The organism is Stenotrophomonas sp. CFBP8980 (genome assembly GCF_034046095.1).
GTDB lineage: Bacteria > Pseudomonadota > Gammaproteobacteria > Xanthomonadales > Xanthomonadaceae > Stenotrophomonas > Stenotrophomonas lacuserhaii.
The window spans coordinates 1-111,237 of record NZ_JAXCXF010000009.1 but is presented as its reverse complement, the minus strand read 5'-3'; the positions used below and the strand labels follow the sequence as shown (position 1 = coordinate 111,237).

Annotated in this window: 111 protein-coding genes, 1 tRNA gene and 1 riboswitch; of the genes, 65 read left to right on the top strand and 47 right to left on the bottom strand. The window is 67.3% G+C overall.

Annotation, left to right across the window (positions count from 1 at the left end):
* Nucleotides 1-107: 107 nt before the first annotated feature.
* Both SOM47_RS16620 and SOM47_RS16615 read right to left on the bottom strand, forming a co-directional pair.
* Nucleotides 108-269, bottom strand: a complete 162-nt coding sequence (locus SOM47_RS16620) for a hypothetical protein (protein WP_161793568.1) — start codon at nt 267-269, stop codon at nt 108-110.
* Nucleotides 270-430: 161 nt separating this feature from the next.
* Nucleotides 431-1,288: a hypothetical protein gene (locus SOM47_RS16615; RefSeq protein WP_042613712.1), complete on the bottom strand. Its 858-nt coding sequence runs from the start codon at nt 1,286-1,288 to the stop codon at nt 431-433.
* A gap of 45 nt (nt 1,289-1,333) precedes the next feature.
* On the opposite strand from SOM47_RS16615, the gene SOM47_RS16610 reads away from it, so the two are divergent.
* The 7 genes from SOM47_RS16610 to SOM47_RS16580 all read left to right on the top strand — a co-directional run bounded on the left by SOM47_RS16610 (nt 1,334) and on the right by SOM47_RS16580 (nt 9,881).
* Complete coding sequence (locus SOM47_RS16610) at nt 1,334-2,008, top strand: alpha/beta hydrolase (RefSeq protein WP_042613713.1); 675 nt, start codon at nt 1,334-1,336, stop codon at nt 2,006-2,008.
* Complete coding sequence (gene zapE / locus SOM47_RS16605; RefSeq protein WP_042613714.1) at nt 2,005-3,105, top strand: cell division protein ZapE; 1,101 nt, start codon at nt 2,005-2,007, stop codon at nt 3,103-3,105. The genes SOM47_RS16610 and zapE overlap by 4 nt, the downstream gene beginning before the upstream one ends.
* Before the next feature lie 618 nt (nt 3,106-3,723).
* On the top strand, nt 3,724-6,120 hold the full coding sequence (locus SOM47_RS16600; RefSeq protein WP_042613715.1) for a ribonucleoside-diphosphate reductase subunit alpha: 2,397 nt from the start codon (nt 3,724-3,726) through the stop codon (nt 6,118-6,120).
* 63 nt (nt 6,121-6,183) lie between these two features.
* Entirely contained in the window at nt 6,184-7,203 is a 1,020-nt protein-coding gene (locus SOM47_RS16595; protein ID WP_042613716.1) for a ribonucleotide-diphosphate reductase subunit beta, read from the top strand.
* Between the two features lie 144 nt (nt 7,204-7,347).
* Nucleotides 7,348-7,761 (top strand): acyl-CoA thioesterase, encoded by a 414-nt coding sequence (locus SOM47_RS16590; protein WP_192084716.1) that lies wholly within the window; start codon nt 7,348-7,350, stop codon nt 7,759-7,761.
* A gap of 44 nt (nt 7,762-7,805) precedes the next feature.
* A complete protein-coding gene (locus tag SOM47_RS16585) occupies nt 7,806-8,615 on the top strand; it encodes an NAD-dependent protein deacetylase (RefSeq protein WP_320506195.1) in 810 nt (269 codons plus the stop codon).
* A 165-nt stretch (nt 8,616-8,780) separates the two neighbouring features.
* The gene (locus SOM47_RS16580) at nt 8,781-9,881 is read left to right on the top strand and encodes an NADH:flavin oxidoreductase/NADH oxidase (protein WP_080335134.1); all 1,101 of its coding nucleotides are present in this window, start codon (nt 8,781-8,783) and stop codon (nt 9,879-9,881) included.
* A 368-nt stretch (nt 9,882-10,249) separates the two neighbouring features.
* On the opposite strand, the gene SOM47_RS16575 is transcribed toward SOM47_RS16580, so the two are convergent.
* Nucleotides 10,250-10,681: a hypothetical protein gene (locus SOM47_RS16575; RefSeq protein ID WP_152620630.1), complete on the bottom strand. Its 432-nt coding sequence runs from the start codon at nt 10,679-10,681 to the stop codon at nt 10,250-10,252.
* 75 nt (nt 10,682-10,756) lie between these two features.
* Between SOM47_RS16575 and SOM47_RS16570 the strand changes: the two genes are divergently transcribed.
* The gene (locus SOM47_RS16570) at nt 10,757-11,296 is read left to right on the top strand and encodes a hypothetical protein (RefSeq protein WP_320506194.1); all 540 of its coding nucleotides are present in this window, start codon (nt 10,757-10,759) and stop codon (nt 11,294-11,296) included.
* 1 nt (nt 11,297) lies between these two features.
* Complete coding sequence (locus SOM47_RS16565) at nt 11,298-12,173, top strand: hypothetical protein (RefSeq protein WP_192084712.1); 876 nt, start codon at nt 11,298-11,300, stop codon at nt 12,171-12,173.
* Between the two features lie 68 nt (nt 12,174-12,241).
* On the opposite strand, the gene SOM47_RS16560 is transcribed toward SOM47_RS16565, so the two are convergent.
* Nucleotides 12,242-13,162: a LysR family transcriptional regulator gene (locus SOM47_RS16560; protein WP_320506193.1), complete on the bottom strand. Its 921-nt coding sequence runs from the start codon at nt 13,160-13,162 to the stop codon at nt 12,242-12,244.
* A 125-nt stretch (nt 13,163-13,287) separates the two neighbouring features.
* Between SOM47_RS16560 and SOM47_RS16555 the strand changes: the two genes are divergently transcribed.
* Together SOM47_RS16555 and purU are read left to right on the top strand one after the other, a co-directional pair.
* Nucleotides 13,288-13,566: a DUF2798 domain-containing protein gene (locus SOM47_RS16555; RefSeq protein ID WP_042613722.1), complete on the top strand. Its 279-nt coding sequence runs from the start codon at nt 13,288-13,290 to the stop codon at nt 13,564-13,566.
* A gap of 287 nt (nt 13,567-13,853) precedes the next feature.
* Complete coding sequence (purU, locus tag SOM47_RS16550; RefSeq protein ID WP_320506192.1) at nt 13,854-14,705, top strand: formyltetrahydrofolate deformylase; 852 nt, start codon at nt 13,854-13,856, stop codon at nt 14,703-14,705.
* A 100-nt stretch (nt 14,706-14,805) separates the two neighbouring features.
* Here purU and pncA read toward each other — a convergent pair whose 3' ends face one another.
* Both pncA and metE read right to left on the bottom strand, forming a co-directional pair.
* Nucleotides 14,806-15,432 carry a bifunctional nicotinamidase/pyrazinamidase gene (gene pncA / locus SOM47_RS16545; protein WP_320506191.1) on the bottom strand — a complete coding sequence of 209 codons (627 nt, stop codon included), beginning with the start codon at nt 15,430-15,432 and terminating at the stop codon, nt 14,806-14,808.
* 177 nt (nt 15,433-15,609) lie between these two features.
* Nucleotides 15,610-17,913: a 5-methyltetrahydropteroyltriglutamate--homocysteine S-methyltransferase gene (gene metE / locus SOM47_RS16540; protein ID WP_320506190.1), complete on the bottom strand. Its 2,304-nt coding sequence runs from the start codon at nt 17,911-17,913 to the stop codon at nt 15,610-15,612.
* A 218-nt stretch (nt 17,914-18,131) separates the two neighbouring features.
* A riboswitch (cobalamin riboswitch) is annotated at nt 18,132-18,363 on the bottom strand.
* Nucleotides 18,364-18,458: 95 nt separating this feature from the next.
* Between metE and SOM47_RS16535 the strand changes: the two genes are divergently transcribed.
* From SOM47_RS16535 to SOM47_RS16480, 12 genes are all read left to right on the top strand, one after another.
* Complete coding sequence (locus SOM47_RS16535; RefSeq protein WP_320506189.1) at nt 18,459-19,232, top strand: hypothetical protein; 774 nt, start codon at nt 18,459-18,461, stop codon at nt 19,230-19,232.
* A gap of 67 nt (nt 19,233-19,299) precedes the next feature.
* Nucleotides 19,300-19,869, top strand: a complete 570-nt coding sequence (locus tag SOM47_RS16530) for a sigma-70 family RNA polymerase sigma factor (protein ID WP_320506188.1) — start codon at nt 19,300-19,302, stop codon at nt 19,867-19,869.
* On the top strand, nt 19,866-20,639 hold the full coding sequence (locus SOM47_RS16525) for an anti-sigma factor (RefSeq protein WP_320506187.1): 774 nt from the start codon (nt 19,866-19,868) through the stop codon (nt 20,637-20,639). Before SOM47_RS16530 ends, SOM47_RS16525 begins: the two co-directional genes overlap by 4 nt.
* An 87-nt stretch (nt 20,640-20,726) precedes the next feature.
* Complete coding sequence (locus SOM47_RS16520; RefSeq protein WP_320506186.1) at nt 20,727-21,689, top strand: acyl-CoA desaturase; 963 nt, start codon at nt 20,727-20,729, stop codon at nt 21,687-21,689.
* Between the two features lies 1 nt (nt 21,690).
* Nucleotides 21,691-22,971, top strand: coding sequence for an NAD(P)/FAD-dependent oxidoreductase (locus SOM47_RS16515; protein WP_320506185.1), 1,281 nt, complete (start codon nt 21,691-21,693; stop codon nt 22,969-22,971).
* Nucleotides 22,968-23,732 (top strand): DUF1365 domain-containing protein, encoded by a 765-nt coding sequence (locus tag SOM47_RS16510; protein ID WP_320506184.1) that lies wholly within the window; start codon nt 22,968-22,970, stop codon nt 23,730-23,732. The genes SOM47_RS16515 and SOM47_RS16510 overlap by 4 nt, the downstream gene beginning before the upstream one ends.
* The gene (locus tag SOM47_RS16505) at nt 23,729-24,982 is read left to right on the top strand and encodes a class I SAM-dependent methyltransferase (RefSeq protein WP_320506183.1); all 1,254 of its coding nucleotides are present in this window, start codon (nt 23,729-23,731) and stop codon (nt 24,980-24,982) included. Before SOM47_RS16510 ends, SOM47_RS16505 begins: the two co-directional genes overlap by 4 nt.
* Nucleotide 24,983: 1 nt before the next feature.
* On the top strand, nt 24,984-25,535 hold the full coding sequence (locus tag SOM47_RS16500) for a DUF2878 domain-containing protein (protein ID WP_320506182.1): 552 nt from the start codon (nt 24,984-24,986) through the stop codon (nt 25,533-25,535).
* Nucleotides 25,532-26,326 carry a DUF1295 domain-containing protein gene (locus SOM47_RS16495; RefSeq protein WP_320506181.1) on the top strand — a complete coding sequence of 265 codons (795 nt, stop codon included), beginning with the start codon at nt 25,532-25,534 and terminating at the stop codon, nt 26,324-26,326. Before SOM47_RS16500 ends, SOM47_RS16495 begins: the two co-directional genes overlap by 4 nt.
* Nucleotides 26,323-27,396 carry an SAM-dependent methyltransferase gene (locus tag SOM47_RS16490; RefSeq protein ID WP_320506180.1) on the top strand — a complete coding sequence of 358 codons (1,074 nt, stop codon included), beginning with the start codon at nt 26,323-26,325 and terminating at the stop codon, nt 27,394-27,396. Before SOM47_RS16495 ends, SOM47_RS16490 begins: the two co-directional genes overlap by 4 nt.
* A gap of 11 nt (nt 27,397-27,407) precedes the next feature.
* Complete coding sequence (locus SOM47_RS16485) at nt 27,408-27,941, top strand: lipocalin family protein (RefSeq protein ID WP_320506179.1); 534 nt, start codon at nt 27,408-27,410, stop codon at nt 27,939-27,941.
* A 233-nt stretch (nt 27,942-28,174) separates the two neighbouring features.
* Nucleotides 28,175-30,064 (top strand): patatin-like phospholipase family protein, encoded by a 1,890-nt coding sequence (locus SOM47_RS16480; protein WP_320506178.1) that lies wholly within the window; start codon nt 28,175-28,177, stop codon nt 30,062-30,064.
* A 146-nt stretch (nt 30,065-30,210) separates the two neighbouring features.
* Here the strand turns inward: SOM47_RS16480 and relB are convergent, their stop codons facing one another.
* Entirely contained in the window at nt 30,211-31,578 is a 1,368-nt protein-coding gene (gene relB, locus SOM47_RS16475; protein ID WP_320506177.1) for a type II toxin-antitoxin system RelB family anti-toxin, read from the bottom strand.
* Between the two features lie 111 nt (nt 31,579-31,689).
* Here relB and SOM47_RS16470 point away from each other — a divergent pair, with 111 nt between their 5' ends.
* Genes SOM47_RS16470 through mmsB form a run of 5 tightly spaced genes read left to right on the top strand, consistent with a single transcriptional unit; the run spans nt 31,690 to nt 37,237 of the window.
* Nucleotides 31,690-33,195 (top strand): CoA-acylating methylmalonate-semialdehyde dehydrogenase, encoded by a 1,506-nt coding sequence (locus SOM47_RS16470; RefSeq protein ID WP_042613738.1) that lies wholly within the window; start codon nt 31,690-31,692, stop codon nt 33,193-33,195.
* A 28-nt stretch (nt 33,196-33,223) separates the two neighbouring features.
* The gene (locus SOM47_RS16465; RefSeq protein WP_483020070.1) at nt 33,224-34,378 is read left to right on the top strand and encodes an acyl-CoA dehydrogenase family protein; all 1,155 of its coding nucleotides are present in this window, start codon (nt 33,224-33,226) and stop codon (nt 34,376-34,378) included.
* Complete coding sequence (locus SOM47_RS16460; RefSeq protein ID WP_192084680.1) at nt 34,375-35,172, top strand: enoyl-CoA hydratase; 798 nt, start codon at nt 34,375-34,377, stop codon at nt 35,170-35,172. Before SOM47_RS16465 ends, SOM47_RS16460 begins: the two co-directional genes overlap by 4 nt.
* Nucleotides 35,169-36,350 carry an enoyl-CoA hydratase/isomerase family protein gene (locus SOM47_RS16455; RefSeq protein ID WP_320506176.1) on the top strand — a complete coding sequence of 394 codons (1,182 nt, stop codon included), beginning with the start codon at nt 35,169-35,171 and terminating at the stop codon, nt 36,348-36,350. The genes SOM47_RS16460 and SOM47_RS16455 overlap by 4 nt, the downstream gene beginning before the upstream one ends.
* Complete coding sequence (gene mmsB, locus SOM47_RS16450; protein WP_192084676.1) at nt 36,347-37,237, top strand: 3-hydroxyisobutyrate dehydrogenase; 891 nt, start codon at nt 36,347-36,349, stop codon at nt 37,235-37,237. Before SOM47_RS16455 ends, mmsB begins: the two co-directional genes overlap by 4 nt.
* Nucleotides 37,238-37,299: 62 nt before the next feature.
* Here the strand turns inward: mmsB and SOM47_RS16445 are convergent, their stop codons facing one another.
* Nucleotides 37,300-37,725 carry an organic hydroperoxide resistance protein gene (locus SOM47_RS16445; protein WP_192084674.1) on the bottom strand — a complete coding sequence of 142 codons (426 nt, stop codon included), beginning with the start codon at nt 37,723-37,725 and terminating at the stop codon, nt 37,300-37,302.
* A 109-nt stretch (nt 37,726-37,834) separates the two neighbouring features.
* Here SOM47_RS16445 and SOM47_RS16440 point away from each other — a divergent pair, with 109 nt between their 5' ends.
* Nucleotides 37,835-38,659 (top strand): AraC family transcriptional regulator, encoded by an 825-nt coding sequence (locus tag SOM47_RS16440; RefSeq protein WP_042613744.1) that lies wholly within the window; start codon nt 37,835-37,837, stop codon nt 38,657-38,659.
* A 144-nt stretch (nt 38,660-38,803) separates the two neighbouring features.
* On the opposite strand, the gene SOM47_RS16435 is transcribed toward SOM47_RS16440, so the two are convergent.
* Nucleotides 38,804-39,760: a cation diffusion facilitator family transporter gene (locus SOM47_RS16435; protein WP_320506175.1), complete on the bottom strand. Its 957-nt coding sequence runs from the start codon at nt 39,758-39,760 to the stop codon at nt 38,804-38,806.
* 207 nt (nt 39,761-39,967) lie between these two features.
* Here SOM47_RS16435 and SOM47_RS16430 point away from each other — a divergent pair, with 207 nt between their 5' ends.
* The 5 genes from SOM47_RS16430 to SOM47_RS16410 all read left to right on the top strand — a co-directional run bounded on the left by SOM47_RS16430 (nt 39,968) and on the right by SOM47_RS16410 (nt 45,422).
* On the top strand, nt 39,968-41,434 hold the full coding sequence (locus SOM47_RS16430) for a SulP family inorganic anion transporter (protein WP_320506174.1): 1,467 nt from the start codon (nt 39,968-39,970) through the stop codon (nt 41,432-41,434).
* 154 nt (nt 41,435-41,588) lie between these two features.
* Complete coding sequence (gene dusA, locus SOM47_RS16425; RefSeq protein ID WP_042613747.1) at nt 41,589-42,605, top strand: tRNA dihydrouridine(20/20a) synthase DusA; 1,017 nt, start codon at nt 41,589-41,591, stop codon at nt 42,603-42,605.
* A 210-nt stretch (nt 42,606-42,815) separates the two neighbouring features.
* Nucleotides 42,816-43,217 carry a hypothetical protein gene (locus tag SOM47_RS16420; RefSeq protein WP_042613748.1) on the top strand — a complete coding sequence of 134 codons (402 nt, stop codon included), beginning with the start codon at nt 42,816-42,818 and terminating at the stop codon, nt 43,215-43,217.
* Nucleotides 43,218-43,291: 74 nt separating this feature from the next.
* Entirely contained in the window at nt 43,292-43,975 is a 684-nt protein-coding gene (locus SOM47_RS16415; protein ID WP_004136763.1) for a response regulator transcription factor, read from the top strand.
* Between the two features lie 22 nt (nt 43,976-43,997).
* Nucleotides 43,998-45,422, top strand: coding sequence for an ATP-binding protein (locus SOM47_RS16410; protein WP_320506173.1), 1,425 nt, complete (start codon nt 43,998-44,000; stop codon nt 45,420-45,422).
* 77 nt (nt 45,423-45,499) lie between these two features.
* Here the strand turns inward: SOM47_RS16410 and SOM47_RS16405 are convergent, their stop codons facing one another.
* Both SOM47_RS16405 and SOM47_RS16400 read right to left on the bottom strand, forming a co-directional pair.
* Nucleotides 45,500-46,306, bottom strand: a complete 807-nt coding sequence (locus SOM47_RS16405) for a zinc-dependent peptidase (RefSeq protein ID WP_042613749.1) — start codon at nt 46,304-46,306, stop codon at nt 45,500-45,502.
* Complete coding sequence (locus SOM47_RS16400) at nt 46,273-46,551, bottom strand: hypothetical protein (RefSeq protein WP_042613750.1); 279 nt, start codon at nt 46,549-46,551, stop codon at nt 46,273-46,275. Before SOM47_RS16400 ends, SOM47_RS16405 begins: the two co-directional genes overlap by 34 nt.
* 131 nt (nt 46,552-46,682) lie before the next feature.
* On the opposite strand from SOM47_RS16400, the gene birA reads away from it, so the two are divergent.
* From birA to SOM47_RS16380, 4 genes are all read left to right on the top strand, one after another.
* Nucleotides 46,683-47,648: a bifunctional biotin--[acetyl-CoA-carboxylase] ligase/biotin operon repressor BirA gene (birA, locus tag SOM47_RS16395; RefSeq protein ID WP_042613751.1), complete on the top strand. Its 966-nt coding sequence runs from the start codon at nt 46,683-46,685 to the stop codon at nt 47,646-47,648.
* Nucleotides 47,645-48,385, top strand: a complete 741-nt coding sequence (locus SOM47_RS16390) for a type III pantothenate kinase (RefSeq protein WP_042613752.1) — start codon at nt 47,645-47,647, stop codon at nt 48,383-48,385. Before birA ends, SOM47_RS16390 begins: the two co-directional genes overlap by 4 nt.
* A gap of 9 nt (nt 48,386-48,394) precedes the next feature.
* Complete coding sequence (locus SOM47_RS16385) at nt 48,395-49,201, top strand: SPOR domain-containing protein (protein WP_320506172.1); 807 nt, start codon at nt 48,395-48,397, stop codon at nt 49,199-49,201.
* 45 nt (nt 49,202-49,246) lie between these two features.
* Nucleotides 49,247-49,322 (top strand) — tRNA-Thr (locus SOM47_RS16380).
* A 47-nt stretch (nt 49,323-49,369) separates the two neighbouring features.
* On the opposite strand, the gene SOM47_RS16375 is transcribed toward SOM47_RS16380, so the two are convergent.
* The 4 genes from SOM47_RS16375 to SOM47_RS16360 form a co-directional block, all read right to left on the bottom strand.
* Nucleotides 49,370-49,906 (bottom strand): GTP-binding protein, encoded by a 537-nt coding sequence (locus SOM47_RS16375; RefSeq protein ID WP_320506171.1) that lies wholly within the window; start codon nt 49,904-49,906, stop codon nt 49,370-49,372.
* A complete protein-coding gene (locus SOM47_RS16370) occupies nt 49,903-50,868 on the bottom strand; it encodes a hypothetical protein (protein WP_320506170.1) in 966 nt (321 codons plus the stop codon). Before SOM47_RS16370 ends, SOM47_RS16375 begins: the two co-directional genes overlap by 4 nt.
* A 69-nt stretch (nt 50,869-50,937) precedes the next feature.
* Complete coding sequence (locus SOM47_RS16365; protein WP_042613756.1) at nt 50,938-51,297, bottom strand: roadblock/LC7 domain-containing protein; 360 nt, start codon at nt 51,295-51,297, stop codon at nt 50,938-50,940.
* A 75-nt stretch (nt 51,298-51,372) separates the two neighbouring features.
* Nucleotides 51,373-51,861: a roadblock/LC7 domain-containing protein gene (locus SOM47_RS16360; RefSeq protein WP_042613757.1), complete on the bottom strand. Its 489-nt coding sequence runs from the start codon at nt 51,859-51,861 to the stop codon at nt 51,373-51,375.
* A gap of 236 nt (nt 51,862-52,097) precedes the next feature.
* Between SOM47_RS16360 and rocF the strand changes: the two genes are divergently transcribed.
* The 4 genes from rocF to SOM47_RS16340 all read left to right on the top strand — a co-directional run bounded on the left by rocF (nt 52,098) and on the right by SOM47_RS16340 (nt 53,920).
* Nucleotides 52,098-53,015 carry an arginase gene (rocF, locus tag SOM47_RS16355; protein WP_042613758.1) on the top strand — a complete coding sequence of 306 codons (918 nt, stop codon included), beginning with the start codon at nt 52,098-52,100 and terminating at the stop codon, nt 53,013-53,015.
* A 141-nt stretch (nt 53,016-53,156) separates the two neighbouring features.
* Entirely contained in the window at nt 53,157-53,309 is a 153-nt protein-coding gene (locus SOM47_RS16350; protein WP_192084657.1) for an entericidin A/B family lipoprotein, read from the top strand.
* A 66-nt stretch (nt 53,310-53,375) separates the two neighbouring features.
* Nucleotides 53,376-53,513 (top strand): entericidin A/B family lipoprotein, encoded by a 138-nt coding sequence (locus SOM47_RS16345; protein ID WP_042613760.1) that lies wholly within the window; start codon nt 53,376-53,378, stop codon nt 53,511-53,513.
* Between the two features lie 185 nt (nt 53,514-53,698).
* Entirely contained in the window at nt 53,699-53,920 is a 222-nt protein-coding gene (locus SOM47_RS16340; protein ID WP_042613761.1) for a CsbD family protein, read from the top strand.
* A gap of 65 nt (nt 53,921-53,985) precedes the next feature.
* Here SOM47_RS16340 and SOM47_RS16335 read toward each other — a convergent pair whose 3' ends face one another.
* Nucleotides 53,986-54,804: a hypothetical protein gene (locus SOM47_RS16335; RefSeq protein WP_042613762.1), complete on the bottom strand. Its 819-nt coding sequence runs from the start codon at nt 54,802-54,804 to the stop codon at nt 53,986-53,988.
* Between the two features lie 111 nt (nt 54,805-54,915).
* Between SOM47_RS16335 and SOM47_RS16330 the strand changes: the two genes are divergently transcribed.
* The 4 genes from SOM47_RS16330 to SOM47_RS16315 all read left to right on the top strand — a co-directional run bounded on the left by SOM47_RS16330 (nt 54,916) and on the right by SOM47_RS16315 (nt 59,288).
* On the top strand, nt 54,916-56,205 hold the full coding sequence (locus tag SOM47_RS16330) for a tryptophan--tRNA ligase (protein ID WP_182656455.1): 1,290 nt from the start codon (nt 54,916-54,918) through the stop codon (nt 56,203-56,205).
* Between the two features lie 31 nt (nt 56,206-56,236).
* Entirely contained in the window at nt 56,237-56,539 is a 303-nt protein-coding gene (locus SOM47_RS16325) for a hypothetical protein (protein WP_320506169.1), read from the top strand.
* A gap of 87 nt (nt 56,540-56,626) precedes the next feature.
* The gene (locus SOM47_RS16320) at nt 56,627-57,559 is read left to right on the top strand and encodes an MBL fold metallo-hydrolase (RefSeq protein ID WP_320506168.1); all 933 of its coding nucleotides are present in this window, start codon (nt 56,627-56,629) and stop codon (nt 57,557-57,559) included.
* A 76-nt stretch (nt 57,560-57,635) separates the two neighbouring features.
* Nucleotides 57,636-59,288, top strand: coding sequence for a M28 family metallopeptidase (locus SOM47_RS16315; RefSeq protein WP_320506230.1), 1,653 nt, complete (start codon nt 57,636-57,638; stop codon nt 59,286-59,288).
* Nucleotides 59,289-59,365: 77 nt separating this feature from the next.
* Here the strand turns inward: SOM47_RS16315 and SOM47_RS16310 are convergent, their stop codons facing one another.
* Nucleotides 59,366-60,634 carry a uracil-xanthine permease family protein gene (locus SOM47_RS16310; protein WP_320506167.1) on the bottom strand — a complete coding sequence of 423 codons (1,269 nt, stop codon included), beginning with the start codon at nt 60,632-60,634 and terminating at the stop codon, nt 59,366-59,368.
* Nucleotides 60,635-60,830: 196 nt separating this feature from the next.
* Between SOM47_RS16310 and yedA the strand changes: the two genes are divergently transcribed.
* Together yedA and rarD are read left to right on the top strand one after the other, a co-directional pair.
* Nucleotides 60,831-61,730, top strand: coding sequence for a drug/metabolite exporter YedA (gene yedA / locus SOM47_RS16305; RefSeq protein WP_042613303.1), 900 nt, complete (start codon nt 60,831-60,833; stop codon nt 61,728-61,730).
* Nucleotides 61,727-62,632 (top strand): EamA family transporter RarD, encoded by a 906-nt coding sequence (rarD, locus tag SOM47_RS16300; protein ID WP_042613304.1) that lies wholly within the window; start codon nt 61,727-61,729, stop codon nt 62,630-62,632. Before yedA ends, rarD begins: the two co-directional genes overlap by 4 nt.
* Here the strand turns inward: rarD and SOM47_RS16295 are convergent, their stop codons facing one another.
* The 4 genes from SOM47_RS16295 to SOM47_RS16280 are packed head-to-tail and all read right to left on the bottom strand — an operon-like array spanning nt 62,633 to nt 67,099.
* The gene (locus SOM47_RS16295; protein ID WP_042613305.1) at nt 62,633-63,952 is read right to left on the bottom strand and encodes an ABC transporter permease; all 1,320 of its coding nucleotides are present in this window, start codon (nt 63,950-63,952) and stop codon (nt 62,633-62,635) included. It abuts the gene before it with no gap.
* 10 nt (nt 63,953-63,962) lie between these two features.
* The gene (locus tag SOM47_RS16290) at nt 63,963-65,120 is read right to left on the bottom strand and encodes an ABC transporter permease (protein ID WP_042613306.1); all 1,158 of its coding nucleotides are present in this window, start codon (nt 65,118-65,120) and stop codon (nt 63,963-63,965) included.
* Between the two features lie 14 nt (nt 65,121-65,134).
* Nucleotides 65,135-65,824: an ABC transporter ATP-binding protein gene (locus SOM47_RS16285; RefSeq protein ID WP_042613307.1), complete on the bottom strand. Its 690-nt coding sequence runs from the start codon at nt 65,822-65,824 to the stop codon at nt 65,135-65,137.
* A 51-nt stretch (nt 65,825-65,875) separates the two neighbouring features.
* The gene (locus tag SOM47_RS16280) at nt 65,876-67,099 is read right to left on the bottom strand and encodes an efflux RND transporter periplasmic adaptor subunit (protein WP_320506166.1); all 1,224 of its coding nucleotides are present in this window, start codon (nt 67,097-67,099) and stop codon (nt 65,876-65,878) included.
* A gap of 198 nt (nt 67,100-67,297) precedes the next feature.
* Here SOM47_RS16280 and SOM47_RS16275 point away from each other — a divergent pair, with 198 nt between their 5' ends.
* From SOM47_RS16275 to SOM47_RS16260, 4 genes are read left to right on the top strand one after another with little or no spacing between them, the layout of a single operon-like run.
* A complete protein-coding gene (locus SOM47_RS16275; protein WP_042613309.1) occupies nt 67,298-68,194 on the top strand; it encodes an ABC transporter ATP-binding protein in 897 nt (298 codons plus the stop codon).
* Nucleotides 68,191-68,967 carry an ABC transporter permease gene (locus SOM47_RS16270; protein WP_320506165.1) on the top strand — a complete coding sequence of 259 codons (777 nt, stop codon included), beginning with the start codon at nt 68,191-68,193 and terminating at the stop codon, nt 68,965-68,967. Before SOM47_RS16275 ends, SOM47_RS16270 begins: the two co-directional genes overlap by 4 nt.
* A 4-nt stretch (nt 68,968-68,971) precedes the next feature.
* Nucleotides 68,972-70,201 (top strand): sensor histidine kinase, encoded by a 1,230-nt coding sequence (locus SOM47_RS16265; RefSeq protein WP_320506164.1) that lies wholly within the window; start codon nt 68,972-68,974, stop codon nt 70,199-70,201.
* Nucleotides 70,198-70,800 carry a response regulator transcription factor gene (locus SOM47_RS16260; RefSeq protein WP_042613312.1) on the top strand — a complete coding sequence of 201 codons (603 nt, stop codon included), beginning with the start codon at nt 70,198-70,200 and terminating at the stop codon, nt 70,798-70,800. The genes SOM47_RS16265 and SOM47_RS16260 overlap by 4 nt, the downstream gene beginning before the upstream one ends.
* A gap of 6 nt (nt 70,801-70,806) precedes the next feature.
* Here SOM47_RS16260 and SOM47_RS16255 read toward each other — a convergent pair whose 3' ends face one another.
* The 9 genes from SOM47_RS16255 to SOM47_RS16215 all read right to left on the bottom strand — a co-directional run bounded on the left by SOM47_RS16255 (nt 70,807) and on the right by SOM47_RS16215 (nt 78,775).
* Nucleotides 70,807-71,346, bottom strand: a complete 540-nt coding sequence (locus tag SOM47_RS16255) for a cytochrome b (protein ID WP_042613313.1) — start codon at nt 71,344-71,346, stop codon at nt 70,807-70,809.
* On the bottom strand, nt 71,343-72,449 hold the full coding sequence (locus SOM47_RS16250; protein WP_042613314.1) for a catalase family peroxidase: 1,107 nt from the start codon (nt 72,447-72,449) through the stop codon (nt 71,343-71,345). Before SOM47_RS16250 ends, SOM47_RS16255 begins: the two co-directional genes overlap by 4 nt.
* A 133-nt stretch (nt 72,450-72,582) precedes the next feature.
* On the bottom strand, nt 72,583-73,950 hold the full coding sequence (locus SOM47_RS16245; protein ID WP_192084638.1) for a leucyl aminopeptidase family protein: 1,368 nt from the start codon (nt 73,948-73,950) through the stop codon (nt 72,583-72,585).
* Nucleotides 73,951-73,954: 4 nt separating this feature from the next.
* Complete coding sequence (locus tag SOM47_RS16240; protein ID WP_192084636.1) at nt 73,955-74,674, bottom strand: HAD-IA family hydrolase; 720 nt, start codon at nt 74,672-74,674, stop codon at nt 73,955-73,957.
* A 31-nt stretch (nt 74,675-74,705) separates the two neighbouring features.
* Nucleotides 74,706-75,803 (bottom strand): AI-2E family transporter, encoded by a 1,098-nt coding sequence (locus SOM47_RS16235; RefSeq protein ID WP_042613317.1) that lies wholly within the window; start codon nt 75,801-75,803, stop codon nt 74,706-74,708.
* A gap of 68 nt (nt 75,804-75,871) precedes the next feature.
* Nucleotides 75,872-76,384, bottom strand: coding sequence for a protein sip-5 (locus SOM47_RS16230; RefSeq protein WP_320506163.1), 513 nt, complete (start codon nt 76,382-76,384; stop codon nt 75,872-75,874).
* Nucleotides 76,381-76,860, bottom strand: coding sequence for a phage holin family protein (locus SOM47_RS16225; RefSeq protein ID WP_042613319.1), 480 nt, complete (start codon nt 76,858-76,860; stop codon nt 76,381-76,383). The genes SOM47_RS16230 and SOM47_RS16225 overlap by 4 nt, the downstream gene beginning before the upstream one ends.
* Before the next feature lie 8 nt (nt 76,861-76,868).
* Nucleotides 76,869-77,234, bottom strand: coding sequence for a hypothetical protein (locus SOM47_RS16220; protein ID WP_191770559.1), 366 nt, complete (start codon nt 77,232-77,234; stop codon nt 76,869-76,871).
* Between the two features lie 113 nt (nt 77,235-77,347).
* Nucleotides 77,348-78,775 (bottom strand): Do family serine endopeptidase, encoded by a 1,428-nt coding sequence (locus tag SOM47_RS16215; protein WP_042613321.1) that lies wholly within the window; start codon nt 78,773-78,775, stop codon nt 77,348-77,350.
* A gap of 424 nt (nt 78,776-79,199) precedes the next feature.
* Here SOM47_RS16215 and SOM47_RS16210 point away from each other — a divergent pair, with 424 nt between their 5' ends.
* Nucleotides 79,200-80,207, top strand: a complete 1,008-nt coding sequence (locus tag SOM47_RS16210; RefSeq protein ID WP_320506162.1) for a histone H1-like repetitive region-containing protein — start codon at nt 79,200-79,202, stop codon at nt 80,205-80,207.
* Between the two features lie 107 nt (nt 80,208-80,314).
* The gene (locus SOM47_RS16205) at nt 80,315-80,992 is read left to right on the top strand and encodes a hypothetical protein (protein WP_042613323.1); all 678 of its coding nucleotides are present in this window, start codon (nt 80,315-80,317) and stop codon (nt 80,990-80,992) included.
* 4 nt (nt 80,993-80,996) lie between these two features.
* Here the strand turns inward: SOM47_RS16205 and SOM47_RS16200 are convergent, their stop codons facing one another.
* Nucleotides 80,997-81,353 (bottom strand): DUF1428 domain-containing protein, encoded by a 357-nt coding sequence (locus tag SOM47_RS16200; RefSeq protein WP_192084628.1) that lies wholly within the window; start codon nt 81,351-81,353, stop codon nt 80,997-80,999.
* A 317-nt stretch (nt 81,354-81,670) separates the two neighbouring features.
* On the opposite strand from SOM47_RS16200, the gene SOM47_RS16195 reads away from it, so the two are divergent.
* The gene (locus tag SOM47_RS16195; protein WP_192084626.1) at nt 81,671-82,243 is read left to right on the top strand and encodes an OmpO family porin; all 573 of its coding nucleotides are present in this window, start codon (nt 81,671-81,673) and stop codon (nt 82,241-82,243) included.
* A gap of 101 nt (nt 82,244-82,344) precedes the next feature.
* Here the strand turns inward: SOM47_RS16195 and SOM47_RS16190 are convergent, their stop codons facing one another.
* Nucleotides 82,345-82,734, bottom strand: a complete 390-nt coding sequence (locus tag SOM47_RS16190) for a DUF6165 family protein (RefSeq protein WP_101099512.1) — start codon at nt 82,732-82,734, stop codon at nt 82,345-82,347.
* A 177-nt stretch (nt 82,735-82,911) separates the two neighbouring features.
* Here SOM47_RS16190 and SOM47_RS16185 point away from each other — a divergent pair, with 177 nt between their 5' ends.
* Nucleotides 82,912-83,610, top strand: coding sequence for a TorF family putative porin (locus tag SOM47_RS16185; RefSeq protein ID WP_414715826.1), 699 nt, complete (start codon nt 82,912-82,914; stop codon nt 83,608-83,610).
* 221 nt (nt 83,611-83,831) lie between these two features.
* Here the strand turns inward: SOM47_RS16185 and SOM47_RS16180 are convergent, their stop codons facing one another.
* Complete coding sequence (locus SOM47_RS16180) at nt 83,832-84,314, bottom strand: YehS family protein (protein ID WP_042613327.1); 483 nt, start codon at nt 84,312-84,314, stop codon at nt 83,832-83,834.
* A 124-nt stretch (nt 84,315-84,438) separates the two neighbouring features.
* Here SOM47_RS16180 and SOM47_RS16175 point away from each other — a divergent pair, with 124 nt between their 5' ends.
* Nucleotides 84,439-84,921 carry a hypothetical protein gene (locus SOM47_RS16175; protein ID WP_320506161.1) on the top strand — a complete coding sequence of 161 codons (483 nt, stop codon included), beginning with the start codon at nt 84,439-84,441 and terminating at the stop codon, nt 84,919-84,921.
* Between the two features lie 79 nt (nt 84,922-85,000).
* Nucleotides 85,001-85,753 carry an SDR family NAD(P)-dependent oxidoreductase gene (locus SOM47_RS16170; RefSeq protein ID WP_042613329.1) on the top strand — a complete coding sequence of 251 codons (753 nt, stop codon included), beginning with the start codon at nt 85,001-85,003 and terminating at the stop codon, nt 85,751-85,753.
* 83 nt (nt 85,754-85,836) lie between these two features.
* Here the strand turns inward: SOM47_RS16170 and SOM47_RS16165 are convergent, their stop codons facing one another.
* From SOM47_RS16165 to SOM47_RS16150, 4 genes are all read right to left on the bottom strand, one after another.
* A complete protein-coding gene (locus tag SOM47_RS16165; protein ID WP_192085227.1) occupies nt 85,837-86,709 on the bottom strand; it encodes an SPOR domain-containing protein in 873 nt (290 codons plus the stop codon).
* A 20-nt stretch (nt 86,710-86,729) separates the two neighbouring features.
* Entirely contained in the window at nt 86,730-88,418 is a 1,689-nt protein-coding gene (argS, locus tag SOM47_RS16160) for an arginine--tRNA ligase (RefSeq protein ID WP_042613331.1), read from the bottom strand.
* A 142-nt stretch (nt 88,419-88,560) separates the two neighbouring features.
* Nucleotides 88,561-89,268: a RadC family protein gene (radC, locus tag SOM47_RS16155; RefSeq protein WP_320506228.1), complete on the bottom strand. Its 708-nt coding sequence runs from the start codon at nt 89,266-89,268 to the stop codon at nt 88,561-88,563.
* A 58-nt stretch (nt 89,269-89,326) separates the two neighbouring features.
* Nucleotides 89,327-89,971: a response regulator gene (locus tag SOM47_RS16150; protein ID WP_320506160.1), complete on the bottom strand. Its 645-nt coding sequence runs from the start codon at nt 89,969-89,971 to the stop codon at nt 89,327-89,329.
* Between the two features lie 186 nt (nt 89,972-90,157).
* Between SOM47_RS16150 and coaBC the strand changes: the two genes are divergently transcribed.
* Genes coaBC through SOM47_RS16135 form a run of 3 tightly spaced genes read left to right on the top strand, consistent with a single transcriptional unit; the run spans nt 90,158 to nt 94,267 of the window.
* Nucleotides 90,158-91,429, top strand: a complete 1,272-nt coding sequence (gene coaBC / locus SOM47_RS16145) for a bifunctional phosphopantothenoylcysteine decarboxylase/phosphopantothenate--cysteine ligase CoaBC (protein ID WP_320506159.1) — start codon at nt 90,158-90,160, stop codon at nt 91,427-91,429.
* Nucleotides 91,426-91,914 (top strand): dUTP diphosphatase, encoded by a 489-nt coding sequence (gene dut / locus SOM47_RS16140; RefSeq protein WP_042613334.1) that lies wholly within the window; start codon nt 91,426-91,428, stop codon nt 91,912-91,914. Before coaBC ends, dut begins: the two co-directional genes overlap by 4 nt.
* A 13-nt stretch (nt 91,915-91,927) precedes the next feature.
* Nucleotides 91,928-94,267, top strand: a complete 2,340-nt coding sequence (locus tag SOM47_RS16135) for a phosphomannomutase/phosphoglucomutase (protein ID WP_320506158.1) — start codon at nt 91,928-91,930, stop codon at nt 94,265-94,267.
* A 163-nt stretch (nt 94,268-94,430) separates the two neighbouring features.
* On the opposite strand, the gene SOM47_RS16130 is transcribed toward SOM47_RS16135, so the two are convergent.
* The 8 genes from SOM47_RS16130 to pyrE form a co-directional block, all read right to left on the bottom strand.
* Entirely contained in the window at nt 94,431-95,147 is a 717-nt protein-coding gene (locus SOM47_RS16130) for a response regulator (RefSeq protein WP_042613336.1), read from the bottom strand.
* Nucleotides 95,131-97,791 (bottom strand): ATP-binding protein, encoded by a 2,661-nt coding sequence (locus SOM47_RS16125; protein WP_320506157.1) that lies wholly within the window; start codon nt 97,789-97,791, stop codon nt 95,131-95,133. The genes SOM47_RS16130 and SOM47_RS16125 overlap by 17 nt, the downstream gene beginning before the upstream one ends.
* Nucleotides 97,792-97,827: 36 nt before the next feature.
* Nucleotides 97,828-98,490: a potassium-transporting ATPase subunit KdpC gene (gene kdpC, locus SOM47_RS16120; RefSeq protein ID WP_320506156.1), complete on the bottom strand. Its 663-nt coding sequence runs from the start codon at nt 98,488-98,490 to the stop codon at nt 97,828-97,830.
* Nucleotides 98,487-100,535 (bottom strand): potassium-transporting ATPase subunit KdpB, encoded by a 2,049-nt coding sequence (gene kdpB, locus SOM47_RS16115; RefSeq protein ID WP_320506155.1) that lies wholly within the window; start codon nt 100,533-100,535, stop codon nt 98,487-98,489. Before kdpB ends, kdpC begins: the two co-directional genes overlap by 4 nt.
* Before the next feature lie 10 nt (nt 100,536-100,545).
* Nucleotides 100,546-102,246, bottom strand: a complete 1,701-nt coding sequence (kdpA, locus tag SOM47_RS16110) for a potassium-transporting ATPase subunit KdpA (RefSeq protein ID WP_320506154.1) — start codon at nt 102,244-102,246, stop codon at nt 100,546-100,548.
* A 12-nt stretch (nt 102,247-102,258) separates the two neighbouring features.
* Nucleotides 102,259-102,351, bottom strand: coding sequence for a potassium-transporting ATPase subunit F (locus SOM47_RS16105; protein WP_320506153.1), 93 nt, complete (start codon nt 102,349-102,351; stop codon nt 102,259-102,261).
* 491 nt (nt 102,352-102,842) lie between these two features.
* Nucleotides 102,843-103,508 carry a hypothetical protein gene (locus tag SOM47_RS16100; RefSeq protein WP_042615473.1) on the bottom strand — a complete coding sequence of 222 codons (666 nt, stop codon included), beginning with the start codon at nt 103,506-103,508 and terminating at the stop codon, nt 102,843-102,845.
* A 22-nt stretch (nt 103,509-103,530) separates the two neighbouring features.
* Nucleotides 103,531-104,190, bottom strand: a complete 660-nt coding sequence (pyrE, locus tag SOM47_RS16095) for an orotate phosphoribosyltransferase (RefSeq protein WP_042615474.1) — start codon at nt 104,188-104,190, stop codon at nt 103,531-103,533.
* Between the two features lie 131 nt (nt 104,191-104,321).
* Between pyrE and SOM47_RS16090 the strand changes: the two genes are divergently transcribed.
* From SOM47_RS16090 to SOM47_RS16080, 3 genes are all read left to right on the top strand, one after another.
* On the top strand, nt 104,322-105,122 hold the full coding sequence (locus tag SOM47_RS16090) for an exodeoxyribonuclease III (RefSeq protein WP_320506152.1): 801 nt from the start codon (nt 104,322-104,324) through the stop codon (nt 105,120-105,122).
* On the top strand, nt 105,119-106,423 hold the full coding sequence (locus tag SOM47_RS16085) for an AmpG family muropeptide MFS transporter (RefSeq protein WP_042615476.1): 1,305 nt from the start codon (nt 105,119-105,121) through the stop codon (nt 106,421-106,423). The genes SOM47_RS16090 and SOM47_RS16085 overlap by 4 nt, the downstream gene beginning before the upstream one ends.
* A 76-nt stretch (nt 106,424-106,499) precedes the next feature.
* Complete coding sequence (locus tag SOM47_RS16080; protein ID WP_042615477.1) at nt 106,500-106,727, top strand: hypothetical protein; 228 nt, start codon at nt 106,500-106,502, stop codon at nt 106,725-106,727.
* 215 nt (nt 106,728-106,942) lie between these two features.
* Here SOM47_RS16080 and SOM47_RS16075 read toward each other — a convergent pair whose 3' ends face one another.
* Together SOM47_RS16075 and SOM47_RS16070 are read right to left on the bottom strand one after the other, a co-directional pair.
* The gene (locus tag SOM47_RS16075; RefSeq protein WP_320506151.1) at nt 106,943-108,070 is read right to left on the bottom strand and encodes an anhydro-N-acetylmuramic acid kinase; all 1,128 of its coding nucleotides are present in this window, start codon (nt 108,068-108,070) and stop codon (nt 106,943-106,945) included.
* 73 nt (nt 108,071-108,143) lie between these two features.
* On the bottom strand, nt 108,144-109,610 hold the full coding sequence (locus SOM47_RS16070; protein WP_320506150.1) for a M23 family metallopeptidase: 1,467 nt from the start codon (nt 109,608-109,610) through the stop codon (nt 108,144-108,146).
* A gap of 170 nt (nt 109,611-109,780) precedes the next feature.
* Here SOM47_RS16070 and tyrS point away from each other — a divergent pair, with 170 nt between their 5' ends.
* The gene (gene tyrS, locus SOM47_RS16065; protein ID WP_192085247.1) at nt 109,781-110,992 is read left to right on the top strand and encodes a tyrosine--tRNA ligase; all 1,212 of its coding nucleotides are present in this window, start codon (nt 109,781-109,783) and stop codon (nt 110,990-110,992) included.
* The last annotated feature ends 245 nt before the right edge of the window (nt 110,993-111,237 follow it).

Genomic DNA, 111,237 nt, shown 5'->3' with positions numbered 1-111,237 from the left:
AACAACGTAGCGGCACCGCGATTCAGGTGACTTTTCATGCAATGAACTCCCAAGGTGGAGGATCGATGGCGGCGACGCAGGCCATCGTCCGTGCGTGCCGCGCCGGATCAGTCCTGTTGGACCCGGATGCTGCGGCTGGGGTCGCTATGCCCGTCGATGGGAACCGATATGGAGTTGTCGCGTTGCGCGTGGTGGTACCCGTGGCTGCTGCAAGCGGACAGTTGGCTGGCCAGTGCCAGCAGGGCGCAGCAGGTAATGAGGCGTTTCATCAATCTTCTCCAGATCAAGGTGAGCCGTGACCATAAAGAGAAGCAAGGAGCCAGTGGCGTCACTACCGTGAAGCAGCGCACAGTCGGATCCGCTCGGTTCAAAGATTGTTTAGCGTTTGATGCAGCGTGATCGGATCCCACGCGGCATGGCAGCACGCCGTTCACCCCAGCGCGATCAGGCCGATCGCCAGCACGGCCAGCGCCAAGCCTGCACGGTTCCACGCGCTGGTGCGCTCGCCGAAACCGTACATGCCGACCAGCGCGCCCAGCACCACCACGCCGATGTTCATGCCGGCGAACACGGTGGCCGGGCTGTCGGGCAGGGCCTGGTGTGCATGCACATAGAACAGGATGTTGCCGCCGTTGAGCAGGCCGAGCAGGGCACCGGCGCCGAGGTTGCGCCACGCCAGCCGGGTGCGGCCGCGGGCGTGCCGCACTAGCTGCAGGGCCAGCATCAGCAGGAAAGCCAGGCAGAAGCACATCAGCAGTGCGGCCATCGACGGGGTGCCGGACAGCGCGACCTTCTTCAGCAGGATGTCCACCGCCGCAAAGCCGAACCATACCCCAAGCAGCCAGCGCCAGCCTGCCGGCGCGGCCTCCGCACCCGGCCCGCGCGGGCGCAGGCTGATGGCCAGCATCGCTACCAGGCCCAGGCCAAGGCCTGCCAGCTTCCACGGCGTGGCGGTCTGGCCGAAGAACGCGAACGCGGCCAGCAGCGAAAGCAGCAGCGACAATCGCTGCGCCACATCACTGCGTACGATGCCGGCCGCCGCCACCGCGCGGCCCAGCACCAGGAAGATCGCCGGCAGGATCACCGCCAGCGCCAGCAGCGCGGCCCACGGGGCGTGGCTGGAGTGCAGCGATGCCAGCGGCGGGCGCAGCACCAGCCCGGTCATCGCTGCGGCCACCAGGTAATTCCAGGTGACCATCTGGCCCACGTCCAGCTGCTGGCGACGTGCGAGCTTCAGCATCACCGACACCAGCACGCTGCAGATCACCGCGAAGACGAGGAAGTACATGGGGGCCGGGAGCAGGGGACGGGTGGGGGACGCTATCATGTTGCCATGCGCAATCCTCCTTTCCCCCCGCAGTCGGACACCCTCGTGCTTGCCGGACCGGTCGGTCCGCTGGACGTAGCGGTTGATCTGCCCAAGCCGGAGGTGCCGGCCCAGCCGGTGACCGCCATCGTCTGCCACCCGCTGTCCACCGAGGGCGGCACGATGCACAACAAGGTGGTCACCATGGCCGCCAACGCGCTGCGCGACCTTGGCGTGGCGACGGTGCGTTTCAACTTCCGCAGTGTCGGCGGATCGGCCGGCCGCTTCGACCACGGCAACGGCGAACAGGACGACCTGAAGGCCGTGGTGGCCTGGGTGCGCGAACAGCGCCCGGACGACCAGGTGTGGTTGGTGGGCTTCAGCTTTGGTGCCTTCGTTTCGTTGAAAGTCACCGCCGAGGTGCAGCCGCAGGCGCTGGTGTCGATCGCCCCGCCGGCCGGCCGCTGGGACTTCGGCGGCATCCAGCCGCCGGCACAGTGGCTGGTGATCCAGGGCGAGCAGGACGAGATCGTCGATCCGCAGGCGGTGTATGACTGGTTGGAGACCGTGGACGCACCGCACGAGCTGGTGCGCATGCCCGACACCAGCCACTTCTTCCACCGCAAGCTGATCGACCTGCGCGGAGCGATCACCCACGGGGTGAAGCGCTGGCTGCCGCTGCAAGCGGATCCGGCGGCATGAGCGAGGCGGTGATGACCCCTTCGCGGCGCTATGCCGAGGGCGTGGCGCGCGGCGAATGGCAGGACGACCCGGCCCAGCACGCCGCGCTGGCCGAACTGGACCGCATCCATCTGGCGCTGCTGGAAGATGCCGACGACGGCTGGCTGGACCGGTTGTCGTCGTTCTTCAAGAAGCCCGAAGCAGTCAAGGGCCTGTATTTCTGGGGTGGCGTGGGCCGCGGCAAGACTTTCCTGGTAGACCTGTTCTACGACGGATTGCCGATCCAGCAGAAGTACCGCACGCACTTCCACCGGTTCATGCGCGGCATCCATGAACGCCTGCGCGAACACCAGGGGCAGAGCGATCCGTTGGCGAAGATCGCCCAGGAGTGGCGCAGCAAACTGCGCGTGCTGGTGCTGGACGAATTCTTCGTCACCGATATCGGTGATGCGATGCTGCTGGCGCGCCTGCTGGAACGCTTGTTCGCCGAGGGCGTGACCCTGGTGACGACCTCCAACACGGCGGTGGAAAACCTGTACCTCAACGGCCTGCAGCGTGACAGCTTCCTGCCCGCGATCGACCTGCTGCAGCGCTACTGCGTGGAGCTGTACGCCGAAGGCACCGAGGACTACCGCATGCGCGCGCTCACGCGTTCGCCGGTGTACCGGGCGCCGCTGGCCGCCGACAGCGATGCGTGGCTGGGCACGCGCTGGGCCGACTTGAGCGGCGGGCAGCCGGCGAAGACCGGCAACATCGAGATCGAGGGCCGCAAGATCCCGGTGCGCGGGCGCGGCAAGAGCATCGCCTGGTTCGACTTCCCGGCGCTGTGCGAAGGCCCACGCGGGCCCTCGGACTACATCGAGATCGCGCAGGAGTTCAACACCGTGCTGCTGGGCGGCATCCCCGCCTTCGACCGCAACAACGAAGACGCCGCGCGGCGCTTCGTCAACCTGATCGACGAACTGTACGACCGCCACGTCAACCTGGTCTGCACCGCCACCACCTCGCCGATCGAGCTCTACACCGGCACCCGCCTGCAGGGCGCCTTCGAGCGCACGGCCTCGCGCCTGATCGAAATGCAGAGCGCCGAATACCTGGGCACCGCGCACAAAGCCTGAAAAAGGGGACGGAGGGGATTAAGGCGCAATTGGCCAGAAGGCGGTCATTTGCGCCTTAATCCCCTCCGTCCCCTTTTTGGGTGCCCAGCCAGTTTCGTGCACGCTGCGTGAGGGTCAGTGTTGCGTTGATCGTGACCCGCTGTCACATCAAAAGGGTGCTCTTCGGCCTTGACTGCGCACCCGTTTCTGGCGGGTAGCGCCCCTGCGGGGCGGGCCCGAAACCGCTGGTCCTTGCGCCACAAGGGATTAGGAGAAATCCCTACATTTGGCGTTGACGGACCCTCTTACCCCCACTATCTTGTGGCCGTCGGTGTCTTCGACCACAAGTCGAGGGCACGGACGGGAAGCCTGGACCCCTGCATGCAGGGACTCCGGCACTGCCCCGCAACGGTACTTTCGGGAGCCTTTCCGTCTTGCCGACAGCCGCATGTGCACATGTGCGGCGCTGGCTGCGTGATCTCTGATCGGATGACAGGTTTTGCAGGGTGCGGTGTGCGGGCTTTCCGTCGCTGTCGCGCCGTATGCGACACCTCTCTTTCATCCTTGGATTGATCCGCACCGGAACGTGCCTGCCCAGGCGCGCCGTGCATCCCATCTCACGCCCAGAGGACCACCGCCGTGACCACCGAAAACAGTGCCACCATCGACAAGGAAAGCGAGTTCCTGCTTACGTCGCCGCCGACTGCCAACACCATGAGTGTGACCAAGCGCAACGGTACGACCGAGCTGGTGGACCTGAACAAGATCGTCCGCGCGGTGCAGCGTTCCTCGGAAGGCCTGCATTCGGTCGATCCGATGCGCGTGGCCACCCGCACCATTTCCGGCCTGTACAACGGTGCCACCACGCAGGAGCTGGACGAGCTGTCCATCCGCACCTCCGCCCTGCTGATCGGTGAAGAGCCCGAGTACGGCCGCCTGGCCGCGCGCCTGCTGGCCAACTTCATCGCCAAGGAAGTGTCCAACCAGGAGATCCACGCGTTCTCCCAGTCGGTCGGCCGTGGCCACGAAGTGGGCCTGATCAACGACCGCCTGCTGGGCTTCGTGCAGATCAACGCGCGCAAGCTCAACGATGCGATCGATCCGACGCTGGACCTGAACTTCGATTACTTCGGCCTGCGTACCCTGTACGACCGCTACCTGCTGCGCCATCCGCACACCCGCAAGGTGATCGAGACCCCGCAGCAGTTCTTCCTGCGCATCGCCAGCGCGCTGAGCGAAGACGTGGCCGAGACCCTGGCGCTGTACAAGCGCATGGGCAACCTGGATTACCTGCCGTCCTCGCCGACGCTGTTCAACTCGGGCACCACCCACGAGCAGCTGTCCTCGTGCTTCCTGCTGGATTCACCGCAGGATTCGCTGGAATCCATCTATTCCAAGTACGGCGACATCGCCCAGCTGTCCAAGTTCAGCGGCGGCATCGGCGTCAGCTACACCCGCGTGCGTTCGCGTGGCTCGCTGATCAAATCCACCAACGGCCATTCCAACGGCATCGTGCCGTGGCTGAAGACCATGGACTCCTCGGTTGCCGCGGTGAACCAGGGCGGCAAGCGCAAGGGCGCGGCCTGTGTGTACCTGGAAAGCTGGCACGCCGACATCGAGGACTTCCTCGAGTTGCGTGACAACACCGGCGACGAATCGCGTCGTGCGCACAACCTGAACCTGGCCAACTGGATCCCGGACCTGTTCATGAAGCGCGTCGAGGCCGACCAGGAATGGTCGCTGTTCGATCCGCGCGTGGTCCCCGAGTTCACCGATCTGTTCGGCGACGCCTTCGAAGCGGCGTACCTGCAGGCCGAAGCGCAGGGCAAGGCCAACCGCACCATCTCCGCACGCAAGCTGTACTCGCGGATGATGCGCACCCTGGCCGAGACCGGCAACGGCTGGATGACCTTCAAGGACAAGTGCAACCGCGCCAGCAACCAGACCCTGCGTCCGGGCAACGTGATCCACCTGTCCAACCTGTGCACCGAAATCCTGGAAGTCACCTCGGCCGAAGAGACCGCGGTGTGCAACCTGGGCTCGATCAACCTGGGCAACCATTTCGACGCCCACGGCGAGTTTGATTTCGACAAGCTGGCCGACACCGTGCGCCTGGCGATCCGCCAGCTGGACCGCGTGATCGACCTGAACTTCTACCCGATCGAATCTGCACGCCGCGGCAACCTGCGCTGGCGTCCGGTCGGCCTGGGCTGCATGGGCCTGCAGGACGTGTTCTTCCGCAAGCGCCTGGCCTTCGACAGTGCCGAAGCCCGCGCGCTGTCGAAGAAGATCGCTGAAAGCATCTACTTCCATGCACTGGAAACCTCGGTCGAACTGGCCCAGGAACGCGGCAAGCATCCGTCCTTCGCCGACACCCGTGCGGCCAGCGGCGAGCTGCAGTTCGATGCCTGGAACGTGGTGCCGGAAGACACCGCGCGTTGGGACGCCCTGCGTGAGCGCATCAAGGAACACGGCCTGCGCAACTCGCTGATGATCGCGATCGCCCCGACCGCCACCATCGCCTCCATCGCCGGCTGCTACGAGTGCGTGGAGCCGCAGGTGTCCAACCTGTTCAAGCGTGAGACCCTGTCCGGCGACTTCCTGCAGATCAACCGCTACCTGGTGACCGAGCTGAAGAAGCTGGGCCATTGGACGCCGGAAATGCGCGATGCGATCAAGCTGGCCGACGGTTCCATCCAGGGCATCGCCCAGATCCCGGAAACGCTGCGCCACGTGTACCGCACTGCGTGGGAACTGCCGATGCGTTCGCTGATCGACATGGCCGCCGATCGTGGCGCCTTCATCGACCAGTCCGCCTCGCTCAACCTGTTCATGGAAAGCCCGAACATCGGCGCGATGTCGTCCATGTACATGTACGCCTGGAAGCAGGGCATCAAGACCACCTACTACCTGCGTTCGCGTCCGGCCACCAAGATCGCCAAGACCACCGTCAGCAGCCACGTGGCCGCCGTCGATCCGGTCGATGCCATCGCCTGCTCGCTGGAAAATCCGGAAAGCTGCGAGGCGTGCCAGTAATACGCCGCAACGTTGTAGCGCCGGGCCCTGCCCGGCGTTTTCACCCGTAAACCAGGAATCACCATGGCTGATAAACCCACCCAGATGCTGCTCGACCCAGGTTTCGAACTGACCCTGCGTCCGATGCGCTACTCGCAGTTCTACGAGATGTACCGGAACGCGATCAAGAACACCTGGACGGTGGAAGAGATCAACTTCCAGATCGACATCAGCGACCTGCATTCGAAGATGTCGCCGGCCGACCGCCATCTGATCCACCGCCTGGTCGCGTTCTTCGCCACCGGCGATTCGATCGTGTCCAACAACCTGGTGCTGAACCTGTACCAGCACCTCAATGCGCCCGAAGCGCGCATGTACCTGTCGCGCCAGCTGTATGAAGAAGCGCTGCACGTGCAGTTCTACCTGACCCTGCTGGACAACTACCTGCCGGATCCGGATGAGCGCGTCAAAGCCTTCGCCGCGGTGGAGAACATCGACTCGATCAAGAAGAAGGCCGACTTCTGCTTCAAGTGGATCGATTCCATCCAGGACCTGCGCCGGATCGAAACGCGCGACCAGCGTCGCCAGTTCCTGCTCAACCAGATCTGCTTCGCTGCCTGCATCGAAGGCCTGTTCTTCTTCGCCGCGTTCGCCTACGTGTACTACTTCCGTTCGCGTGGCCTGCTCAACGGCCTGGCATCGGGTACCAACTGGGTGTTCCGCGATGAAAGCGCGCACATGGAGTTCGCCTTCGAGTGCGTGGACGTGATCCGCGAAGAAGAGCCGGACCTGTTCGACGATGCGATGAAGCAGCAGGTGTATGACATGCTGGCCGAAGCGATCGAGTGCGAAGTGCAGTTCGCCGAAGACGTGCTGTCCGGCGGCGTGGCGGGTATTTCCACCCGCGACATGCGCCAGTACCTGCAGCACTGCGCCGACAACCATTTCCACCGCCTGGGCATGGAGAAGAAGTACAACGTGCGCAACCCGCTGTCCTTCATGGAACTGCAGGACGTGCAGGAGCTGACCAACTTCTTCGAACGCCGCTCCTCGGCGTACCAGGTCGGCGTGAAGGGCGAAGTCGCCTTCGACATGTCCTTCTGATCGGGTAATGCCTCACCGTGGTAGCGCCGAGCCATGCTCGGCGAGCGAAGCGGGGTAGTGACGGCCGCTGGCCGTCAACGCGCGACACGAAAAAGGGACGGATGCGACATAATCGCTCCGTCCCTTTCTCATGCCGGTGCCCCCATGACCGCCCAGCCCGAAACCGTGCCGCCCATCGAAGTGCGCATGGCGGAGATCGTCTTCCCCAACCACACCAACCACATGGGCACCCTGTTCGGTGGCCAGGCGCTGGCATGGATGGACAAGGCCGCGTTCCTGGCCGCCGCGCGTTACTCGCGCCGCACCGTGGTCACCGCGCGCAGTGACCAGGTCGATTTCAAGCTGCCGATCCGCATTGGCCAGATGGTCGAAACCATCGGCCGTATCGTGGAAGTTGGCCGCAGTTCGATGAAAGTGCAGGTGGAATTGATCGCCGAGGACCTGCACAACGGCGAGCGAAAGCTGTGCACCCGCGGCCACTTCGTGATGATTGCGCTGGACGACGAAGGCCATCCCACCGCCGTCCCGCCGCTGCCCGAGGCCACGCCGGACGCCTGAGCCGGTGCTTGCACGGTGGCCGGGCTGCCCCCATCTGAGCGGGTATGAGCCAGCCGCTGACCGATTTCATCGCGCGCGCCCGCCGCCTGTTCGTGCTGACCGGCGCCGGTTGCAGTACTGCCTCCGGCATCCCGGATTACCGCGATGCCGACGGCCAGTGGAAGCGCACCCCGCCGGTGACCTACCAGGCCTTCATGGCCGAACCGGCGACCCGCCAGCGCTACTGGGCACGCAGCTTGGTCGGCTGGCCGCGCTTCGGCCACGCCGTGCCCAACGGCACCCATCACGCATTGGCCGCGCTGGAAGCCAGCGGCAAGCTGGAAGTGCTGCTGACCCAGAACGTGGACGTGCTGCACCAGCGCGCTGGCAGTGCCAACGTGATCGACCTGCACGGCCGGCTGGACCGCGTGCGCTGCATGGGCTGCGAACAGCGCAGCAGCCGCGAGGACCTGCAGCAGCGCCTGATGGCGGCCAATCCCGGCTGGGACGCGCTGGAAGCGGGCATCGCACCGGATGGTGACGCCGACCTGGAGACCGATTTCTCCGCCTTCCACGTGCCGGACTGCCTGCACTGCGGCGGCCTGCTGAAGCCGGACGTGGTGTTCTTCGGTGAGAACGTACCGCGCGAACGCGTCGCGGCCGTGCATGACCACCTGCAGCGCGCCGATGCGGTGCTGGTGGTGGGCTCATCGCTGATGGTGTATTCGGGATTCCGCTTCGTGCAGGCCGCGGCCAAGGCCGGGCTGCCGGTGGCAGCACTGAACCGGGGCCGCACCCGTGCCGATGAACTGCTCGCCTTCAAGGATGAGCGCGACTGCGCCGAAGCATTGGCGCCATGGCTGGCAGCATCGTGACACCCCCCGGTGTGGTGGGTGACGACAGTCACTGTGGTGGGTGACGACCGTTGGTCGTCACGCTCTTCATGCCCACCAAAAAACCCTGTTCCAACACAGCGCTTGATCTCCAACCCCATCGGCGCTGCAATAGCCCCTGTCTTTTTCCCCCTGCGAATCCCCCACGTGAGCCAGCTGCTGTCGCCCGTCACCTTCGGGCCCCTGACCCTGCCCAACCGCATCGTGATCGCGCCGATGTGCCAGTACTCCGCCGAAAACGGCCAGGCCACCGATTGGCACACCATCCACCTGGGCAACCTGTCCCAGTCCGGCGCCGGACTGCTGATCCTGGAAGCCACCGCCGTCGAGCCACGCGGCCGCATCAGCCATGCCGACCTGGGCCTGTGGGACGACGCCACCGAAGCCGCCTTGGACAAGGTGCTGCAGACGGTGCGCCGCTGGTCAACGATGCCGATCGGCATCCAGCTCGGCCACGCCGGTCGCAAGGCCTCGGTGTCGCGTCCGTGGGAAGGCGGCAAGCAGATTCCTGCCGATGATGACAACGGCTGGACGCCGGTCGCACCGTCGCCGCGCCCGTTCCACGCCGGCAACCCGGCCCCGCACGAACTGACGGAAGCCGAGATCGCCGGCATCGTCGAAGCCTTCGCCGAAAGCGCACGTCGTGCTGAGCGCCTGGGTATCCAGTTGATCGAACTGCATGCCGCGCATGGTTACCTGCTGCACCAGTTCCTGTCGCCGCTGAGCAACCAGCGTACCGATGGCTACGGTGGCCCGCTGCCGAACCGCATGCGCCTGCTGATCGAGGTGTACGACGCGGTGCGTGCGGCGGTATCGCCGTCGATCGCCGTGGGCGTGCGTATTTCGGCCAGTGACTGGGTCGCCGGCGGCTGGGACATCACCCAGACCGAGACCGTGGCGATGATCCTGGAATCGCGCGGCTGCAACTTCCTGCATGTGTCCAGCGGTGGCCTGGACGAACGCCAGAAGATCGAGATCGGTCCGGGCTACCAGGTGCCGTTCGCTGCGGCGATCAAGGCCAAGGGCCGCATGCCGGTGATCGCCGTGGGCCTGATCACCGAGCCCGACCAAGCCGAGTCGATCCTGCGCCACAACCACGCCGATGCCATCGCCCTGGCACGCGGCATCCTGTACGACCCGCGCTGGCCGTGGCACGCCGCCGCCGCACTGGGCGACAGCGTGGTGCCGGCCCCGCAGTACCTGCGCTGCGAACCGCGCGAAGCCCGCGGCGTCTTCGAAACGCGCTGACCCAGTAGTGACGGCCGCTGGCCGTCATGCTCGTGCCCTGGCTCCTGGTAGGCGACGACCGTTGGTCGTCACGCTCACGCTTCCGGTAGTGACGGCCGCTGGCCGTCATGCCCTTGCCCTGGCTCCTGCCGGAAAAACACAGATTCCCTCATGGACGCGATCAGCCCCGGCTGCGCACGATAGTCCCGCTGGTGCCAGTCGCCCCAGCCGGGATAGCAGTCCCGACTCCCGATGATGTTTTCCACTCTGTTCGCTCCGAAAAGGGAGTCAGAGAATGCACTGTTCTGCCGCTTGTACGGCGGGCGGTGCGTGGGGATCTTTGATCCACCTGTTGTCCATGGGGAACCATCTGGCCGGCACTGCTACCCTCACCGTCCGCCACCCTGCGCTCCCGCGCAGGTGGCCTTCCACGCTGCGAGGTCACCGGTGCTCGACAACGCCCAGGCCGATTCCACGCCATCCACCCCCGCCCGCCAGATGCCGCAGATAACACCGCGCACAAGACCACCTTCGAACTGCTCGAACTCGCTTCGCGCTTCCGCCATCCGGCTGCCGTTGCCGCGCTGCTGTAATCCTGCATCATTGAAAGCGACGGCGACGCGCAGATCATCGACCGCACGCTGGCGGCCATCGCGCACGCACAAGGCGTTCGCGGATTCCCACAGCGAAGTGGCGTGTCCTGTCGCCAGCTGCGACGCGAGCTGACCGGCCGACGCCCGACCCAGTTCGCCACCGTGCTGCAGGTGACGCGCACCTTCGGCCTCAGCCTGCACCTGACCGCGACCAGTAGGGACGACCATCAATCGTTTAGGCGCTTTGAGCAGGATTGCCCCATATCGTGACTCAGAGCTGAATTCGAACGCGCCAGATCCTTCATGTTTACTCCGCACACCAACGTGCAGACCTATCGAAAGGGTATGGGCATGATTCGTAGAAATGTACTCATCACTTTGATAACCGTTGCCGCCACATCATTCGCGCTGATGGCAAATGCATCTAATCCGGCGGAGATCACGGGCACCATTGAGCAACGGTTCGCGCCCATTCATAGCGAAGTACAATTGCAGGATTATCTCGTAGATATGCCCGCCACGTCACCGTTGCTTGACCTTTCAGACGAAGCCAGGGCTCGGTTTGTATCGTCATTGAAGTTCAACCACGCAGGTCTGGTCAGCTACAGCTATGCAGACGTGCAAGCGGAGCTGACAGCCACCCAGGCATACCGCCTGTTAGCACTGTTCGGCGCACAGCGTACGCTCAGGCTGCTTCCCGACCTTGAAATCAGGACGGCGGATGATGAACGAGTGATGCATTCCTTAAGTCCATCGTTGTTCCTTGACCATCCCGGATACGAGTGCACTGGTAGTTCAACCTGCTCAATCAGTAGCCACAAAATTTGCATGGGCGGATGCTGAAATGAATCCGCTGATGTCAGCTGGTCTTTGGGGTGCTTTTCTTATCGCAGGCATTGGCGAGTCAATGCTGCCCCTGGACCAGCGCATCGCGGGTATTGAGCAGGAACGGTTAGGCCTTGAGCCCAAGGAGCGACTGAGCGCGATGCTCAGAGCCTATGACAGTGAGGTCGCTCCTGAGGCTTTTAGCGATGAATGCGCACGTATAGATACATCGGTTCTGAAAGAAATCTATATGGCGAGCGTTCACATCGCTAGATACACCGCCAATGAAGAGTGGTTGGCTCGAGTGCGATGCCTGCATTCCGCACTGAAGGCCAAAGACATGGGCACAAAGAAGGGTGACGGTGCGCTGAGGGATATCCTTATTGCCACGCGTCACTTCGAGGAGGCTGATGCATTGGCTAGCCACCTCATGCCCTTCAAGCGAACGCTGCCCCGGATACTGGGTAAGAAAATGTCTCAGCAAGGGGTCCTTGTACCGGTTTCGAACGGCAACCTTCAGTGGACTCAATGGGAAAGCCGCCAAGGATGGCAGCTGGTAGCAATGGTGCATCCTCTTTGCGGGTTCTCCCGCCGTGCTTCGGCAGCGATAGCAAACCAGAAACGCTGGGATGATCTGCGCAGTCGGCTAAGAATGGTTGTGCAGCGTGAAGCAGGCTGGTACGGCGACGCAGCGGTGCGTGAATGGAATTTACTGCACCCGGAACTTCCCATTGTGTTTCAGGCGGGCGCGCAAGGATGGGGACCATTCGATGCCTATGAGACCCCGGTCTTTCATATCCTCCACGATGGAAAATTGGTTCGATCAATCTCGGGTTGGAAAGATGATGGGAGGCTCCTTCATGAAGCTTGGGGCGAGCTCGTTCATGGGGACTGACGCATACGAGCCATCTTTCTCATAGCTCCTTCGAACAGGAACATCGTCGTCCGTCAGCCCGTTGACCCTCATCCCGCCGGCACCTGCCATGCCACCGGCAATCCCGCCTGCAGGTACTCGAACAGCACGCGGATGCGCGCGGTGAAGTCGCGCCGGTCGCTCAGGCAGAAGTACATTTCCATGGGTTCCGGTCGCCACGCTGGGTCGTCGGCCAGCACGGCCTGAAGGCGGCCATCACGCAGATAGGGCTCGGCGACGAACGCGGCCAGCCGGGTGATGCCGCCGCCGGCCGCGGCCAGTTCGGCCAGGGCATCGATGTCGTCGCAGATCATTCCGGGCTGCATCGTCGCCTCGACACGGCCCTGTTCGCCGAGCAGCCCCCAGCGCAGCGGACGGCCGTCGGCAGGGAAGCGGAACAGCAGCGCGCGGTGACTCGCCAGCTGCTCCGGTGAGGTCGGGGTGCCCGCCCGTTCCAGATAGGACGGTGCGGCGCAGAACACGAACGGGATGCGCGCCAGCGGGCGTGCCACCAGCCCATCCTGCAGTTGTGCGCCGATGCGGATGCTAACGTCCACCGACTCTTCGGCGTGGCGCACGGCGCGGTCGGAAAGCCGCAGTTCCAGCTGCAACTGCGGATACCGGCGCTGCAGCGCGGGCAGCATCGGCGCCAGCACGTGGCGCCCGAACGCGCGGCTGCAGCCGATGCGCAGCGGGCCTGCCGGTTCGATGTCGCCGCTGCTGATCGCGGCCTGTGCGCCGGCCAGCTCCGCTTCGATGTGCTGCACCTTGGCCAGGTACAGCGCGCCGGCTTCGCTGAGCGACAGCGAACGGGTGCTGCGGTTGAACAGGCGCACGCCCAGGTGCGCCTCCAGCCGGCTGATGTTCTGGCCGACGGCCGTGGCGCTGATGCCGAGTGCGCGCGCGGCGCCGGCGATACTGCCGGCTTCGGCGGTGCGGGTGAAGGTGCGGATGAGCTGGAGCAGGTTCATGACCGCACAGCCTGCCATGGCCGGGGGCAAAGTTCTGCTTCGGACTGCCCCAAGCGCGCAGGGGCTGCAGCCGCGCGGCGCGTCGGGCATGCTGGAAGGCTGTTCCTGCACGCCCACCACCACCCATGACCGATTCCACTGTACTGCCGGCCCGCCGCGGGCTGAAGTTCGGCCATCGCGCTACGCCCTATGTCTTCGCCTTTTTCATGGCCGGCATCATGGCGATGCTGATGTGCCTGGTGATCACTGCCGCGCATGCGGGGGTGGACGAGGCCTACCTGGGCCGCGTGCTGGAGGCCTATCTGCTGGCGATGCCGGTGGCGTTCTGCTGCGTGCTGGTGGTGCGCCCGCTGGTGCTGCGGCTGGTGGCACTGACGGTGCATCCGCCTGAGCGCAATCGGTAGCGCCGAGCCACGCTCGGCGAGCGCAGCGGAAGGCGGAAGCGTGACGACCAACGGTCGTCACCCACCAACGGCAGAGGCATGACGGCCAGCGGCCGTCACTACCGGGGGAAATCGGTAGCGCCGAGCCATGCTCGGCGAGCGCAGCGGAAGGCAGGAGCATGACGACCAACGGTCGTCACCCACCAACGGCGGAGGCACGACGGCCAGCGGCCGTCACTACCGGGCGATGCAGTTGCATCTGAGAGCATTTATTCCGCAGCGCAGCAGGCTGCCCTAGACTTGGCCGGATGCGACCCGACTCCATCCTCACGCTGTCCTGCCCGGACCGCACCGGTATCGTCTACCGCGTGTCCGGCCTGTTGTACGACCACGGCTGCAACATCCTCGACGCCCAGCAGTTCGGCGACGAGGAGAGCGGGCGCTTCTTCCTGCGCGTGCATTTCGACCGTGATGCCGGCCTGCCGCTGGATACGGTCCAGGCGTCGATGCAGGCGCTGGCAAGCGACTTCGGCATGGACTGGCAACTGCACGACGGCCGCCGCCGGGCACGCCTGCTGGTGCTGGTCAGCAAGCAGGGCCACTGCCTCAACGACCTGCTGTTCCGCGCCCACAGTGGCCAGTTGAAGGTGGATATCGCCGCGGTGGCCTCCAACCACGCCGACTTCTCACCGCTCGCAGCGTCGTACGGCATTCCGTTCCATCACGTGCCGGTGAGCGCGGAAACGCGCGAGGTGCAGGAACGCCAGATCATCGATCTGGTCGAGCGCGAGAAGATCGACCTGGTGGTGCTGGCGCGCTACATGCAGATCCTCTCGCCGACGCTGTGCCGCGCGCTGGCGGGCCGTGCGATCAACATCCACCACAGCTTCCTGCCCAGCTTCAAAGGGGCGCAGCCGTATCACCAGGCGCACGCACGCGGGGTCAAGATCATCGGTGCCACTGCGCATTATGTGACCGAAGACCTGGACGAAGGCCCGATCATCGAACAGGACGTGGCCCGCGTGGATCATGCGATGACCCCGCGCGAGCTGGTGCGTCTGGGCAGCGACACCGAATCGCAGGTGTTGGCGCGTGCGGTGCGCCGGCATGTGGAGCATCGCATCCTGCTCAACGGGCATCGTACGGTGGTGTTCCGGTAGCGCCGGCGCGATCAGAGCAGGGCGATGTGTGGCGGGCATTACGATGCCGGATGGAATCCGCCGAGCATGGCTCGGCGCTACCAGGCGCTACCCAACGTGATCAAAGCAGCGCGATGCCTGCCGTTGCCAATGCCTGGCGCGTGGCGTCGTCGTTGTCGGCGCTGACCGGTCGGGTCAGGTCCCAGTGGAAGCCCACGGCGAAGCCGGCGCTGGCCGCGTCCTGTGCGGTCCACAACACGCAGTAGTCGCGCGCCAGTCCGCACACATGTACTTCGCTGATGCCGCGTTCGCGCAACCAGCCGGCCAGACCAGTTGCCGGGCGCGACCCTTCCGGGCCGTGGTTCTCGCGGAACGCGCTGTACGAATCCACCCGCGGACGGGTGCCTTTGCGCAGCACCAGGTCAGCGGCATTCCAGTCCACGCCGGGATGCAGCGCGGCGCCGGGTGATCCCTGCACGCAGTGGTCGGGCCACAGGGTCTGCGGATGGCCGTGCAGCTGGATCTGCGCGAACGGCTGCTGGCCGGCGTAGTGGCTGGCGAACGATGCATGGTTGACCGGGTGCCAATCCTGGGTGGCGACCACGGTGCGGTAGCGGCGCTCGGCCAGCAGCGCGGCGATCGGTGCGACCAGCGCATCGCCATCGGCACAGGCCAACGCGCCGCCGGGCATGAAGTCCGGTTGCAGGTCCACCACGATCAGGGCCACGTGGGCGGGCAGGGGCATCATGGGAAAATCCGTGCAGGGGAGCACGCAGCGTACCGGCACGAAAGCCCGCAGGGTAGGGCCGAAGGGGTAGAGCCGAAAGGGCGGAACCGAAGAGGTAGAGCCGACTTCAGTCGGCTGCCAGCCACCACCGTGCGGAATGCCCAGCCGACTGAAGTCGGCTCTACCCCACCTTCTTTGTCAGGCGACGCTGGCCTCGGCGTGCTCGGCGCGCAGTTCGGCCGCCGCGGCCACCAGTGCTTCCAGCGCCGCGCGGGTCTCCGGCCAGCCGCGGGTCTTCAGGCCGCAATCCGGGTTAACCCACAGCTGTTGCGGCTTCAGCACCGCCAGTGCCTTGCGCAGCAGGTCCACCATCTCCGCCTTGTCCGGCACGCGCGGGGAGTGGATGTCATACACGCCCGGCCCGATCTCGTTGGGATAGTTGAAGCGCACGAAGGCATCCAGCAGCTCCATCCGAGAACGCGAGGTCTCGATCGAGATCACATCGGCATCCATCGCCGCCACCGAGTGGATGATGTCGTTGAACTCCGAGTAGCACATGTGGGTGTGGATCTGCGTGGCATCGCGCACCCCGCTGGTGCTGATCCGGAACGATTCCACCGCCCAGTCCAGGTAGCTGCGCCATTGCGCGCGGCGCAGCGGCAGCCCTTCGCGGATCGCCGGCTCGTCGACCTGGATCACGCCGATGCCCGCCGCCTCCAGATCATTCACTTCATCGCGCAGTGCCAGCGCGATCTGCCGGCAGGTGGCGTCGCGTTCCTGGTCGTCGCGCACGAACGACCACTGCAGCACCGTCACCGGACCGGTCAGCATGCCCTTCATCGGCTTGCGGGTGAGCGACCGGGCATACTGCGACCAGCGCACGGTCATCGGCTGCGGACGGCTGACATCGCCGAAGATCACCGGCGGTTTCACGCAGCGCGAGCCGTAGCTCTGCACCCAGCCGCTGCCGGTGAAAGCGAAGCCTTCCAGCTGCTCGCCGAAGTATTCCACCATGTCGTTGCGCTCGAACTCACCGTGCACCAGCACGTCCAGTCCCAGCTCTTCCTGCACCCGGACGCAGTGCGCGGTCTGCTGCTCCAGGAAGGCCTCGTAGTCGGCCAGCGACAGCTTGCCGGACTTGTGCCGGGCGCGTGCTTCGCGCACGTCCAGGGTCTGCGGGAACGAGCCGATCGTGGTGGTGGGCAGCAGCGGCAACTGCAGCGCGGCGTGCTGCGCCAGGCGGCGCTGCGGATAGCTGCCATGGCGCCGGGCATCGGCGGCGGACAGGCTGGCCAGGCGCGCGGCGACGGCCGGGTTGTGCACGCGCGGCGAGCGGCGGCGGGCCTCCAGCGCCTCGCGATTGGCGCCCAGCCCGGCGTCCGCGGACGGCTTGCCGTCCAACGCATCGGCCAGCACGCGCAGTTCTTCCAGCTTCTGCCGTGAGAACGCCAGCCAGCTGCGCAGTTCCCCGTCCAGTTTCTTTTCCAGCGTAAGGTCCACCGGCGAATGCAGCAGCGAACACGACGGGGCCAGCCACAGCAGGTCCGCACCGCGATCGGTCTGCGCGTAGCGCGCCAGGATCAGCGCATTGTCCAACTGGGTGCGCCAGATGTTGCGGCCGTTGACCAGCCCGGCCGACAGCACGCGGCCGGCGGGCAGCGCCTGCAGCACGGCGTCCAGCTGTTCCGGCGCGCGCACCAGGTCCACGTGCAGGCCGTCCACCGGCAGGCTGGCGGCAAGACCGAGGTTGTCATCCAGCGCGCCGAAGTAAGTGGCCAGCAGGAGCTTCGGTCGTGCAGCCGCCTTCGCGCCCAGCACGGCATAGGCGCGTTCGAATGCGGCGCGGGCGGCCGCGTCCAGATCCTGTACCAGCAGTGGCTCGTCCAGCTGCACCCAGTCCGCGCCGGCCACTTCCAGCTGGGCCAGCAGGTCCACGTAGCACGGCAGCAGCGCATCCAGCAGGTCCAGCGCGGCCGAACCATCGGTGGTCTTGGACAGCAGCAGGAAGCTCACCGGCCCCAGCAGCACCGGGCGGGTGTGGATGCCCAGCGCCTTGGCTTCGCGGAATTCGGCCAGCGGCTTGTCACCGCGCAGCGCGAACGCGTGCCCGGCCTGCAGTTCCGGCACCAGATAGTGGTAGTTGGTGTCGAACCACTTGGTCATCTCCAGCGCATGCAGGTCGATGCCATCGCGCTGCAGGCCGCGGGCCATCGCGAAGTAGGCGGCCAGCGGCTCGCCAGCGGCCAACTGTCGGTAACGTGCAGGAAGCGCATCGAACAGGAAGGCGGTATCCAGCACTTGGTCGTACAGGCTGAAATCATTGCTCGGCGGCACGTCCACGCCGGCCTCGATCTGCAGCCTCCAGTGCCGTGCACGCAGCGCGGCGGCGCTGGCCTGCAGGGTGGCGATGTCATCCTCGCCACTCCAGTGGCGTTCAAGGGCCCGCTTCAATTCGCGCTTGGCGCCGATGCGGGGAAAACCCAGGTTGGTAACGGTGGTCATTGCAGCGTGTCCTCATTGCATGTCGGCATTGAGGAACGAAGGAACTGCAGGGCGCCGCGCGCCGTTTCCGGCCCACGTGCCTCCTGCCAGCGACCTTCGCCCCCGCGGGCGAACCGGATGCCGTGGACAGGCGCACGTGCCGACGCGTCCCGCTGGTGACGGGACGGCATGGGCTGGGCAACCTCCCCGCGGAGATTCCAGGTCGAATCGAAGGACGCTCAGGTCCTCCGGCCGGGGCCGGTATTCGGGCTGTTGGACACGGGCGTTGCCGCCCACCTAGTGTCCGCCGCTTCCCGGGCCGTGGCCCAGTGCTATTGGCGGAGGTCGTTTCCATTCACCGCTGCGGGGCAGCTCCGGAATGCGTGCACGGGGCACGGTCACCGGATTCCCGTTTAAATCCATCCTTTCATTCGCATGAAGCGATGGATACCTTCGGCGAGCACAAGGTAGGCCCAAGCGCGGGATCGGTCAAGGGGCTGGCGGCGCACTGCATCCAATGCGCCGCCCGCTGCGTATCTTTCCATGAGCCCCCTGCGGACCCTGCCATGCGCTCCCTTTTGCTGCCCTGCCTGCTGTTGCTTGCCGCCGCTGCTTCGCCTGCCGGTGCCGCGGTGCTGCGCGTGGAAGGCGAGGCGCTGGCGCCGACGGGGGGCCGCGCGCTGTACCGCGAAACCCATTACCTGCAGGACGTGGGCGCGCAGCAGGCGCGGCTGGTGCTGTACCGCTGCAATGACGGGCGCCCGTTCGCGCGCAAATGGATGCCGGCCGCCGCCAATGCGCAGGCGCCGGATTTCGAGTTCATCGATGGCCGCGATGGACGCCGCGAGGCCGTGCAGGCCCAGGGCACGCAGCGCCGGGTCAGCATCCGCGCCGCCAGCGGTGCAGCCGACGCAGCCAAGACCCTGGAGATGCCTCGCGGCGGAGTGATCGACGCGGGATTCGATGCGGCCGTGCGTGCGCACTGGTCCGCGCTGCTGCAGGGCGATACGGTGGCCTTGCCGTTCCTGCTCACCAGCCGCCAGCGTTGGGTGCCGGTGAAGCTGCGCCGGGTCGGAGCGGTGGCCTGGCAGGGCCAGCCGGCTGAACAGCTGCAGATGCAGCTGGATGCCTGGTTCGGCTTCGCGGTGCCGGCGGTCAATCTGGTCTATGCGCGTGCCGATCGGCGGCTGCTGCAGTTCGAAGGCACCGGCAACGTGCGCGATGCCGGAGGCAGCTGGCCGCAGGTGCGCGTCCGCTTCCCCGGCGCGCCGCAGCCCTTCAGCGAAGGAGAGCTTGCCGCCGCACGCACCCAAGCCCTGGTGGCGTCATGCACGCGATGATGGACTTGCGGTACGCGCGCCGAGCAAGGAGGATGCAGGTCTGCCCCTGTACCACGCGGAGCCTGCAATGCCCCAGCCGGACGCCCCCGACGGTGCCGACGCGCGCCGATTCGACGCCCTGCTCGAACAGGTGGCGACGCAGGATCGCGATGCCTTTGAAGCGCTGTACCAGCAAGCCGGGGGACGAATTTTCGCGATCTGCCTGCGCCTGCTGCGTGACCGTGGCGAAGCCGAAGACGTGCTGCAGGAGGTCTTCGTGACCGTCTGGCACAAAGCCTCGCGCTTCGATCCCGGCAAGGCTTCGGCGATGACCTGGCTGTCGATGCTGGCGCGCAACCGGTCCATCGACCGCCTGCGCGCTGCACCGCCGCGGGCGCTCGACGATGTGTCCATCGCAGAGGAACTGCCCGATGGTGACCTGCAGCCGGCCCAGCTGGCCGAACGCAATGATGAAGACGCGCGGCTGCAGGATTGCATGCAGGCGCTGGAACCGCGCCGGCGCAGCCTGATCCGCGCCGCCTTCCTTGACGGCGCCAGCCACGATGAACTGGCGCGCCGCCTTGCCACTCCGCTGGGTACGGTGAAAGGCTGGATCCGCCGTGGCCTGGCCCAGCTTCGGGTGTGCCTGGAACCATGAACATCCGCGACCTCCACCACGAAGACGGGCAGCCGCCGAGCGCCGACCAGCAGGCCGCTGAGTACGTGCTGGGCGTGCTCGACGCCGCCCAACGCCGCGAGGCCGAGCAGCGCATCAGTTCCGACGCGGGTTTCGCGCGGCTGGTCGATCAATGGGAACAACGACTGGCGCCGCTGCTGGAAGAAGTGGGCAGCGCCCCGGTGCCGGCCCATGTGTGGCTGCGCGTGCGTCGCGAACTGGGCTGGGCGACCTTCGACGCCGCCCCGAACGCGCGTCCGTGGCAGCGTACCGGCTTCTGGCAGGGTGCCACCGCACTGGCTGCCGCGCTGGCGCTGGTCGCGGTGTTCACCCGTCCGGCACCGGATGCCCCCGTACCCACCCCGGTGGCCGTTACCCCGGCACCGACCCCGGCGGCCGAGCCGGAGCAGGCGACGCGCCCGGTTACCCCGCTGCTGCATGACGATGGCCGTGCCGGCTGGCTGGCCTCGGTCGATGCCACCCTGGGCAAGGTGCTGATGGTGCCGGTGCCGTCCGCGCCGGATGCCCAGGGCCGCGCGCCCGAGTTGTGGGTGATCCCGGCCGGCGGCGCGCCGGTGTCGCTGGGCCTGGTCTCCAACGACCGCGCCCACACCGTGGACGTACCGGCCGCGCTGCGTTCGGCGCTGGTCAACGGTTCGGTACTGGCGATCACCCTGGAACCGTCGGCGGGCGCGCCGCATCCGGCGCCCAGTGGTCCGGTGGTCGCCAAGGGAGACATCGCCAACCTGTAACGGTCCGGAGAATTTATTTTCCGGAAGCTGCATCCACGGGGCCGCTGGCTCCGTATCTCCTGTCAGTAGATCCAGGAGGGATGCACGATGTCGGCCACACCCGCAGTACCGCCGCCCCGCCCGCGGCGCTGGTCCACCCTGTTGCGCTGGTTCGACACCGCCGCCAGGGAACCCAGCGCTGCCGACGCCGCCGAAGCCGATGGCAAGCGCATCGACTGGCTGCGCGCGCTGCCGTTCGTGGGCCTGCACCTGGCCTGCGTGGCGGTGATATGGGTGGGTGTGTCGTGGGTGGCGGTGGCCGTGGCCGCGCTGCTGTACGCGGTGCGGATGTTCGCCATCACCGGCTTCTACCACCGGTACTTCTCCCATCGGACCTTCCAGACTTCGCGTCCGGTGCAGTTCCTGTTCGCGGCCATCGGCGCGTCCAGCGTGCAGCGCGGGCCGTTGTGGTGGGCTGCGCACCACCGCAGCCACCATCGCCATGCGGACCAGCCGCTGGACCCGCATTCGCCGCGGGAACACGGGTTCTGGTGGAGCCACATGGGCTGGTTCCTGACCCGCGAAGGGTTCCGCACCGACTGGGCGCGGATCCCCGACCTGGCCCGCTTCCCGGAACTGCGCTGGCTGGACCGTTTCGACACGCTGGTGCCGGTCGCGCTGGCCGTGGCGTTGTATGGACTGGGCGCGTTGTTGCAGCACGTGGCACCGTCGCTGGATACCAGCGGCCCGCAGATGCTGGTCTGGGGCTTCTTCGTCTCCACCGTGGTGCTGTTCCATGCCACGGTCACCATCAATTCCCTGGCCCACCGTTTCGGCCGGCAGCGCTATGACACCGGCGATGACAGCCGCAACAACCTGTGGCTGGCCCTGCTCACCTTCGGCGAAGGCTGGCACAACAACCATCACTTCTTCCCGGGTACCGCGCGCCAGGGCTTCCGCTGGTGGGAAGTGGACATCACCTGGTACGGCCTGCGGCTGATGCAGTCGCTGCGGCTGGTGCACGGGCTCAAGCCAGTGCCGGCTTGGGTGCTGGCCAAGGCAAAGGACTGACATGCGCATCGCCGTCATTGGTTCGGGCATTGCCGGACTGGCCAGCGCATGGTGGCTGGACCCGCAGCACGAGGTCACCCTGTTCGAGGCCAACGATTACCTCGGTGGACACACCCACACCCACGCGCTGCAGGTGGATGGCGGCGCAGTATCGGTGGACACCGGCTTCATCGTCTTCAACCCGCAGCACTATCCGCTGCTGAGCGGGCTGTTCGACGAGCTCGGTGTCGCCTCGCAGCCGACCACGATGAGTTTCTCCGCGCGCAGCGAACGCAGCGGGGTGGAGTACAACGCCACCTCGTTGAATGGGCTGTTCTGCCAGCGCCGCAACCTGCTGTCGCCGCGGTTCTGGGGGATGCTGGCGGACCTGCGGCGCTTCTACCGCGAGGCGCCGGCCCTGTTGCAGGGCGATGAGGCCGGGCCGACGCTGGGCCAGTACCTCAACGACCATCATTACGGCGAGGCCTTCATCGAAGAGCACCTGCTGCCGATGGCATCGGCCCTTTGGTCCTCGCCGGCCACCCGCGTGCGCGACTTCCCGGCGCGCTACCTGGTGCAGTTCATGGCCAACCACCAGATGCTCCAGCTGACGGGCCGCCCGCAATGGCGGGTGGTGCAGGGCGGATCGGCGCGTTACGTGGACGCGCTGCGTCAACGCTGGCACGTGCGCGAGCGGCTGGAGTGCCCGGTGCTGGCGGTGGAACGGCTGGCCGATGGCGTGCTGGTGCACACCGCAGCGGGCGCGGAAGGCTTCGACCACGTGGTGATGGCCTGCCACAGTGACCAGGCACTGTGGCTGCTGCAGGATCCGGATATGCTGGAACGCAGCGTGCTCGGTGCCATCCGCTACCAGCCCAACGAGGTCGTGCTGCATACCGATGCCAGTCTGTTGCCACGCAACCGCGCGGCGTGGGCGGCCTGGAACGCGCACGTGCCGCGCGATCCGGCCCAGGCCTGTACGGTGACCTATTGCATGAACCTGCTGCAGGGCCTGGACACGCCCACCCCGCTGCTGGTGACGCTCAACCGTAGTGAGGCGATCGACCCGTCCAAGGTGCTGCGTCGCCTGCGTTACGCGCACCCGGTGCACGACCACGCCATGGTCCGTGCGCAGCGGCGCTGGCATGAGGTGCAGGGACGCCGACATACCTGGTTCGCCGGTGCGTATTGGGGCTGGGGTTTCCATGAAGATGGCATCCGCAGTGCGCGGCGCGTGGTGGATGCGCTGCACGCCGTGAGCGTGCAAAGGCATTGGCCACGTCACGAGGAAACCACCGCGTGAGCGCCAGTGCGATCTATCGTGGCGAGGTCGTGCACCGCAGGCACCTGCCGCACGCGCACGCCTTCCGTTATCCGATCGCGCAGCTGTTGTTGGACCTGGACGACGTGGACCGCGTGTTCGACCGGCGTTGGCTGTGGTCGGTGGGTCGCCGCAACCTGGTCGAGTTCCGCCGCAGCGATTACCTGGGTGATCCCGACCAACCGCTGGCCGAGGCCGTGCGCGACCGCGCGCAGGGCGCGCTTGGCCACCGTCCGCTGGGTCCGGTACGCCTGCTCGCCCACCTGCGCCACGCTGGCCATGTGTTCAATCCGGTCAGCTTCTACTACTGCCATGCGGTTGACGAAACACTGGAGTGCATCGTCGCAGAGATCACCAACACGCCATGGAAGGAACGCCATGCCTACGTGTTGCCGGTCGCTGATGCGCAAGCGCGTGGCCGCGCGCTGCGCTGGCGTTTCGACAAACAGTTCCATGTTTCGCCGTTCATGCAGATGGACTGCGGTTACGACTGGCGCTTCACCGTGCCCGGCGACGACCTGCGCGTGCACATGCAGGTATGGCGCGACGGCCGGCGCCAGTTCGATGCGACCCAGTCGATGCAGCGCCGCGCGCTGGACGGCCGCGGGCTGGCCATGGTGCTCGCCCGCCACCCGCTGATGACCCTGCAGGTGGTCGGCGCGATCCATTGGCAGGCGATGCGCCTGTGGCTGAAACGCAATCCGGTCCACGACCATCCTTCGCTTGCTGGAAAAAACCAATGAACGACATGAGCCACTGCATGGCCCTGCCACGGCCCGGGCGCCTGGATGCTTTCCTGCGCCGCCAGCTGCTGGCCAAGCTGGGCGCGCTGCGTGACGGCCGCCTGCGGGTCCGCGACGCACTGGGCGAGGTGGTGCTCGGCGCGCAGGGCAGCGGCCCGCTGGTGACGGTGACCATCGATGACCCGGCGTTCTATCGCGCGGTGGCGACCCAGGGCAGCGTCGGCGCCGGCGAAAGCTACATCCGTGGCCACTGGCGCTGCGACGACCTGGTGGCGCTGGTGCAGCTGCTGGTGCGCAACCGCGAGCTGCTCGACGGCGTGGAACGCGGCCCGGCGCGGATCGGTGGCTGGGCGCTGAAAGCCTGGGCACAGCTGCGCCGCAACACCCGTGAAGGCAGCCGACGCAACATCGCCGCGCACTACGACCTGGGCAATCCGTTCTTCTCGCTGTTCCTTTCCAAGGACCTGATGTATTCCTCGGCGGTGTTCGAAGACGGCGATACGCTGGATGCGGCATCGCAGCGCAAGCTCGCGCGCATCTGCGAACAGCTGCAGCTCAAGCCCACCGACCACGTACTGGAAATCGGTACCGGTTGGGGCGGGTTCGCGCTGTACGCGGCACGCCACATCGGCTGCCGTGTCACCACCACCACCATATCGGTGGAGCAGCACGCGCTGGCCAGCCAGCGCATCGAGGCAGCGGGGCTGCACGATCGGGTGACCCTGCTGCTGAAGGACTATCGCGACCTGGATGGCCAGTACGACAAGCTGGCGTCCATCGAGATGATCGAAGCGATCGGCGCGCAGTACCTGCAGATCTATTTCGCCACGCTGACCCGCCTGCTGAAGCCGGAAGGATTGGCGCTGCTGCAGGCGATCACCATCGAAGACGAGCGCTACCAGCAGGCGCGGCGCAGCGTGGACTACATCAAGCGCTTCGTGTTTCCCGGCAGTTTCATCCCCTCGCTGAACGCCATGCTGGCGGCCAAGACCCGCAGCAGCGACCTGCAGCTGATCGGCCAGATGGACTTCGGACAGTCCTACGCACTGACACTGCGCGCCTGGCGCGAGCGCTTCCTTGCCCAGCTGCCGGCGGTGCGTGCGCAAGGCTTCGATGAAGACTTCATCCGCCTGTGGGAGTTCTATCTCGCGTACTGCGAGGGCGGCTTCCTGGAGCGCTCGATCGGTGTGTCGCAGCTGTTGCTGGCGCGACCGGGCTACCGTCCCGCGTCGCTGGCTGGAGCCCACTGACATGCACTTCTGGGGCAACCTGATCGGCAACCAGCTGGTGTGGTTCTGCGCGGTGGCCGGTGCCGGACGCGGGCTGTACTGGCCGGGGCTGCTGGCGGCGGCGGCCTATGTGCTGAGCCAGCTGCTGCTGTCCCCGCACCCGGTGGTGGACCTGAAGCTGATCGCCTTGGCGATCGGTTGCGGGCTGGTGGTGGACGGCGTGGCCGGTGCTTCCGGACAGGTGGTGTATGCCGCAGGCAACGCCGAACGCGGGCTGGCGCCGGTCTGGATCCTTGCGTTGTGGGCATCGTTCGCGATGACCCTGACCGTCTCTTTCGCTGCCCTGCAGCGCCGGTGGCGGCTGGCCGTGCTGGTCGGCCTGCTGCTGGCCCCCCTGGCCTATGTCTCGGCCGCGCGGGGATTTTCTTCGGTGAGTTTCGCCACGCCGGCCTGGCAGGGCATCGCCTTGCTGGGCATCGGCTGGGCGCTCGCGCTGCCGCTGCTGGCCACCTGCGCGCGGCGCTGGCAGCCGGCACGCCGCGCCGACCCCATGGAAACAGGAGAAACACGATGAAGCTGTTGTGGTGGGTGTGGCTGTATGCCGCCGTGGTGATGTGCTGGGGCTGGTGGTGGCAACGCCGGCACCAGAACATCGGCGTTGTGGATGTGTTGTGGGCCAAGAGCGTGGCCGCCGCGGCGCTGCTGCTGGCCCTGCTGGGCGACGGCGCGCTGCTGCCGCGGCTGGCGCTGGGCACGCTGGGCGGGCTGTGGGGAGCCCGTCTGGCGCTGCACCTGTGGCGGCGCGTGCGCAGCGAAGAAGAGGACGGTCGCTACCGCTACCTGCGCGATCACTGGCAGGGCCATCAGGGAAAGATCTTCGGCTTCTTCCAGGCGCAGGCGCTGCTGGTGGTGCTGTTCGCCCTGCCGTTCATCGCGGTGGCGCAGAACCCGCGCGGCGATGGCATCGGCTGGGTGCTGGCAGCGGTGGCGATGTGGTTGCTGAGCGTGGGTGGGGAGAGCCTGGCCGACCGCCAGCTGGCACGCTTCCGCGCCGACCCGGCGAACAAGGGCCGCACCTGCCGCGAGGGCCTGTGGCGCTATTCGCGGCATCCCAACTACTTCTTCGAATGGCTGCACTGGTTCACCTATGTGCTGCTGGCCGTGGGTTCCCCGCTGTGGTGGCTGGCCTGCGCCGGCCCGGTGGTCATGTATGTGTTCCTGCGCTGGCTGAGCGGCGTGCCGTTCACTGAAAAACAGGCCCTGCGCAGCCGCGGCGAGGACTACCGCGAGTACCAGCGCAGCACCTCGATGATCTTTCCCTGGTTCCCCAGGAAATCCGCACACTCCAAGGAGCTGCCCCGATGAGCACCCAAATCCAGAGCCTGCCGCTGCCGGACCATGCGGCAGGGCTGACCGGCCTGGCCGAACGCGGGCTGCTGCCGGACGCGCTGCTGCGTTACGGTATCCGCCGCCAGTGCGCGCAACGCCTGCGCGAAGAGTTCGAAGGCGGCACCGAAGGCCAGGCAATGCGCTTTTCAGAGCGCATCGCCGAACTGGCGGGCAGCCCGTTGGCCCTGCACGTGGATGCGGCCAACCGCCAGCACTACGAGGTACCGGCAGCGTTCTTCGAAGCGTGCCTGGGCAAGCGGCTGAAATACAGCAGCTGCTACTACCGCACCGGCACGGAGACGCTCGACCAGGCCGAAGAGGCGATGCTGGAACTGTATGCGGAGCGTGCCGGGCTGGCCGATGGACAGGACATCCTGGAACTCGGCTGTGGCTGGGGATCGCTGACGTTGTGGATGGCCGAACGCTATCCACACGCACGCATCACCGCGGTGTCGAATTCGCAAGGGCAACGTGCGCACATCGAGGCGCAGTGCCAGGCACGCGGGCTGCGCAACGTGCAGGTGCTGACCCGCGACGTCAACCAGCTGGACCTGCCCGCTAACTCCTTTGACCGCGCGGTGTCCATCGAGATGTTCGAACACATGCGCAACTACGACTGCCTGCTGGGCCGGATCGCCGGCTGGCTGCGCAGTGATGGGGCGTTGTTCGTGCATATCTTCGTGCATCGCACCGCGATGTATCCCTTTGAAACCGAGGGCGAGGACAACTGGATGGGGCGGCACTTCTTCACCGGTGGCCTGATGCCGGCAGCGGATACGCTGCTGCACTTCCAGCACGACCTGCAGCTGCAGCAGCGCTGGTTGCTGGATGGCACGCACTACCAGCGCACCGCTAACCATTGGCTGCGGAACCAGGACAGCCAGCGCGACGCGGTGATGCTGGTGCTGCGGCAGACCTACGGTGATGCCGCCGCTGCGCTGTGGTTCCAGCGCTGGCGGATGTTCTGGATGGCCTGCGCCGAACTGTTCGGTTATGAAAAGGGCCAGCAGTGGCTGGTGGCCCATTACCTGTTCCGTCCCCGTTGAAGGAGAACGCCATGCGTATTTCCAGCCTGCTTCCCGTGATCGCGATGGCGTTGTCGGCCAGTGCCTGTTCGTCCAGTCCGGAACGTCCATTGCCCCGCGCGACCGCGGTCGACGTGCCGCGCTTCATGGGGGATTGGTATGTCATCGCGCAGATTCCCACCTTCATCGAACGCAAGGCGTTTGATTCGGTGGAACGCTATGCACTGCGACCTGACGGGCGCATCCAGACCACCTTCACCTACCGCAAGGGCAGCTTCGATGCACCGCTGAAGACCCTGCACCCGGTGGGTCGGGTGGAGGAGGAAGGCAACGGCGCGGTGTGGGGCATGCAGTTCATCTGGCCGATCCAGGCCGAGTACGTGATTTCCTGGCTGGATGCGGACTACCAGCAGACCATCGTGGCGCGCAGCAAGCGTGACTACGTGTGGTACATGGCGCGCACGCCACAGGTCAGCGCGGCCGACTACCAGCAGGCCATCGAGCGCATCGCCGCGATGGGTTATGACACCAGCAAGATCCGCAAGGTGCCGCAGTCGGAGCGCTGACCCGCCGCGGCCTTCGCCGTCGTTGCCTGGTAGCGCCGAGCCATGCTCGGCGAGCGCAGCGGCAAGGGCAACAGCGTGACGACCAACGGTCGTCACCCGCCGAGGGCACGAGCATGACGGCCAGCGGCCGTCACTACCGGGGCGCCGCCTTGCCTGCGAAATGCGTCAGGCATCTCATGCGGTGAGAGGCGCTCTTGCCATAATCAGGGTCGAATCCAGCAGAGGGTCGGCCCATGGCAGCCAAGTACTGCGATCTGGTCATGAAGGGCGGCATCACCAGCGGCATCGTGTATCCCAATGCGGTGCTGGCGCTGGCCAGGGAATACCGTTTCAAGAGCATCGGCGGCACCTCGGCCGGGGCCATCGCGGCGGCGGTGGCTGCGGCTGCCGCGCTCGGTGATCGCCGTCGCCAGGCGGGCGAGGCGGTGGGGCCGCAGGCCGGGTTCGAGGGACTGGCCGCTGTGTCGGCCCAGCTGTCCACGCGGGGTTTCATTCATGGGTTGTTCCAGCCTGCCCGCGGCGCGCGCGCGGCGTACCGGTTGCTGGTGGTGCTTGCCAGCCATGCGGGTTGGCCCCGCAAACTGCTGTGCCTGCTGGCGGCAGTGTTCACCATCGCACCGTTGGAAGTGCTGCTTTCGCTGTTCCTGCTGCTGGGCATCGGCCATGGTGCCGGCGGCGTAGCGGGCATGCTGGCTGCCCTCCTGCCTTCGCTGCTGTGCGCCTACGGCGCAGGCGTGGCCGGCGCGCTGCTGCGTGTGGCGCGGGTGGCCCGTGGCAACCTGCTCGGGCTGTGCAATGGCCTCAGCGACGACCCGCTGCGCCCCGCGCTGACCGACTGGCTGCACGATGCGCTGCAGCGGTTGTCGGGCAAGCCAGGCGACCGGCCGCTGACCTTCGCCGACCTGCACGCCGCGCCGCGCTATGCGGACGAACCGCAGGATGGCCGGGCCATCACCCTGCAGATGATCAGTACCTGCGTGTCGCACAACGAGCCGCGCACCCTGCCGTTTTCCGAAACGCGCTTCTGGTTCCTGCGCGAAGAGTTCGACCGCCTGTTTCCGCGCAGCGTGGTGGACTGGCTGGTGGCCGATGCCGGCGCACCGGAGCAGGTCGACGGAAGGCTGTACTACCGGCTGCCGCCGGAAGGCCATTTGCCGGTGCTGGTCGCCACGCGGATGAGCCTCAGCTTTCCGCTGCTGATCAGTGCGGTGCCGCTGCATGAGCCGGCGCGCCACTCTGCGCCCGCGCAGGGCAACCGTGCCGAGCCCGGACGTGGCGGGAAGAACGTGGCCGACAGCATGGAGGGCCTGGCCAGCGGGGGGCAGCAGGGAACGTCCGCGGCAGGCTCATCGATCGCCGGCTACCGCCGTTGCTGGTTCTCCGACGGTGGTATCAGCAGCAATTTCCCGATCCATCTGTTCGACGCCGCGCTGCCGCGCTGGCCGACCTTCGCCATCAATCTGGTTTACCCCGGCGATGCGCGGGAAGCGTCCGAAGCGGGCGATGCGCAGCAGGCGCTGGAAGGCGCGGTGGTACTGCCAACCGGCAATCGCGAACGCTGGCAGCGCGGTTACCGCGACATCGCCTCGCCAATGGCCGCCACCGAGCTGACCCGTTTCCTGTTTGCCATCATCGCCACCATGCAGAACTGGCGCGATCTGCTGCAGGCCCGCGCGCCCGGCTACCGCGACCGCATCGTGCACGTCGCCCTTGAAGGCAACGAGGGCGGCATGAACCTGGACATGCCGCAGGAGGTGCTCGGTCGCATCGCGCGGAAGGGCACGCTGGCCGGCGAGCGTTTCTGCCGCTTCTCCTTCGAGAACCACTACTGGATACGCTGGCGCAATACCGCTTCGGCCTACCAGCGATACACGCTGGAGGTGTCGCGCACCGATGACGCGGGCCAGCAGGTGGTGGCCTACCGCGCCGCGTATGCCAGCGTCGCGGCAGGGCAACCGGCACCGCCATCGTATCCGCTGGGATCGCAGGAAAAGCGCCGCGCATCGCAGGCGCTGTACGCGCTGATGGTGGAGCAGGGTGCAAGCTGGGACGACTGCGGTCCGGACCTCACCGACGGCGCCCCGCGCCCCCTGCCGCAGATGAAAGTCACTCCGATCTACTAGGTAGTGACGGCCGCTGGCCGTCATTCCCGTTGGACGGCCAGCGGCCGGCCCTACCGTTCCCTTGGAGCAGGGCCCCCTTGTTGTTCAAGGGGCAGCGCCGCAGGCGCGGGGGATAAGGAGGAATGCGCGGGCAATTGCCGGGCGCGCTAGCGCCCAGGCAATTGCACGAACGCGCGCTGCATGCAGTCCTCGCGCGGGCACACCCGGCAGCCGGGGCCGATCGACACCGAATTGCCCGGGCTCTGGATATCCAGCCCACGCGTGTACACCAGCCGCTCGGCGTGCTGCAGGTCGCAGCCCAGCGCCACCGCGAAGGTCTTGCGCGGCTGGCCGTGGCCGACCGGCCCGCTGCTGACCTGCCGCGCCAGCCAGAAATGGCGTCGCCCATCGGGCATGCGCGCGGTCTGGGTGAGGATGCGCCCGGGCTGGTTGAATGCCTCGTACACGATCCACAGCGGACACGAGCCGCCGACCTGCGAGAAGTGGAAATCGGTGGCCGAATGCCGTTTGGACACATTGCCGGCGCGGTCCACGCGGATGAAGAAGAACGGCAGCCCGGGTGCACTGCGCCGCGCCAGCGTACTCAAGCGGTGGCAGACCGCCTCGAAGCCCACGCCGAACTGATGTGCCAGCAGTTCGATGTCATAGCCACTGGACTCGGCCGCACGCAGGAACGGGCCATACGGCATCACCAGCGCGCCGGCGAAGTAGTTGGACAGGCCGATGCGTGCCTGCGCGATGCGCTCGTCATCGCGGAAGCCGGCCCGCTCGATCACCGCATCCACGTGTTCAGCATGGCCCCGCAGCGCCAGTTCGGCGGCCATCTGGAACGCCTGCTGGCCCGGTTCCAGGTAGTCCGGCAGCCACAGCGTACGTGCCTGGCTGTCCATCACGCGCTTCTCCCGCCCGGCCTGCAGCGGGGCCACTTCCACCATCACCCCGTGGCGGTCGGCCAGCAGTTGGCGCAGCCGCGGCGCCATGTGGCCCACGGTCAGCCCCCACTCGGCGAACAGGCGCTCGGCCAACGCGTCCAGTTCCGGGATGTGGTTGTGCATGCGGTTGAAGAAGTCGCGCACCTGGTCACCGGCCGGCAGGCTCATCCCGGCGCCGGGCTCACCCAGCTGGAACTCCAGCGCGGCGGCATGTTCGCGCAGCGCCAGATGGCGCCGGTGCAGGTCCAGCAGGGCTTGGCTGACCTGTGGCAGGTTGCCGGCCAGTGCCCGTAGTTCATTGGCGCTGACATCGGCCAGGCCGAGATCACGCAGGGTCTGCCCCAGTGCTTCCTGCAGCGCGGCGGGGCCGCCCGCGTCGAACAGATCGCCCAGCTCACCCAGCACCGCACGCAGGCGCTGCTGGACCGCCGGGGTCAACGGCCGCTTGTTGCGCTCGATCTGGTTCAGGTAGCTGGCTGATACCCCCAGCTGCTGTGCCAGCTGCACCTGGGTATAACCGCGCTGCTCGCGCAGCTTGGCCAAGCGGAGCCCGAGCTGGCGTTGGGGTGACTCCGAATTCACAGGATTAACAACTTTCGTCGTGCCGGTTGGCCAGATTAAGCGTAGACAGGCCGGAAATCGAGCGGTCGCCTGTGAATAATGCCAAGCATCCCTGAGACCCACGGTACCGCCATGACTGTTGCAGCGCCCCGTATCCGCCTGTTGATCGATGGCCAGTTCATCGAATCGTCCACCGCCCACTGGCAGGACGTGGTCAACCCGGCCACCCAGGACGTGCTGGCCCAGGTGCCCTTCGCCACCACCAGCGAAGTGGATGATGCGGTGGCCGCCGCCAAGGAAGCCTTCAAGACCTGGCGCAAGACGCCGATCGGCACCCGCGCGCGCATCTTCCTGAAGTACCAGCAGCTGATCCGCGAGAACATGAGCGAGCTGGCCCACACCCTCAGCGCCGAGCAGGGCAAGACGGTGCCGGACGCCGAAGGCGATGTGTTCCGCGGCCTGGAAGTGGTCGAGCACGCCGCGGCGATCGGCAACCTGCAGCTGGGCGAGCTGGCCAACAACGTGGCCAACGGCGTGGACACCTACACCCTGATGCAGCCGCTGGGCGTGTGCGCGGGCATCACCCCGTTCAACTTCCCGGCGATGATCCCGCTGTGGATGTTCCCGATGGCCATCGCCACCGGCAACACCTTCGTGCTCAAGCCGTCCGAACAGGACCCGATGGTCACCATGCGGCTGGTCGAACTGGCGCTGGAAGCCGGCATTCCGAAGGGCGTGCTGAACGTGGTGCACGGTGGCGAAGAAGTGGTCAACGCAATCTGCGACCACCCCGACATCAAGGCGGTTTCGTTCGTGGGTTCCACCCGCGTCGGCACCCACGTATACAACCGCGCCTCGCTGGCCGGCAAGCGCGTGCAATGCATGATGGGCGCCAAGAACCATGCCGTCGTGCTGCCGGATGCCAACAAGGAACAGACCCTCAACGCGATGGTCGGTGCCGCCTTTGGTGCCGCCGGGCAGCGCTGCATGGCGGCCTCCACGCTGGTACTGGTGGGCGAGGCGCGTTCGTGGGTGCCGGACCTGGTGGCCAAGGCGAAGACGCTGAAGGTCAGCGCCGGTTCGGTCGCCGGCACCGATGTCGGCCCGGTCATCTCCTGCAGCGCACGTGAGCGCGTGGAAGGGCTGATCGCTTCGGGCGTGGAGCAGGGCGCCACGCTGGACCTGGACGGCCGCAACCCGCAGGTGGACGGCTTCGAGAAGGGCAACTTCGTCGGTCCGACGATCTTCTCCGGCGTCACCACCGACATGCGCATCTACCAGGAAGAAATCTTCGGGCCGGTGCTGGTGATCCTCGAAGCGGAAACGCTAGATGACGCCATCGCGCTGGTCAACAGCAACCCGAACGGCAACGGCACGGCGGTGTTCACCCAGTCCGGCGCCGCCGCCCGCAGGTTCCAGGAAGACATCGACGTCGGCCAGGTCGGCATCAACGTGCCGATCCCGGTGCCGGTGCCGCTGTTCTCCTTCACCGGTTCGCGCGCGTCCAAGCTGGGTGACCTCGGCCCGTACGGCAAGCAGGTGGTCATGTTCTACACCCAGACCAAGACCATCACCGCACGCTGGTTCGATGACGAGACGCTCAGCCACGGCGTCAACACCACCATCAGCCTCAAGTAACAACGGAGTTCCAGCCATGAGTAACTCGATGACGACGGAACTCGAAGAAGCGCAGCAGGCCTATCGCGAGGCAGCGCGTGACTTCGCCCAGGCGGAATTGGCGCCACACGCGGCGCGGTGGGATGCGGAGGGCATCTTTCCGCGCGAGGCGATCGCCAAGGCAGGGGAGCTCGGGTTCTGTGGCCTGTACATGGACCCCGAGGTCGGTGGCAGCGGCTTGAGCCGACTGGACGCCGCCGTCGTCATCGAGGAACTCGCCAACGTGGATCCGTCCACCGCAGCGTACGTGAGCATCCACAACATGGCCTCGTGGATGGTGTCCACCTGGGGCCAGCAGGCGCTGCGCGCGGCCTGGGGTGCGGACCTGGCGGCCGGCATCAAGCTGGCCTCTTACTGCCTGACCGAACCCGGCGCCGGCTCCGATGCGGCGTCGCTGAAGACCACGGCGGTGCGCGATGGCGATGACTACGTGCTCAACGGTTCCAAGGCTTTCATCTCCGGGGCTGGTGCCACCGAGCTGCTGGTGGTGATGGCGCGTACCGGTGGCGCGGGCGCGGGCGGGATCAGTGCGATCGCCGTGCCAGCCGACCTGCCGGGCATCAGCTACGGCCGCAAGGAAGAGAAGATGGGCTGGAACAGCCAGCCGACCCGCGGCATCACCTTCGAGAACGTGCGGGTGCCGGTCGGCAACCTGCTGGGCGAAGAAGGCGGCGGCTTCAAGCTGGCGATGAAGGGCCTGGACGGTGGCCGCATCAACATCGCCGCCTGCTCGCTGGGCGCCGCCCAGGGAGCGCTGGATGCCGCCCGCCGCTACATGGGCGAACGCCGCCAGTTCGGCAAGGCGCTGGCCGAATTCCAGGCCCTGCAGTTCAAGCTGGCCGACATGGCCATCGAACTGGTTGCGGCCCGCCAGATGGTGCACACGGCGGCGCGCAAGCTCGACGCCGGCGCCAGCGATGCCAATATCTGGTGTGCGATGGCCAAGCGGTTCGCCACCGATGCCGGCTTCACCATCTGCAACGAAGCGCTGCAGATCCACGGCGGCTACGGTTACATCCGCGAGTACCCGATCGAGCGCCTGCTGCGCGACAGCCGCGTGCACCAGATCCTGGAAGGCACCAACGAAATCATGCGGGTGATCGTCGCCCGCCACCTGCTCAACACCGAAGAGGAACTGCGATGAACGATTGGCGCACCCACGATCATGTCGGCCTGAAGGTCGAGGCCGATGGCCACGTCGCGGTCATCACCCTGCACAACCCGCCGGCGCATACCTGGACCGTGCACAGCCTGGCGGCGCTGCGCGACCTGGTCGCCGCGCTGAACGCGGACCGTTCGATCTATGCGCTGGTGATCAGTGGCGAGGGCGAGAAGTTCTTCTCCGCCGGCGCCGATCTCAACCAGTTCGCATCGGGTGACAAGGGCGCTGCCCGTGAAGCCGCACGTCGTTTCGGTGAAGCCTTCGAGGCGCTGTCCGGCTTCCGTGGCGTGTCCATCGCCGCCATCAACGGCTATGCGATGGGCGGCGGGCTGGAATGCGCGCTGGCCTGTGACCTGCGCATCATCGAAGAACATGCCCAGGTGGCGCTGCCGGAGGCCACCGTCGGCCTGCTGCCGTGCGCCGGTGGCACCCAGAACCTGCCGCGCCTGGTCGGTGAAGGCTGGGCCAAGCGGATGATCCTGCTCGGTGAGCGGATCGACGCCGACACTGCCGTGCGTATCGGCCTGGCCGAACAGAAGGCCGGCAAGGGCGAAGCCAAGGCCCTCGCACTGGAATGGGCGAAGAAGGCCGGCAAGCAGAGCCCGACCAGCATTGCCGCCTGCAAGACGCTGGTGCAGTCCACGCGCACCGGTACCCACGCCGCCGCACTGGTGGCCGAGCGCGAAGCATTCGTGGACCTGTTCGACAGCGCTGACCAGGTGGAAGGCGTGAGCGCTTTCCTGGAAAAGCGCAGCGCGCAGTGGAAGAACGCATGAGCCGGGAAACCGACATCGTGGTCGACGAGGCACCGGTGCTGTTCGAAGAGCGCGTGGCGGCCAACGGCATGCGCATCGGCATCGCCACGCTCAACGCACCGCGGACGTTGAACGGTTTCTCGCTGCCGATGGCACACCTGCTGCTTGAAAAACTGCGCACCTGGGCAAATGACGACGGCGTTGCGATGGTGGTGCTGCAGGGTGCCGGAGAGAAGGCGTTCTGCGCCGGTGGCGACCTGCACAGCCTGTACCAGAGCATGCTGGCGTATCGTCAGGCAGGCCACGCCGACATCCGCCAGAACGCCTACGCCACCGAGTTTTTCGACGTCGAGTATCGCGTCGACTACCTGATCCATGCCTATGCCAAACCGATCCTGTGCTGGGGTCATGGCATCGTGATGGGCGGGGGCATCGGCCTGATGTCCGGTGCCAGCCATCGCGTGGTCACCGAGCGCTCCAAGCTGGCGTTCCCGGAAATCACCGTCGGCTTGTTCCCGGATGTGGGCGGCAGCTGGCTGCTGCCGCGCGTGCCCGGTAACGGGGGGCGTTTCCTGGCGCTGACTGGCGCGCTGCTCAACCCCGGCGATGCCCTCTTTGCCGGGCTGGCGGACCTGCACGTCGCCGAGTCACACCGGGGCGATGTGCTGGATGCGTTGCTGGCGGCAGGCTGGGAAGCCGACTGCAATGCCAACCATCACCACCTCACCACCGTGCTGCAACGCTTCGCCAGTGAGGCTGCGCCCGGGCCCCTGCAGCGCAACGCCGGGTTGGTGGACGTGCTGTGCGAGGGCGATGATCTGCAGACGATCGTAGACCGTATCACCGCCATGGAAAGCGAGGATGACTGGCTGCAGGCCGCGCAGAAGACCCTGGCAGCCGGGGCTCCCGGCTCGGCGCGACTTGCGTTCGCCCTGCAGGCACGCTGCGCGGACGAACCGCTGGCCGATGTGTATCGACTGGAGTACGTAGCGGCACTGCACTGCGCCGCACACGGTGATTTCGCTGAAGGCATCCGCGCGCTGCTGGTCGACAAGGACCGTACACCACGGTGGAATCCGGCCATGTTGGCCGATGCAACGCCCGCTTGGGCAGAAACCTACCTCACGTCCCCGTGGCTTGGCGACCAGCATCCGCTGGCCGATCTGGAAGCCACTACTCCTGAAAGGACCCTCGCATGAGCCGCATTGCATTCATTGGTCTGGGCAACATGGGCGGGCCGATGGCCGCCAACCTCGCCAAGGCCGGCCACGCCGTGCGGGTGTTCGACCTGGTGCCGGCCGCCGTGCAGGCCGCGGTCGACGCAGGCGCCACCGCAGCCAGCTCCGCACTGGATACGCTGGCCGATGCCGAAGTGGTGATTTCGATGCTGCCGGCCAGCCGCCACGTCGAAGGCGTGTACCTCGGTGATGACGGTCTGCTGGCCGATATCCCGGGCGGTGCGCTGGTGATCGACTGCAGCACCATCGCCCCGGCCACTGCGCGCAAGGTCGCCGAAGCCGCCGCCGCGCGCGGACTGCAGATGCTGGACGCGCCGGTTTCCGGCGGTACGGCCGGCGCCAGCGCCGGTACGCTGACCTTCATCGTCGGCGGCGAAGAAGACGCGCTGGAACGCGCGCGTCCCTACCTGCAGGCGATGGGCAAGAACATCTTCCACGTGGGTGCCAGCGGCGCCGGCCAGGTCGCCAAGCTGTGCAACAACATGGCGCTGGGCGTGATCATGGCGGTCACCGGTGAATCCATCGCGCTGGGCGTGGCACACGGGCTGGACCCGAAGGTGCTGTCGCAGATGATGGCGGTCAGCACCGGCCGCAGCTGGGCCACTGAAGTGTGCAACCCGTGGCCGGGGGTGCTTGAAAACGCACCGGCTTCGCGCGGTTACAGCGGCGGTTTCGGCAGCGACCTGATGCTCAAGGACATGGGCCTGGCGGTCGAAGCGGCGATGAGCGTGGGTGCCTCGATTCCGCTCGGCGAGCTGGCGCGCAACCTGTATTCGATGAACCACCAGGCAGGCCGCGGCAAGCTGGATTTCTCCAGCGTGGTGCAGCTGGTGAGCAACGAAAAGTAACCAGAACGGAGCAAGGCCCTGTCGCCATGCGAAAGGGCCTTACTCCCAGCGCCTCGGTCAGATCAGGCCACGATCAGCTTGACGTCGATGTTGCCCTGGGTCGCATTGGAGTATGGGCAGACGACGTGGGCCTTCTGCACCAGTTCTTCCAGCTGCTCGCGCGGCACGCCCGGCGCGGTGATGGTCAGCTCGGCCTCGATGCCGAAACCGGTCGGGATCTGGCCGATGCCGACCTTGCCGGCAACGGTGGTGTCAGCCGGCAGCGCGACCTTGGCCTGGCCGGCGACGTACTTCAGCGCGCCCAGGAAGCAGGCCGAATAGCCGGCAGCGAACAGCTGCTCCGGGTTGGTGCCCGGGCCGCCGGCACCGCCGAGTTCGCGCGGAGTCGACAGCTGGATGTCCAGCACGTTGTCGGAGGACACAGCGCGGCCTTCGCGGCCGCCGGTTGCGGTGGCCTGGGCGGTGTAGAGAACCTTTTCGATCGACATGGCGGAGTTCCTTGTTGGGATGGCCGGTTGGCCGGTGAGGTGTACTTTGCGCGCCTTGGCTGGACGTGTGGCAACATGGAGTCCGGAAAACTTGATGGATCGTCCAGCCATGCTCGATCGACTTGAATCCCTGCTCGACCGCTTCCCCGTCAGTGCGCGCCTGCTGCAGGGCGGCCAGATCAGTGGCCACTGGGCGCCGGCACAGGCCGCCAGCCAACCGCTGCTGCACCTGCTCAGCCAGGGCGGTGTCGAAGTGGTGGACCGCGATGGCACCCGCCTGCGCATCGACCAGCCCAGCGTGCTGTTGTACGCCCGCCCGCGCGAACATCATTTCAACGTCGATGACGGATTGCGGGTGCCGCTGGTGACCGCCGGGCTGCGTTTCGAAGCCGGCGAAGGCAGCCCGGTGGCCGATGCGTTGCCGAGCCCGGTCTGCCTGCCGCTGGCCGACCTGCTGGGCAGCAACGCGGTGCTCGGCGTGCTGTTCGAAGAAGCGTTCGCGCAGCGCTGCGGCCGCCAGGCGATGCTCGATCGTCTGTTCGAACTGGTGATCATCCAGGTGCTGCGCACGCTGATGGAAAACGGCCAGATCCAGGTCGGGCTGCTGGCCGGCATGGGCCATCCACGGCTGCGCCATGCGCTGGTGGCCATGCATGAGCAGCCGGCGGAAGAATGGTCGCTGCACGCGCTGGCCGAACGTGCCGGGATGTCACGCAGCGCTTTTGCCGAAGGCTTCCGCGAGGTGATCGGCAGTACCCCCGGGCAGTACCTGCAGGCGTGGCGGACCAGGCTGGTGCAGCAGGCGCTGCGTCGTGGCCAGCCGCTGAAGCGCATCGCCGGTGACGTGGGCTACGGCAGCGAAGCGGCGTTGTCGCGGGCGTTCAAGGCGCAGACCGGGCAGTCGCCGCGCGAGTGGAAGCAGGCTGCAAGGTAGCGCCGAGCCATGCTCGGCGAGCGCCCCGCGCGGTGCAGTTTGTCCCGCCGCGCACGGCTATGCCGGTCGTCCTGACCGGCACCCTGCGGGCCGCCGCGAGCGACGTTGGCAGCGGCTCCAGCCGCTGCCTTCGGCGCTACCGGGTCACACCGCCCATTCCAGGTCGGTGGTGAACATGATGGTCAGCCAGCGATCCGGCGATTCCTCGCCCAGCAGGTCGCCGATCTCATCGCGCAGCCGGTCCCATTCGGCCAGCGCGCGTGGCGGATCGTCGGCGCGCACCACGAAGAACAGTTCGATCTGCTCGCCGCGGCCCACCTGCGCCACGTAGCTGCGGTAGTCCAGGAAACCGTGCCGCGCCACCACATCGCGCGCCACCGTATCCACGTGGCTGCGCAGCTCCTGCGGTGCGACCAGCAGGATGCCCGCAAGCGCCTGGCGTACGGTTCCCAGCGGGGCCACCATCACGAACAGGCAGACCACCGCCAGGATGCCCGGATCGATGTACGGGCCGATCCAGTCCAGAGGGGTGCCGCGCACCAGCACGCCAGCGACAAAGGCCAGCAGGTAGCAGGCCGACATGCTGGCGGCGATGATCCAGTTCTTCGCATCCAGGGCGATGAAGTCCGAGCCGATGTGCCGGTTGGCACGCAGCACGAACGCGGCCAGCGCCCCTTCGGCCAGCAGCGAGATCACCCCGAAGGTGATGGCCGGGCCGAGCGCGATCAAGCGCCCGCCCGAGGTGAGCGCATCCACGGCGTTGACGAAGGCATACAGCGCCGCGCCGATCATCAGCGTCCCGCTGACCCCCAGTACGATCGGTTCCAGGTGCCAGAAGCCCATCGAAAAACGCTGGTTGAGCCGCGACTGCAGCGTATCGGTATTGGTCGATTGGGCGATGAGCCGGGCGACCAGCAGCGACAGCCAGGTCATGACCACGTCGATCAGGCCGTAGATGCCGTCGAAGATGATCAGCGAGGAGTTGGCGTACAGCCCGAAGCCCACGGCCATGGCCGCCATCACCAGGGTGCCGGCGATGGACAGGCGCAGCACGCCCTGTTCGGTGCGAGGATCGAAGAAGCGGGGGGCAACGGAAGCCATGCCGGGATTGTAGCCCCGCGCCCTGGTAGCGCCGAGCCATGCTCGGCGAGCGAAGCGGCGTGACGACCAACGGTAGTCACCCACCGAAGCACGACCAACAGCGTGACGGCCAGCGGCCGTCGCTACCTTGCCGCCGTCGCCTGCCGTAAACTTGCGCGCCTACCGCCGCTGCGTACCCGTGGCCCCCGGCGGTCATCAGGAATCCCCATGCAGACCCATTACCCACTGCGCCAGCAATGGCTCGGCAACGTCCGTGGCGACGTGCTGTCCGGCATCGTCGTTGCCCTCGCGCTGATCCCCGAAGCGATCGCGTTCTCGCTGATCGCCGGGGTCGACCCCAAGGTCGGCCTGTACGCCTCGTTCTCGATCGCGGTCATCACCGCCATCGCCGGCGGCCGCCCCGGCATGATCTCGGCCGCCACAGGTGCGATGGCGCTGGTGATGGTCGACCTGGTCAAGGACCACGGCCTGCAGTACCTGTTCGCCGCCACCATCCTGACCGGCCTGCTGCAGATGACCGCCGGCGCGCTGAAGCTCGGTTCGCTGATGCGCTTCGTCTCGCGCTCGGTCATCACCGGCTTCGTCAACGCACTGGCCATCCTGATCTTCATGGCCCAGCTGCCGGAGCTGGTCGGCCGCGGCCCGATGGTCTACCTGCTGTGTGCGGCGGCGCTGGCGATCATCTATCTGCTGCCGCGGATCACCCGCGCGGTGCCTTCGCCGTTGGTCGCGATCGGCATCCTCACTGCAGTGGTGATCGGCTTCGGCATCGAGGTACGGACCGTGGGCGACATGGGCCAACTGCCGGACAGCCTGCCGTCCTTCTTCCTGCCGGACGTGCCGCTGAACTGGGAGACGCTGCGCATCCTGCTGCCGGTGTCGGCCACCCTGGCGGTGGTGGGGCTGCTGGAATCGATGATGACCCTGCAGATCGTGGAGGACATCACCGAAACGCCGAGCGAACGCAACCGCGAGTGCGCCGGCCAGGGCCTGGCCAATACGGTGACCGGTTTCTTCGGCGGCATGGCCGGCTGCGCGATGATCGGCCAGTCGGTGATCAACGTCACCAGTGGCGGGCGTGGGCGCCTGTCCTGCCTGATCGCCGGCGCGCTGCTGCTGGTGCTGGTGGTGTACGGCAGCGACCTGGTACGGCAGATCCCGATGGCCGCCCTGGTGGCGGTGATGATCATGGTCAGCATCGGCACTTTCAGTTGGCGCTCGCTGCGCGACCTGCGCACGCATCCACGCAGTTCCTCGGCGGTGATGCTGCTGACCGTGGTGGTGACCGTGGCCACCCATGACCTGGCCAAGGGCGTGCTCAGCGGCGTACTGCTGTCGGCGTTGTTCTTCGCGCGCAAGGTCGGCGGCATGCTGGACGTGCAGCGCGACGAACCGCAGCCGGGCCTGCAGCGCTATGTGGTCAAAGGCCAGGTGTTCTTCGCCTCGGCCGGGCAGTTCGGCGCGGCCTTCGACTACCAGCACGTAGCACCGCAGGTGGTGATCGATCTGCAGCACGCGCATCTGTGGGACCTCACCGCGGTGGGCGCGCTGGAGCGCGCGGTGGAAAAGCTGCGCGCGCATGGCGCGGTGGTGGAGGTGGTGGGTCTGAACGCCGCCAGCGAAACGCTGATCGAGCGGGTAGGGCGCAAGGGCCCGACCGGCAGCGCGCATTGATCCCTGCCGGTAGTGACGGCCGCTGGCCGTCAAGCAGGTGGTCGGCGACGCCCGTTGGTCGTCACGCCCGTGCCCACCCGGACCATTCAGCCGACCGGTGTAAACTATTGATCATGCAGGCATTGCCTGCCGCCCCTGATTCTCCAGCGTCCCCATGACCCAGCCAACCGCCACCGCCGCGTCCCGCTACGCCGACTCCCTGCGCCTTTCCGTCGCCCCGATGATGGATTGGACGGACCGCCATTGCCGCGTGTTCCACCGGCTGCTGGCGCCCGGCGCGCGCCTGTACACGGAAATGGTGCACGCCAATGCGGTGATCCACGGTGATCGCCAGCGCCTGCTCGGCTTCGATCCGGCCGAAACGCCGCTGGCCCTGCAGTTGGGCGGCAGCGATCCGGCCCTGCTGGCGCAGGCCGCGCGCATTGCCCAGGACTGGGGCTATGACGAGGTCAACCTCAACTGCGGCTGCCCATCCGACCGTGTCCAGGCCGGCCGCTTCGGCGCCTGCCTGATGCGCGAACCGGCCCTGGTGGCCGACTGCGTAGCGGCGATGGTGGCCGCGGTGGATATCCCGGTCACGGTCAAATGCCGGCTCGGGGTGGACGATGACAACGACTACGAGGCCTTCGCTGCGTTTGTCGACCAGCAGGTCGCCGCCGGTGCACCGATGCTGGTGGTGCACGCGCGCAATGCCTGGCTGAAGGGCCTGTCGCCGAAGGAAAACCGCGAAGTGCCACCGCTGCGTTACGACTGGGCCTACCGGCTCAAGCAGGAGCGTCCGGAGCTGCCGGTGGTGCTCAACGGTGGATTGGCCAGCATCGAGGCGGTGCAGGCCCAGGGCGGCAAGGTGGACGGGGTGATGCTGGGCCGTGCGGCCTACCACGATCCCTACCTTCTGCATCAGCTGGAGGCGCTGCAGACCGGCGCCCCGTTGCAGGCACGGCAGGCGCTGCTGCGCGCGCTGCGTCCCTACGTGGAAGCGCGGCTGGCTGAAGGGTCGGCGCTCAAGCACATCACCCGGCACATCCTGGGCTTGTTCCACGGGCAACCGGGGGGCCGCGCGTTCCGCCAGATCCTCAGCGAGGGCGCACATCGCCCGGGCGCGGACTGGAGTCTGGTGGAGCAGGCCCTGTCAGCCACCGAACGCGATGGTGGGCGCGAAGCGGCCTGACGCGATGCGCGCAAGGGGCCGCAGACGGCCCCGAATGCTGTTAGTATGTTCACTTACCTGAATATAGACATCCGATCTTCAGGAAAGTTCAGACCGGATTCACTGGCAAAAGCCGAAATTTGCAAAAGATTTGTAAAGCCCCGGACCTCGCGTCCGGACGCGGACTTCACAATTTTTGAACGAATTGCCGGCCTCGGCTAGGATCCAACGATGTCCTCCCGTTCTTCCCCCTGCCAACTTGCCCTCGCCACGGTCGTGGTGCTGGTGGCGTTCGCGCCGCTGCACGCCGTCGCGCAGGCACCGATGCAGGGCCAGATGCAGCAGACCATGGCGCAGCGGGCGCAGATGCGGGAACGTCCTGAAGTGGTCATGCGGGGGTCCCAACGCGGTGATGAGCGCTCCCTGTCCGACGCCGTGCGGCGGGTGCAGCGATCCACCGGTGGACACATCCTGGGCGCAGAGCGGGTGCCGTTCGATGGGCGCGACATCAACCGCGTGAAATACATGGATGAGCGTGGCCGCGTCCGCTACATGGATGATCCCGTGCAGCAGCGTTCACAGGCTCGCCCGCCCCGATCGGATATGTCTTCACTACGCGGCGATAACCCCTGAACGGGGATTATTGTCGCATCACACCCGATTTCCACCGGCCCAACCGGCCGACCCCAGCACATTAGGGAGAGTTCATGCGTATCCTTCTGGTCGAAGACGAAGCCCCGCTGCGCGAGACCCTTGCAGCCCGGCTCAAGCGCGAAGGCTTTGCCGTCGACGCGGCGCAGGATGGCGAGGAAGGTCTGTACATGGGCCGCGAAGTGCCGTTCGACGTTGGCATCATCGATCTGGGCCTACCGAAGATGTCCGGCATGGAGCTGATCAAGGCGCTGCGCGACGAGGGCAAGAAGTTCCCGGTCCTGATCCTCACCGCCCGTTCCAGCTGGCAGGACAAGGTCGAAGGGCTCAAGCAGGGCGCCGACGATTACCTGGTCAAGCCGTTCCATGTCGAAGAGCTTCTGGCACGCGTCAATGCGCTGTTGCGCCGCGCTGCGGGCTGGAGCAAGCCGACCCTGGAATGCGGTCCGGTGGCACTGGACCTGGCGGCACAGACGGTCAGCGTGGCCGGCAGCAACGTCGACCTCACCAGCTATGAATACAAGGTGCTGGAATACCTGATGATGCATGCCGGTGAACTGGTCTCCAAGGCCGACCTCACCGAGCACATCTACCAGCAGGATTTCGACCGCGACTCGAACGTGCTGGAAGTGTTCATCGGCCGCCTGCGCAAGAAGCTGGATCCGGACGGTGAACTGAAGCCGATCGAGACCGTGCGCGGCCGCGGCTACCGTTTCGCGATCCCGCGCAACGAGGGCTGAGCCTGCTGCAGGCTAGAAGATGATGTCCGGCCGTCTGTGGTTCTTCCGACGCTGGCGGCCGCGCTCCCTGCAGGCGCGCCAGCTGCTGGCTGCGTCCGTGGGCCTGGTGGCCTTCCTGGCACTGGCCGGCTACGCGCTGGATGCGGCGTTCGCCGATACCGCGCGCGCCAACCTGCGCGAACGCCTGAAGAACTACGCCACGGCCTACGCTGCGGGCAGTGACTTCACCCGCGACCGCTCGCTGTACCTGCGCGAGCAGCCGCCGGATCCGCGCTTCGACGTGCCCGGCAGCGGCCTGTACCTGCAGGTCGTCACGCCGGACGGCAAGGTCAACTCGATGTCCGCCGAGGGCCCGATGCTGCCTACCCAGGGCGGCGGGCTGCTGGCACCGCGCCAGGAAATCTTCGAAGGCCCGCTGCCGATCATCCAGATCGACGGCAGCGAGGGCTCGGTCTACCGCTACGGCTTGGGCCTGGTGTGGGATGCCGACGCGGACCCGGCGACCGAATTTCCGTACACCATCTACGTGATGGAGGACTCCGGTGCACTGGGCGCGCAGCTGCGCGTGTTCCGCGGCCGGGTGTGGTTCTACCTGGGCGGCATCGGCCTGATCCTGCTGTTGTTGCAGACGGTCATCCTGCAGTGGAGCCTGCGCCCGATGCGCCGGGTGATCACCGAGCTGACCCGCGTGCAACGCGGAGAAAGCGAGCGCATGAGCGAACGCCATCCGCGCGAGCTGGAACCGCTGACCGACAGCATCAACGCCTTCATTGAAAGCGAGCGCGAAAACCTGGAGCGCCAGCGCAACACGCTGGCCGATCTGGCGCACAGCCTGAAGACCCCGATCGCCGTGCTGCGCACGCAGATGGACAGTGGATCCAGCAACGATGCGCTGCGCGAAGAACTGGACGTGCAGCTGCAGCGCATGAACAACCTGGTGTCTTACCAGCTGGCGCGCGCCGCGTCGTCCGGGCACAAGCTGTTCTCCGCGCCGCTGCCGATTGAATCCAATGCCGAAGAAATCGTGCGCGGGCTGGAAAAGGTCTATGCCTCCAAGGGCGTGCTGTGCGAGTTCGACATCGATCCGGGATCGCGCTTCCACGGTGAGCCGGGCGACCTGCAGGAACTGCTCGGCAACCTGCTGGAGAACGCGTTCAAGTGGGCCAACCGTCGCGTGCTGCTGACCGCGCAGCCGCAGCCGGCGCCGAACACGCGCCGCCCCGGCCTGCTGCTGGCGGTGGACGACGACGGCCCCGGTATCGCTCCGGAAGACATCGCCAAGGTGCTGCAGCGTGGCGTGCGTGGCGATGAGCGCGTGCAGGGCCACGGCATCGGCCTGTCGATCGTGCAGGACCTGATCAAGGATTACCGCGGTGAGCTGCTGGTGACGCGTTCTCCCGAACTGGGTGGCGCGCGCTTCGAAGTGCGGCTGCCGGCCGGCCCGTAAGCGCCGCGCGGGGCGCTACCACGGCGGCATCGCCGCATGATCTTCCGGTAGCGCCGAGCCATGCTCGGCGGAAGCCATCACCGCGCCACGTGCTCCAGCGCCGACAGTACCGGCGGCTCACCGTAAAACCGCCGCAGGTGCCCGGCCACGCTGGGCAGCGCCTCGGCCAACACGTCCGGTGCGGAGAAATGGTATTCACTGACCACCGCGAAGAACTCTTCCGGCGCCTCGGCCGCATACGGATCGATCAGCGTTTCCTCGCCCGCATCCACCTGCACGCAGAACGCATCGTAGGCGCGCTGGAAATCGGCCGCCCACTCGCGCTGCCAGGCACGCGGCAACGGCGGCGTGCCGTCGATTGCGCCATCCAGCGCATCGATCTTGTGCGCCATCTCGTGCACCGCCACGCAATAGCCATCGAACGGCGCCTGCAGGTCGGCCTGGATATCCGCCCAGGACAGGATCAACGGGCCGCTGTCCCAGCTCTCGCCGATCAGCTCGTCGTCCCACTCGTGCAGCACGCCGGCAGCATCCACATGGCTGCGCTGTACCCGGAACGCGTCCGGGTACAGGATCAGCTGCGACCAGCCACGCAGGCCGGCTTCACCCAGCCCCAGCAGCGGCAGGCAGCACACCGCCGCCAGCAGCACGATGTCTTCGTCGCGCAGCACCAGGTCGCCCAGCGGGCTGATGGTCTTTTCGTGCAGGAAGCGGGTCGCCAGCGTGCGCAGCGCATCCAGTCGATCGGCGGGCAGGCCCTGCAGCCACGGAATATCCCGGCAGGCCTGCTGCCACAGCGGTTCGGGAATGGGACGGGGGGCTGGCCGCAGCCAGCGCGACAACGCCTGGATCAGCGGAACATACCCGGCAGGAAGCTGTGCCACTTCGGCGCGCGCAGGCGCTGCAGCACGTCATCGTCGCCACCGCCGCCGCCACTGCTGGTGGCCTGGGCAGGCACCGGCTTGGGCGTGCTGGGCACCCCGGCGGCAGCACTGCGTGCGGTCGGCGGGCGTTCGGCATCGGGCGTGGAATAGACACAGTCACCGCGCCCTTCACTGGCCATCACGGTAGACGCGGTGGCAAGCAGCGGGGCCATCAACAGGACCAGGCAATGGGCAGAACAGCGCATCGACGACATCCGTGGTTAAGGGCGAGTGAGTTCCCGATTCTAGCCCGAATCAGGCCGCCTATTGGAAGCCCCGCCGGGCAGGGGCAATTCCTTTGCCGCATACTTTCCCTGTTTATCTGACGGAAGCTGCCGTGGACGACCGCGAACTGCTGGCAAAACTGGCCGCCGGACCCCTGTCCGGTGATGCCCTGGCGCGCGAGCTGGGCCAGACCCGGGCGGCCATCTGGAAACGCATTCAAGGACTTAGGACAGCCGGCGTGGCGATTGAAGGCCGCGCCGGTGATGGCTACACGCTGTCCCAGGCGGTCGACCTGCTGGATGCGGGCCGCATCCGCGCCGCGCTGCCTGCCACGGCCGATGCGCTGCTGGACGATCTGCGGGTGGTCTGGAGCACGGTATCCACCAACACCGAATTGCTGCGCTGCAGCGCTCCCGAGCGCGGCAGTCGCGTCATGCTGGCCGAGCGCCAGACCGGTGGCCGCGGCCGTCGTGGGCGCGACTGGGCCTCCCCGCTGGCCGCGCATATCTACCTTTCGTTGCTGCGCGGCTTCGCCGGTGGGTTGGCCCAGCTGGGCGGGCTGAGCCTGGTGGCGGGCGTGGCGGTGGCCGAGGCCCTTCGCGGGCTCGGTCATGCCCAGGTGCAGTTGAAATGGCCCAACGATCTGGTGGTGGATGGCCACAAGCTGGGCGGCCTGCTGGTGGAAGGCGGCGGTGAGTTCGCCGGCCCGGCGCGCGCGGTGATCGGCATCGGCCTCAACGTACACATGCCGCCAGCGTTCGCTGAACGCATCGACCAGCCGTGGACCGACCTGGACCAGGTGGCGGGCGAGCCGGTGCAGCGCAACGAGGTGGCAACAGCGGTGCTGGCCGCGCTGCTGCCCGCGCTGGAACAATTCGAAGCCGAGGGCCTGGCCCCGTTCCTGCCGCGCTATGCCGCCCTGGACAGCCTGGCCGGACGCGAGGTGCGGGTGGAACTCGGTGGCGCCTGGCAGGACGGCCGCGCGCTGGGGCTGGCCGAAGACGGCGCGTTGCGGGTGGAAATCGAAGGCCGCGAGCAGCCTGTGCACGCCGGCGAAGTGAGCGTGAGGGCACGATGAGCGACTGGTTGTTCGACCTGGGAAATTCCCGCTTCAAGTATGCCCCGTTGCTGGGCGACCGTGCCGGCGAGGTGCAGGCATGGACGCATGGCGCCGAAGACCTGCGCGGCGAAGCATTGCGCACGCTGCCGCAGGGCGGCACCGCCTACGTGGCCAGCGTGGCCGCCGCCGGACTGACCGCCACCATGCTGGAGATCCTGCGCATGCGCTTCCAGCACGTGCATGTGGCCCGCACCGAAGCGGCGTTCGCCGATGTGCGCATCGCTTATGCCACGCCCGCGCGCTTCGGCGTGGATCGTTTCCTGGCCCTGCTGGCAGCCGCGCGCACGCAGCGCCACGTGCTGGTGGCTGGCGTCGGCACCGCGTTGACCATCGACCTGCTGGACGCCCACGGCCAGCACCACGGGGGTCGCATCGCGGCCTCTCCGACCACCATGCGCGAAGCCCTGCATGCGCGCGCGGCGCAGTTGCCGGCCAGTGGCGGGCACTACCGCGAGTTCGCCGATGACACCGATGATGCGCTGGCTTCCGGCTGCGACGGCGCGGCGATCGCACTGATCGAACGCAGCCGTGAGCAGGCAAGGCAGCGGCTGCAGGCACCGGTGGACCTGCTGCTGCATGGCGGCGGCGCACCGGCGCTGTTGCCGCAGCTACCGGCCGATGCGGGCCACCAGCCGCTGCTGGTGCTCGATGGGCTGGCACGCTGGGCCGTTCACCTGCCGACGGCGACAGGCTAGGATCGGCAGATGCTGACCCGTGCCCTGATCGTGTTCCTCGTGTTGCTCAACGTGAGCGTCGCCCTGTGGTGGATGCTGCGCGGTGAGCCGGTTGTGCCGGATGTGAAGCCACCTTCCGGCGTGGCCGAACTGCAGTTGGTGGATGCGGCCGCCCCGGTGACGGCGCCCTCGCCGACGGCGTCCACCGCGCCGCTGACCGATACCACGCCCACCGCTGCCGAACCTGCCGCGGCGGTGGCCGCGTCACCGTCCGCCGAAGCGCCCGTCGTGGCCGAAGCGCGTCCTGCCCCGGTGGCAGCCGCGGCGGTGGCACCGCCTGCACCCGCGCCGGAAACCGTGCCCGCCCCCGCAGCGCCCGAGCGTTGCGTCGCGCTGGGTCCGTTCGCGGACCAGGCCGCCGCCCAAGGCGCCCTGGCCAAGGTCGGTGCGGCACTGACCCGAACGCGCCTGCGCGAACAATCAACGCCCGGCGCGACCTCGCGCTACCGGGTGATGATGCCGCCGGCAGAGAACCGCGAAGCGGCCCAGGCCACCGTGCAGCGGATCATCGCCGCCGGCCTGAGCGACTACTACGTGATTGGCCAGGGACCTGACGCCAACGCCATCGCGCTGGGCCAGTACCGCAATCGCGAAGGGGCCGAGCGCCGGCTGGCGGCACTGCGCGCGGCCGGATTCCAGGCCCAGCTCAGTGGTGGCGAAGGCGCCTCCACGTGGTGGCTGCAGGGCGCGCTGGCCGATGGCAAGACCGATCCCGGCCTGCGCCAGCGCAGCGGGGCGGCGCAACAGCGCTCGCTGGACTGCGCTGGTCTGCGGTAGAATCGCCGTGCTTCGCGGCCTGGCCACGAACGCGTCGTACCCCGTGCCGCTTTAGCTCAGTTGGTAGAGCAACTGTCTTGTAAACAGTAGGTCATCCGTTCGATTCGGATAAGCGGCACCATCTTTCAATGCCCAGCCGCCGCCTCCGCAGGCGACGGCGCACCGTGATCAGGAATCGGCGTAGCGGTGCGACAGCAGCGAGCGCACCAGGAAGGTCACCTGCGCGGCCGAGCGTGCATCAACGCGCAGGACCGGAATGCGGAAGCCGGCAGCAAACAGGGCATCGCGCACGGTGGGAATCAACAGCTGCGGGTGCTCGTCGGTGCGGGTGACGCCGACCGCCAGGCTGGCATCGGGCGCGATCCGGGAAAACTCCTGCAGCAGTTCCAGCGTGGTGGCGACCGGGTCGGGTGATCCGGCGCTGACCAGCACGATCACCCCGAGCGCGCCTTCGCACACCATCGGCCACATGAAATCCAGGTAGCGCTGTCCCGGCACGCCGTACAGGTGTAGCAGTTCGCCGTCGTCCAGTTCGATCGAGCTGTAATCCAGCGCCACCGTGGTTTCCACCTTGTCGGCGGTGGCGTCCTCGCTCAGCGGCATTTCAGTGCTGATCGGTTCGACATCGGAAATCGCGCGCACCGCGGTGGTCTTGCCCGCGCCCATGCCGCCGACGAACACCAGTTTGTTGGCCAGACCGCTCATGCGCGACCCGCCTGCAGGTCCAGTCCGAATCGTCGTGCGACCCAGGTCAGGAACCGTGAGTCGCGAAGGCCCGCGGGGCGCGCTGATGGGGGCACGGCGTTCTCCTGGTGCTTGGCAAGGCCGCTGCTGGCAGCAGCCGAGAAAAGGAATTGCACGGTATCGTGCGGCAATCCGCTGGCTGCGGCCAGCGCGGTGCTGGTCCACGACGCGGCGTGCAGGCGTGCGATGGGCAGCAGCCAGCTGGCGGGCACGTCGCGGTGGTCCAGGTCGGGCCAATGCAGCAGCTGCAGGGAGGTGCCCGCGGCGACCGCCGGCAGCAGCTGCGGGCGATGACGCGCGATGCAGAAATACAGCGATTCGAACGAATGGCGGCGCGGCAGCAGGTACACGTACTGATGCTGGAAGATGTCCATGTCCAGCGGCGTCGACGACCAGGTGAGGTCATCCAGCAGCGGCACGATCTCCGACAGGGACGCACCAACCGGCAACGCAAGGCTGCGCGTTGCGGTATCCACCACCACGCGCGTAGCGCCGCGCTGCAGCAGGTACAGGCTGGCATCATCGGCCGACTGCATCGCGCGCAGCAGCAGCGGCGTGCCCTGCGGCGTCGCACGATCCGGCGCCTGGTCAGCCGCCTCGGCCGTGCCGCCCAGCAGCGCAGCCAGTTCCTGGTTGATGTCACGCACGCTGGCGCCGTGCGGCAGCACGCCCGTCGCAGCCGTTGCGCCACGCACGATGCGCAGCGTCGCCACGCCCTGGGTGCGTGCCTGCTGCTGCAGGACGGCCATGGCCGACGGATCGCCACCCACCACCAGCAGCTCGGCCTGCTCGCCGTTCCACGGCTGCAGATGGATATCCATGCGTTCGGCCAGCAACAGCGAGCAGGCCAGTTTCAGCCGGGTAGCGTGCAGCAGGTCCAGCCCGGCGTGGGCGACCCGGAAATGTCGTATCGGTGTGTTCATGGGCGGTCAGTGCAGGTCGCCCGCCACGCCCGCGTCAGGCAACGACGGCGGGCGTGGGGCGAGCGCGGCTCAGCTGAAGTCCAGCGTCTTTTCGAAGGACTTCAGTTCGTGACGCGCCATCGCCAGGTTCGAACGGCTGCGGTCCAGCGCCACGTACAGGAACAGCATCGGGTTGCTTTCCAGCGGGCGGATCAGGTGGTACTGCGTGCTCAGCGTGATCAGGATGTCTTCCAGCGTGTCCGACAGGCCCAGCTGCTGGGCGACGCGACGCTTGGCGCGTACCACTTCGGTATTGCCGGCCGCAGCCAGTTCCAGATTGATGTCGCCGCCACCGGTCATGGCCAACGCCATGCCGCTGTCGCTGTCGACGAGCGCCGCACCGACGAAGCCGGCGAGCGTATTGAGGTTTTCCAGGTTGAGCTTAGACACAGTCGTCCTTTCTTGGGTCGTGCAGAGGGAAACAGGCCAGCAAGGCCTGCAAGGTGAAAAACGGAGGCGGTACGGTCAGGCAGCGCGGGTGCGCAGCGCGGTTTCCAGCTTGGCGGCGCATTCGCGCGCATGGAACAGCAGCACGGCCAGGTTGACCTCCACCGCCGCGACGGCGGTGAGCGTCATCGGCTTGTCCGCGTTGACGCGGATGAGCACGACGTTGCCTTGGCGGGTGCACACGGTGGCGTGTTCGGCTTCGCTGAGCGACAACTCGCGCGATACCGTTTCACCCAGCGTGAGGAAGGAGTTGGCCATCGCGGCCAAGCGACGACCGTCTACGCCCAGCACCGAATCCTCGGCCACCGCGCGGCCATCGGCGGTGGACAGCAGCAGCAGGGTCAGGCCCGGCTCGCGTTCGCGCGCCTGGCGAAAGATGTGTTCGATACGGGACGCATCGTAAAGATGGCGCGCGGGCAGGCTTTCGCCGGTCGCGCTGCGAACGATCTGGTTGATGGCACTGCGCTGCACTGGTTTCCCCCTGGAACCTGGGTCGGTACGACCCATGGCGATGCTTTTCTATCAACCGCGGAGGGTTGAAAGTGTGAACCGTAGCACAGTATATCTGACCGTTTTCCTAATGGATCTTCACCTTGCGGGCGTGTCAAGTGTTTGACGGCCATGGAATTCCATCGCCCCAGATCGGTGGGCCGCAGACGTCGGGCATCGCGCCTGCTGCACCGCCGCGAGTACACCCGGGGCGCGCTGGCTAGACTGCTTCTTTTGTCCAGAACGAGGTTTCCATGTCGCATCAACCCGTCTCGCTGATTGGCGTGCCTACCGATATCGGGGCCGGTGATCGCGGTGCACGCCTGGGCCCCGAAGCCCTGCGCATTGCCGGCCTGGCCGAAGCACTGATCGCCCGCGGCGTGGACGTGCGTGACCTGGGCAACCTGGATGGACCGCGCAACCCGTGGACCGCGCCGGTGCAGGGCTACCGGCATCTGGACGAGGTGGTGGAATGGAACCGCGTGCTGATGGAGGCCAGCCTGGCCGAGCTGCGCGCCGGTCGAATGCCGATCATGCTCGGCGGTGACCATTGCCTGGGCGTCGGTTCGGTTACCGCCGTGGCGCGCTGGTGCCGCGAACAGGGCAAGCAGCTGCGCCTGTTGTGGCTGGACGCGCACTCGGATTTCAACACCAGCGATGTCACTCCGTCCGGCAACGTCCACGGCATGCCGGTGGCCTGCCTGTGCGGGCTTGGTCCGGATGCACTGACCCGGCTCGGCGGTGATGCCCCGGCGATTCTGCCTTCGCAGGTGCGCCAGATCGGCATCCGCTCGGTGGATCCGGAAGAGAAACGGCTGATCAAGACCCACCGCGTGGACGTGTATGACATGCGCTACATCGACGAGGCCGGCATGAAGCGCACCATGGAAGCCGCACTCGCCGGAATCGACGACAACACCCACCTGCACGTCAGCTTCGACGTCGATTTCCTCGACCCCAGCATCGCCCCCGGGGTGGGCACGACAGTGCCGGGCGGGGTGAACTACCGCGAGGCGCAGCTGGTGATGGAGATGATCGCCGACAGCGGGCGCATGGGGTCGCTGGACATCGTCGAACTCAACCCGCTGCTGGACAACCAGAACTCTACTGCGAAGCTGGCGGTGGACCTGGTGGAGAGCCTGTTCGGGAAGTCCACGCTGATGCGCGATTGAGGTCCAGTTGCGGCGTCCCGCTGGCCCACATGAACCGATCAACTGCTCGTTCACACTCGCTCCACGCGCCGCGCGCCAGATTGCACTTCACGCGGCACGCCCGGGTCGTTCCGGGCGCCGTGACCTGAGAAGGAGAAGTCGATGAAACGCATTCTTTCCGTACTGTTGCTGGCGCTGTGTGCTGCTGGTTCGCTGACTGCCTGCAATACCGTTGCCGGAGCTGGCAAGGACATGCAGGGAGCAGGCGAGGCCGTCCACGACACGGCGCAGGACTGCAAAGACGGCAAGTGCTGATCAACGGCTTTCCCGCCGTCTGCACCGCGGCCGCGGTGGTTTTTTAAATCAAACTGGAGAGTCCCTATGAAGCGTGTAATTTCCCTGATGCTGCTGTCGATGTTCTCGGTCGCCATGCTGGCCGGCTGCAATACCGTTGCCGGTGCCGGCAAGGACGTGCAGGGTGCTGGCGAGAAGGTCGAAGACGCCGCCCGCGGCAACTGATCCGCGCAAGCGTTTCAGTGATGAAAGGCCGGGATTTCCCGGCCTTTTTTGTTTCGGTGCGGCGACGGAGTCCGTTCAACGAGGTGAGCATACGTTTCATCTTTGCTTGACTGCCCCCCAACGTTCGATGCGGCATTCTGCAGGTGCGGTAACACATGACGCACTTCATCAAGAGGCCAACGCACATGAACAAAGACATCATTTCCGGCAAGTGGACCCAGCTCAAGGGCAAGGCCCAGGTGCAGTGGGGCAAGCTTACCGATGACGACTTCGATGTTGCCGAAGGTAACGCGGAGTACTTGGCCGGCCGCGTGCAGGAACGTTACGGCATCGCCCGCGACGAAGCTGACAGGCAGGTCAAGGAGTTCGATTCCTCGCTGCGCAAGGACTACCCGGACTTCAAGTAAGTCGGGCGGTTGAAACCGGTAGAAAACGGGCCTTCGCGGCCCGTTTTTTTATGGGTGATCCAGGCTCAGCGTCGCGGTGGGTCGGGCACGTACTGATCGGGGAATGCCTGCGGCCCGCGCTCGGTGACCCGCGCGGGACGATCGATAACGATCCCACGCGCGCGCAGGTTGCGCGCACTGTCGTAGCGAAGCTGGGTAACCTGGGCCGGGTCGGCCGTGGCGCGCTCGAAGGCGGTGTTGCGGACCGATGAGGCCTCGCGTTCGCCATGTCCCGTGCCCAGCCGTTGCGCCGGCGCCGGCGTGGATTCGGCCATCACCCGTGACTCACTCTTGGCGGCATCCTGGGTCGCGGCCGGGGCAGGCGCCGCGCGGCGCGGCGGCGTGGCCGGCCGATGCTCCCAGCGCACGGCATTGGCTTCGTTGAACACCGCGATGCCGACCACGCCCAGGTTGTCACCGCGTCCGGTAAGTTCGGCATAACTGTCGCGCGGGCTGCTGAAGACGAACTGCGCCACTTCATCGTTGGACTTCCGCCAGCCGGCGATGTCGGTGGTCTGCCAGGGGTTGAGCACGTAGCCGGTCTGGTCGGGAGTGGCCTGCTCGCCGCTGACCGCGTTGATGCCATCCACCGACAGCACCACCAGCACGCGCTGTGGGCTGGCATTGCGCAGGCGCACGCTGTACCGGTGTCCACGCTCGCCCGGTGTCCAGCGTTGGCCGTCGTGCGCGTACTGCGGCAGCAGCCCGCCGGTCTCGCGGTCCAGCAGGGTCAGGAACACGGGTCCACCCGCTATCCGCGAGGAGGGTGGGGTGATCATCGGCGGCGCCGGCCTGAAGCCGGCCAGCAGGGCAACGCTCAACAGGGGCAGCAACAGGCGCTTCATCCGGGTTCTCCATGGCGGGGTCCTCAGCTCAAACGCCCGAACAGGGCCGACGGGGTTGCGCCAGCAAGGGTAAACTGCAGCCGTTCACCGAAGGTTTCCCATCGAGCAGTCATGACCACCCGAGTCCTTACCGGCATCACCCCCTCCGGCACCCCGCACCTGGGCAACTATGTCGGCGCCATCCGCCCCGCCATTGCGGCCAGCCGTGCACAGGGCATCGAGAGCTTCTTCTTCCTGGCCGACCTGCACAGCCTGATCAAGGCGCAGGAGCCGGCGCGCACCCAGCGTTCCACGCTGGAAATCGCCGCCAGCTGGCTGGCCTGCGGGCTGGATCCGGAACAGGTGTGGTTCTACCGGCAGAGCGACATCCCGGAAACCAACGAACTGATGTGGTTCCTGACCGTGGTCGCCAGCAAGGGCATCCTCAACCGTGCGCATGCCTACAAGGCGGCAATCGACAAGAACGAGGCCGAGGGGCTGGACCCGGACGCCGGCGTGAGCGCCGGGCTGTTCATGTACCCGGTGCTGATGGCCGCCGACATCCTGATCTTCAAGGCCAACCGGGTGCCGGTGGGACGTGACCAGATCCAGCACATCGAGATGGCACGCGACTTCGGCCAGCGCTTCAATCATGTCTACGGCAAGGAGTACTTCCCGCTGCCGGAGGTGGTGATCGACGAGCAGGTCGCTACGCTGGCAGGCCTGGATGGCCGCAAGATGAGCAAGAGCTACAGCAACACCATTCCGTTGTTCGCCCCGCGCGAAGAGCTGAAAAAGCTGGTGTTCTCCATCCTGACCGATTCGCGTGCGCCGGGTGAGCCGAAGGATACCGAAGGCTCGGCCCTGTTCCAGATGTACCAGGCGTTCGCCACGCCGGAACAGACCGCCGGCTTTGCCAGGGCCTTCGCCGAGGGCATCGGCTGGGGCGATGCCAAGCAGCAGTTGTTCGAGCGCATCGATGCCGAACTGTCGCCGCTGCGCGAGCGCTACGAAGCGCTGATGGCCGAACCGGAGAAGATCGAAGCGCTGCTGCGCCGGCGTGGCCAGCAGTTGCGCGAACAGTACGCGGTGCCGCTGCTGAAGGAGCTGCGCCATGCGGTAGGCCTGCGCGACCTGGCCGACGTGCCGAAGGCCGCCGCGGCCGAACTGGCCCGCAGCGCGCCGCCGGTGTTCAAGCAGTACCGCGAGAAGGACGGCCGGTTCTACTTCAAGCTCACCGACGGCGAAGGCACGTTGCTGGTGCAGAGTGCGGGCTTTGATTCACCGCGCGACGCCGGGCAGCTGATCGCCGTGCTCAAGCAGGCCGAGCAGGGCGATGCGCTGCAGAGCGAACTGTTTACGCTGGAAGCCGAAGTGGACGCCGTGCTGGCCGCGCTGGCAACCCTGCGCGACGCCGGATAACGCACGCGCCCTTTCAACCGAGGATCTGCTGATGGCCTGGTTGTCGCTGCTGCTGTTCCTGCCTTGGTTCATGCTGCTCGGCGGGCTGTTCTGGTGCTACCCACGCCAGCCGCGTTGCGCGCGGCGGCGTGCCTTCGATGCGGCCGCGCTGCTGCTTGCCCTGGTGTTGAGCGTGCTTTCCATGCACTGGGGTTTCCAGTTGGGCCAGGCCCAGCCCGATGCCGGCCCTATCTGGCCGCAGGTGCTGGCGGTGCTGTATGCCTACGGCGCCTTCCTGGCGGTGATGGTGGCCGCGCTGCTGCTCCGCCCGCGCTGGCTGCTGCGCGCGCCCTGACGCGGCCCTCGACCAAAGCCGCATCGAACGCCTTCGCCCGCGCGCCTACCATGGGCGTCTGTCCTTGAACCTGCCAGGTGCGCGTCGATGACCGCCGATCCCAGCATCCACACCATCGATACCGGATTCCAGCGCGCCGACTTCGACGCGGCCTACCTGGTGGTGGAGAACGGCCGTGGCGCCTTCATCGACTGCGGCACCTCGCTGGCGGTACCGGCGATGCTGCAGGCCTTGGCCGATGCCGGGCTGGAGCCACAGGCGGTGGACTGGCTGCTGCTGACCCACGTGCATCTGGATCACGCCGGCGGCGCCGGCACGCTGATGCAGCACCTGCCCAATGCGCGTGCCGTGCTGCATCCGCGCGGCGCGCCGCACATGATCGATCCCGCACGGCTGATCGCCGGCGCCACGGCGGTATACGGCGAGGAAGAAATCGCGCGCAGCTATGGTCGCATCGAGCCGATCCCGGCCGAGCGCGTGGTGGTGGCCGAAGATGGCCAGCGCATCGACCTGGCCGGGCGCGAGCTGTTGCTGATGCACACGCCCGGCCATGCGCAGCACCACTATTGCGTGTGGGACGCGCGTAGCCGCAGCTGGTTCACCGGCGATACCTTCGGTCTGTCCTACCGCGAACTGGACAGTGCGCAGGGGGCGTTCATCATCCCCACGTCTTCGCCGGTCCAGTTCGATCCCGAGCCGTTGAAGGATTCCATCCGCCGGGTGCTGGCTTACCAGCCCGCCGCCATGTACCTCACCCACTACGGGCGGGTGGAAGCGGTGGAAGCGCGCGCTGCGGACCTGTTCGAGCAGATCGATGCGATGGTGGCGATCGGGCGCCAGTGCGACGGCCGCCCCGACCGCCATCGCCATCTGCTAGCAGCATTGCGCGCGCTGTATCTGGAACGCGCGCTGGCGCATGGCTGTGCGCTGGACCAGGACGCGGTAGCCGCGGTGCTGGCGATGGACATCGAGCTCAATGCGCAGGGCCTGGGGTGCTGGCTGGACCGCGGACGGCGCTGATCATTCCGCGTCATCGCGCTGTCACGTACACTCGGAGCATCCCTGTTTCCTTGTCCCCCGGTGATCCGTGAACCCGATGCGCGTGCTGTTGTTGTCGTCCTGCCTGTTCGTCGGTGGCCTTGCAAATGCGGCCAATGATCTTCCCGGCGGCGGCATCGATCCGCAGGCGCTGTCGCGGCACGTGCGCGTGCTGGCTTCGGACGAATTCGAAGGCCGCGCACCGGCCAGCGCGGGCGAAGAGCGCACGGTGCAGTACCTGATCGAGCAGTTCCGCAGTTACGGCCTGCAGCCGGGCGGCGTGGACGGCAGCTGGGTGCAACCGGTGCCGCTGGTGCGCGCGCAGCTGGACGGCGCGGCCACCGCCACGCTGTCGCTGAAGGGCGGCAAGCGCACCCTCGCCAACGGCGGGGACGTGACCCTGCAGAGCCTGCAGCCGCGCGCGCGGGTACAGATCAAGGATGCGCCGCTGGTGTTCATCGGCTACGGCATCGACGCGCCGGAGCGCAACTGGAACGACTACAAAGACATCGACCTGCGCGGCAAGATCGCGGTGGTGCTGATCAACGACGCCGACTTCGAGACCGACGCGCCCGGCGCGTTCGATGGCAAGGCGGTGACCTACTACGGCCGCTGGACCTACAAGTTCGAAGAGGCCGCGCGCCGCGGCGCCGAAGGCGTGCTGATCGTGCACGAGACCGCGCCGGCGGCCTATGGCTGGGCCACGGTGAAGAGTTCGGGCACCTCGCCGCTGTTCGACATCCAGCGCAGCCAGGACGAAGCCATGGCCCAGCACACGCCGCTGCGCGGGTGGATGCAGCGTTCCTTGGCCGAGGCGATCTTCGCCGATGCCGGACTGGATTTCGAAGCGGAAAAGCGCAAGGCGCAGCGCGCCGATTTCAAGCCGGTGCCGCTGGACAACGCCCGCCTGAGTGCCGCCTTCAAGCTCAAGCGTGAAGAGGTGGTCACCCGCAACGTGGTGGCCAAGCTGCCCGGGGGCGAGCACGGCGACGAGGCGGTGATCTTCTCTGCCCACTGGGATGCGTTCGGCATCGGCGAGCCTGATGCGAAGGGCGACCGCGTGCGACGCGGCGCCATCGACAACGCCACCGGCGTGGCCACGGTGCTGGAACTGGGCCGCGTCTTCGCCGCCGGCCCGCAGCCGCAGCGTTCGCTGTACTTCGTTGCGCTGACCGCTGAAGAGAAGGGACTGCTCGGCGCCAGCTACTACGCCAGGCACCCGCTGGCACCGCTGGAAAAGACGGCCGCAGTGCTGAACATCGAGATGTTCAGCCCGGATGGCGCGACCCGTGACATCGCCTCGTGGGGCAAGGGCCGGGTATCGCTGGAAGGCGACCTGGAGCGTGTGGCAAAGGCCCGGGGCCGCGGCTACAGCCCGGATCCGAACCTTGAAGCGGGCTTCTTCTACCGTGCCGACCACTTCGCGTTCGCCCGCCTGGGTGTACCGGCGATCACCATCGGTCCGGGGCTGGACAAGCTGGACGGTGGCATCGAAGCCGGCCGTGCGCTGCGCGAGAAATACTTCAAGGACTGCTACCACCAGGCCTGCGACGCGTGGACCCCGAGCTGGGACCCGGCCGGCCACGCTGCCGATACATTGCTGGTCTATGACCTCGGCTTGGAGCTGGCCAACGGCCGCAGCTGGCCGCAGTGGGAAGAAGGCTCGGAGTTCCGCAAGGCGCGCGACGCCAGCGAAGCGGCACGCCGCTGAGATCGCCTTGATGGCGTGATTCGGCATTGTCATTTGGTGGGTGACGACCGTTGGTCGTCACGCCTTCCCCCGCAGCCTCAAACCACCGGCGGACCCGGCTGCTTCCAGTGATCGTTACCCGGCAGCAGCAGGTTCAACGCGATCGCCACCACCGCGCACAGCGCGATGCCCTTCAGGCCGAAGTCATCCGGACCGGTGCCGCTGCCGACCAGTACGCCGCCGATACCGAACACCAGCGTTACCGACACGATCACCAGGTTGCGGGCTTCGCCCAGGTCGATCCGGTGTCGGATCAGGGTGTTCATGCCGACCGCGGCGATGGAGCCGAACAGCAAACACAGGATGCCGCCCATCACCGGTACCGGGATGCTCTGCAGCAGCGCACCAAACTTGCCGATGAAGGCCAGGCTGATGGCGAAGACCGCCGCCCAGGTCATGATCTTCGGGTTGTAGTTCTTCGTCAGCATCACCGCCCCGGTGACTTCGGCATAGGTGGTGTTGGGCGGCCCACCGAACAGTCCCGCCGCGGTGGTCGCCACGCCATCGCCGAACAGAGTGCGGTGCAGGCCGGGCTTTTTCAGGTAGTCGCGCCCGGTGACGCTGCCGACGGCGATCACCCCGCCGATGTGTTCGATTGCCGGTGCCAGCGCGACCGGCACGATGAACAGGATCGCCTGCCAGTTGAACGCCGGGGCGGTGAACTGTGGCAAGGCAAACCACGGTGCCGCCGCGATGCGCGCGACATCGACCACGCCGAATGCGAAGGACAGCCCGAAACCCACCAACACGCCGAACATGATCGGCAGCAGCCGGAACATGCCACGGCCGAACACCGCCACCACCAGCGTGGTCAACAGGGCCGGCATCGAAATCAGCATGGCTGTCTGGTACGGAATCAGCTGCGCCCCATCGGCGTCCTTGCCCATGGCCATGTTGGCGGCGATCGGCGCCATCGCCAGGCCGATCGAGATGATCACCGGGCCGATCACCACCGGCGGCAGCAGCCGGTCGATGAAACCGGTGCCCTTGATCTTCACCGCCGCGCCCAGGAAGGTGTAGACGAAACCAGCAGCCATCACCCCGCCCATGGTTTCAGCCAGGCCGAACTGCTGCTTGGCGAGGATGATCGGGGTGATGAAGGCGAAGCTGGAAGCCAGGAACACCGGCACCTGGCGGCCGGTCATCAACTGGAACAGCAGCGTGCCCAGCCCGGCGGTGAACAGCGCCACGTTCGGGTCCAGCCCGGTGATCAGCGGCATCAGCACCAGCGCGCCGAAGGCCACGAACAGCATCTGCGCGCCGGACAGCACCTGGCGCCAGAGCGGGTCGTTGAATTCATCCTGCATCGTCGGGAGTTCCTGGGTAGGCGCCGGCAAGCAGTTCGTCGGCAGGGGCGGGGAGGATGATATAGGCCTTGTCCGCGCTCCGCTGGAGACGCGGCGCCAGCATGCGCCGCGCGCCGAAAACAGCATGCCGCGTTCCTGACTGCTCCCGGTCGCCGCAAAGGCCTAGAATCCTCGTTCCCCCGCACCCTGGTGGCCCATGGCCGTCGTTCCTGAATCCCCCGCCGCACCGCGTCCCGGTGCCGTCGCCCTGGCGTTGCTGCTGGTCTACGTGGTCTGGGGCTCTACCTACCTGGGCATCGCCAAGGCGCTGCAGGCCGGCGTGCTGCCGCTGACCTCGGTCTCCGGTGCGCGCTTCATCATCGCCGGCAGCCTGATGTACGCGGTGCTTCGGCTGTTCAGGAAGATGCCGCGGCCGACCCTGCGGCAGTGGCGCAACCTGACCATCATGGGCTTCACCATGCTGCTGCTGGGCAACGGCATGGTGGTACTGGCCGAACGTGACGTGTCCTCAGGCCTGGCCGCCACCGCGGTGGCCTCGGTGCCGTTGTGGATGGCGCTGTTCTCGGCGGTGCGCGGCCAGCATGCCAGCCGCGGCGAATGGCTGGGCATTGCCATCGGCTTCCTCGGCGTGGTCTGGCTCAACGCAGGCAGCAGCCTGGCGGCCTCGCCGACCGGTCTGGTGCTGTTGCTGGTGGCACCGGTCGGCTGGGCGTTCGGCTCGGTCTGGGTACGTGGCCAGGATTTGCCGGGACCGTTCATGACCGCTGCCGGGCAGATGATCTGCGGCGGCATCCTGCTGGTCATCACCGGGCTGGCGGTGGGCGAGCGGCCGACCGCGCTGCCGAGCCTGGACGGCCTGCTGGCGGTGGCTTACCTGTGCGTGTTCGGCTCGATCGTGGCCTTCACCGCGTACGTGTGGCTGCTGCACAACGTGCGCCCCGCGCTGGCCGGCAGCTATGCCTACGTCAATCCGGTGATTGCCGTGCTGCTCGGCGTACTGCTCAATGGCGAACACTTCGGCTGGCGCGACCTGGTGGCGATGGCGGTGATCCTGGCCGGCGTGCTGGTGCTGGCTCTGGCGAGGACGCGCAAGTGAGCGCGGTACTCACCAGCGAGCAGGAGCAGGAACAGCGCCGTGGCTTTGCCGTCACCGCCTTCACCTTCGTGCTGTGGGGACTGGTGCCGGTCTACTGGCACCTCCTGCGCGAAGTGCCTTCGTTCCAGATTATCGCCCACCGCATCATCTGGAGCACGGTGTTGGTAGTGGGCTGGCTGCTGCTGAGCAGCCGCCTGCAGTGGTGGAAAGCGATCGCCGCGCAGCCGCGTGCGCTGGCCACGCTGGCAGTGAGCAGCCTGGCCATCGCGTTCAACTGGGGCCTGTACATCTGGGCGATCAACGCCGGCCACGTGATCGATACCAGCCTGGGCTACTTCATCAATCCGCTGGTCAGCGTGGTACTGGGCGTGGTGGTGCTGAAGGAACGCCTGCGTCGCCTGCAGTGGCTGGCGGTGGCCTGCGCGGCGGCCGGCGTGGGCTGGCTCACGTGGCAGGCCGGTGCACCGCCGTGGATCGCGCTGGGGCTGGCCGGCTCGTTCGGGTTGTACGGCCTGTTGCGCAAACTGGTATCGGTCGATCCGGTGGCCGGCCTGGCGGTGGAAAGCCTGTACCTGTTCCTGCCCGCGCTGGGCTTCGCGCTGTGGAGCGAGAACGGCCACGGCGGCGCCTTCTTCGGGGGCTGGGGCTGGCGCAACGACCTGCTGCTGATCTTCGGCGGCGTGGTCACCGCCGCACCGTTGATCGGCTTCGCCTACGGCGTGAAGCGCATCGCCCTGTCCACCGTGGGCGTATTGCAGTTCATCGCGCCCAGCCTGGGCCTGGTGCTGGGCGTGTTCTTCTTCAACGAACCCTTCGATGGCGCGCGCGCCACCGGTTTCATCGCGATCTGGATCGGCCTGGGCCTGTTCGTCTTCGACGGCCTGCGCCGCGCCCGCCGCTAGTCAGACCTCGCGCAGGGCGGTGGTGATCGGCAGGCGGGCGGCGCGCAGGGCGGGGAACAGGCCACCGACCAGGCCGATGCCCAGCGCCCACTTCAGCCCGCTCCACAGCAGTTCCGGGGAGACGTGGAACTTGAACACCACCGCGCTGAAATTGCTGCCGATGGTGGACACGCTGTAGCCGTTGAACAGCAGCCAGGCGATCGCGCAGCCCAGCAGCCCACCCAGCAACGCCAGCAGCATCGTCTCCAGCATCACCGCGGTCACCACCGGCAATCCGCGGAAGCCGATCGCGCGCATCGTGGCGATCTCGCGCGCCCGCGTGGCCACGGCGGCATACATGGTGTTGAGCGCACCGAACACGGCGCCGATGGCCATGATGGTGCCGATGACCTTGCCCAGGATGTTGATCAGCGTGGTCAGCCCGCCACCCTGCTTGCTGTAGTACAGCCGCGTTGTTTCCACCTCCAGCTTCAGGCGCGGGTCGCCGGCGACGGCAGCCTTGAACTGCTCGAAGCCCGGCTTGCCGTCGGTGCGCACCGTCACCGATTGCAGCGAGTCGCGCTGGTAGGTGGTGGCCAGCGTATCCACGTCGGTCCACAGCTCCGAATCGTGCGCATCGCCGGAAGCGAACACGCCGACCACCGTCCATGCCTGGTTGCCCAGGGTCAGCGTGCTGCCCACGTCCATGTCGCGGAACTGGGTCTTCGCGCCCTGGCCCACCACCATCTCACGCTTGCCGGTGGCGAACTTGCGGCCTTCGATGATGCGTACACGATCATGCACCGCCCACGCCATTTCGCCGACGCCCCGGAACTGCGCGTTGACATCGGTGCCGTCGGAGCGGGACACCAGGTTGACCACCTGCGACAGTTCGGCCGACAGCAGCGCGCGGCCCCTTTCGTCGCGTGCCACGCCGGGCAGGGTGGACAACAACGGAATCTGGTCGCGGGTGATCACCGAGTTGGTCTCAGCCTGCGAGCCACCGCGCAGCACGATCGCGGTGGTGTCATCGCCGGTGCTGTTGAGCGTGGACTGGAAACCTGCGCCCATCGCCAGCATCGCCACCAGCACGCCCACCACGCCGGCGATGCCGACCACGATCACCGACGAGGCGCCCCAGCGTTGCGGCAGGCTGGCGATACCGATGCGGGTGGCGGCCAACGCCAGCCGTCCGCCGCGGGTCAGCACCAGCCACAGCGCGACCAGCACCGCCACGATCAGCACGCCCTGCCACGGCAGCCAGATCCATCCCGCCAGGCCCACCGCCAGCACCACCAGCATCGCGCCGTTGAGCAGCCACTTCTTCAGTGTGTTCTTCATGTGCGGGTCCTCAGCGTCCGGCCAGGGCGTCGACGATCTTCAGCCGCTTGGCGCGCAACGCCGGCAGCAGTCCGACCACGATGCCGATCACGATGATCAGTCCAATGCCCACCAGCCAGGTGGTGGTCGGCACATGCGGTGGCAGCAGGCCGCGTGTCTGCGGTGCCAGCACCGGCAGGATGGTCGCCGCCAGGCCCATGCCGATCGCACCACCCAGCCCCACCAGCAGGATCGATTCCACCATCACCAGGGCCAGTACGGTACGGTCCTGGAAGCCGAGCGTCTTCAGCGTGGCCAGTTCCGGGATGCGTTCGCGCACCGCCTGGGCCATGGTGTTGCCGGTCAGCAGCAGCAGGGTGAAGAACACCGCGCCCATGATCGAGGTGACGATCATGCCGATGTCCGCGAACTGCTTGACGAAGGCCTGCTGGAACGCCGATTCGGTCTGGGTCTTGGTTTCGTGGTCGGAGTTGGCCGATATCGCGTCGATGGCCTGGGCCACCCGCGAGGCATGGTCAGGGTTGTCCAGGGTGATGGTGTACCAGCTGACCCGGTTCTTGATGTAGTCGTTGGACTCATCGAAGTACTTCCAGTTCATCATCAACTGCCGCTCCTCGTTCCCGGCCACTGCACGGTCCTTGGAGCGGAACGTGCCGACCATTTCCAGCGGCCAGTCGTTGCTGCCCCCGCGCGGGAAGATGGTGGCCTGCAACGGGATGGTGTCGCCGATCTTCCAGCCGAAATCCTTGGCCAGCGATTCGCCGACGATGGCACCGGTGCGGGTGTCCTGCCAGCGCTTGAGCTGGTCCGGGGCGACCTCGAGTTCGCCGTAGACGTCGAAGTAGTTCGGTGCTACCGAGAAGTTCGGGAAGAAGTCCTTGGGGTCGCGGTAGATGCCGCCGAACCACATGCCGTAGGTCACGTCGCGCACGCCGGCCACCTGGCGGATCTGCGCTTCCAGGCGGATCGGCAGCGACTGGGTGATCGACAGCCGCGAGGCGGTGATCAGCCGGTTGGCGCCTTCCACGCTGCCACCGGACATGAACGCCACGCGCACCGAATCGAGCATGCCGAACAGCAGGAACGCCGCCACCACCGACAGCAGGGTCAGCAGGGTGCGGGTGCGGCTGCGGAACAGCTGCGCCCAGACCAGGGAGAAATATTTCATCGCCGTGCCCTCGGTCAGTGCGCCAGTGGCGCGTCGGCAAGTTCGCCCTTGTCCAGGTGCACCGTATGGGTCGCGTACTCGGCGGCCTTCGGGTCGTGGGTCACCATGATGATGGTCTTGCCGTGTTCGCGGTTGAGCTGCTGCAACAACTGCAGGATCTCTTCGGCGGACTGGCGGTCCAGGTCGCCGGTCGGTTCATCGCAGATCAGGAAGGTGGGATCGGAAACAATCGCGCGGGCGATTGCCACGCGCTGCTGCTGGCCGCCGGACAGTTCGTTGGGCCGGTGGCTGCGGCGGTCGGCCAGGCCGACCAGGGTCAGCGCGATCTCTGCGTTGCGCTTGCGCTGCGCAGCACCCAGGTGGGTCAACAGCAGCGGCAGTTCGACGTTCTTCTGCGCGGTCAGCATCGGCATCAGGTTGTAGAACTGGAACACGAAGCCGACATGGTGGCTGCGCCAGGTGGACAGCTGGCCGCCGCTCATCTGGTCGATGCGCTCGCCTTCGATGGTGATCTCGCCGCCGCTGGGCGAATCCAGTCCACCGATCAGGTTCAGCAGGGTGGTCTTGCCGGAACCGGAGGGCCCCATCAACGCCACGAAATCGCCTTTTTCGATGTCCAGGTCGATGCCGTGCAGCACCTTCACCTGCTCCGGGCCCCGCTGGTAGGTCTTGGTGATGCTGCGCAATGAAACCAGGGTCGACATGCCGATTCTCCGAGTGCGGTAGCGACGGCCGCTGGCCGTCAGACAGAAAACCTACGGTTGTTCCTTCACCTTGCTGCCATCGCCCAACGTATCTGGCGGGCTGGTCACCACAAGCTCACCCGGGCGGACGCCCTGCAGCAGTTGTCGATCCGCATTCAACGCCAGGCCTGGCTCCACGCTGCGCTGCTGCACGGCATCGTCCACCAGCACGAACACCACGCTGCCACCCTCGCGTTCCACCACGGCATTGGCCGGCACCCGCACGCCCTGCGGCTTTGCCGCTGCATCGGCCTTGGCCTGTTCCAGGAAGCTCACCCGCACGCCCATTTCCGGCACGATGCGCGGGTCGCGGGTCTTGATCGCCACGCGCACCTTCACCGTGGCCTTGCCGCGGTCGGCGGTGGGAACGATGGCGATCACCTCGGCCGGGATTTTCCAGTCGGGATAGGCGTTGAGCGTGGCTTCCACCGGCATCTTCGGCTGTACACGGCCGATGAACGCCTCGCCGACATCGACTTCGATCTCCAGCGACTCCATATCCACGATGGTGCCGATGCCGGTGCGGGTGAAGCCGCCGCCGGCCGACAGCGGCGAGACGATCTCGCCCGGCTGTGCGGCCTTGGCGGTGACCACGCCGGAGAACGGGGCGCGGACGATGTTGTTGTCCACGCCCAGGTCGGCGATCGCGAGTTGGTTGCCGGCCACCTGCACGTTGCGCCGGGCGGTATCCAGCTGCGCCCGCAGGCTGTCACGCTGGGCCACGGCCTGGTCGAACTGCGAGCGCGATACCAGCTGCTGGCCGACCAGCGCCTGCAGCCGGGTGGCCTCGGCATCGGCCTGGGTGAGCTGGGCCTGCAGGCCGGCGACCTGGCTGCGCGCGGCCTGCACCTGCGAAGCGTAGAGATCGCGCTGGGCGCCGGCATCGATCGGGTCCAGCGTGGCCATGACCTGGCCTTCTTCGACCCGCATGCCTTCTTCGATCATGACTTCGCGCACCTTGCCGGTGATCTTGGCCGAAACGGTCGCCATGCGCCGGGCCACCACGTAGCCGCTGGCATCCAGCACCGATGCGCTGCTGCCTGCCTCGCCCAGTGCCACCGCCGGCGCGGTCTGCACTTCGATGGCCTGCGGACGCAGCCGCCATGCCGCGATGGCGGCGGCGAACAGCACCACCACGATGATGACGATCCACAGCCAGCGGCGGCTGCCCGGCGGGGGCGGCGGCGTCTTGCGGTCGATGCGAAGTTCCTTCAACAGTTCAGCAGAGGCGTTCATAGGGACCATGACGATGGATCGAGCGGAGTGTGACCCCAACACCGACCGGGGGCAAACCGGGTGCCGGCTTCGGCAAGGATGCACGCCCGGTACCGGAAACGGGCAGTGACAGCTGTCACCCTCTGCAGCTGACGTGCGCCAGTGCGTGTACGCTGCGACCTGCCGCACACTGGCCACCTCTTTCCCGGGAGTTCCGCGATGCACCTCGATGCCCCTCCGCTTGCGGTCCTTGACCAGGTGCACGTGCGATATCGCAACGTGCAGGCGCTGGCTGGAGTCAGCCTGCAGGTACAGGGAAGCGAAGTGCTGGCCCTGCTCGGTCGCAACGGCGCCGGCAAGAGCACGGCCATCGCGGTGCTGCTTGGTCTGCGGCGGCCGGACAGCGGACAGGTGCAGCTGCTCGGTGGCGACCCGCAACACCGTGCCCAGCGCGAGCAGGTCGGGGTGATGCTGCAGAGCACCGCGCTGCCGCCGAAACTGCGGGTCGGTGAGCTGGTGGAGCAGTTCCAGGCCAGCTACCCGCGGCCTCGCCCGCTGGCCGAATGCCTTGCCATCGCAGGTGTCCAGGACCTGCGGGAGCGGCCCTACGGCGCGCTGTCTGGCGGCCAGCAGCGGCGCGTGCAGTTCGCCATCGCCTTGTGCGGCGGTCCGCGCCTGCTGTTCCTTGATGAGCCGACCACCGGCCTGGACATCGAGGCCCGGCAGGCCATCTGGGACGCCATCGCGACGCTGCGCCAGGAAGGATGCGGCATCGTGCTGACCACCCATTACCTGGAAGAAGCCGAAGCGCTCGCCGGGCGCGTGGTGGTCATGGAACGGGGGCAGGTACTGGCCGATGGCCCGCTGGCGACGTTCCGGCCGCAGTTGGCTCCGCGGCGGATCCGATGCCGCAGCCGGCTGGACGTGGCCCACGTGCGCGGTTGGGAGGGCGTCATCGATGCCCGCCGCGAAGGCGACCACCTGCAGCTGCTGGCCGAACCGGCCGAGGCGGTGGTGGCCCGCCTGCTTGCCGAAGATCCCCTGCTGCGCGAGCTGGACGTGCGCGGTGGGGGACTGGCCGAAGCGTTCGTTGAAATGACCCGGGAGGCCGCATGAGCCTGCCCCGGGCCGACAGCGAAGCAGTGCGGCGTCCGGTGGCGCGACGGCTCGCACCGTACGTCGCCGAGTTGAAGGCCGAACTGCGGCGCACCTGGCGCACGCCGGCGTTCGTGCTGCCCTGTCTGCTGTTCCCGGTGCTGTTCTACCTGATGTTCGGCGTGCTGTTGGGGCGTGGCGAGGCGGGGCGCTACCTGCTCGCTACCTACTGCATCTTCGGCGCCATGGGGCCTGCCCTGTTCGGTTTCGGCGTACAGCTGGCCATGGACCGGGCCAGTGGCCTGCTGACCCTCAAGCGCGCCCTGCCGGTTCCGCCGCTGGCCCCCATGCTGGCCCGGCTGCTGATGGCCCTGATCTTCGCCGTGGTCGTGGCGGCCTTGCTGATCATCGCCGCGCACGTGGTGGGCGAGGTCGTGCTGACCCCACCGCAGATGGCTGGCCTGATCGGCGTCTCGGCGCTGGTCGCACTGCCGCTGGGCGCGGTCGGCCTGCTGATCGGCAGCCATGTCGGCGCCGATGCGGCGCCGGCGATGGTGAACCTGTTCTATCTGCCCCTGGCGCTGCTGTCGGGCCTGTGGGTACCGCTGTCGATGCTCCCGGACGTGTTCACCCGGCTCGCTCCGCTCTGGCCGACCTGGCATGCGGCCCAGCTGGCGTTGCACACCATCGACGAGCCGGCCAGCGGCAGCATGCCGGTGCACGTGGGGGTGCTGGTCCTGGTGACGGTGATCGGCGCGCTGCTGGCGACCCGTCGCCTGCGCCGCATCGGCTGAATCCATGATCGCCCGCGCTCGCCGCCTGCTGCAGTCCAACGCCTCCGCCCACAGGTTCGCCACCCTGCTGCGCCCCGCCCCGGATTCGGCAGCGGCCGACCATCGGCGGCGCGGCCAGTCCGGCTGGAGTGATTACATCCACCTGCTGTGGACCTCGTGGGTGTTCCTGACCCCTCTCTTCGGTGGCGGGTATACCGCGCGCTGGGCGCTGCTGACACTGCTCAGCTATCCCACCTTCCTGTTCCTGTACGCGCGCGCGATGCTGGCGCCGCGCCACCATGCACCGCGCTATGCGCTGGCGATGGTCGCGCTGAGCCTGGTGCTGGTGCCGTGGTATCCGTCCGGCATCAGCTACTTCGTGTTCGGCTGCGTGATGCTGCGCGTGTGCCGCAACGGCAGCATCTGGCGCTATCTGTTGCAGTTGCTGCTGCTCAACGCGGTGTATGTCGGCACCGCGTGGCTTGCGGGCTGGGCCTGGCAGAATCTGGTCTGGATTCCCTTCATGTCGGTGGTGATCGGCCTGATATCGAACATGGAGGCGGTCAACAAGGACCGCGATGCGCAGCTGCAGCTGTCACAGGATGAGGTGCGCCGGCTGGCGGCCACGGCCGAGCGCGAGCGCATCGGCCGCGACCTGCATGACCTGCTCGGGCACACGCTGTCGCTGATCACGTTGAAGCTGGAGCTGTCGCGCAAGCTGTACGACCGCGGCGATGCGCGTGCACGGCTGGAGATCGGCGAAGCCGAAGACATCGCGCGGCAGGCGCTGGCGCAGGTCCGCAGTGCGGTCACCGGCTTCCGCTCCAGCGACCTTGCCGGTGAGCTTGCCTCGGCGCGGCTGCTGCTGGAATGCCAGCAGGTCCACCTGGACTACCAGCCACCGCCGCCGATGCCGCTGGAGATCGAGCGCGCGCTGGCCCTGGTGCTGCGGGAGGCGGTGACCAACATCGCCCGCCACGCGCTTGCGGGCAACGCCCAGGTGCACTTCGAACGCGACGGCCAAACCCTGCTGATGCAGGTCCGCGACAACGGCCGTGGCGGGGTGATCACCGAAGGCAACGGCCTGGCCGGAATGCACGAACGCATCGCCGCACTGCGCGGTACGCTGCAGCTGGAACCGCTGCCACAGGGCGGCACCTGCATCACGGTGCGCGTGCCGATGCCGGCCGTATCGACGCCGATGGACCCGGCGCCGGAGCCATTGCCTGCGAGCCTGTTGAAGGCAACCCCATGATCCGGATCGTACTGGCCGAAGACCAGGCCATGGTGCGCGGCGCGTTGTCGGCGCTGCTGGGGCTGGAGCCGGACATCGAGGTGCTGGGCACCGCAGCCGATGGCGAAGCGGCGTGGCGACTGCTGCAGCAGGTGCGGCCGGACATCCTGGTCACCGACATCGAAATGCCCGGCCTGACCGGGCTGGAACTGGCGCAGCGGATCGCGCGGCAGCAACTGCCGATCAAAGTGGTGATCGTCACTACCTTCGCGCGTACCGGCTTCCTGCGCCGCGCCCTGGACGCGGGCGTGCTCGGTTACCTGCTGAAGGACGCGCCGGCCGACCATCTGGCCGATGCCCTGCGCCGCGTGCAACAGGGTGCCCGCGCCATCGACCCGCAACTGGCACTGGACGCTTGGTCGCAGGCCGATCCGTTGACCGACCGCGAGCGCCGCGTGCTGCGCCTGGCAGGCGAAGGAAAGACGGCCGGCGAGATCGCCACCGAGCTTGGCCTGTCGCACGGCACGGTGCGCAATTACCTGTCCGAATGCATCGGCAAGCTGGGCGTGGCCAACCGAATCGAAGCCTATCGGCTGGCCCGCCAGAAGGGCTGGCTGTAGCGCCTGTTACTTCTTCGCCATCGACTCGAACACGCCATCGCGGCGCACCCAGGCGTGGTACAGCGCAGCACCCAGGTGCATCAGCACGGTGGCGAACAGCACATAGGCCAGCAGGCTGTGGGCACTGCGCAGCGCGGTATACAGCGCTGCCGAATGCGGTGCGATCGGGGGCAGGTTGAAGCCGCTCCACAGCACGATCGCATAGCCGCCGGCGGACAGCATCGACCAGCCCAGCAGCGGCATCGCCAGCATCAACGCATACAGCAGCCAGTGCGACGCCTTCGCGGCCAGGGCCTGCCACCATGGCAGGTCGGCCGGCAGCGGCGGTGGCCGGTGGCGCAGGCGGTTGTACAGGCGCAGCAGCACCAGCAGCCCGATCGCGATGCCCAGCGGACGGTGGATGTCCACCAGGATCGGCCGCAGGTGCAGCGAGGCCATCATGGTCACGCCGATGAACAGCATCGCCAGGATCATCACGGCCATCGTCCAGTGCAGCACGCGGGCCAGCAGGTTGAAATGGCCGGGCGTTTGATTGGGCGCGTTCATTTCGATACCCCTGCCGCATCGCCGGCTTCGCCGCGCGCGGTCTCGCGTTCGCGGCGGTTGAATGAATGCGAGTACACCGCCGAGCGTGCCGCCAGCACCGCATCGTCACTGCCGCTGATTCCATCGGGCAGGATCAGTGGATCGAAGTTCAGGTCATTGCAGGGCCCCCCGGCCTGCGGCTGCATATGCGCCAGCGACAGCACGCCGGCCTGCACGCGGGCGCGTCCGGCCGGCCAGGGGGTCGAAGGGTCTTCGACCACGTCGCCGGGTCCTGCCAGGGTCACCACCAGGTTCCAGCGCACCGGCCCGCTGGCCAGCCGCGTGGCGAACTCGTCGGCCAGGTAGTCCAGTCCGGCATCGGCGCGCGCCGTTTCGTCCAGCACCTCGACCGCAGCCTGCGGCTCCCAGCTCCAGCGCACCGCCTGGCGGGTGCCGTCGGCGGCGGTGAACCAGAAGCTGTTGACGCTGTTGAACTGCGTGTTGGCCCAGCTGGTGGTCCACGGGGCGGTCTTCGCCCACTGCTGGAAGGCGCGCGCGCTGGGATACTTCTCCAGCACGGCGGCCATCTTCGCCGGGTCCGGCTTTCCGGTCGACGGGTCCGGCAGCTGCGCCTGGGTCTGTTCCAGGAAGGCCTCGGGGCTGGGCACGGCGAAGAAGGGGAAGCTGTTCATCGCCATCCGCCACTCCTGCCCGTTGTCGCTGACCAGCTGCAGGGCGATGCTGCGCACCCGTGCCTGCGCATCGGCCCCGTGCGGATCGCCGCCACCGATCGACAGCCGCCCCAGCACCGGCACGCGTGCCTGGTGGAACACCTGGGCGCGTGACAGCGCCGCACCCTGCGGCGTGGGTTCGAACCAGCCACTCACACACACGCCCTTGCTGTGCGCGCGGCGGAAGCCAGGGTGCGCCGGGCCGGTGGCTTCGATGGTGTCGGTGAAGCGCTGCGCCGTGGGCCGATCACGACCAATCCAGCCGGCCAGCCATGCAAAGGCCAGCGCGATCAGGCCGACGATCAACGCAATCAGCGCGATCCAGGGCAGCGGCGAATGCGGCCGTGGGCCGCGCGATAAGCCGCCTTTACGGGTGAAGCGGAACAAGGGCATCGACGGTTCCTGCCTGGCATGAAAATGCGCGGTGCCCACATCCTAAGCAAAAAAGGGGACGGAGGGGATTAAGTCGCATACGGCCCTGTCTGGCCACTCGCGACTTAATCCCCTCCGTCCCCTTTTTCAGGAGTCAGGCGTAGCGGGCTTTCAGCATGGCCCAGGCCGAGCGCAGGGCCAGGGCTTCGCCGCCGGCGGGGCGGCCGGGACGTTCGCCGTCGTTCCAGGCGTACACGTCCAGGTGGGCCCAGCGCTGGCCGTCGGCCAGGAAGCGTTCCAGGTACAACGCGGCGGTGACCGCGCCACCCATCCGCGAACCGGCATTGGCCAGGTCGGCGATGCCGCTGTGCAGGTAACGCAGGTACGGCCGCCACAGCGGCATCCGCCACACCGGGTCACGGGTCTGTTCGCCCGCCTGCAGCCACTGCTGGGCCACCGTGTCATCGTTGCTGAACAGCGCCGGCAGGTCCGGACCCAGCGCGATGCGTGCCGCGCCGGTGAGGGTGGCGAAGTCCAGCACCAGGTCCGGCTGCTGTTCACTGGCGAAGGTCAGGGCATCACCCAGGATCACCCGGCCTTCGGCGTCGGTGTTGTCGATCTCCACGCTCAGGCCCTTGCGGGTGGCGATCACTTCGCCCGGACGGAATGCATCCGGGCCGATCGCGTTTTCCACCGCTGGCACCAGCAGCGTCAGCCGCACCGGCAGGGCCTGGGCCATCACCAGCCCGGCCAGCGCCAGCGCATGTGCCGCACCGCCCATGTCCTTCTTCATGTTGCGCATGCCGTCGGCCGGCTTGATGTCCAGCCCGCCGGTATCGAAGCACACGCCCTTGCCGACCAGCACGAGCGACGGATCGGTGTCCTTGCCCCAGCGCAGCACGATCAGCCGCGGCGCCCGGTGCGAGGCACGGCCCACTGCGTGGATGGCCGGGAAATCCTGCTCCAGCAGTGCCTCACCGGTGATCGCCTCGAGCTGCGCGCCATGTGCGTCCGCCAGTGCGCGCGCGGCGTCTTCCAGCTGCTGCGGCCCCATGTCTTCAGTGGGCGTGTTGACCCAGTCGCGCACGCGCAGGCTGGCGGCGACCAGCGCGGCCACCTCGGCCGACGGGCTGGCCAGCAGCTGGGCCGGTGCACGATTGCGCGCCTTGTAGCGGTCGAAGCGGTAACTGCCCAGTCCCCAGCCCAGCTGCAGCAGGTCCTGCTGCGCCGGTTCCAATGCGGTGGCCAACTTCCACACGGTGCCTTCGGGCAGCGCGTGCGGCGCATGGGCATAGCTGTACGCATCGCCTGCATCACCGATCCCGATCACCGCACCGGCAATGCCGTGTTCGCCCGGCAGCAGTGCCACGCTGTGGCCGCTGGCGGTGAAATTCTGCGACTGCAGCCACGCCTGCAGCGCGGGCGACTGGGCGGCATTCCATGCCTTGAACTGTGCCCGGTCCAGCACGTGCAGCGGCAGCGCCTGGTCGGAGGTGGCAACGAAGCCGGTGATCTCGGTCATGGGGTCAGGTGCTCCTGGTTGCGCTGGCGGCGGGGTTGGCATCAAGCCAGTCGGCCAGCCCGGTGAGGGTGTCGAACTGCAGGTCGGGCTGCAGCGAAGGATGGTTCCAGCGGGCCGCTTCGCGGTTGATCCAGCAGCCGCGCAGGCCGGCGGACATCGCCCCGGCCACGTCCATTTCAATGTGGTCGCCCACGTGCAGCACGTGCTCCGGTGCAACACCGAGGCGCTCGCAGGCGGCATGGAAGATGCTGGCGACCGGTTTGGCGGCACCGTGTTCGCGGGCACCCAGCTGGAAGGCGAACAAGTGCGCCACGCCGATGCGTTCCAGGTCGGCGTTGCCATTGCTCAGCGCCGCCACCGGCACCCGGGCGGCGATGCGCTGCAGGGCATCCAGCGCATCCGGGTAGTACTCCACCTGGTTGCGCGCGGCGAAGAAGGCTTCGTAAGCGGGCTCCAGCAGGGCCGCGTCGGCGCCGCTGTCCTGCAGCGCCTGCTGCAGTGCCAGCCGGCGCAGCGCACTCAGGTCATGGTGCAGGTGGGGATTGTCGACGTAGGCGCGCTCGCGCAGTTCACGCATCGCGGCCTGCGGAAACATCGCGGCCGTGGCAGGACTGTGCTGCAGCATCCAGTCGTGCAGGACCTTGTCGATGCGTGCGCCGATCGGAGCGAAGGGCCACAGGGTGTCGTCGAGGTCGAGGGTGATGGCTTGGATGGGGAAGTTCACCCGGTCATTCTACGCCCGTCGCTATCGGCTTTCATTCCAGCAGCCGCGACCAGCCCTGCATGCCCTCCAGCCGTGCCAGCACCAGCTTGACGCAGACCAGCAGCGGCACCGCCAGCAGCAGGCCGACGAAGCCCCACAGCCAGCCGAAGATCATCAGCGCCAGGATCAGCACCAGCGGCGAAAGTTTCATCCGTCGGCCCAGCACGATCGGGGTGATCAGCTGACCCTCCAGCGCGTGCAGGGCCAAGTAGCAGGCGGCCGGCAGGATCGCCTTGAGCGGATCCGGGAATTCGACGAAGCCGACCAGCAGCATCAGCGCCACGCCGATCAGCGGACCCACGTACGGAGCAAAGTTGAGCAGTGCGGCCATCGTGCCCCACAGCAGGGCATCCTGCATTTCCAGGCCCAGCAGCATCAGCGTGCCGGCGAACACCAGGCCCACCAGGCTGTTGATCACGGTGATGGTCAGCACATAGCGCGACACTTCGCGTTCGATCGACCGCAGGATATCGGTGGTGAAGCGCTGTTGCTGGCGGCTGGGGAACAAGGCGATGGCATGCCGCTGCAGGTCCTGGCCGTAGATCATGAAGAACAGGGTCAGCAGCACCACCGCCAGCACCGAGGCGAGCAGGCGCGGGGCCTGGGTGATCGCCCGGTACGGGTCATCCAGCTGGGTGCGCACCACCTGTACGCGGCGGTTGCCTTCACCGGCGGCCACGCGTGCGAAATTCTCGGCGGCCTGATTGGCCTGCTGCACCGGTTTGGTCAGGTTCTGTACCTGGCGACCGATCTTGCGCAGCTGCTGCGGGGCTTCCTGCGCCCACTCCATGGTCGGCACGACCAGTTGCACCGCCAGAGCGGTGGTGGCGCCCAGGCCGACCACGATCACCAGGATGGCACCGAGCGCGCGCGGTACCCAGATGCGTTCCAGCATGCGAAGGATGGGGTTGCCCACCAACGCGAAGAACATCGCCAGCAGGATCGGCAGCACCACCGGCTGCGCCGCCCACAGCGTGAACGCCACCGCGAGCGTTGCCAGCACGATCAATGACACCGGCGCGCGAGGCCGAGCGGGCAGTGGCGCGGGCGCTGTCGGATCGACGGGGACGCTGGAAAGGGACTCGCTCATCGTCGCACCGACAGGGGAAAAGTTCCCCATTATCCGCCCGCCGCGATCAACGCGGCGGGTTCACCGTGTCAACGCTCGGACAATTCCGTGGCGGCTTCGGCCGGGCGGGGACCATTGTCCTGCTGCCGGTCCTGGCGGCCGGGGCTGGCCTGCGGCGCAGGGGACCGCTGCACGGATGCCGCGGCCGCCGCGCCAGCGGCCGCACCTGCAGCGGCGGCTGCACCGGGATTGACCGCATCATCGACTTTGTCGGCGGCAGCATCGGCCTGCTCGGCGGCATCGTCGGCCGCACCGGCCGCATGGGCGGCCATCGCCGAAGCGAACGCGGCCTGGCCACTCGCCAGCAGGTTGGATATCGAGCCGATCATCTGCAGCCAGCGTGCACCATTGACCTTGCCGGGGATTTCCAGCTTGCCGACCACGAAGCCACTGGCCACGCCGGCGATGATGATGCGCAGCGGCGACCAGCCACTGCGCCACACCTGGCTCAGCACTCCCCAGTTGTCCTGGGTATCGGCCAGCCGTACCGCAACCACCTGCTCGCAGCGCTTCACCCGGCTGCGCAATACACTGAACTTCATGGCTTGCCCTCCGGGATCTTGACGCTGGCGTCGGGGTCTTCTTCATCGCCGGGCTCATCGAACAGGCCCAGCTTGGACAGCTGCCGGCGGGTGGAATGCATGCCGGTGTGGTGGAAGAAGTAGGACACCCGCCACGCAGCCAAGCCGGTTATCGCCAGGCTCAGCAGCGAGGTGATCAGCAGCGCATGCAGCCAGGACATGCCCCAACTCTGCAACAGGGCGATCAACGTGGCGGCCATCAGCAACCACGCCGATGCGCCGAACACGATCGCCACCCCCGCCCACGCCAGGGCACGGCCGAAGGCACTGCGTGCCAGGGCAAAGTCCGCCGATGCCAGGCGACGCAGCGAACGGAACGAATGCTTTGCCGCATCCACCGTTGCGCGGCTGGCCTGGCTGACCTGACGGATGCTCTCATCCAGCGGCGGGGTAGCCGCTGGATCAGGCCCGTTGGCGGTGTTGTCGCTTTCGCTCACGCCGCGGCTTACTTGTCGCCGCCGCTATTGGCCAGCTTGGCAATCAGCCAGCCGGCAGCGAAGGCGACGCCGAACGAGGCGAGGGGACGCTCGCGGATCAGTTCAGCGGCGCTGTCGACCAGGTCCTTGCCCTTGTCCATCAGTGCATCGACCTGTTCCTTGGCAGCGGCACCGCCAAACTCGGCAGCCGCCAGGCCGGACAGCGCGGTATCGGACAGTTCAGCCTTGACGTTGGCCTTGCCGATCCGCAGTTCATCGCCGGCCGCACCCGTGGCGCCCTTGATGGCGCTGCCTGCCGCGTTGGCGGCCGACTTCAGGTGGGTGGAGGCTTCGCCCAGGTGGTCCTTCAGGTTTTCGGTATTGGTGGGGCTCATCGCAATCTCCTGCTTCAGTGAATAAGGCGGCCGCCATCCGGACATGCGGGATGGCCACGGACGACATGGATACCATCGCCCGGGTATAGGGGGCGTTACGGTACGTCACGCCATCAGCGCATGACCAACTGCCCCCTGGCATTGCCCCGCACGATGCGCAGCACCAATTGCTGGGGAGGCTGCTGGAAGTTGGCCCGCCAGCTGGCGAGGTCGGCGAATTCACCTGCGCTGGCCTCGGTCACGATGTCGCCCTTGGCAAGGCCGGAAGCGGCAGCGCGGCTGCCGCGGGTGACCTCGTTGACCAGCACGCCGCTGAGCCCTGACTGGCGCAGCGACTCGGGCAGGTCAACGAAGGTGGCACCGCCCAGGCGCGGATCCAGCGTGTCGCCGCTGATCGCGCGCGCCTGCTCCTTCAGTGTGGCCCTGACCTGCACCGGCTTGCCATCGCGACGCAGTTCCAGGGTCATCGTGCTGCCGACCGCCGCGAGCCCTTCGATGTTGTGCAGCGCCTGCGCGCTGTCCACGCGCTGGCCGTTGGCGGTCACCACCACGTCGCCGGCACGCACGCCGGCCGCCGCTGCGGCCGATCCGGCCAATACCCGGGTGACCAGCGCACCGCGCGCTTCGCTCAGCCCCAGGCCCTGCGCCAGCTGCGGGGTCAGGTTCTGGCTTTCGATGCCCAGCGTGCCGCGCACCACCACCCCATGCTTGACCAGCTGGTCGACCACGTTGCGCGCCAGGTTGGACGGAATGGCCAGGCCCAGGCCGATGTTGCCGGCCATGCTGCCCTGCGGGTTGAAGCTGGCGGTGTTGATGCCCACCAGCTGCCCCTGCAGGTTGACCAGCGCGCCGCCGGAGTTGCCGGGGTTGATCGACGCATCGGTCTGGATGAAGTTCTGGTAGCCCAGCCCGCGGATGCCGCTGCGGCCCACGGCCGACACGATGCCCGAGGTCACGGTCTGGGTGAAACCGAATGGATTGCCGATGGCGACCACGAAGTCACCGACGCGCAACTGGTCGCTGTTGCCCAGGGTGATACCGGTCAGGCCCTGCGCGGGGATGCGGATCAGCGCGATGTCGGTGTCCGCATCCGAGCCGAGGAATTCGGCTTTCACCGTGCGTCCATCGGACAGGGTGACCTGCACGTCGTCGGCGTTGTCGATGACGTGGTGGTTGGTCAGTACCAGGCCCTCGGCGGCATCGATGATCACGCCCGAACCGAGCGATTCGTTGATGCGTTCCTGCGGCACGTCCGGGAACAGGCGGCGGAAGAACGGGTCTTCGAAAAACGGATTGCGCACGCGCACCACCTGCTTGGTGTTGACGCTGACCACGGCCGGGGTGACCTTCTCCAGCATCGGTGCCAGCGAGGGAACCGGCTGCCCGGCGACCGCAGCGGGCAGCGCGCTGGTGGCCGGGATGGTGATCGGCGCCGGCGCTGCTTCGGCGCGGTTGTCCAGGTGTGCATTGATGCCGCTGGCGACAAAGCCGCCGAAGGCTGCGGCCAGTGCGAGCGTAAGCAGGGTCGGAATCGGTCGCATGGGAATCGGTGTCCGGGCAGGAAGTGGAGTAGAGCGCGCTCGATGCTGCAGGCGAGGCCTGCAGGGAGCTGCGGCAGGGCCGCAGAAGTGTCTCCCGCGCTGGATAAACATGCCATGAAAGATGCGGTCCGGCACATGGGAACTTGCGCAGTTCCGCGCAAACTCCGCTGCCGGTGTCGTATCGGCAAGCGGTCCTGCAGGATCGCGGCGGCTGCCCACGGTGATGCCGGCCGTGCAGGACGCCTGACGCCAAACCACTTGAAAACGCGGGTTTTCCAGTTGCCGTGCGCATCGATGGTCGTGCCTGGTCGCAGCCATCGTGGTGGCGCGCGCTTGCGCCTGCGCAGTTTCCCGTTCCACGATGCACCTTGCCGGTATAGCATCGCCTCCGTTTTGACATTCCAGCCCCTCAGGAGGGCAAATCATGAGCAACGGTAATGGTGTGACGACGACATTGAGCGAGACCGTCGAGACTGTAAAGGAAGCTGCAACCAACGTTGGCGAGACCATCGCCCACACCGCCGAAGACGCGGTGGCTGCGGTCAAGACCACCGCCAAGCGCGTGCGCAAGGCTGCCACCACCCGCGTGGATGCCGCCAAGAAGGCCGTTGCCAACGTCGAGAAGACCGTCGCCAAGCAGGCTGACAAGGCCGCCAAGTCGGTGGGCAAGTCGATCTCCAAGGCCAAGCAGAAGCTGGAAGCCGCCAAGCAGAACGCACAGGCCGAATCGGCCGCGCTGAAGAAGGTCGTCGCCAAGAAGAAGGCCGCCGCCACCAAGACCGTTGCCAAGAAGGCTGCCGCAGTGAAGAAGACCACAACCAAGAAAGCTGCCGTAGCCAAGAAGCCCGTCGCCAAGAAGGCCGTTGTCGCCAAGAAGCCGGTCGGCAAGAAGGTCGCCGTGGCCAAGAAGACCGCTACCAAGAAGGCTGCGGTTGCCAAGAAGACCGTCGGCAAGAAGGCCGCCGTTGCCAAGAAGGCCGTCGGCAGGAAGACCGCGGTTGCCAGGAAGACCGTCGGCAAGAAGATCGCCGTTGCCAGGAAGACCGTCGGCAAGAAGACCGCGGTTGCCAAGAAGACCGTCGGCAAGAAGACCGCGGTTGCCAAGAAGACCGTCGGCAAGAAGACCGCCGTTGCCAAGAAGGCTGTCGCCAGGAAGACCGTCGGCAAGAAGACCGCCGTTACCAAAAAGGCTGTCGCCAAGAAGACCGTCGGCAAGAAGACCGCCGTTACCAAGAAGGCTGTCGCCAAGAAGACCGTCGGCAAGAAGACCGCGGTTGCCAAGAAGGCCGTCGGCAAGAAGGCTGTCGGCAAGAAGACCGCTGTCGCCCGCAAGGCCGTTGCCAAGAAGGCAGCGCCGGTGAAGAAGGCCGCCCGCAAGGCGCCGGCCAAGAAGGTCGCCACCCGCAAGGCCGTGACCAAGCGCGGCAAGTAAGCGCGCCGGACACCCCTGTCGCCGAGTGGCGCCAGGGGATGTCGATGATGATGCACCTGCACGCACGTGGCAGGCATCATGGGGGCCTAGCCAAGGAGTGCCCCCTCATGCGTGGTCTCGATTTCAGTTCATGGCAGGCCGTGCTGTCCACCCTCGGTGGACTGGCCATCATCACCCTGCTGGGCGTGGGGATCCGCCTGCTGGTGATGCAGACCCTGCAAGCGCGACGCGAGCGCGAAAACCGCCAGATCAATGAACGGCTGCGTACCTTGATGGCGGCCTACAAGGTGCTGGGCGGATCGTTCACCGGCGATCTTGATGTCGACCCTTCGCACCTGCGCCAGCTGCGCGAACGCGCACACCAGCACGGCATCAGCGAGCCCGGTTCGGATCGGGCGCGGCGCATCCGCGATGCCGTGGAAGCGGCGTTGTCGGACATCCTGCTGCTGGGCACCGACGACCAGGTGCGGTTGGCTGCGCATGCCGCCACCGAACTGTCCCAGGGGCGGCCCGTGCACACCCATGCACTGGTGGTTTCGCTGCGGGATTTCATCCGTGGCGCGCTGGACCTGGCGCCCATTCCCAGCGGATTGGAGATTCCGCACCAAGGCCCGACACGTCCCGCATCCGGCGGCGCTGCCAAGGGCCGCGCCGATGCAGGCGAGCGCGGCGGCAAGGCCGGTGGTGGCGGAGGCGGTGGCGCCGGCATGGGCGCGATGGGCGGACTGGGCGCCGGCATGGCGGTCGGCACCCAGGGCGCCAGCGAGGCGCCGGAATCGCCGTGACCGGTTACGGCAGTTCGACGATGGGGGCAAAGCCGCCGAAGATCATCCGTTGTCCGTCGAACGGCATGGGATTGTTGGTTGGATCCATCCGTGGATCGTCCATCATCCTGGCCATGCCGCTGTCGCGGGTGGCTTTGTCCGGCCACTCCACCCATGAAAACACCACGGTTTCGTCGTCCTTGGCTTTCACTGCCCCGTAGAAATCCGTGGTCTTGCCATGCGGCACGTCGTCGGCCCAGCACTCGACCACCCGCGTCGCGCCCAGCTCCAGGAATACCGGATCCATGCTGCGCGCGTGGTCGATGAAGGACTGCTTGTTGGCGGTGGGTACGGCCAGAACGAATCCGTCGATGTAGCTCATGCCTGTGCTCCGGATGGCCTGCGGATGCAGGACCTTCATGGGTATGACGAACGAGTGGGGCCCAGAACGACATCCTCCAACCCATCCGCCCTCGTCCCGGCTGTTTACGCCCGCACCCCGTGCCTGCGCGTGAACACCACTTGCACACCAGAAGATGAAAAGCGCGCGCGTATGCCTGAAAAGAGCTGAATAGCAGCCAAAAATCGCTTTCCTGCTTTCAGGATGGGGTTAGGTCAAAAAACGGAAACTTTACATCCCCCGATGCGGCGGCGTTCCGGCGCTGCTGCAACAAACCAGAAAGACAAGAGGTTGTACCCATGAAGATGTCCCTGATTGCCCTGGCCCTGGCTTCCGCGCTGCCGTTCGCTGCTTCGGCCGCCGAAAACCTGTCCTACAACTACGCCGAAGGCAACTATGTAAAGACCGATGCCGATGGTGGCAAGGCAGACGGTTGGGGCGTCAAGGGTTCCTACGGCGTGCTGCCGAACATGCACGTGTTCGGTGAGTTCAACCAGCAGGAAGTGGACGCGACCAAGCAGGACGTCGACCAGTGGCGCGTGGGCGTGGGCTACAACGTTGAGATCGCACCGTCGACCGACTTCGTCGCGCGCGCTGCATACAACAAGTTCGACGCCAAGCACGGCCTGGATTTCAACGGCTACAGCGCTGAAGCCGGTGTCCGCACCGCATTCGGCCAGCACGCCGAAGTCTACGCACTGGCCGGCTACGAAGACTACAGCAAGAAGCACGGCGTCAATCCGGAAGGCGAGTGGTACGGTCGCCTGGGTGCGCAGGTCAAGTTGAACCAGAACTGGGGCATCAACGGCGACATCAAGATGAACCGTGATGGCGACAAGGAATGGTCGGTCGGCCCGCGCTTCAGCTGGTAATACCGTCGCTGCATGCCCCGCGCATGCAGCCTGCTTGAACAGACAGGCCCGGCATTGCCGGGCCTGTCTGGTTTCCGATACCGCCCGGCGCGTACGCCAGCTTACTGGCCCTGGTACTGCTTCTCTTCCACCAGCGCCGAGCCGGCCACCCGGTTGATCTCGTTCTTGACCTGCACGCGCTCGCCGTTGGTGCGGTACACCCCGCGCGCCAGCTGCACGAAGGCATCGTCGAACACCTGCGCTGCTTCCTTGTCGCGCAGCTGGTCCTGGATGTCCCACATGCGTTCGTTGATCACCTTCAACTGCTGCTTGAGTGCCTCCAACGCCGGCTGGTTGCTGCGCTGCGTCGCGTACAGCGGCAGCAGGCCGTCCAGTTCGGTGCGCACGTTGGCCAGCTTGGCCGCATCGTCGATACGCTCGGCCTTGATTTCCAGGATGGTGATCTTGTCGATCAGCTCACCGATCGATACAGGGGTCAGGATCGCGTCCACGCAGGTGCTCCGTTCAACAGGCCTGCATGATAGCGCGCAGCCGCCATGCCGATGCGACGCCACGCTTTACGCGGGTTTTGCGCGCAACCGCCGCCGCCGCCCTCGATCGTTTACGCCGCCGACTCCCACACTGCGCAGCTCCGGTGGCAGGGCCACCCAGCAGACAATGGTGATGGGATGAAGTGGCAAGCAATGGGTGGCGTGGGCATGGCCGGCGTGATGGCAATGAACCTGGTGGCCGTGGGGGAGGCCAAGGCCGATGTCACCGGCACCCTCGCGCTGGCCAGCGATTACCTCTGGCGTGGCAGCTCCCAGACCGGCGAAGAGGCCGCCGTGCAGGCAGGCGTGCGTGCCACGCATGGCAGCGGGCTGTATGCCCACCTGTGGGGATCCAACGTATCGTTCGAACCGGACAGCGGCGCACGCAGCGAGTTCGATGCGGTGCTCGGCTGGAGTGGCGAGCTGGCGCCGGACTGGAGCCTGGATGCCAACGCCACGCGCTATCTGTATCCGGGAACGGGACGCGCCCTGGACTGGACCGAGCTGTCGGCCACTGCGACCTTCAAGCAGCGCGCCTGGCTGCAGTTGGCGCACTCGCGCGACGCGCTGGCTGGCGGCCACCCCGGCACCTACGTGCAGATGGGCATGCGCCTGCCCTTGTCAGAGGCGACGCGTCTGGAAGCGGCCTACGGCCATTACCGGCTGGCCAGCGCACAGGCCCGCGATTACCAACACGTGCAGCTCAGCGTGATCCACGCCATCGCCCCGAAGTGGGAACTGCGTGCCACCGGCCACGCCACTGACAGCGCCGCCCGCCAGCTGTTCCCCGGCAACGCCGGCACCCGGCTGGAGGTGGCCCTGCAGGCCAGCTTCTGATCCCGGCAAGCGCCGCCGAGCATGGCTCGGCGCTACCGCACCTCTGCAGGCCGCCGGGAAACCGTCCGGGGGTCGGGCGCGGTGGGCTTGGCGGGACGCTGAGCCGCATGGATGCGGCGACGCAGCCTACAAGGACGCACTTGCGGCGTGTCCCGCCAAGCCCATCCCGCCCGACCCCTGCGCCGTATGCAGCTGTCGCTCTGGAACCAGAAGCGAGCGACTCAGCCGTTCGAAGACGAACCGCGCACGCGCAGCACCAGGCCCTTCAGGAAGTAACGCATCAACTGGTCACCCGCCTTGCGGAAGTGCTTGTGGTCGCGCTGGCGGAACACCGCGCTCAGCTCCGGCTTGGAGACTGCGAAGCCCGCCGCCTGGAAGATCTCCTGCAGGTCCACGTCACGCAGCTGGAAGGCCACGCGCAGCTTCTTCAGGATCAGGTTGTTGTCGATGCGCGTCTCGATCGCGCGCTGCGGCTGGCTCTCATCGCGACCGCGCAGGTGCACGATCAGGCCATCCAGCACATGGGCCAGCGCCTCGTCGCTGCAGGGCTCGGCACCGGCTTCGTTGTCCGGCTTCAGCCAGGCATTGACCTGCTCGGCGGTGACCGGGAAGGCAGGGTCGGCCAGCTCGCACAGCACCACTATGTGGTTGTCGCTCAGGTCCAGGGCAAAGCGCAGGCTGCGCAGCACATCGTTGTTGATCATTGTCTTCCACACCGCCGGCAGGGAGCGCCGGGACCCGTATTGTACCGCCCGCGCCGCTGTCATCCTGCGGTCATCGAACTGCAGCACAGTGCGCCCCTCGACCCCTGAAGCAGGATTGCCCGTCATGCGTCCCTGGATTCCCTTGCTGCTGGCCGTCTTGCCGGTCGCCTACCCGGCGGTGGCGCAGGACCGCTATGTGCCGCTGGAGCAGCGCATCGACGCGGCGCGGCTGGCCGACGTCGGCCTGACCCCGGACCAGCTGCAGCAACTGAACCGCCTGCTGCGCGAAAGCCAGCCGCAGGCGCCGACGGCAGCCGACGCGCCGCCGTCCACCGACCGCGCCACGCCGACCGCCGCCGCGCCGATGTTCATCGGCCTCGACGACGGCCCGATTAAGGCGCATGCCACCGGCACCATCAGCGGTTGGCAGCCGGGCATGCTGTTCACCCTCGACAACGGCCAGCAATGGCAGGTGCTGAAGGGCGAAATGACCCTGCGCCGACCGCTGCAGGATCCGCCCATCGAGGTGGTGCCCGGCATCGCCGGCCGCTGGTTCCTGCAGGTGGATCCGGACCTGCCGAAGGCGCGCGTGTTCCGCGTGCGCTGATCGCGGGCGACCGATCCGGCAAGGCAGGTGGACGCTGACAGTGCCAGAATATCGGCCTGGATCTTTCTGGAGTTGCCTGATGACCCGTACCGTCCTGATCACCGGCGCCACCTCCGGCTTCGGCGCTGCCGCCGTCCACCGCTTCGCCAAAGCGGGCTGGAAGGTGATCGCCACCGGCCGTCGCGGTGAGCGCCTGCAGCCCCTGGTGGACGCCTATGGTGCCGGCCAGGTGCACGCGGCGGTGTTCGATGTCCGTGATGCGGTTGCCATGGAAGCGGCACTGCTGGCGTTGCCGCCGGCGTTCGGGCAGATCGACCTGCTGGTCAACAATGCTGGCCTTGCGCAGGGCACGCTGCCGGCCCAGCACGCCAAGCTGGAGGATTGGCGCACGATGATCGACACCAACGTCACCGCGCTGGTCACGCTCACCCACCGCCTGCTGCCGCAGTTGGTGGAGCGCAAGGGAGCGATCATCAACATTTCTTCGGTGGCCGGCGTCTACCCGTATCCGGGCGGCAATGCCTACGGCGGCACCAAGGCCTTCGTCAGCCAGTTCTCGCTGGGGCTGCGTTCGGACCTGCACGGTACCGGCGTGCGGGTGACCACCATCGAACCGGGCATGGCTGAAACCGAGTTCACCGTGGTGCGTACCCACGGCGACCAGGCCGCGTCGAACAAGCTGTACACCGGCGCCAACCCGATGACTGCCGAAGATATCGCCGAGCAGATCTACTGGGTGGCCAGCCTGCCTGCGCACCTGAACATCAATCGCCTCGAACTGATGCCGGTCAGCCAGTCGTATGCCGGTTTCCAGGTGGCACGCGAAGGCTGAGGCGGGCGGTCACCGCTGGCGCGTGAAAAAAGCCGGGCAATGCCCGGCTTTTTCGTCGATGCCGTAGCAGCCGCAAACCCGCGTTACTGCGCCTTGATCGCCATCGCCTGCAGGCCGGTTCCATCCAGCTTCTGTTTGGCTTCGGACAGCTCGCCTGCGGTGCCATACGGCCCCATGCGCACGCGATACACCGTCTTGCCGTTGATCTGCGCCGATTCCACCCGCGCCGCAAGACCGATCATCGCCAGCTTCGCCTTGGTCGTTTCGGCATCGCCTGACGCACCAAACGCGCCGGCCTGCAGGATGTAACGCACGTTGCTTTCGGCCGGTGCGGCTGCAGCCGTTGCCGTCGCGGTCGCTGCAGGCGCACTGGTAGTGGCAGCCGGCGGTGCGGTGGTCGTGGCCGGCGCGGCGGGACGCTCGCTCAACGGTGTCGGCAGGGCGGCCTGGCGTACCGACGCCGTGCTTGCCACCGTCGCCGTGGCACCGGTGGTGGTGGCTGCCGTGGAAGCCGGCGCAGGCGCGGCGGCCGGGACCGGCTTGCCTTCCAGCGCCGCCTGCGCGCGCTGCGCTTCGCTGCGGGCACGGCGCTGTTCCTCCGCGCGCGTGCTCGCAGCCAGCTCTGCATCGGACATTTCCACTTCCTTGCCGGGCAGCAGCGTGTAGAAGTCGTACTGGGTCGCCGCTGGCTTGGCCGGGGTAGCCGGCTTGGCCGCCGCAGGCGTTTCCACCTGCGTGCCGACGTCCCCTTCGGCTTCGACCACCGGTGCCGGCTGGGCGTTCGGATCCGGACGCGGACCTGCGCGCAGGAAGCCATCGGCATCCCCCTTGAACAGGTTCGGTGCGGCCAGGAACACCACCGCGGCAATCGCCACACCGGCGACCAGCCACACCCACCCCGGCGTTCCCTGGCTGCTGTTGCGCCGTGCCTGACTCTTGCCGCGTCGTGCTGCCATGTCTACTGCTTCTCCAATGCTTACATTTTTTCCGGGGCGCCTACGCCCAGGAGTTCCAGGCCATTGCGCAACACCTGGCGCGCTGCGCTGGCCAGGGTGAGTTTGGCATCGCGGTCGGCGGCATCTTCCACCAGCACCGGCGTCCCGTGATACCACGTGTGGAAGGCGTGCGCCAATTCACGCAGGTACTGCGCCACCAGGTGCGGTTCAAGCGCGATGCCGGCTGCTTCCACCACTTCGGGGTAACGCGAGATTTCGTTCATCAGGTTCAGTGATGCCTCGTCCTGCAGCGTGCGCAGCGCGGCCAGTCCCTGTTCCTGCGAATACGCCAGTCCCTTCTCCTGCGCCTGGCGATGCAGGCTGCACACGCGGGCATGGGCGTACTGCACGTAGAACACCGGATTATCGTTGCTCTGCTGACGCGCCAGGTCGATGTCGAAGGTCAGCTGCGAGTCCGGCTTGCGTGCGATCAGGAACCAGCGCGTGGCATCACGACCGGCTTCATCGATCAGGTCGCGCAGGGTGAAGTAGCTGCCCGCGCGCTTGGAAAGCTTCACTTCCTCGCCGCCGCGCATCACCGTCACCATCTGGTGCAGCACATACTCCGGCCAGCCCTGCGGAATGCCCACGCCCATCGCCTGCAGGCCGGCGCGCACGCGCGACAGCGAGCCATGGTGGTCGGCACCCAGTTCGGTGATCGCACGCTCGTAGCCACGCTGCCATTTGGTCAGGTGGTAGGCCACGTCGGGCACGAAGTAGGTGAAGGTGCCGTCGGACTTGCGCATCACGCGGTCCTTGTCATCACCGAAATCGGTGGAGCGCAACCACAGCGCGCCACCCTCTTCATAGGTATGCCCGGAATCCTGCAGGCGCTGCACCGCTTCGGCGACCTTGCCGTCGTTGTACAGCGAGCTTTCCAGGAAATAGATGTCGAAGTCCACGCCGAACGCGGCCAGGTCCAGGTTCTGCTCGTTGCGCAGGTAGGCCACGGCGAAGCGACGGATCGCGGCCATGTCGTCGGGATCCTTGGCGCCGACCACGGTGGTGCCTTCCAGGTCCACGCTGGCACCGCGCAGGTAAGCGTCGGCCACGTCCTGGATGTAGTCACCGCGGTAGCCGCCTTCCGGCCAGCCGGCGTCATCGGGCTTGATGCCCTTGGCCCGCGCATGGGTGGACAGCGCCAGGTTTTCGATCTGCACGCCCGCATCGTTGTAATAGAACTCGCGCTTGGCATTCCAGCCATTGGCATCGAGCACCCGCGCGATGCAGTCACCGATCGCCGCGGCGCGGCCGTGGCCCACGTGCAGGGGTCCGGTCGGATTGGCCGACACGTATTCCACGCCCACCGTCCGTCCGTTGCCGGACAGGTTGCGGCCGTAATCGTTGCCTTCCTTGATCACGCTGGCCGCTTCGCGCTGGAACGCGCTGCCGGCCAGGTGGAAGTTTATGAAGCCGGGACCTGCGATCTCGACCTTGCTGACGTCCGCGCTCTGCGGCAGCGCATCCAGCAGGGCCTGGGCGATCGCGCGTGGATTGCTGCGCGCGGCCTTGGCCAGCAGCATGGCGGCATTGGTGGCGAAGTCGCCATGCTCGCGGGTCTTCGGGCGTTCAACCACGAACTCGGGCGGAATCGAGTCGGCGGGCAGGGTGCCATTGGCGCGCAGGGCTTCGATGCCTTGGCTGATCAGGGCGCGGAGGAGATTTTTCACGTGGCCTGCTGTGAAGTGCGGCGGAATCCCCCATTTTAGCCGATCTGCCCCGCCCCGGCAGACGTAGGCAAACGGGGGAGGTTCAGCCCCGCGCCGGCTGCGGCCTTGGTGGGGCGTGCCTGCGGTTCCTGCGGCAGGCAGTTCAGCTTCGCGATGGCGGGGCGACGGCCGGACCGAGCCATCCCCGTTCAGCAAACGAGACGGGTGCGCCTTCCCCTATCACCAGATGGTCCAGAAGGCGCACGTCCAAGTGGGCCAGCAGGGATTGCAGCTCCGCGGTGACCTGGTGGTCGGCGGCCGACGGCTCAGCATCCCCGGAGGGGTGGTTGTGGCTGACGATGACGGCGGCCGCGTTCAGCGCCAGCGCCCGGCGGACCACTTCGCGCGGGTAGATGGACGCGGCATTCACCGTGCCCTGGAACAGCTCCTCGTAAGCCAGCAGGCGATGCTGGTTGTCCAGGAACAGGGCGACGAATACCTCGTTGGAACGTCCGCGCAGCCGATGCTGCAGGAAGCGCGCGGCCACCGCAGGGGACTGGCCCACGCATTCGCCGCGAACCAGTTGCGCGGAAAGATGGCGCTGCGCCAGTTCCAGCGCGGCGGCCAGCGCGCAGCTGCGCGCCGGACCCAGCCCAGGCAGGCGCGCCAGCGCCGGGGCGGGGAGGTCGAGCAGCCTGCGCAGCGGTCCATGCTGGGCCAGCAGATCGCGGGCGGTTTGCACGGCATCGCGCCCGCGTGTGCCCGAGCCGAGGAAGATGGCCAGCAGTTCCGCATCCGAAAGCACGCCGGGGCCCTGCGAGAGCAGGCGCTCGCGGGGTCGTTCCTGTGCCGGCCAGTCGTGGATCGTCATGCCGACAGTGTGGCCAGCCACGCGGCGGACGGCCATGGGGCAGCCGCAGCGTGGTGGGTCAGAAAGGACGTGAGCCCTTGATCGGGTAAGTGCGCAGGAACGCGTGGAGCTCGTGGTTTCCGGTCAGCCCCAGTTTGCGCATCGCATCGGACTTCTGCCGGCTGACGGTTTTCGGACTCCGCCCTCGCTGCTGGGCGATCATGCTGAGGTTCATGCCGCGGCTGAGGCCTTCCAGCACGTCGCGTTCGCCCTGCGACAGCGAGGCCGGCGTTGCCCGGTGGGCCAGGTCACGGGCCTGCAGGTGGGAGCGCAGGTGCTGGGAGACGTAGGTCTGCCCGGCAGCGGCACTGCGTACCGCCTGGGCCAGTTCGTCGAAATCCGCGGCTTTGTCCAGCGCGCCGTGCACTCCGCAGCGCAGCAGCGTGATCAGCACCGTGGGGCTGGCGGTACCGGTCAACACCACCAGCGGCAGCCAGGGGTGCGCAACGCGGATGCAGTCGAGCAGCTCGGGCCCATCGGGACCCTTGCCGGGCATGGTCAGGTCGGTCAGCACCACGTCGCACGGCTGGCGCTCCAGCAGGGCAAGCAGGTGGGTGCCGCCCGATGCCTCGCCGACCACGTCGATGCGTGCGTTCTCCAGCACCACGCGTGCGCCGTGAAGGATGATCGGATGGTCGTCGGCAATGATGGTGCGGATGTACACGGTAGGGTCCTGCGGTCCGGGCGGGGCAGGTCCCGGCAACCGCCGGGCGCAAGCGGATGACGCGACAACTGGCATCGTTAAATGCTGTCATACATGTACTTATATCCGTCGGTCATATCGTCCCGAATAGGGGCACTACGGGGCTTTCGGCTAAGCTAATGTCTTTGCGTGCATAGGATTTCCCCGGTGGCTGACTCACCCAAGACTTCCCCGGCGCGGCAGCGTCCGCTGGAAGGGCGCAGGCTGCTGTTGTGCGTGGGCGGCGGCATCGCGGCCTACAAGGCGTTGGAGCTGGTCCGTCGGCTGCGCGATGCCGGGGCGCTGGTGCAGGTGGCGATGACCGCCGGTGCACAGCAGTTCGTCACCCCGCTGAGCTTCCAGGCATTGTCCGGCCAGCCCACGCGCACCACGCTGTGGGACAGCGCGGCAGAACAGGCGATGGGGCATATCGAGCTGGCACGCTGGGCCGACCGCATCGTGGTCGCCCCGGGCACCGCCGACCTGCTGGCACGCCTGGCCCAGGGCCACGCCGATGATCTGGTGAGCACGCTCTGCCTGGCCAGCACCGCCCCGCTCACCGTGTGCCCGGCGATGAACCACCGCATGTGGCTGCACCCGGCCACCCAGGCCAACATCGCCCTGCTGCGCACGCGCGGGGCGCAGGTGGTGGGCCCGGTGGACGGACCCTTGGCCGAGGGCGAGTCCGGTCCCGGGCGCCTGGCTGAGCCGGACGACATCGTGGCCGCGCTGGTGGCCATTGAACGCGCCTCGGATGCAGCAGACGAGGACGCCACGCACGGCCCTTCCTCGCTGGCGGGCCTGCGCCTGCTGATCAGCGCCGGACCCACCTACGAAGACATCGATCCGGTCCGCTACGTGGGCAACCGCAGCAGCGGCAAGATGGGCTACGCGCTGGCCGCGGCAGCGGTCCGGCTCGGTGCCGACGTCGTGCTGGTCAGTGGTCCAGTGAATCTGCCGACGCCAGCGGGCGTGCAGCGGATCGACGTGCGTTCGGCCGCGCAGATGCGCGATGCGGTACTCGGCGCGCTGCCTGCGGATATCTATATCGGTGCCGCCGCAGTATCGGATTACACCCCGCGCCAGGTCGCACCGCAGAAGTTGAAGAAGACCGCCGACAGCCAGACGCTGGTGCTGGAGCTGGTCCGCACCGCGGACATCCTGGCCGAGGTGGCCACCCAGACCCAGTCGCTGAAGCTGGTGGTGGGGTTCGCTGCGGAAACCCATGACGTGGAGAAGTACGCGCGCGGCAAGCTGGTGGACAAGCGGCTGGACCTGGTGATCGCCAACCAGGTGGGCCAGGCCGGCGCGGGCTTCGAAAGCGACGACAACGCCGCTACGGCCTATTGGCAGGACGGTGAACAGGTATTCCCGGCCACCTCCAAGACCGAGCTGGCCACGCAACTGCTCGCGCTCATCGCGCAAAGGCTGACCGCATGAACGCTGCATCGCACCCCGTTCCCGCCTCGCTGCAGCCGCTGCAGGTGAAGCTGCTCGATCCGCGCTTCGGCGACAGCTGGCCGCTTCCGGCCTATGCCACCGAAGCCAGTGCCGGCATGGACCTGCGCGCGGCGACCGAAGCGCCGCTGGTGCTGGCACCGGGCGATACCGCGTTGATTCCCAGCGGGCTGGCGATCCACGTCGCCGACCCGAACCTCTGCGCGATCATCCTGCCGCGCTCCGGGCTGGGCCATCGGCACGGCATCGTGCTCGGCAACGGCACCGGCCTGATCGACGCCGATTACCAGGGGCCGCTGCTGATCAGCGTCTGGAATCGCGGTCGGGAGGCCTTCACCATCGAACCCGGCGACCGCATCGCACAGCTGGTTGTCGTTCCCATCGTGCGTGTTGCCCTGCAGGTAGTGGATACTTTCACCGACAGCACGCGGGGCTCGGGTGGGTTCGGGCATACCGGAGTGCGCTGACTCGGGGGACAGGATGATCGGCAGCAAGGGGAAGGGCGTGGCGGTCACGGGACGTACGGGGCCGCTGCTGGCGGTGATGCTGTTGCTGTTGGCGGGGTTGTTCGGCTGGAGCGCGGTGCAGCAGTGGCGCCAGGCCAACACCGGTACCCAGCTGGAACAAGCCCGCGACAGCGCATTGCAGGGCCTGCAGAAGGCGCTTGACGGTCAACTGCTGCAGTTCGGCAAGCACCTGGAATCGGCACGCGTCGGGCAGGCACTTGCTGCCGGTGACGGGGCCGCGGCGGCGCTGGCGCTGCGCGAAACCTGGACCGGCGTGGAAGAGGTGCAGGTCTGGCCGGCTTCGCTGGAGACCGCCTACGCCGATCCGGCCGCCTTCGGCTATGCCCGGCTCGCACTGCTTGAAGCGGCGCTGGTCAGCGACAAGCCCGTGGCGCGCGTGGTGCGCGATGCCGGCGGCGCGCGGTTGGGCCTGGCGGCGAGCGTGCCGTTGGGCGCCGACGGGCTGGCGCTGGTCTACGTGCGCCAGCCGCTGATGCAGCTTACCGGCCCGCTGGACGCGGTGCGTGCCCCCGCCGAAGGCTATCTGGCGCTGCGCCAGGGCAGCTACAACGTGCTTGAACGCGGTGACCGCAAGCTGGCCGACAGCGGCGAAGTGCTGGCGCGTCCACTGGCCAACAGCAGCCTGCGACTGGCCGCCGGCGTGCCGTCGATCGAGCCCGGCCCGCTGGGACTGGGGGCGCTGGCCGCTTCGATCGTGGCGCTGCTGCTGGTTCTGATCGCGGTGCTGCTGCTGGTGGGCAAGTCCCGTCTGCCGTTGCCCCGGCGGGCCGCGCGCGAAGGCACCGAAGAGCAGGGACCGACCCTGAGCGAGAGCCTGGCGCAGTCTGCCGCCGAGGTGTCGACCGGCGCGTCGGCCGAGCAGGGCGCCGGTGCCGCATTGGAGCCGCCGCCCTTGGCCGCGAGCCTGGCGGCGGGCATTTTCCGCGCCTACGACATCCGCGGCGTGGTCGGCGAGGAGCTTACCCCCAAGGTCGCGGCCTTGATCGGCCAGGCCATTGGCAGTGAAGTGCTGGCGCAGGGGCTGCGCGAAGTGGTGGTCGGCCGCGATGGCCGCCTGTCCGGACCGGAGCTGGCCGCGGGCCTGGCCGAAGGCCTGCGCCGGGCCGGCTGTGATGTCATCGATATCGGGCTGGCACCGACCCCGGTGGTGTACTTCGCCAGCCACCACCTGCGGACCGGCAGCTGCGTGGCGGTGACCGGCAGCCACAACCCGCCCGAATACAACGGCTTCAAGATCGTCATCGCCGGGCAGACCCTGTCCGGTGATGCGGTGACCGCGCTGTACCAGCGCATCGTCGAAGGACGGCTGGCGCAGGCGCCATCGCCGGGCAGCTACCAGCAGCGCGAGGTCAACGATGACTACGTGCGCCGGATCGCCGACGACGTGCAGCTGGAGCGTCCACTGAAGGTCGTGGCGGACGCCGGCAACGGTGTGGCGGGTGCCTTGGTGCAACCGTTGCTGGAGGCCATCGGTGCCGACGTCATTCCGCTGTACTGCGATGTCGATGGCAGCTTCCCCAACCATCATCCTGATCCGAGCGATCCGGCCAACCTGCAGGACCTGGTGCAGACGGTGAAGCGTTTCGACGCCGACCTCGGCATCGCCTTCGATGGCGACGGTGATCGTCTCGGCGTGGTGACCCCGGATGGCACGATCATCTTCGCCGACCGTCTGCTGATGCTGTTCGCCGCCGACGTGCTGCTGCGCAACCCCGGCGCGATGGTGATCTACGACGTCAAGTGCACCGGCAAGCTGGCCGACTTCGTGCTGCGCCACGGCGGCAGCCCGATGATGTGGAAGACCGGCCATTCGTTGATCAAGGCGCGCATGGCCGAGACCGACGCGGAGCTGGCCGGCGAGATGAGCGGGCACTTCTTCTTCCGCGAGCGCTGGTTCGGTTTCGACGATGGCCTGTACGCCGCCGCCCGCCTGCTGGAAATCCTCGCGCTGCGCGAAGAAACGCCGCAGGAAGTGCTGGAAGAGCTGCCGCAGAGCATCTCCACCCCGGAGATCAAGGTGCCGGTGGCCGATGGCACACCGCACGCGCTGGTTTCACTGGTAGTGAGCGCAGCGCAGTCCGCGGACAACCCGTTCGTGGGTGGCCGCGTTTCCACCATCGACGGCCTGCGCGTGGACTTCGCCGATGGCTGGGGCCTGGTACGCGCCTCCAACACCACCCCGGTGCTGGTGCTGCGTTTCGAAGCCGACAGCGAAGACGCGCTTGAGCGCATCAAGGCCCAGTTCCGCGCCCAGCTGCAGCCCCTGCTTGGGGCGCAGGACCTGGGCTTCTGAGACCTCGCCGAAGGATCCGGTAGCGCCGACCCGGGGTCGGCGAGCGCAGCGGCCGCGCTGCGCGGAAGGATTCCGCCGAGCATGGCTCGGCGCTACCACGCCCGTTCCCCCTGCCGGCCCGTAGCATCGAAGACACCAACGCTCCACGCCGGCAAAAAAGATCTCATCCCTTGAACCGCAACCCCACGCCGGGCTCGGTGAACACATACCGCGACTCCAGCGCCGAATCGCCCAGCTTCTGCCGCAGCTTGCCCACCAGTATCCGCAGGTAGTGCGTATCGTGCTGGTGCGTCGGCCCCCAGATTTCCTTCAGGATCTGCGGCTGGGTCACCACCCGCCCGGCATTGACCAGCAGCAGCGACAGCAGCGCGTACTCCTTGCGCGTCAATGGCACCGCAACGCCATCCAGCATGACCACACGGTGCACCAGGTCGATCCGCAGGTGTCCGTCATCGAACACCGGCGGTTGGCCGTCCAGCGGCGCCGCACGCGTGCGCAGCAGCATCCGCACCCGCGCCATCAGCTCCTGCGTACCGAACGGCTTGGTCACGTAATCGTTGGCCCCTGCGTCCAGCGCACGCACCTTTTCGGCTTCGCCGGCGCGCACGGTCAGCATGATCACCGGCAGCTGGCTCCATTGGCGAAGTTCGGCCAATACCTGATGGCCTTCCATGTCCGGCAGGCCGATGTCCAGGATCACCAGGTCCACGCTCTCGCCCACCAGCCGCTCCAGTCCCTCCTGGCCGCTGGACGCCTGCAGCACCCGATAGCCCTGCGCACGCAGGCTGATGTCCAGGAACCGGCGTATCTGCGCTTCATCATCGATCACCAGCACGCAGGCAGGCGGGATCGACGGCGTGCTGTCAGGCGTCAGGGGCATCGGGGTGACCGGCAGGAGTGAGCAGGGGCAGGGTAATCCGTATCAGCGTACCGCGTCCGTCCTCGCCCGCCAGCGCCTGCACGCTGCCGCCATGGGCGCCGATCATGCCCTGGCAGATCGCCAGCCCCAGGCCGGTGCCGTGGCGGCCGCGGTCGCCGCGCTCCACGCTGTAGAACATGTCGAAGATGCGCGCGCGCTCGTCGGCTGGAATACCGGGCCCGCGGTCGAGCACGTCGATCACCAGCTCGTGCTCCTCAAGGCGCGCGCTGACGGTCACCGGCGCACCGGTCGGGGAGAACTTCGCGGCATTTTCAAGCACATTGAACAGGGCCTGCTCGACCAGCGCCGGATGCACCCAGATCGGTGCCAGCGAGGCCGGAATATCCAGCTGCAGCTTCACCTCCGGCTGGTACCGCTGCAGCCGGCGCGCGGCCGAGCCGACCAGTTCGTCCACCCCGATCCAGTCGCGGTTGATCTTCAGGCCGTCATGGCCGAGCCGGGTCATGTCCAGCAGGTTCTGGATGTAACGGTCCAGCCGTTCGCCTTCCAGCATGATGGTATCCAGCAGGGCGCGACGGTCCGCTGCATCCATCGCCTGGCCATAACTGGCCAGGCTGTCGGCCGAACCGATCATCGCCGCCAGCGGCGAGCGCAGGTCATGCGAGACCGATGACAGCAGCGCCGAGCGCAGCCGCTCGGTCTCGTTGCTGACATGCGCCTGCTCCAGTTCGGCCACCAGCCGGGTACGCAGTGCGGCCTGCGCGATGTCGTCGACCATCGCCATCGCCAGCTGGCGCTGCTCCGGCGCCAACCGGGCGAGTGCCGGCGGGAACTGCAGCGCCGCCACGCCGATGCAGCGGGCATCGCCGTCGAGCAGTGGCAGGCACCACCAGTGCGCCCCTGCCAGGGTATCGGTATAGCGGCCGCTGGGCTGGCCGTGGCGCTGCGACCAGTCCGCCGCGGCCAGGTCGGTATCGCCGGGCACGGCGCTGCCGCTGGCGGTCACGTCGTTGCCGATGCGCAGCCACGCCGGCGCATCCAGCGCCTGTTCCAGCGCCTGCCGCCCGGCGTCGGCGACCGCCTCGTTGCTGGCTGCACTGCTGAGCTGGCGGCCCAGCTGCTGGCGGGCGTTGGCATGCCGGTTGGACGCGCGCAGGGCGATCACCTGCGTGCGCAAGCGCGATGCCAGTCGGCCGGCCACCAGCGCTGCGGCCAGGAACAGGAAGACCGTGATCACGCCCTGCCGCGCGCTGATCGCAAAGGTGAAGCGTGGTGCGATGAACAGGAAGTTGTAAGCCAGGAAGCACAGGCCGGCGGCCAGCACTGCCGCGCTGGCGCGGGTACGTGCCGCCACCAGCACCACCGCCACGATGAACACCATCGACAGGTCGGCCATGCCGACCCAGCGCTCGGCAACCCAGGCCACCAGGCAGGCCAGGGTGCAGGCCACTACCGCCTGCGCCAGCTCGCGTGCACGGCCGGGCGCGTGCGTCAGCAGCCGATCACGGCGCGCCCGCGCGCGCGCGCGCGGCGTGCTGATGATGGTGATCTCGTAATGCGCGCCGTGCTGGATCAACTGCTGGGTCAGGGTGCGGTTGAGCATGCGCGCCAGCGGACGTTCGCGCGTGCGGCCCAGCACCAGCGTGGACACATTGTTGTGCGCGGCGTGGTCGAGCAGCGCGTCGGCCACGCTGGATCCCTGCAGCACTTCGGTATCGGCGCCAAGCCGTCGCGCCAGCGCGAAGGCGCTGTCGATCTCGCGCTGCGTCGCTTCATCGGCACGCCGGCGCTGCACGGTCACCACCGTCCAAGGCGCATCGCGGCGCTCGGCGATGCGTCGCGCCACGCGCACCAGGTACTCGCTCTGGGCGCCGCCGTCGATCGCCACCAGCACGCGCCGCCGCAGCGGCAGCGCACCTTCGCCGCCGGCCGCGCGGACTTCGCGCAGGCTGCTGTCCACGCGGTCGGCTGCCTCCTGCATGGCCAGCTCGCGCAGGGCGGTCAGGTTGGCGGTGGTGAAGTAGGACTGCAGCGCCTGCGATGCCTGTTCCGGGACATAGACCTTGCCCTGCTGCAGCCGCGCGATCAGTTCGCGTGGCGGCAGGTCGACCAGCACGATGTCGTGCAGGCGGTCCAGTACCCCATCCGGCACGGTCTCGCTGACCCGGATGCCGGTGATGCGCAGTACCACGTCGTTGAGGCTTTCCAGATGTTGGATGTTGACAGTGGTCCATACATCGATGCCCGCATCCAGCAGCTCCATCACATCCTGCCAGCGCCGTTCATGGCGGCTGCCCGGTGCATTGCGATGCGCCAGTTCGTCCACCAGCACCAGCGCGGGACGCCGCTGCACGATCGCATCCAGGTCCATTTCGTCCAGCAGCCGCTCGCGGTAGGCAACCTGCCTGCGTTCAACCAGCGGCAGGCCCTGCAACAGGGCCTCGGTGTCGGCACGGCCGTGGGTTTCGACCACCCCCACGACCAGGTCCACGCCACGGCGCAGCTGCTCCTGCGCGCGCGTGAGCATGCTGTAGGTCTTGCCGACGCCGGGGGCGGCGCCGAGGAAGACGGTCAGGCGCCCGCCGGCATCACGCTGCAGGCCTTCGATGAGGGCGTCGGCCTGGCGGCTGCGGGTATCGGTCATGCCGGCGATTGTGCGCCAGCCCAGGCACGCATGGCATCAACGTGCATGCGCGGCGGACTCCAACGCCCGGTTGAGCTGCATCACGTTGACCCGCGGCTGGCCGAACACCCCCCACTGCGGACCCTCGACATGCGCCTGCACGATGGCCTGCAACTCGGCTTCGGAAAGCCCCCGCGCCTGCGCCACGCGGCGCACCTGCACCTGCACGGCGGCCGGTGACAGATGGGGATCCAGGCCGCTGCCGGACTGCGTCACCAGGTCGGCGGGAACCTGCGCGGGCGCGATGCCTTCGCGCAGCGCGACGGCCGCGGTGGCATCGGCCACGCGCGTTGCCAGCGCCGGATTGCTGCGCGCCATGTTGGAGCCTGCCGCAGCCATCGGATCATGGCCAGCAGCGGATGGCCGCGGCTGGAACCAGCCGTCACCGGTGAACGGCTGGGCAAGCAGGGCCGAGCCGCGCACGCGGCCATCGGCATCCACGATCAGGCTGCCGTCCGACTGCACGGGGAAGGCAAGCCGCGCCAGCCCGGTACCGGCGGCCGCGTACAGCGCGCCAGCCAGCAGCAGGCTTCCTACGCCGAGCACGATCGCCGGACGCCAGCTGGCGGTGTGTTGCAGGCGGGCCTTGTCTTCGGCAGCCGCGCGCGAGGCCCGCGGCGCAATGGGCGGGGATACGGAAGGGGTCGTTGAAGTGTTCATGCAGCAGATACCGTCATCAGCAGGAAGTCGATGGCCTTGATCGCCACGAACGGCAGCAGCACGCCGCCGAGCCCGTACACCAGCATGTTCCGCCGCAGCAGGGTGGTTGCCGTGGCGGGACGGAAGCGCACACCGCGCAGTGCCAGCGGGATCAGCGCCGGGATCACCAGGGCATTGAAGATCAGCGCGGCCAGCACCGCATTGCGCGGACTGGACAGGCCCATCACGTTCAACGTGGCCATCCCCGGCACGGTGGCGGCGAACAGCGCCGGCAGGATCGCGAAGTACTTGGACACGTCGTTGGCCAGCGAGAAGGTGGTCAGCGCGCCGCGGGTGATCAGCTGCTGTTTGCCCACTTCCACCACGGCCAGCAGCTTGGCCGGATCCGAATCCAGGTCGACCATGTTGCCGGCCTCCTTCGCGGCCTGGGTGCCGGAGTTCATCGCCAGGCCGATATCGGCCTGGGCCAGCGCCGGCGCGTCGTTGGTGCCGTCGCCGACCATCGCTACCAGCCGGCCACCGGCCTGTTCCTGGCGGATGCGTGCCAGCTTGTCTTCCGGCCGCGCTTCGGCGATGTAATCGTCCACGCCGGCCTCGGCCGCGATCGCCGCAGCGGTGAGCGGGTTGTCGCCGGTGATCATCACCGTGCGGATGCCCATCGCGCGCAGCTGGGCGAATTTTTCCCGCATGCCGTGCTTGACCACATCGGACAGTTCCACCACGCCCAGTACGTGGCGACCTTCCGCCACCACCAGCGGCGTGGCGCCATTGCGCGCCACCTGCTCCACGCGCCCGGTCAGCTCGGCCGGAACCTCCCCGCCGAGGGACTGCACGTGTGCGCGGATCGCATCGGCGGCGCCCTTGCGGATGCTGCGGCCGCCTGCCAGGTCGACCCCGGACATGCGGGTCTGCGCGCTGAAGGCGATGTAGTGCGCATGCTCGGGCTCGGCGCTGCGGCAGCCCTGCTCGCGGCCCAGGCGCACGATCGATTTGCCTTCCGGTGTCGGGTCGGCCAGCGAGGAAAGCAGCGCCGCGTCGCGCAGCCGCGCCACGTCCACCCCGGCCAGTGCATGCAATGCGGTGGCCTGGCGGTCGCCGTGGGTGATGGTGCCGGTCTTGTCCAGCAGCAGCACGTCGATGTCACCGGCAACCTCGACCGCCTTGCCGGACTTGGCCAGCACATTGGCCGCCAAGGCACGGTTCATGCCGGCGATGCCGATGGCCGGCAGCAGGCCGCCGATGGTGGTGGGGATCAGGCAGACGAGCAGGGCGATCAGCAGCAGGGGATCGACGCTGACACCGACCGAAGCGCCGATCGCCGGCAGCGTGGCCACCACCACCAGGAAGGTCAGCGTCATCGCCGCGAGCAGCAGGGTCAACGCCACCTCGTTCGGCGTCTTCTGCCGGTTGGCGCCTTCCACCAAGGCGATCATCCGGTCCAGGAAGCTGTGCCCGGGCTCGGCGGTCACCCGCACCACGATCTGGTCGGACAGTACCTTGGTGCCGCCGATCACGCCGGATCGGTCGGTGCCGGCTTCACGCAGCACCGGCGCCGATTCACCGGTCACCGCCGCTTCGTTGATGGTGGCCAGGCCCTGCACGATCTCGCCGTCGGCGGGCACCAGCTCGCCCTCGCCGACCAGCACGTGGTCACCTGGCCGCAGATCGGCTGCGGCCACCTGTTCCTGCGCTGCGCCGGGATGCGCGGACTGCAGGCGACGCGCCACCAGGTCCTGGCGGGCACGTCGCAGCGAGGCGGCCTGGCCGCGGCCGCGGGCTTCAGCCACGGCCTCGGCGAAGTTGCCGAACAACACGGTCAGCAGCAGGATCGCGCTGACCGCCAGGCCGAACCCCATCGGCGCATTGCCGCTCAGGGTGACCACCAGTGCGAGCACGGTACCGGCCATCACCACGGCCATCACCGGGCTGCGCAGCAGGTGCAGTGGCGAGAGCTTGCGGAAGGAATCACGCAGCGCACGGCGGAAGCCGGCGCCATCGAGCAGCACCGGACGGCGCGGCAGCGGGGAAGACGCAACAGTATTCATGGGGAGTGCCTCAATGCAGGCCAAGGCTGAGGTGGTCGGCCACCGGGCCAAGCACCAGAACCGGCAGGAACTGCAGGACGGTCAGGATGACGATCACGCTGAGCAGGGTCAGGGCGAAGGTGGGCGTTTCGATCTGCAGCGTGCCCGGCGATTCCGGCGCGCGGCGCTTTGCCGCAAGCTGCGCGGCGATGACCAGCGGCACCACCAGCAGCGGGAAGCGCCCCAGCAGCAGCACCAGGGAACAGGTCAGGTTCCACCAAGCCGTGTTGTCGCCCAGCCCTTCAAAGCCGGAGCCGTTGTTGGCATACGCCGATGCGTATTCGTAGAAGACCTGGCTGATGCCGTGGAAGCCCGGGTTGGAGGTGCCCGAACGGCCCGGCACCGCCAGCGTGATCGCGGTGAAAGTGAGCAGGGTGATCGGCTGCAGCAGCACCAGCAGCGCCAGCAGGCGCACCTGCGGGGTTTCCAGCTTGCGTCCCATCAATTCCGGCGTGCGCCCGGTCATCAGCCCGGCCAGGAACACGCCCAGCAGCAGGTAGACGATGAACTGCTGCAGCCCGCAGCCGATGCCGCCCCAGATGGCGCTGACCAGCATGTTGACCAGTGACACGGCGCTGGCCATCGGGCTCATCGAATCGAGCATGCCGTTGACCGAACCGTTGGACACCTGGGTGGTCACGGCCGCCCACAGTGCGGTGGCGTCACCGCCCAGGCGGACTTCCTTGCCTTCCATCAACAAGGCGCTGGCTGCCGTGGGCGAATGGCCTTCCAGCCACACGGTGGCCGCGATAGACACCGCCGACATGCTGGCCATGCAGCCCAGCACCAGCCAGCCGAAGCGGCGGCGGCCGGTGAACGCGCCGATCATGAAGATGATCGCAATCGGGATCAGCAGGATGCCGACCAGCTCAAGCGCATTCGACAACGGCGTGGGGTTCTCCAGCGGGAACGCACTGTTGGGGCCATACCAGCCACCGCCGTTCGCGCCGAGCTGCTTGGCCGCCACCATCGCGGCAACCGGGCCGAGCGGTATCTTCTGTTCCTGCAGGCCTGTCGACACATCCATCGGCGCGGCCTGCGGGCCCCCGGCGAAGGTGGACGGCACGCCTTGGCTGGCCAGCAGCACGGTCCACAGCAGGCACAGTGGCAGCATGAAGCGCACGCACAGGCGCAGCACGTCGGCGTGGTAGTTGCCTACGTCGATGCGGCGGTCACCATCGGCGATTACGTCCTGACGCGGCGGCGCGAACAGGGCGCGCAGGGTGGCCACGGCCAGGGCGAGACCCATCATCGGGGTCACCACCTGCAGGCCGGTGATGCCGGTCATCTGCGAGAGGTAGGAAAGCTGCGCCTGCCCGGAATAGTGCTGCTGGTTGGTGTTGGTCAGGAAGGACACCATGGTGTGCAGCGCAGTGTCCCAACGCAGGTTGGCGATGCCATCCGGATTCAGCGGCAGCCACGCCTGGGTCATGAACACCGCCATCGTCAGCAGCGCGATGACCACGTTGCTGAGCACGAACGCGCCGACGTAGCCGCGCCAGGACATGCCACGCGCGGGATCCACGCCGAGCAGGCGGTAAAGCGGTTTTTCAATCCAGTGGAACAACGGGTCGATGCGCATCGGCGCGCCGCGCATCACCCGGGCCAGGTACAGGCCGAGCGGCCAGGCCAGCAACACGCTGGTGGCGAGCAGAATGAGGATTCCGGTCATGTACGTGGCCCGTCAGAAGGCTTCGGGCCGCAGCACGGCGTAGACCAGGTAGGCGGCGGCGACCAGCACCAGTACGCCACACAGCAGGGCGAGCCAGCCGGGCATGCTCAGCACCCCGCCCGGGAAGAAAGGCCACAACGCGACAGACAAGACATGACGGTGATCGTCCTGGTGGAACCGCTCCACCTCAGGCCGTCATGGTCCGCCTGGGCCGCGTAAAGCTTCCATTTCTCCGTGCCTGCGGGGGCATAAAATCAGCGTAAACACCGCCGCGAACGGCGGAGCCCCTCGTGGCGGGTCGCGTAGAGCCGGATTTCTGGTTTGGCACGGGCGGGAGGGGTTGGTGGGGGACGGCAGAAGCCGCTCCTGCGGGCCTCGTTTCGCGCCATCCTTGGCGCTCAACGCCCCCACCAACCCCTCCCGCCCGGCCCTGACAGTCCGCGCGCGCGTCGCGCCACGTAACAAGAAAAAGAGAAGCGGTAGCGCCGACCCATGGTCGGCGGAATCCATCAGACACCGCTATGAAGAGCCGCCGACCATGGGTCGGCGCTACCGATGGCCTCGTTGGCGCGTCGGGGTGAGACGATGGCGTGCCCTCACGCCTCCGGCGTAACACCTTTCAGCAGGCGGAAACGCTGCACGGTTTCTTCGATCTCCGCGTCCAGTTCGACGCGCTGGCGCTCGAACGTGGCCTGCATGCGCTGCTGCGCCAGCAGTTCGCCGTGGCGCTTGCGGATGGTGGCCGCAGGCTTCTCGCCCACCGGACGCCCGGCCAGTTCGTTGTCACCGGCACCGGCCAGGGCGGTGAACAACGCATCGCGCAGGCTGGCCACGTTGTAGCGCGCGGTGTTGATGTTGTTGTCGAGGATGCCGACGCGCTCGGAGAACACCCGCCGCAGGTCCGCCTCGTTGCTGTAGGTGGACAGCATCGCCTGTTCGGTCCGCTGGCGGGTCTGCAGGGCCATTTCATCCAGCCGCGCCTGCGCCTCGGCCGCGGCCGCATCGGCGCGCTCGTCTTCGTTGAGCGCGCGCTGCACCTGGCCGCTGCGCAGCCCGCTGCGTGCGTTGAATTCCTCCCGCGCGTTGTTGACCGCGTCCGCAGGCAAGGCATCGCTGCAGATGCGCTCGCTGCCCTCGTTCCAGCAATACAGTTTCTTCGCCTGCGCCTCGGCACTTCCGGCCGGACGCTTGGACTGCTGCGCTCCGGCCACGCACGGCGCGGCCAGCAGCAGAGCGGCGATGATGGACAGATTCCTCAACATGGCGACCACCCCCTTGGGTCGTTCAGTGCGTCGGACGGCTGCCATATCGGGACCGATAGTCCGCCAGCGGCTGCCGGTAGCCGACAAGTTCCGGGTTTCCGGAAGCGAAATCAAGCAGGTCGGCCATCGTCGCCACGGCAATCACCGGAATGCCGGCTTCCTCGGCCACGGCCTGGGCGGCCGAGCGCGGATCGGTTTCCGAGGCGATCTCCTGGCGGTCCAGGGCCACCACGATGCCGGCCGGAATACCGCCAGCGGCACGGATGATGGCCATTGCCTCGCGGATCGCGGTGCCGGCGGTGATGACGTCATCGACAATCAGCACGCGCTTGCCGGTCATGTCCGCGCCGATCAGCTGGCCGCCTTCGCCGTGGTCCTTCACTTCCTTGCGGTTGAACGACAGCGGCAGGTCGCGGCCGCGCTGGGCCAGTTCGCAGGCCATCGCGGTGGCCAGCGGGATGCCCTTGTAGGCCGGGCCGAACACCACGTCGTACTTGAGGCCGGCATCGTCGATGGCATCGGCGTAGCACAGGGCCAGCTGGGCCATCTTCGACCCGGAGTCGAAGCGGCCTGCATTGAAGAAATAGGGGCTCAGCCGGCCGGACTTCAGCGTGAACTGGCCAAAACGCAGGGCGTCGGCGCTCAGGGCCAACTGCAGGAAACGGTGACGATGGTCGCTCATCTGACTCAATCTATCTTCATCTTGGAATGTAAAGCCTACTAGAAGGCGGGCCCGGCGTCCTTCCACGGTCGGCGCTTCGGCGCTGAACCGGTATGCTGGGCCGGTTTCCTCTGACACCCTGAATCGACCGCATGCGCATCATCAGCTTCAACGCCAACGGCATCCGCTCGGCTGCCAGCAAGGGCTTCCTGGCATGGTTCCGCGCCCAGGACGCCGACGTCCTGTGCCTGCAGGAAACCAAGGCGCAGGAGGCCCAGCTGTCCGATCCGATGTTCCGCCCCGACGGCCACCACTGCTTCTACCGCGATGCCAGCACCAAGAAGGGCTATAGCGGGGTTGCGATCTACAGCAAGCGTGAGCCGGACCAGGTCATCACCTCGCTGGGGTGGGCGCCGTTCGATGAAGAAGGTCGCTATATCGAAGCGCGCTTCGGCAACCTCAGCGTGGTCTCCTTCTATATACCCTCAGGCAGTTCCGGCGACCTGCGCCAGGGCTTCAAGTTCGAGGTGATGGAATGGCTGCGGCCGATCCTCGACCAGTGGCTGCACAGCGGCCGCGACTACGTGCTGTGCGGTGACTGGAACATCGTCCGCTCCGCGCTGGACATCCGCAACTGGAAGTCCAACCAGAAGAACTCCGGCTGCCTGCCGGAAGAGCGCGACTGGCTGAACGCCTTGTGCGCCGACCACGGCCAGGCGACCGACCTGGCCGCCGGCCGCGGCTGGGCCGATGCCTACCGTCTGCTGCACCCCACCGGCGAGGACTACACCTGGTGGAGCAACCGCGGCGCGGCACGCGCCAACAACGTCGGTTGGCGCATCGACTACCAGTTCGTCAGCCCGGGCCTGCGTGATCGCCTGCGCGGCTGCTCGATCTACCGCGACGAACGCTTCTCCGACCACGCCCCGTTCTGCGTGGATTACGCGCCGTGACCGGCACCGCCGCGCCGGTGTCCTACAAGGGCTGGGCCGGCATCAAGCGGGCCTTCGGCACGCCGTCGGCGCTGACCATGGCCCTGCTCGGATTCGGCAGTGGCCTGCCGTTCCTGCTGATCGCCTCGCAGACCCTGTCCACGCGCCTGCGCGACGTCGGCCTGGACCTGGGCAGCATCGGCCTGATCAGCCTGGCCAGCTTTTTCTACCTGCTGAAGTTCCTGTGGGCGCCGGTGCTGGACCGCTATGCGTTGCCGCTGCTGGCCTTCATGGGCCGGCGCCGATCGTGGCTGCTCGCCTCGCAGGTGCTGGTACTGGGCGGGCTGGTCGCGCTGGCCTTCGTGCGGCCGGAACAAGGCGTCGGGCCGCTGGTCTTCTGGGTGCTGGTGGCTTCCTTCGCCGGGGCCACCCAGGACTCGGTGGTCGATGCCTACCGCATCGAGATCGCCCCGGATGCCTCGCAGGCCGCGCTGGCCGCCACCTACACGCTGGGCTACCGCATCGGCCTGATCCTGGCCGGCGCCGGTGCCCTGTACCTGGCGCAGTTCGAAGGCTGGATCGTCGCCTACCTGGCGATGGCCTCGTTGATGCTGCTGCCGATCCTCACCACCCTGTTCTGCCGGGAACCGGCGCGCCCGGAGGCCGCCGTACAGCGCCGCATCGACGTGGCCGAAGCGTTCGTCCAGCCGATCGCCAGTTTCTTCACCCGCAACGGCGTGGCACTGGCCATCGGCCTGCTGGCCTTCGTCGGCCTGTTCAAGTTCCCGGACCAGGTGATCGGGGTGATGGCCGGTCCGTTCTATCTCGATTCGGGCTTCGACAAGGCCGACATCGCCACCGTCTCCAAGCTGTTCGGGGTCTGGATGGGCATCGGCGGCGCCTTCCTCGGCGGTATCGCGGTGGCTGCGTTCGGTTTCCGCCGCATGCTGCTGGTGGCAGCGCTGGGCGTGGCGCTGTCCAACCTGGCATTCCTGCTGATGGCCCACAATCCCGGCCAGCTGTGGGCGTTCTACGCTGCGCTCAGCGCCGACAACCTGTTCCAGGGTTTTGCCGGCACCGTGCTTGTGGCCTTCATGTCCTCGCTGACCGACCGCAACTTCACCGCCACCCAATACGCCCTGCTGGTATCGCTGGCCAACCTGCCGGGCAAGTTCGTCGGCGGGGTATCGGGCTACATCGTCGAAGCCACGTCCTACAGCACGTTCTTCCTGCTCAGCGCGGTCACCGTGGTGCCGACCCTGCTGCTGCTGGCCTGGCTGTGGCCGCGCCTCTCAGACCGCAGCGCCCCCGCTGCTGGTTGATTGCCTGCGCGGGCGTGGTGCGGGATGATCGCCTGTCGGTACCGTGGGGGCGGTGCCCTGGAATGGGGAAACAAGCATGGCGGACCTGCTGCTGCAGGAAATAGACCCGATGATCCTGGACCGGATAGCCCGGCTGGCGGTCGCGCGCGGCTGGACGCAGGCCCAGACCTGCGTGGCGGTGTTGGAGCAGGGGTTGTTTTCCACCGAACTGGAAGTGCGCAGTGGCTTCGCCGATCCCGAAGTGGATGCGCTGGCCGACGCCATTGCGGCGCTGCAGGCGCTGCCCGCCGGCCACGGCTTCTAGCCGCAGGTCCACGTCGAACGGCGCTACCAATCCCCGCAGATCCCCGCAGCGTGTCGGGTGGAAGGAGCCCCTGAGTCAGGGGCGGCCGCGAAGCGGCGGGGTGTGGGTGATGGTGAGACGGGGCCCACGGTCTGCACCGCCAAGCGTGGGAGCGACACCGCGAATGCGATGGCGTGTACCCCACTACGAGGGGCGCCGTCGTTCGCTGGCGCCGCTCAGCCCGGATGGATCGCCCCCAGCACCCGCGGCCCTGCCGCGCCGGTGACGCTGGGCAGGTTGCCAGCCAGGCCATCCAGCGTGCGCTGGGCCAGCCAGGCAAAGCCAAGCGCCTCCAGATAATCCGGATCCAGCCCATGCCGCGCGCTGGATTCCACCACCACGCCGGGCAGGCGGGCCGCCAGTCGTTGCATGAGGTGGCCATTGCGCACGCCGCCGCCGCACACCAGCACCCGGCCGGCGCCGGGCAGGTCGCGCAGCAGGGCATCTGCCACGGTGACTGCGGTGAGCTCCAGCAGGGTGGCCTGCACATCGGCAGCCACGTGCTGGCCGTCGCCGATCTGTTGCTGCACCCAGGCCAGGTGGAACTGCTCGCGCCCGGTGCTCTTCGGCGGTGGGAGGGCGAACCACGGGTCCGCGCGCCAGCGTGCCAGAAGGCCCTCGTCCACCACGCCGCTGGCCGCGAACGCGCCATCGGCATCGTACGCATGGCCGGTATGGCGCTCGCACCAGGCATCGAGCAAGGCATTGGCCGGGCCGGTGTCGAAACCCAGCAGCGTCCCCACGCGCGGGATCAGGGTCAGGTTGGCGATGCCGCCGAGGTTGAGCACCGCGCGGTCTTCGTCGGCAGTGCCCAGCATCGCCAGGTGGAAGGCCGGCATCAGCGGCGCGCCCTGTCCGCCGGCGGCGACGTCGCGGCGTCGGAAATCAGCCACCGTGGTGATCCCCGTGCGCTCGGCGATGCGGTTGGCATCGCCCAATTGCAGGGTGAAGGCCGGCGACGCCGACGGTCGATGGCGGACGGTCTGCCCGTGCGAACCGATCGCCTTGACCTGCGCCGCCTCCACGCCACTGTGCTGCAGCAGCGCCACTGCCGCGGCCGCAAAGGCCAGGCCGATGCGCGCATCGACATCGCCCAGCTCATCCAGCGAGGCCAGCTCGCCGCCCTGGCCCAGCGCCACCAACCGCTCGCGCAGCAGCGGATCCCACGGCAGGGTCAGGCCCTCGACGAAGCGACAGCCGCCTTCGGGGGGGAACTGCGCCAGTGCCGCATCAATGCCATCGGCGCTGGTGCCGGACATCAGCCCCAGATACAGCGGCAGGGCGGGGTCGAACGAAGCAGCCATGGGACCTCCACAAACAACAAGGGCGCCAGCTTGGGCGCCCTGTCGATGCTCGTCAATGCGATGGAACCGCGCCTCAGCCGCGCTTGCTGCCGGTGTTGCCGCGCGCGGTGCTGGCCACTTCGGTGGCGGCATCAGCCGGCTTCGGCGCCGGGCTGGCGTCGGCATAGATCATCTTCTCCATGCCCTGGATGCGCGCCATCGCCGGCGAAGTCTGCGCACGGAAGGCAACCAGCTCGGCACCCTTCAGCGGTTCCGGCGGCGGCATGGTCACGCTGAGCGGATTGCGGTGCTCGCCGTTGACGCGGAATTCGTAGTGCAGGTGCGGGCCGGTGGCCAGGCCGGTGGAGCCGACGTAGCCGATCACAGTACCCTGCGCCACGCGCTGGCCAGTCCGGATCTTTCCGAAGCGCGACATGTGCCCGTACAGCGTGGTGTGGCCGCGCCCATGGTCCAGGATCACCACGTTGCCGTAGCCACGCTGGGTGCCGGCGAACTGCACGCGCGCATCACCGGCGGCCATGATCGGAGTGCCGGTGCGCGCGGCGTAGTCCACGCCCTTGTGCATGCGCATCTTGCCCAGCACCGGGTGGCGGCGCGCGCCGAAAGTGGAACTCAGCCGCGCGAACTGGATCGGCATGCGGATGAAGCTTTTCTTCAGCGGGCGGCCATCCAAGTCGAAGTACTCGGCCTTGCCGTTGCGGTCGAAGCGGAAACCGGAGTACGTCTTGCCACCGCTGGTGAAGGTCGCGGCGAGGATCTTGCTGGTGTCGACCCGCTCGCCCTCGCGCCAGGTTTCGTCCATGACCACGCTGAAGCGGTCGCCCGGCTGCAGGTCCTTGGAGAAGTCGATGTCGTACTTGAAGATCTCGTCGGTCATCGTGGCGATCGCCGAAGGCGACAGGCCGGCCTTTCGCGCGGCGGCATACAGCGAGCTGGTGATCTCCCCGCTGGTCACCACGGTGCGGGTGCTGGTCTCGCGCTTGGTGACGGTTTCCTTGATGCTGTCGCCGGCCAGCGCCAGCTCCACCCGGTGGGTGTCGTCGCGGTTGAAGCGGATGCTGCGCAGCTCACCGGACAGCGGCATGTCGAAGGCGATCTCGGTACCCGGGCGCAGCTTCACCAGCGCATCGCGGGTGCCCGGATGGTCCAGCACGCGGTGCAGGGTGGTCGCCGGGATCCCGGCTTCGTCGAACAGGTCGCTCAGGGTCTGGCCGCGCTGTACGCGCAGCACCTGCCAGCTGTCGCCGGGCGTGGCCTGCTGGCGACCATGCGCCAGCGGCGGCAATGGCAGCGCCAGGCTGGTGTGGGCGTTGGGGTAGGGGGTTTCGATGGTGCTGGAGAAGCCGGGCACGATGGTCGCCACCAGCATGCCGATGGTCGCGAACAGACTGGCGTGCACCCAGTGGCGACGGGTCCAGCGTTCGTTGAAGGCAGCGGGGAGATGTTGCCTGAGCTTCCGGTGCAGGGCGTTGTCGTGCAGGACGTGGAGCCGTTCCTTGAAGCGCTGTTTGCGCGCGCGGCCGTGATCGGAATTGAGCATCAGAGGTGTTTTCCTGGCTGGCCCGGGAGCACGGGCTGGATCGCCGGTTACCATAGACACCTATGAAAACCGCGTCAAACCCTTGTGCCTATTGGCTTTTGTGAAGCCGATACGGTTAACTTGCTCTTAACACCCCACAAGAAGAAACGGCGTTGCCGGGAGTAGTGAACGTGTCCTCCATCGATGAAGCCCTTGCCCTGATCAGCCGCGGTACCGACGAGATCCTCAAGGTCGATGACCTGCGCGCCCGCCTGGAAAGCGGAAAGCCCCTGCGGATCAAGGCCGGCTTCGACCCCACGGCGCCGGACCTGCACCTGGGCCACACGGTGCTGCTGAACAAGCTGCGTCAGTTCCAGGACCTTGGCCACCAGGTGATCTTCCTGATCGGCGATTTCACCGGGATGATCGGTGACCCCTCCGGCAAGAGCCTCACCCGCAAGCCACTCAGCCGCGACGACGTGCTGGCCAACGCACGCACCTACGAAGAGCAGGTGTTCAAGGTGCTGGACCGCGAGAAGACCGAAGTACGCTTCAATTCGGAGTGGTTCGGCAAGATGGGTGCGGCGGACATGATCCGCCTGGCCGGCCAGCACACCGTGGCACGCATGCTCGAACGCGATGACTTCGCCAAGCGCTATGCCGCCCAGCAGTCGATCGCCATCCATGAGTTCCTGTACCCGCTGGTGCAGGGCTATGACTCGGTCGCCCTGGAAGCGGACGTGGAACTGGGCGGCACCGACCAGAAGTTCAACCTGCTCATGGGCCGGGGCCTGCAGGAGCACCACGGGCAGAAGCCGCAGGTGGTGCTGACCATGCCGCTGCTGGAGGGCCTGGACGGCGTCAACAAGATGTCCAAGTCGCTGCACAACTATATAGGTGTGAGCGAACCGGCCATCGACATCGTCACCAAGACCATGAAGGTGGACGACACCCTGATGTGGCGCTGGATCGAGCTGCTGTCCTTTGACATCAGCCAGGCCGAGGCGCTGGCCCTGCGTGACCAGGTGGCGGCTGGCGGACTCAACCCGCGCGAAGTGAAGCTGCGGCTGGCCCGCGAACTGGCCACCCGCTTCCATGATGCCGCCGCTGCCGAACAGGCCGTGGCCGGCTGGAATGCCGCGGTAACCGGTCAGGGCGACATCACCCAGTTGCCGTTGCAGGACGTGGTGGTGCCGGCCGAAGGCCTGCGGATCGCGGCGCTGCTGACCGCAGCGGGCCTGACACCGAGCAACTCCGAAGCCAATCGCAAGCTCAAGGAGCGTGCGGTGAAGGTGGACGGGGAGGTCGTGGAAGACGGTCAGCAGCAGTTGCAGCCGGGCTTTGAAGGCCTGTTGCAGGTGGGCAAGCGCACCTTCGCCCGCGTCCGCCTGCTGGCTGGCTGAGGCCGCAGTGGCTGCCTGATCGCCGCCATGCATGAACAAATGCATGGCGGCGTGAAATAAATGCTCACACCCCCTTCCCAAAGGGCGGGGAAAGGCACATACTTCACCTCCCCCGTCGCAGGGGTCGCCATCAAGGGGCTTGAGCGACAGAGGAAACGCCACCACCGCCGAACGATTCAATCGAACGAAGGTGTTGACGGACTGAAAAAGTCCGGCATAATAGGCGGCTCGCAACGACGAAACGC

Coding starts and splice junctions, on each gene's coding strand:
- SOM47_RS16530 (WP_320506188.1), top strand. CDS start 19,300: ATGCCCCAGCCGGACGCCCCCGACGGTGCCGACGCGCGCCGATTCGAC.
- SOM47_RS16335 (WP_042613762.1), bottom strand. CDS start 54,804: ATGAAGCGCCTGTTGCTGCCCCTGTTGAGCGTTGCCCTGCTGGCCGGC.
- SOM47_RS16460 (WP_192084680.1), top strand. CDS start 34,375: ATGAACGATTGGCGCACCCACGATCATGTCGGCCTGAAGGTCGAGGCC.
- SOM47_RS16185 (WP_414715826.1), top strand. CDS start 82,912: ATGAAGTGGCAAGCAATGGGTGGCGTGGGCATGGCCGGCGTGATGGCA.
- SOM47_RS16105 (WP_320506153.1), bottom strand. CDS start 102,351: ATGCCCGGCTGGCTCGCCCTGCTGTGTGGCGTACTGGTGCTGGTCGCC.
- kdpA (WP_320506154.1), bottom strand. CDS start 102,246: ATGACCGGAATCCTCATTCTGCTCGCCACCAGCGTGTTGCTGGCCTGG.
- SOM47_RS16455 (WP_320506176.1), top strand. CDS start 35,169: ATGAGCCGGGAAACCGACATCGTGGTCGACGAGGCACCGGTGCTGTTC.
- SOM47_RS16610 (WP_042613713.1), top strand. CDS start 1,334: ATGCGCAATCCTCCTTTCCCCCCGCAGTCGGACACCCTCGTGCTTGCC.
- SOM47_RS16295 (WP_042613305.1), bottom strand. CDS start 63,952: ATGAAGAACACACTGAAGAAGTGGCTGCTCAACGGCGCGATGCTGGTG.
- SOM47_RS16390 (WP_042613752.1), top strand. CDS start 47,645: ATGAGCGACTGGTTGTTCGACCTGGGAAATTCCCGCTTCAAGTATGCC.
- SOM47_RS16535 (WP_320506189.1), top strand. CDS start 18,459: ATGCGCTCCCTTTTGCTGCCCTGCCTGCTGTTGCTTGCCGCCGCTGCT.
- SOM47_RS16370 (WP_320506170.1), bottom strand. CDS start 50,868: ATGAACACACCGATACGACATTTCCGGGTCGCCCACGCCGGGCTGGAC.
- SOM47_RS16360 (WP_042613757.1), bottom strand. CDS start 51,861: ATGGGTCGTACCGACCCAGGTTCCAGGGGGAAACCAGTGCAGCGCAGT.
- SOM47_RS16590 (WP_192084716.1), top strand. CDS start 7,348: ATGACCGCCCAGCCCGAAACCGTGCCGCCCATCGAAGTGCGCATGGCG.
- rocF (WP_042613758.1), top strand. CDS start 52,098: ATGTCGCATCAACCCGTCTCGCTGATTGGCGTGCCTACCGATATCGGG.
- SOM47_RS16615 (WP_042613712.1), bottom strand. CDS start 1,288: ATGTACTTCCTCGTCTTCGCGGTGATCTGCAGCGTGCTGGTGTCGGTG.
- SOM47_RS16265 (WP_320506164.1), top strand. CDS start 68,972: ATGATCGCCCGCGCTCGCCGCCTGCTGCAGTCCAACGCCTCCGCCCAC.
- SOM47_RS16585 (WP_320506195.1), top strand. CDS start 7,806: ATGAGCCAGCCGCTGACCGATTTCATCGCGCGCGCCCGCCGCCTGTTC.
- SOM47_RS16560 (WP_320506193.1), bottom strand. CDS start 13,162: ATGAACCTGCTCCAGCTCATCCGCACCTTCACCCGCACCGCCGAAGCC.
- SOM47_RS16555 (WP_042613722.1), top strand. CDS start 13,288: ATGACCGATTCCACTGTACTGCCGGCCCGCCGCGGGCTGAAGTTCGGC.
- SOM47_RS16130 (WP_042613336.1), bottom strand. CDS start 95,147: ATGCCCCTGACGCCTGACAGCACGCCGTCGATCCCGCCTGCCTGCGTG.
- SOM47_RS16070 (WP_320506150.1), bottom strand. CDS start 109,610: ATGCTCAATTCCGATCACGGCCGCGCGCGCAAACAGCGCTTCAAGGAA.
- SOM47_RS16385 (WP_320506172.1), top strand. CDS start 48,395: ATGCTGACCCGTGCCCTGATCGTGTTCCTCGTGTTGCTCAACGTGAGC.
- SOM47_RS16490 (WP_320506180.1), top strand. CDS start 26,323: ATGAGCACCCAAATCCAGAGCCTGCCGCTGCCGGACCATGCGGCAGGG.
- SOM47_RS16470 (WP_042613738.1), top strand. CDS start 31,690: ATGACTGTTGCAGCGCCCCGTATCCGCCTGTTGATCGATGGCCAGTTC.
- mmsB (WP_192084676.1), top strand. CDS start 36,347: ATGAGCCGCATTGCATTCATTGGTCTGGGCAACATGGGCGGGCCGATG.
- SOM47_RS16270 (WP_320506165.1), top strand. CDS start 68,191: ATGAGCCTGCCCCGGGCCGACAGCGAAGCAGTGCGGCGTCCGGTGGCG.
- SOM47_RS16620 (WP_161793568.1), bottom strand. CDS start 269: ATGAAACGCCTCATTACCTGCTGCGCCCTGCTGGCACTGGCCAGCCAA.
- SOM47_RS16505 (WP_320506183.1), top strand. CDS start 23,729: ATGAACGACATGAGCCACTGCATGGCCCTGCCACGGCCCGGGCGCCTG.
- SOM47_RS16210 (WP_320506162.1), top strand. CDS start 79,200: ATGAGCAACGGTAATGGTGTGACGACGACATTGAGCGAGACCGTCGAG.
- SOM47_RS16515 (WP_320506185.1), top strand. CDS start 21,691: ATGCGCATCGCCGTCATTGGTTCGGGCATTGCCGGACTGGCCAGCGCA.
- SOM47_RS16330 (WP_182656455.1), top strand. CDS start 54,916: ATGACCACCCGAGTCCTTACCGGCATCACCCCCTCCGGCACCCCGCAC.
- SOM47_RS16075 (WP_320506151.1), bottom strand. CDS start 108,070: ATGGCTGCTTCGTTCGACCCCGCCCTGCCGCTGTATCTGGGGCTGATG.
- SOM47_RS16175 (WP_320506161.1), top strand. CDS start 84,439: ATGCGTCCCTGGATTCCCTTGCTGCTGGCCGTCTTGCCGGTCGCCTAC.
- SOM47_RS16415 (WP_004136763.1), top strand. CDS start 43,292: ATGCGTATCCTTCTGGTCGAAGACGAAGCCCCGCTGCGCGAGACCCTT.
- SOM47_RS16485 (WP_320506179.1), top strand. CDS start 27,408: ATGCGTATTTCCAGCCTGCTTCCCGTGATCGCGATGGCGTTGTCGGCC.
- SOM47_RS16215 (WP_042613321.1), bottom strand. CDS start 78,775: ATGCGACCGATTCCGACCCTGCTTACGCTCGCACTGGCCGCAGCCTTC.
- SOM47_RS16165 (WP_192085227.1), bottom strand. CDS start 86,709: ATGGCAGCACGACGCGGCAAGAGTCAGGCACGGCGCAACAGCAGCCAG.
- SOM47_RS16205 (WP_042613323.1), top strand. CDS start 80,315: ATGCGTGGTCTCGATTTCAGTTCATGGCAGGCCGTGCTGTCCACCCTC.
- SOM47_RS16480 (WP_320506178.1), top strand. CDS start 28,175: ATGGCAGCCAAGTACTGCGATCTGGTCATGAAGGGCGGCATCACCAGC.
- SOM47_RS16280 (WP_320506166.1), bottom strand. CDS start 67,099: ATGAACGCCTCTGCTGAACTGTTGAAGGAACTTCGCATCGACCGCAAG.
- SOM47_RS16245 (WP_192084638.1), bottom strand. CDS start 73,950: ATGACCGAGATCACCGGCTTCGTTGCCACCTCCGACCAGGCGCTGCCG.
- SOM47_RS16310 (WP_320506167.1), bottom strand. CDS start 60,634: ATGCAGGATGAATTCAACGACCCGCTCTGGCGCCAGGTGCTGTCCGGC.
- SOM47_RS16420 (WP_042613748.1), top strand. CDS start 42,816: ATGTCCTCCCGTTCTTCCCCCTGCCAACTTGCCCTCGCCACGGTCGTG.
- SOM47_RS16100 (WP_042615473.1), bottom strand. CDS start 103,508: ATGTTGAGGAATCTGTCCATCATCGCCGCTCTGCTGCTGGCCGCGCCG.
- SOM47_RS16315 (WP_320506230.1), top strand. CDS start 57,636: ATGCGCGTGCTGTTGTTGTCGTCCTGCCTGTTCGTCGGTGGCCTTGCA.
- SOM47_RS16090 (WP_320506152.1), top strand. CDS start 104,322: ATGCGCATCATCAGCTTCAACGCCAACGGCATCCGCTCGGCTGCCAGC.
- SOM47_RS16445 (WP_192084674.1), bottom strand. CDS start 37,725: ATGTCGATCGAAAAGGTTCTCTACACCGCCCAGGCCACCGCAACCGGC.
- SOM47_RS16230 (WP_320506163.1), bottom strand. CDS start 76,384: ATGAAGTTCAGTGTATTGCGCAGCCGGGTGAAGCGCTGCGAGCAGGTG.
- SOM47_RS16320 (WP_320506168.1), top strand. CDS start 56,627: ATGACCGCCGATCCCAGCATCCACACCATCGATACCGGATTCCAGCGC.
- SOM47_RS16200 (WP_192084628.1), bottom strand. CDS start 81,353: ATGAGCTACATCGACGGATTCGTTCTGGCCGTACCCACCGCCAACAAG.
- SOM47_RS16435 (WP_320506175.1), bottom strand. CDS start 39,760: ATGGCTTCCGTTGCCCCCCGCTTCTTCGATCCTCGCACCGAACAGGGC.
- SOM47_RS16325 (WP_320506169.1), top strand. CDS start 56,237: ATGGCCTGGTTGTCGCTGCTGCTGTTCCTGCCTTGGTTCATGCTGCTC.
- SOM47_RS16220 (WP_191770559.1), bottom strand. CDS start 77,234: ATGAGCCCCACCAATACCGAAAACCTGAAGGACCACCTGGGCGAAGCC.
- SOM47_RS16235 (WP_042613317.1), bottom strand. CDS start 75,803: ATGAGCGAGTCCCTTTCCAGCGTCCCCGTCGATCCGACAGCGCCCGCG.
- SOM47_RS16375 (WP_320506171.1), bottom strand. CDS start 49,906: ATGAGCGGTCTGGCCAACAAACTGGTGTTCGTCGGCGGCATGGGCGCG.
- purU (WP_320506192.1), top strand. CDS start 13,854: ATGCGACCCGACTCCATCCTCACGCTGTCCTGCCCGGACCGCACCGGT.
- SOM47_RS16290 (WP_042613306.1), bottom strand. CDS start 65,120: ATGAAATATTTCTCCCTGGTCTGGGCGCAGCTGTTCCGCAGCCGCACC.
- kdpB (WP_320506155.1), bottom strand. CDS start 100,535: ATGAATACTGTTGCGTCTTCCCCGCTGCCGCGCCGTCCGGTGCTGCTC.
- SOM47_RS16250 (WP_042613314.1), bottom strand. CDS start 72,449: ATGCCCTTGTTCCGCTTCACCCGTAAAGGCGGCTTATCGCGCGGCCCA.
- SOM47_RS16345 (WP_042613760.1), top strand. CDS start 53,376: ATGAAGCGTGTAATTTCCCTGATGCTGCTGTCGATGTTCTCGGTCGCC.
- SOM47_RS16170 (WP_042613329.1), top strand. CDS start 85,001: ATGACCCGTACCGTCCTGATCACCGGCGCCACCTCCGGCTTCGGCGCT.
- SOM47_RS16275 (WP_042613309.1), top strand. CDS start 67,298: ATGCACCTCGATGCCCCTCCGCTTGCGGTCCTTGACCAGGTGCACGTG.
- SOM47_RS16440 (WP_042613744.1), top strand. CDS start 37,835: ATGCTCGATCGACTTGAATCCCTGCTCGACCGCTTCCCCGTCAGTGCG.
- SOM47_RS16575 (WP_152620630.1), bottom strand. CDS start 10,681: ATGGTCGTCCCTACTGGTCGCGGTCAGGTGCAGGCTGAGGCCGAAGGT.
- SOM47_RS16500 (WP_320506182.1), top strand. CDS start 24,984: ATGCACTTCTGGGGCAACCTGATCGGCAACCAGCTGGTGTGGTTCTGC.
- SOM47_RS16410 (WP_320506173.1), top strand. CDS start 43,998: ATGTCCGGCCGTCTGTGGTTCTTCCGACGCTGGCGGCCGCGCTCCCTG.
- SOM47_RS16180 (WP_042613327.1), bottom strand. CDS start 84,314: ATGATCAACAACGATGTGCTGCGCAGCCTGCGCTTTGCCCTGGACCTG.
- SOM47_RS16350 (WP_192084657.1), top strand. CDS start 53,157: ATGAAACGCATTCTTTCCGTACTGTTGCTGGCGCTGTGTGCTGCTGGT.
- SOM47_RS16285 (WP_042613307.1), bottom strand. CDS start 65,824: ATGTCGACCCTGGTTTCATTGCGCAGCATCACCAAGACCTACCAGCGG.
- SOM47_RS16520 (WP_320506186.1), top strand. CDS start 20,727: ATGTCGGCCACACCCGCAGTACCGCCGCCCCGCCCGCGGCGCTGGTCC.
- SOM47_RS16125 (WP_320506157.1), bottom strand. CDS start 97,791: ATGACCGATACCCGCAGCCGCCAGGCCGACGCCCTCATCGAAGGCCTG.
- SOM47_RS16135 (WP_320506158.1), top strand. CDS start 91,928: ATGATCGGCAGCAAGGGGAAGGGCGTGGCGGTCACGGGACGTACGGGG.
- SOM47_RS16430 (WP_320506174.1), top strand. CDS start 39,968: ATGCAGACCCATTACCCACTGCGCCAGCAATGGCTCGGCAACGTCCGT.
- pyrE (WP_042615474.1), bottom strand. CDS start 104,190: ATGAGCGACCATCGTCACCGTTTCCTGCAGTTGGCCCTGAGCGCCGAC.
- dut (WP_042613334.1), top strand. CDS start 91,426: ATGAACGCTGCATCGCACCCCGTTCCCGCCTCGCTGCAGCCGCTGCAG.
- yedA (WP_042613303.1), top strand. CDS start 60,831: ATGGCCGTCGTTCCTGAATCCCCCGCCGCACCGCGTCCCGGTGCCGTC.
- metE (WP_320506190.1), bottom strand. CDS start 17,913: ATGACCACCGTTACCAACCTGGGTTTTCCCCGCATCGGCGCCAAGCGC.
- SOM47_RS16340 (WP_042613761.1), top strand. CDS start 53,699: ATGAACAAAGACATCATTTCCGGCAAGTGGACCCAGCTCAAGGGCAAG.
- SOM47_RS16525 (WP_320506187.1), top strand. CDS start 19,866: ATGAACATCCGCGACCTCCACCACGAAGACGGGCAGCCGCCGAGCGCC.
- SOM47_RS16565 (WP_192084712.1), top strand. CDS start 11,298: ATGAATCCGCTGATGTCAGCTGGTCTTTGGGGTGCTTTTCTTATCGCA.
- SOM47_RS16080 (WP_042615477.1), top strand. CDS start 106,500: ATGGCGGACCTGCTGCTGCAGGAAATAGACCCGATGATCCTGGACCGG.
- dusA (WP_042613747.1), top strand. CDS start 41,589: ATGACCCAGCCAACCGCCACCGCCGCGTCCCGCTACGCCGACTCCCTG.
- radC (WP_320506228.1), bottom strand. CDS start 89,268: ATGACGATCCACGACTGGCCGGCACAGGAACGACCCCGCGAGCGCCTG.
- SOM47_RS16400 (WP_042613750.1), bottom strand. CDS start 46,551: ATGCGCTGTTCTGCCCATTGCCTGGTCCTGTTGATGGCCCCGCTGCTT.
- kdpC (WP_320506156.1), bottom strand. CDS start 98,490: ATGAACACTTCAACGACCCCTTCCGTATCCCCGCCCATTGCGCCGCGG.
- SOM47_RS16260 (WP_042613312.1), top strand. CDS start 70,198: ATGATCCGGATCGTACTGGCCGAAGACCAGGCCATGGTGCGCGGCGCG.
- pncA (WP_320506191.1), bottom strand. CDS start 15,432: ATGATGCCCCTGCCCGCCCACGTGGCCCTGATCGTGGTGGACCTGCAA.
- SOM47_RS16465 (WP_483020070.1), top strand. CDS start 33,224: ATGACGACGGAACTCGAAGAAGCGCAGCAGGCCTATCGCGAGGCAGCG.
- SOM47_RS16195 (WP_192084626.1), top strand. CDS start 81,671: ATGAAGATGTCCCTGATTGCCCTGGCCCTGGCTTCCGCGCTGCCGTTC.
- SOM47_RS16570 (WP_320506194.1), top strand. CDS start 10,757: ATGTTTACTCCGCACACCAACGTGCAGACCTATCGAAAGGGTATGGGC.
- SOM47_RS16595 (WP_042613716.1), top strand. CDS start 6,184: ATGGCTGATAAACCCACCCAGATGCTGCTCGACCCAGGTTTCGAACTG.
- SOM47_RS16255 (WP_042613313.1), bottom strand. CDS start 71,346: ATGAACGCGCCCAATCAAACGCCCGGCCATTTCAACCTGCTGGCCCGC.
- SOM47_RS16495 (WP_320506181.1), top strand. CDS start 25,532: ATGAAGCTGTTGTGGTGGGTGTGGCTGTATGCCGCCGTGGTGATGTGC.
- zapE (WP_042613714.1), top strand. CDS start 2,005: ATGAGCGAGGCGGTGATGACCCCTTCGCGGCGCTATGCCGAGGGCGTG.